The organism is Acidovorax sp. GW821-FHT09B03 (genome assembly GCF_059418305.1).
In genome coordinates this window covers 56,362-164,072 of sequence record NZ_JBWKPP010000009.1, presented here as the reverse complement: position 1 = coordinate 164,072, position 107,711 = coordinate 56,362, and the positions used below count along the sequence as shown (strand labels likewise).

Annotated in this window: 114 protein-coding genes (2 of these 114 only partly in view); 56 read left to right on the top strand and 58 right to left on the bottom strand. The window is 67.0% G+C overall.

Going from position 1 to position 107,711, the window contains the following annotated elements; genetic code table 11:
- The 7 genes from hscA to uvrB all read right to left on the bottom strand — a co-directional run.
- Positions 1-1,184 carry the 5' portion of a Fe-S protein assembly chaperone HscA gene (gene hscA / locus AC07PA_RS17945; protein ID WP_494607577.1) on the bottom strand. 685 nt of this gene lie to the left of the window's left edge, so the window shows 1,184 of its 1,869 coding nt (coding positions 1-1,184); it begins with the start codon at positions 1,182-1,184; the stop codon falls past the left edge of the window.
- Positions 1,185-1,258: 74 nt separating this feature from the next.
- A complete protein-coding gene (gene hscB, locus AC07PA_RS17940) occupies positions 1,259-1,777 on the bottom strand; it encodes a Fe-S protein assembly co-chaperone HscB (RefSeq protein WP_494607575.1) in 519 nt (172 codons plus the stop codon).
- A gap of 255 nt (positions 1,778-2,032) precedes the next feature.
- Positions 2,033-2,356, bottom strand: coding sequence for an iron-sulfur cluster assembly protein IscA (gene iscA, locus AC07PA_RS17935; protein ID WP_007851273.1), 324 nt, complete (start codon positions 2,354-2,356; stop codon positions 2,033-2,035).
- Positions 2,357-2,362: 6 nt separating this feature from the next.
- Positions 2,363-2,761: a Fe-S cluster assembly scaffold IscU gene (gene iscU / locus AC07PA_RS17930; protein ID WP_007851274.1), complete on the bottom strand. Its 399-nt coding sequence runs from the start codon at positions 2,759-2,761 to the stop codon at positions 2,363-2,365.
- A gap of 41 nt (positions 2,762-2,802) precedes the next feature.
- Complete coding sequence (locus AC07PA_RS17925; protein WP_007851283.1) at positions 2,803-4,017, bottom strand: IscS subfamily cysteine desulfurase; 1,215 nt, start codon at positions 4,015-4,017, stop codon at positions 2,803-2,805.
- Positions 4,018-4,154: 137 nt separating this feature from the next.
- Entirely contained in the window at positions 4,155-4,691 is a 537-nt protein-coding gene (gene iscR, locus AC07PA_RS17920; protein ID WP_007851285.1) for a Fe-S cluster assembly transcriptional regulator IscR, read from the bottom strand.
- 300 nt (positions 4,692-4,991) lie between these two features.
- Positions 4,992-7,082: an excinuclease ABC subunit UvrB gene (gene uvrB / locus AC07PA_RS17915; protein ID WP_007851289.1), complete on the bottom strand. Its 2,091-nt coding sequence runs from the start codon at positions 7,080-7,082 to the stop codon at positions 4,992-4,994.
- A 105-nt stretch (positions 7,083-7,187) separates the two neighbouring features.
- Here uvrB and AC07PA_RS17910 point away from each other — a divergent pair, with 105 nt between their 5' ends.
- The gene (locus AC07PA_RS17910; RefSeq protein WP_007851290.1) at positions 7,188-8,384 is read left to right on the top strand and encodes an amino acid aminotransferase; all 1,197 of its coding nucleotides are present in this window, start codon (positions 7,188-7,190) and stop codon (positions 8,382-8,384) included.
- Positions 8,385-8,579: 195 nt separating this feature from the next.
- Positions 8,580-9,179 carry a nucleotidyltransferase family protein gene (locus AC07PA_RS17905; RefSeq protein ID WP_494607571.1) on the top strand — a complete coding sequence of 200 codons (600 nt, stop codon included), beginning with the start codon at positions 8,580-8,582 and terminating at the stop codon, positions 9,177-9,179.
- On the opposite strand, the gene ygiD is transcribed toward AC07PA_RS17905, so the two are convergent.
- Positions 9,124-9,990 carry a 4,5-DOPA-extradiol-dioxygenase gene (gene ygiD / locus AC07PA_RS17900; protein ID WP_494607682.1) on the bottom strand — a complete coding sequence of 289 codons (867 nt, stop codon included), beginning with the start codon at positions 9,988-9,990 and terminating at the stop codon, positions 9,124-9,126. The two genes, AC07PA_RS17905 and ygiD, sit on opposite strands and share 56 nt — an antisense overlap.
- A 175-nt stretch (positions 9,991-10,165) precedes the next feature.
- Between ygiD and AC07PA_RS17895 the strand changes: the two genes are divergently transcribed.
- Both AC07PA_RS17895 and AC07PA_RS17890 read left to right on the top strand, forming a co-directional pair.
- Complete coding sequence (locus tag AC07PA_RS17895) at positions 10,166-11,056, top strand: CoA transferase (protein ID WP_494607569.1); 891 nt, start codon at positions 10,166-10,168, stop codon at positions 11,054-11,056.
- A 14-nt stretch (positions 11,057-11,070) separates the two neighbouring features.
- Positions 11,071-11,730, top strand: coding sequence for a DUF1294 domain-containing protein (locus AC07PA_RS17890; RefSeq protein WP_494607567.1), 660 nt, complete (start codon positions 11,071-11,073; stop codon positions 11,728-11,730).
- Positions 11,731-11,780: 50 nt separating this feature from the next.
- Here the strand turns inward: AC07PA_RS17890 and AC07PA_RS17885 are convergent, their stop codons facing one another.
- Positions 11,781-12,425, bottom strand: coding sequence for a hypothetical protein (locus tag AC07PA_RS17885; RefSeq protein WP_494607566.1), 645 nt, complete (start codon positions 12,423-12,425; stop codon positions 11,781-11,783).
- A gap of 243 nt (positions 12,426-12,668) precedes the next feature.
- Here AC07PA_RS17885 and AC07PA_RS17880 point away from each other — a divergent pair, with 243 nt between their 5' ends.
- Together AC07PA_RS17880 and AC07PA_RS17875 are read left to right on the top strand one after the other, a co-directional pair.
- On the top strand, positions 12,669-13,133 hold the full coding sequence (locus tag AC07PA_RS17880; protein ID WP_494607564.1) for a hypothetical protein: 465 nt from the start codon (positions 12,669-12,671) through the stop codon (positions 13,131-13,133).
- A 296-nt stretch (positions 13,134-13,429) separates the two neighbouring features.
- Positions 13,430-15,850, top strand: a complete 2,421-nt coding sequence (locus AC07PA_RS17875; RefSeq protein WP_494607562.1) for an EAL domain-containing protein — start codon at positions 13,430-13,432, stop codon at positions 15,848-15,850.
- Here AC07PA_RS17875 and AC07PA_RS17870 read toward each other — a convergent pair.
- The 3 genes from AC07PA_RS17870 to AC07PA_RS17860 all read right to left on the bottom strand — a co-directional run bounded on the left by AC07PA_RS17870 (position 15,799) and on the right by AC07PA_RS17860 (position 20,004).
- Positions 15,799-16,758 (bottom strand): DMT family transporter, encoded by a 960-nt coding sequence (locus AC07PA_RS17870; protein WP_494607560.1) that lies wholly within the window; start codon positions 16,756-16,758, stop codon positions 15,799-15,801. The two genes, AC07PA_RS17875 and AC07PA_RS17870, sit on opposite strands and share 52 nt — an antisense overlap.
- 63 nt (positions 16,759-16,821) lie before the next feature.
- Positions 16,822-17,592, bottom strand: coding sequence for a helix-turn-helix transcriptional regulator (locus AC07PA_RS17865; RefSeq protein ID WP_494607558.1), 771 nt, complete (start codon positions 17,590-17,592; stop codon positions 16,822-16,824).
- A 24-nt stretch (positions 17,593-17,616) separates the two neighbouring features.
- The gene (locus AC07PA_RS17860; protein WP_145696544.1) at positions 17,617-20,004 is read right to left on the bottom strand and encodes a YgiQ family radical SAM protein; all 2,388 of its coding nucleotides are present in this window, start codon (positions 20,002-20,004) and stop codon (positions 17,617-17,619) included.
- Positions 20,005-20,176: 172 nt separating this feature from the next.
- On the opposite strand from AC07PA_RS17860, the gene AC07PA_RS17855 reads away from it, so the two are divergent.
- Together AC07PA_RS17855 and AC07PA_RS17850 are read left to right on the top strand one after the other, a co-directional pair.
- On the top strand, positions 20,177-21,121 hold the full coding sequence (locus AC07PA_RS17855) for a bifunctional helix-turn-helix transcriptional regulator/GNAT family N-acetyltransferase (protein ID WP_494607556.1): 945 nt from the start codon (positions 20,177-20,179) through the stop codon (positions 21,119-21,121).
- Positions 21,118-21,642, top strand: a complete 525-nt coding sequence (locus AC07PA_RS17850; RefSeq protein ID WP_494607554.1) for a GNAT family N-acetyltransferase — start codon at positions 21,118-21,120, stop codon at positions 21,640-21,642. The genes AC07PA_RS17855 and AC07PA_RS17850 overlap by 4 nt, the downstream gene beginning before the upstream one ends.
- Positions 21,643-21,678: 36 nt before the next feature.
- Here AC07PA_RS17850 and AC07PA_RS17845 read toward each other — a convergent pair whose 3' ends face one another.
- Complete coding sequence (locus AC07PA_RS17845) at positions 21,679-21,885, bottom strand: hypothetical protein (protein ID WP_494607552.1); 207 nt, start codon at positions 21,883-21,885, stop codon at positions 21,679-21,681.
- A gap of 243 nt (positions 21,886-22,128) precedes the next feature.
- Between AC07PA_RS17845 and AC07PA_RS17840 the strand changes: the two genes are divergently transcribed.
- The 3 genes from AC07PA_RS17840 (at position 22,129) to AC07PA_RS17830 (ending at position 24,523) form a co-directional block, all read left to right on the top strand.
- On the top strand, positions 22,129-22,719 hold the full coding sequence (locus AC07PA_RS17840; protein WP_494607550.1) for an IMPACT family protein: 591 nt from the start codon (positions 22,129-22,131) through the stop codon (positions 22,717-22,719).
- A 91-nt stretch (positions 22,720-22,810) separates the two neighbouring features.
- The gene (locus AC07PA_RS17835; protein ID WP_494607548.1) at positions 22,811-24,226 is read left to right on the top strand and encodes a dihydrolipoyl dehydrogenase; all 1,416 of its coding nucleotides are present in this window, start codon (positions 22,811-22,813) and stop codon (positions 24,224-24,226) included.
- A gap of 93 nt (positions 24,227-24,319) precedes the next feature.
- Positions 24,320-24,523, top strand: coding sequence for a YjfB family protein (locus AC07PA_RS17830; protein WP_007858707.1), 204 nt, complete (start codon positions 24,320-24,322; stop codon positions 24,521-24,523).
- Between the two features lie 99 nt (positions 24,524-24,622).
- On the opposite strand, the gene AC07PA_RS17825 is transcribed toward AC07PA_RS17830, so the two are convergent.
- Positions 24,623-25,633, bottom strand: a complete 1,011-nt coding sequence (locus AC07PA_RS17825; protein WP_494607546.1) for a GlxA family transcriptional regulator — start codon at positions 25,631-25,633, stop codon at positions 24,623-24,625.
- Positions 25,634-25,738: 105 nt separating this feature from the next.
- On the opposite strand from AC07PA_RS17825, the gene AC07PA_RS17820 reads away from it, so the two are divergent.
- The 3 genes from AC07PA_RS17820 to AC07PA_RS17810 all read left to right on the top strand — a co-directional run bounded on the left by AC07PA_RS17820 (position 25,739) and on the right by AC07PA_RS17810 (position 28,554).
- Positions 25,739-26,407: a DJ-1/PfpI family protein gene (locus AC07PA_RS17820; protein ID WP_494607544.1), complete on the top strand. Its 669-nt coding sequence runs from the start codon at positions 25,739-25,741 to the stop codon at positions 26,405-26,407.
- A 39-nt stretch (positions 26,408-26,446) separates the two neighbouring features.
- On the top strand, positions 26,447-27,430 hold the full coding sequence (locus tag AC07PA_RS17815; protein WP_007858710.1) for a tripartite tricarboxylate transporter substrate-binding protein: 984 nt from the start codon (positions 26,447-26,449) through the stop codon (positions 27,428-27,430).
- A gap of 83 nt (positions 27,431-27,513) precedes the next feature.
- Positions 27,514-28,554 (top strand): phytanoyl-CoA dioxygenase family protein, encoded by a 1,041-nt coding sequence (locus AC07PA_RS17810; RefSeq protein WP_494607541.1) that lies wholly within the window; start codon positions 27,514-27,516, stop codon positions 28,552-28,554.
- Positions 28,555-28,599: 45 nt separating this feature from the next.
- Here the strand turns inward: AC07PA_RS17810 and AC07PA_RS17805 are convergent, their stop codons facing one another.
- Positions 28,600-29,970, bottom strand: a complete 1,371-nt coding sequence (locus AC07PA_RS17805) for a PQQ-dependent sugar dehydrogenase (protein ID WP_494607539.1) — start codon at positions 29,968-29,970, stop codon at positions 28,600-28,602.
- A 160-nt stretch (positions 29,971-30,130) separates the two neighbouring features.
- Between AC07PA_RS17805 and AC07PA_RS17800 the strand changes: the two genes are divergently transcribed.
- Both AC07PA_RS17800 and AC07PA_RS17795 read left to right on the top strand, forming a co-directional pair.
- Positions 30,131-30,748 carry a hypothetical protein gene (locus AC07PA_RS17800; protein WP_494607537.1) on the top strand — a complete coding sequence of 206 codons (618 nt, stop codon included), beginning with the start codon at positions 30,131-30,133 and terminating at the stop codon, positions 30,746-30,748.
- A gap of 170 nt (positions 30,749-30,918) precedes the next feature.
- A complete protein-coding gene (locus AC07PA_RS17795) occupies positions 30,919-31,203 on the top strand; it encodes a 7(1) septoil knot domain-containing protein (RefSeq protein ID WP_145696533.1) in 285 nt (94 codons plus the stop codon).
- Between the two features lie 127 nt (positions 31,204-31,330).
- Here the strand turns inward: AC07PA_RS17795 and AC07PA_RS17790 are convergent, their stop codons facing one another.
- The 4 genes from AC07PA_RS17790 to AC07PA_RS17775 all read right to left on the bottom strand — a co-directional run bounded on the left by AC07PA_RS17790 (position 31,331) and on the right by AC07PA_RS17775 (position 35,647).
- On the bottom strand, positions 31,331-32,269 hold the full coding sequence (locus tag AC07PA_RS17790) for a M48 family metalloprotease (protein WP_494607535.1): 939 nt from the start codon (positions 32,267-32,269) through the stop codon (positions 31,331-31,333).
- Positions 32,266-32,784, bottom strand: coding sequence for an SH3 domain-containing protein (locus tag AC07PA_RS17785; protein WP_494607533.1), 519 nt, complete (start codon positions 32,782-32,784; stop codon positions 32,266-32,268). Before AC07PA_RS17785 ends, AC07PA_RS17790 begins: the two co-directional genes overlap by 4 nt.
- Positions 32,785-32,822: 38 nt before the next feature.
- The gene (locus AC07PA_RS17780) at positions 32,823-34,718 is read right to left on the bottom strand and encodes a CHASE2 domain-containing protein (protein WP_494607531.1); all 1,896 of its coding nucleotides are present in this window, start codon (positions 34,716-34,718) and stop codon (positions 32,823-32,825) included.
- Between the two features lie 83 nt (positions 34,719-34,801).
- Positions 34,802-35,647: a fumarylacetoacetate hydrolase family protein gene (locus AC07PA_RS17775; RefSeq protein WP_494607529.1), complete on the bottom strand. Its 846-nt coding sequence runs from the start codon at positions 35,645-35,647 to the stop codon at positions 34,802-34,804.
- A 137-nt stretch (positions 35,648-35,784) separates the two neighbouring features.
- On the opposite strand from AC07PA_RS17775, the gene AC07PA_RS17770 reads away from it, so the two are divergent.
- The gene (locus tag AC07PA_RS17770) at positions 35,785-36,387 is read left to right on the top strand and encodes a chromate transporter (RefSeq protein ID WP_494607527.1); all 603 of its coding nucleotides are present in this window, start codon (positions 35,785-35,787) and stop codon (positions 36,385-36,387) included.
- Positions 36,384-36,986, top strand: a complete 603-nt coding sequence (locus AC07PA_RS17765; protein ID WP_494607525.1) for a chromate transporter — start codon at positions 36,384-36,386, stop codon at positions 36,984-36,986. Before AC07PA_RS17770 ends, AC07PA_RS17765 begins: the two co-directional genes overlap by 4 nt.
- Here AC07PA_RS17765 and AC07PA_RS17760 read toward each other — a convergent pair.
- Complete coding sequence (locus AC07PA_RS17760) at positions 36,974-37,990, bottom strand: hypothetical protein (RefSeq protein ID WP_494655381.1); 1,017 nt, start codon at positions 37,988-37,990, stop codon at positions 36,974-36,976. The genes AC07PA_RS17765 and AC07PA_RS17760 overlap by 13 nt on opposite strands.
- Positions 37,991-38,305: 315 nt before the next feature.
- Here AC07PA_RS17760 and AC07PA_RS17755 point away from each other — a divergent pair, with 315 nt between their 5' ends.
- A complete protein-coding gene (locus tag AC07PA_RS17755; protein ID WP_494607521.1) occupies positions 38,306-39,259 on the top strand; it encodes an aldo/keto reductase in 954 nt (317 codons plus the stop codon).
- Positions 39,260-39,385: 126 nt separating this feature from the next.
- On the opposite strand, the gene AC07PA_RS17750 is transcribed toward AC07PA_RS17755, so the two are convergent.
- Together AC07PA_RS17750 and icd are read right to left on the bottom strand one after the other, a co-directional pair.
- Positions 39,386-39,937: a hypothetical protein gene (locus tag AC07PA_RS17750; protein WP_007858727.1), complete on the bottom strand. Its 552-nt coding sequence runs from the start codon at positions 39,935-39,937 to the stop codon at positions 39,386-39,388.
- A 256-nt stretch (positions 39,938-40,193) separates the two neighbouring features.
- A complete protein-coding gene (gene icd, locus AC07PA_RS17745) occupies positions 40,194-41,453 on the bottom strand; it encodes an NADP-dependent isocitrate dehydrogenase (RefSeq protein WP_145696526.1) in 1,260 nt (419 codons plus the stop codon).
- 196 nt (positions 41,454-41,649) lie between these two features.
- Between icd and AC07PA_RS17740 the strand changes: the two genes are divergently transcribed.
- Together AC07PA_RS17740 and AC07PA_RS17735 are read left to right on the top strand one after the other, a co-directional pair.
- Positions 41,650-41,862, top strand: coding sequence for a hypothetical protein (locus tag AC07PA_RS17740; RefSeq protein ID WP_007858730.1), 213 nt, complete (start codon positions 41,650-41,652; stop codon positions 41,860-41,862).
- Between the two features lie 128 nt (positions 41,863-41,990).
- A complete protein-coding gene (locus AC07PA_RS17735) occupies positions 41,991-42,488 on the top strand; it encodes a DUF192 domain-containing protein (protein ID WP_494607518.1) in 498 nt (165 codons plus the stop codon).
- Positions 42,489-42,572: 84 nt separating this feature from the next.
- On the opposite strand, the gene AC07PA_RS17730 is transcribed toward AC07PA_RS17735, so the two are convergent.
- Positions 42,573-43,154 (bottom strand): superoxide dismutase, encoded by a 582-nt coding sequence (locus AC07PA_RS17730; protein WP_494607516.1) that lies wholly within the window; start codon positions 43,152-43,154, stop codon positions 42,573-42,575.
- 172 nt (positions 43,155-43,326) lie between these two features.
- Complete coding sequence (gene xseA / locus AC07PA_RS17725; RefSeq protein ID WP_035205675.1) at positions 43,327-44,640, bottom strand: exodeoxyribonuclease VII large subunit; 1,314 nt, start codon at positions 44,638-44,640, stop codon at positions 43,327-43,329.
- Positions 44,641-44,993: 353 nt separating this feature from the next.
- Between xseA and AC07PA_RS17720 the strand changes: the two genes are divergently transcribed.
- The 6 genes from AC07PA_RS17720 (at position 44,994) to adk (ending at position 49,155) form a co-directional block, all read left to right on the top strand.
- The gene (locus AC07PA_RS17720) at positions 44,994-45,635 is read left to right on the top strand and encodes a MotA/TolQ/ExbB proton channel family protein (RefSeq protein WP_007858736.1); all 642 of its coding nucleotides are present in this window, start codon (positions 44,994-44,996) and stop codon (positions 45,633-45,635) included.
- 10 nt (positions 45,636-45,645) lie between these two features.
- A complete protein-coding gene (locus tag AC07PA_RS17715) occupies positions 45,646-46,089 on the top strand; it encodes an ExbD/TolR family protein (protein ID WP_007858737.1) in 444 nt (147 codons plus the stop codon).
- Between the two features lie 5 nt (positions 46,090-46,094).
- Positions 46,095-47,165, top strand: a complete 1,071-nt coding sequence (gene lpxK / locus AC07PA_RS17710; RefSeq protein ID WP_494607513.1) for a tetraacyldisaccharide 4'-kinase — start codon at positions 46,095-46,097, stop codon at positions 47,163-47,165.
- 39 nt (positions 47,166-47,204) lie between these two features.
- Positions 47,205-47,387 carry a Trm112 family protein gene (locus AC07PA_RS17705; RefSeq protein WP_007858740.1) on the top strand — a complete coding sequence of 61 codons (183 nt, stop codon included), beginning with the start codon at positions 47,205-47,207 and terminating at the stop codon, positions 47,385-47,387.
- On the top strand, positions 47,384-48,178 hold the full coding sequence (gene kdsB / locus AC07PA_RS17700) for a 3-deoxy-manno-octulosonate cytidylyltransferase (RefSeq protein ID WP_494607511.1): 795 nt from the start codon (positions 47,384-47,386) through the stop codon (positions 48,176-48,178). The genes AC07PA_RS17705 and kdsB overlap by 4 nt, the downstream gene beginning before the upstream one ends.
- A 320-nt stretch (positions 48,179-48,498) precedes the next feature.
- Positions 48,499-49,155: an adenylate kinase gene (adk, locus tag AC07PA_RS17695; protein ID WP_007858743.1), complete on the top strand. Its 657-nt coding sequence runs from the start codon at positions 48,499-48,501 to the stop codon at positions 49,153-49,155.
- A 90-nt stretch (positions 49,156-49,245) separates the two neighbouring features.
- Here the strand turns inward: adk and AC07PA_RS17690 are convergent, their stop codons facing one another.
- From AC07PA_RS17690 to AC07PA_RS17675, 4 genes are all read right to left on the bottom strand, one after another.
- Positions 49,246-49,740 carry a DUF3617 domain-containing protein gene (locus AC07PA_RS17690; protein ID WP_007858745.1) on the bottom strand — a complete coding sequence of 165 codons (495 nt, stop codon included), beginning with the start codon at positions 49,738-49,740 and terminating at the stop codon, positions 49,246-49,248.
- A gap of 120 nt (positions 49,741-49,860) precedes the next feature.
- Complete coding sequence (locus AC07PA_RS17685; RefSeq protein ID WP_494607508.1) at positions 49,861-50,331, bottom strand: DUF6152 family protein; 471 nt, start codon at positions 50,329-50,331, stop codon at positions 49,861-49,863.
- A 20-nt stretch (positions 50,332-50,351) separates the two neighbouring features.
- Entirely contained in the window at positions 50,352-50,771 is a 420-nt protein-coding gene (locus AC07PA_RS17680; protein WP_494607506.1) for a hypothetical protein, read from the bottom strand.
- Positions 50,772-50,809: 38 nt separating this feature from the next.
- Positions 50,810-51,763 carry an asparaginase gene (locus AC07PA_RS17675; RefSeq protein ID WP_494607504.1) on the bottom strand — a complete coding sequence of 318 codons (954 nt, stop codon included), beginning with the start codon at positions 51,761-51,763 and terminating at the stop codon, positions 50,810-50,812.
- An 83-nt stretch (positions 51,764-51,846) separates the two neighbouring features.
- Here AC07PA_RS17675 and lexA point away from each other — a divergent pair, with 83 nt between their 5' ends.
- From lexA to AC07PA_RS17660, 3 genes are all read left to right on the top strand, one after another.
- A complete protein-coding gene (gene lexA / locus AC07PA_RS17670) occupies positions 51,847-52,521 on the top strand; it encodes a transcriptional repressor LexA (protein ID WP_007858753.1) in 675 nt (224 codons plus the stop codon).
- 138 nt (positions 52,522-52,659) lie between these two features.
- Positions 52,660-53,061 (top strand): hypothetical protein, encoded by a 402-nt coding sequence (locus tag AC07PA_RS17665; RefSeq protein WP_494607502.1) that lies wholly within the window; start codon positions 52,660-52,662, stop codon positions 53,059-53,061.
- Positions 53,062-53,277: 216 nt separating this feature from the next.
- Positions 53,278-54,285, top strand: coding sequence for a D-2-hydroxyacid dehydrogenase family protein (locus AC07PA_RS17660; RefSeq protein ID WP_007858757.1), 1,008 nt, complete (start codon positions 53,278-53,280; stop codon positions 54,283-54,285).
- A 126-nt stretch (positions 54,286-54,411) separates the two neighbouring features.
- Here AC07PA_RS17660 and AC07PA_RS17655 read toward each other — a convergent pair whose 3' ends face one another.
- The 4 genes from AC07PA_RS17655 to AC07PA_RS17640 form a co-directional block, all read right to left on the bottom strand.
- Positions 54,412-55,542 carry a branched-chain amino acid ABC transporter substrate-binding protein gene (locus AC07PA_RS17655; RefSeq protein ID WP_145696516.1) on the bottom strand — a complete coding sequence of 377 codons (1,131 nt, stop codon included), beginning with the start codon at positions 55,540-55,542 and terminating at the stop codon, positions 54,412-54,414.
- Positions 55,543-55,673: 131 nt separating this feature from the next.
- Positions 55,674-56,408 (bottom strand): hypothetical protein, encoded by a 735-nt coding sequence (locus tag AC07PA_RS17650; protein ID WP_494607500.1) that lies wholly within the window; start codon positions 56,406-56,408, stop codon positions 55,674-55,676.
- Entirely contained in the window at positions 56,408-56,842 is a 435-nt protein-coding gene (locus AC07PA_RS17645; RefSeq protein ID WP_494607498.1) for a DNA polymerase III subunit chi, read from the bottom strand. Before AC07PA_RS17645 ends, AC07PA_RS17650 begins: the two co-directional genes overlap by 1 nt.
- Positions 56,843-56,848: 6 nt before the next feature.
- Positions 56,849-58,342: a leucyl aminopeptidase gene (locus tag AC07PA_RS17640; RefSeq protein ID WP_494607496.1), complete on the bottom strand. Its 1,494-nt coding sequence runs from the start codon at positions 58,340-58,342 to the stop codon at positions 56,849-56,851.
- 23 nt (positions 58,343-58,365) lie between these two features.
- Here AC07PA_RS17640 and lptF point away from each other — a divergent pair, with 23 nt between their 5' ends.
- From lptF to AC07PA_RS17610, 6 genes are all read left to right on the top strand, one after another.
- The gene (gene lptF, locus AC07PA_RS17635; protein WP_007858763.1) at positions 58,366-59,460 is read left to right on the top strand and encodes an LPS export ABC transporter permease LptF; all 1,095 of its coding nucleotides are present in this window, start codon (positions 58,366-58,368) and stop codon (positions 59,458-59,460) included.
- A complete protein-coding gene (gene lptG, locus AC07PA_RS17630) occupies positions 59,457-60,563 on the top strand; it encodes an LPS export ABC transporter permease LptG (RefSeq protein ID WP_494607493.1) in 1,107 nt (368 codons plus the stop codon). Before lptF ends, lptG begins: the two co-directional genes overlap by 4 nt.
- 8 nt (positions 60,564-60,571) lie before the next feature.
- A complete protein-coding gene (locus AC07PA_RS17625) occupies positions 60,572-60,946 on the top strand; it encodes a sirohydrochlorin chelatase (protein ID WP_494607491.1) in 375 nt (124 codons plus the stop codon).
- Between the two features lie 73 nt (positions 60,947-61,019).
- Positions 61,020-61,961 (top strand): CysB family HTH-type transcriptional regulator, encoded by a 942-nt coding sequence (locus tag AC07PA_RS17620; RefSeq protein WP_007858766.1) that lies wholly within the window; start codon positions 61,020-61,022, stop codon positions 61,959-61,961.
- 12 nt (positions 61,962-61,973) lie between these two features.
- Positions 61,974-62,861, top strand: a complete 888-nt coding sequence (locus AC07PA_RS17615) for a class I SAM-dependent methyltransferase (protein WP_494607489.1) — start codon at positions 61,974-61,976, stop codon at positions 62,859-62,861.
- Between the two features lie 56 nt (positions 62,862-62,917).
- On the top strand, positions 62,918-64,090 hold the full coding sequence (locus tag AC07PA_RS17610) for a pyridoxal phosphate-dependent aminotransferase (protein WP_007858768.1): 1,173 nt from the start codon (positions 62,918-62,920) through the stop codon (positions 64,088-64,090).
- A gap of 22 nt (positions 64,091-64,112) precedes the next feature.
- Here the strand turns inward: AC07PA_RS17610 and AC07PA_RS17605 are convergent, their stop codons facing one another.
- The 10 genes from AC07PA_RS17605 to AC07PA_RS17560 form a co-directional block, all read right to left on the bottom strand.
- Positions 64,113-65,033, bottom strand: coding sequence for an SDR family oxidoreductase (locus tag AC07PA_RS17605; protein ID WP_494607486.1), 921 nt, complete (start codon positions 65,031-65,033; stop codon positions 64,113-64,115).
- 53 nt (positions 65,034-65,086) lie between these two features.
- Positions 65,087-65,962 carry an AraC family transcriptional regulator gene (locus AC07PA_RS17600; protein WP_494607484.1) on the bottom strand — a complete coding sequence of 292 codons (876 nt, stop codon included), beginning with the start codon at positions 65,960-65,962 and terminating at the stop codon, positions 65,087-65,089.
- Between the two features lie 81 nt (positions 65,963-66,043).
- Positions 66,044-66,529, bottom strand: a complete 486-nt coding sequence (locus AC07PA_RS17595; protein ID WP_494607482.1) for a RidA family protein — start codon at positions 66,527-66,529, stop codon at positions 66,044-66,046.
- Positions 66,530-66,695: 166 nt separating this feature from the next.
- Positions 66,696-68,183: a ribonuclease G gene (rng, locus tag AC07PA_RS17590; protein WP_494607480.1), complete on the bottom strand. Its 1,488-nt coding sequence runs from the start codon at positions 68,181-68,183 to the stop codon at positions 66,696-66,698.
- Between the two features lie 28 nt (positions 68,184-68,211).
- Positions 68,212-68,826, bottom strand: coding sequence for a Maf family protein (locus AC07PA_RS17585; RefSeq protein ID WP_007858781.1), 615 nt, complete (start codon positions 68,824-68,826; stop codon positions 68,212-68,214).
- Positions 68,827-68,917: 91 nt separating this feature from the next.
- Positions 68,918-69,385: a 23S rRNA (pseudouridine(1915)-N(3))-methyltransferase RlmH gene (rlmH, locus tag AC07PA_RS17580; protein WP_322592278.1), complete on the bottom strand. Its 468-nt coding sequence runs from the start codon at positions 69,383-69,385 to the stop codon at positions 68,918-68,920.
- Between the two features lie 56 nt (positions 69,386-69,441).
- Positions 69,442-70,266, bottom strand: a complete 825-nt coding sequence (gene rsfS / locus AC07PA_RS17575) for a ribosome silencing factor (protein WP_494607478.1) — start codon at positions 70,264-70,266, stop codon at positions 69,442-69,444.
- A gap of 182 nt (positions 70,267-70,448) precedes the next feature.
- On the bottom strand, positions 70,449-71,408 hold the full coding sequence (gene hemF, locus AC07PA_RS17570; RefSeq protein WP_494607476.1) for an oxygen-dependent coproporphyrinogen oxidase: 960 nt from the start codon (positions 71,406-71,408) through the stop codon (positions 70,449-70,451).
- Positions 71,409-71,607: 199 nt separating this feature from the next.
- Complete coding sequence (purD, locus tag AC07PA_RS17565; protein ID WP_035205688.1) at positions 71,608-72,888, bottom strand: phosphoribosylamine--glycine ligase; 1,281 nt, start codon at positions 72,886-72,888, stop codon at positions 71,608-71,610.
- An 81-nt stretch (positions 72,889-72,969) separates the two neighbouring features.
- Positions 72,970-73,689 (bottom strand): YebC/PmpR family DNA-binding transcriptional regulator, encoded by a 720-nt coding sequence (locus AC07PA_RS17560; RefSeq protein WP_007858792.1) that lies wholly within the window; start codon positions 73,687-73,689, stop codon positions 72,970-72,972.
- Between the two features lie 80 nt (positions 73,690-73,769).
- On the opposite strand from AC07PA_RS17560, the gene AC07PA_RS17555 reads away from it, so the two are divergent.
- The 4 genes from AC07PA_RS17555 to AC07PA_RS17540 all read left to right on the top strand — a co-directional run bounded on the left by AC07PA_RS17555 (position 73,770) and on the right by AC07PA_RS17540 (position 78,753).
- Positions 73,770-75,290: a helicase HerA-like C-terminal domain-containing protein gene (locus tag AC07PA_RS17555; protein ID WP_494607473.1), complete on the top strand. Its 1,521-nt coding sequence runs from the start codon at positions 73,770-73,772 to the stop codon at positions 75,288-75,290.
- Between the two features lie 224 nt (positions 75,291-75,514).
- Positions 75,515-76,345, top strand: coding sequence for a UCP032817 domain-containing protein (locus AC07PA_RS17550; protein ID WP_145696501.1), 831 nt, complete (start codon positions 75,515-75,517; stop codon positions 76,343-76,345).
- Between the two features lie 128 nt (positions 76,346-76,473).
- Positions 76,474-77,796 (top strand): hemolysin family protein, encoded by a 1,323-nt coding sequence (locus tag AC07PA_RS17545; RefSeq protein ID WP_007858800.1) that lies wholly within the window; start codon positions 76,474-76,476, stop codon positions 77,794-77,796.
- A gap of 105 nt (positions 77,797-77,901) precedes the next feature.
- Positions 77,902-78,753: an enoyl-CoA hydratase-related protein gene (locus tag AC07PA_RS17540; RefSeq protein WP_007858802.1), complete on the top strand. Its 852-nt coding sequence runs from the start codon at positions 77,902-77,904 to the stop codon at positions 78,751-78,753.
- Here the strand turns inward: AC07PA_RS17540 and AC07PA_RS17535 are convergent.
- Together AC07PA_RS17535 and AC07PA_RS17530 are read right to left on the bottom strand one after the other, a co-directional pair.
- On the bottom strand, positions 78,750-79,520 hold the full coding sequence (locus tag AC07PA_RS17535) for an amino acid ABC transporter permease (protein ID WP_145696499.1): 771 nt from the start codon (positions 79,518-79,520) through the stop codon (positions 78,750-78,752). The genes AC07PA_RS17540 and AC07PA_RS17535 overlap by 4 nt on opposite strands.
- A 102-nt stretch (positions 79,521-79,622) precedes the next feature.
- A complete protein-coding gene (locus AC07PA_RS17530) occupies positions 79,623-80,390 on the bottom strand; it encodes a basic amino acid ABC transporter substrate-binding protein (protein WP_494607469.1) in 768 nt (255 codons plus the stop codon).
- A 182-nt stretch (positions 80,391-80,572) separates the two neighbouring features.
- Between AC07PA_RS17530 and AC07PA_RS17525 the strand changes: the two genes are divergently transcribed.
- The 5 genes from AC07PA_RS17525 to AC07PA_RS17505 all read left to right on the top strand — a co-directional run bounded on the left by AC07PA_RS17525 (position 80,573) and on the right by AC07PA_RS17505 (position 86,258).
- Positions 80,573-81,547, top strand: coding sequence for a threo-3-hydroxy-L-aspartate ammonia-lyase (locus AC07PA_RS17525; RefSeq protein ID WP_145696498.1), 975 nt, complete (start codon positions 80,573-80,575; stop codon positions 81,545-81,547).
- Positions 81,548-81,727: 180 nt separating this feature from the next.
- Positions 81,728-82,369 (top strand): uracil phosphoribosyltransferase, encoded by a 642-nt coding sequence (gene upp / locus AC07PA_RS17520; RefSeq protein WP_494607467.1) that lies wholly within the window; start codon positions 81,728-81,730, stop codon positions 82,367-82,369.
- A 256-nt stretch (positions 82,370-82,625) separates the two neighbouring features.
- Positions 82,626-83,636, top strand: coding sequence for a BMP family protein (locus tag AC07PA_RS17515; protein WP_494607465.1), 1,011 nt, complete (start codon positions 82,626-82,628; stop codon positions 83,634-83,636).
- A 94-nt stretch (positions 83,637-83,730) separates the two neighbouring features.
- Positions 83,731-84,681: a 5'-methylthioadenosine/S-adenosylhomocysteine nucleosidase gene (locus tag AC07PA_RS17510; protein WP_494607463.1), complete on the top strand. Its 951-nt coding sequence runs from the start codon at positions 83,731-83,733 to the stop codon at positions 84,679-84,681.
- Positions 84,682-84,689: 8 nt separating this feature from the next.
- A complete protein-coding gene (locus AC07PA_RS17505; protein WP_494607461.1) occupies positions 84,690-86,258 on the top strand; it encodes an ABC transporter ATP-binding protein in 1,569 nt (522 codons plus the stop codon).
- A gap of 34 nt (positions 86,259-86,292) precedes the next feature.
- Here the strand turns inward: AC07PA_RS17505 and AC07PA_RS17500 are convergent, their stop codons facing one another.
- Entirely contained in the window at positions 86,293-86,832 is a 540-nt protein-coding gene (locus AC07PA_RS17500; protein WP_494607459.1) for a hypothetical protein, read from the bottom strand.
- Between the two features lie 137 nt (positions 86,833-86,969).
- Between AC07PA_RS17500 and AC07PA_RS17495 the strand changes: the two genes are divergently transcribed.
- From AC07PA_RS17495 to AC07PA_RS17480, 4 genes are all read left to right on the top strand, one after another.
- Positions 86,970-88,031, top strand: coding sequence for an ABC transporter permease (locus tag AC07PA_RS17495; protein ID WP_494607457.1), 1,062 nt, complete (start codon positions 86,970-86,972; stop codon positions 88,029-88,031).
- Positions 88,028-88,951 (top strand): ABC transporter permease, encoded by a 924-nt coding sequence (locus AC07PA_RS17490; protein ID WP_494607455.1) that lies wholly within the window; start codon positions 88,028-88,030, stop codon positions 88,949-88,951. Before AC07PA_RS17495 ends, AC07PA_RS17490 begins: the two co-directional genes overlap by 4 nt.
- Positions 88,948-89,316, top strand: a complete 369-nt coding sequence (locus AC07PA_RS17485) for a hypothetical protein (protein ID WP_494607453.1) — start codon at positions 88,948-88,950, stop codon at positions 89,314-89,316. The genes AC07PA_RS17490 and AC07PA_RS17485 overlap by 4 nt, the downstream gene beginning before the upstream one ends.
- A 167-nt stretch (positions 89,317-89,483) precedes the next feature.
- A complete protein-coding gene (locus tag AC07PA_RS17480; protein WP_494607451.1) occupies positions 89,484-90,758 on the top strand; it encodes an amidohydrolase family protein in 1,275 nt (424 codons plus the stop codon).
- A 30-nt stretch (positions 90,759-90,788) separates the two neighbouring features.
- On the opposite strand, the gene AC07PA_RS17475 is transcribed toward AC07PA_RS17480, so the two are convergent.
- Positions 90,789-91,952, bottom strand: coding sequence for a GGDEF domain-containing protein (locus AC07PA_RS17475; RefSeq protein WP_494607449.1), 1,164 nt, complete (start codon positions 91,950-91,952; stop codon positions 90,789-90,791).
- 235 nt (positions 91,953-92,187) lie between these two features.
- On the opposite strand from AC07PA_RS17475, the gene AC07PA_RS17470 reads away from it, so the two are divergent.
- Positions 92,188-92,937, top strand: a complete 750-nt coding sequence (locus AC07PA_RS17470; protein ID WP_494607447.1) for an AAA family ATPase — start codon at positions 92,188-92,190, stop codon at positions 92,935-92,937.
- A gap of 47 nt (positions 92,938-92,984) precedes the next feature.
- Here the strand turns inward: AC07PA_RS17470 and AC07PA_RS17465 are convergent, their stop codons facing one another.
- From AC07PA_RS17465 to AC07PA_RS17435, 7 genes are all read right to left on the bottom strand, one after another.
- Positions 92,985-93,470 (bottom strand): DUF2199 domain-containing protein, encoded by a 486-nt coding sequence (locus AC07PA_RS17465; protein ID WP_494607446.1) that lies wholly within the window; start codon positions 93,468-93,470, stop codon positions 92,985-92,987.
- Between the two features lie 45 nt (positions 93,471-93,515).
- Complete coding sequence (locus AC07PA_RS17460) at positions 93,516-94,790, bottom strand: hypothetical protein (protein ID WP_494607444.1); 1,275 nt, start codon at positions 94,788-94,790, stop codon at positions 93,516-93,518.
- Between the two features lie 8 nt (positions 94,791-94,798).
- Positions 94,799-95,557, bottom strand: coding sequence for a hypothetical protein (locus AC07PA_RS17455; protein ID WP_494607442.1), 759 nt, complete (start codon positions 95,555-95,557; stop codon positions 94,799-94,801).
- A gap of 2 nt (positions 95,558-95,559) precedes the next feature.
- Positions 95,560-96,135, bottom strand: coding sequence for a hypothetical protein (locus AC07PA_RS17450; protein ID WP_494607440.1), 576 nt, complete (start codon positions 96,133-96,135; stop codon positions 95,560-95,562).
- Positions 96,132-96,416 (bottom strand): DnaJ domain-containing protein, encoded by a 285-nt coding sequence (locus AC07PA_RS17445; RefSeq protein WP_007858846.1) that lies wholly within the window; start codon positions 96,414-96,416, stop codon positions 96,132-96,134. The genes AC07PA_RS17450 and AC07PA_RS17445 overlap by 4 nt, the downstream gene beginning before the upstream one ends.
- Positions 96,417-96,480: 64 nt before the next feature.
- Positions 96,481-97,194 (bottom strand): YebC/PmpR family DNA-binding transcriptional regulator, encoded by a 714-nt coding sequence (locus AC07PA_RS17440; RefSeq protein WP_007858853.1) that lies wholly within the window; start codon positions 97,192-97,194, stop codon positions 96,481-96,483.
- A gap of 161 nt (positions 97,195-97,355) precedes the next feature.
- Positions 97,356-97,748, bottom strand: coding sequence for an SMI1/KNR4 family protein (locus AC07PA_RS17435; RefSeq protein WP_494607437.1), 393 nt, complete (start codon positions 97,746-97,748; stop codon positions 97,356-97,358).
- Positions 97,749-97,866: 118 nt separating this feature from the next.
- Between AC07PA_RS17435 and AC07PA_RS17430 the strand changes: the two genes are divergently transcribed.
- Positions 97,867-99,096 (top strand): nucleoside recognition domain-containing protein, encoded by a 1,230-nt coding sequence (locus tag AC07PA_RS17430; protein ID WP_494607435.1) that lies wholly within the window; start codon positions 97,867-97,869, stop codon positions 99,094-99,096.
- On the opposite strand, the gene AC07PA_RS17425 is transcribed toward AC07PA_RS17430, so the two are convergent.
- Positions 99,093-100,064 (bottom strand): AraC family transcriptional regulator, encoded by a 972-nt coding sequence (locus AC07PA_RS17425; protein ID WP_494607433.1) that lies wholly within the window; start codon positions 100,062-100,064, stop codon positions 99,093-99,095. The two genes, AC07PA_RS17430 and AC07PA_RS17425, sit on opposite strands and share 4 nt — an antisense overlap.
- Before the next feature lie 121 nt (positions 100,065-100,185).
- Between AC07PA_RS17425 and AC07PA_RS17420 the strand changes: the two genes are divergently transcribed.
- Entirely contained in the window at positions 100,186-101,082 is an 897-nt protein-coding gene (locus AC07PA_RS17420) for an NmrA family NAD(P)-binding protein (protein WP_494607431.1), read from the top strand.
- A 199-nt stretch (positions 101,083-101,281) separates the two neighbouring features.
- On the opposite strand, the gene AC07PA_RS17415 is transcribed toward AC07PA_RS17420, so the two are convergent.
- Genes AC07PA_RS17415 through AC07PA_RS17405 form a run of 3 tightly spaced genes read right to left on the bottom strand, consistent with a single transcriptional unit; the run spans position 101,282 to position 103,453 of the window.
- Positions 101,282-102,214 (bottom strand): ZIP family metal transporter, encoded by a 933-nt coding sequence (locus AC07PA_RS17415; protein ID WP_494607429.1) that lies wholly within the window; start codon positions 102,212-102,214, stop codon positions 101,282-101,284.
- 57 nt (positions 102,215-102,271) lie between these two features.
- Entirely contained in the window at positions 102,272-102,895 is a 624-nt protein-coding gene (locus AC07PA_RS17410) for a superoxide dismutase (RefSeq protein ID WP_494607427.1), read from the bottom strand.
- 57 nt (positions 102,896-102,952) lie between these two features.
- Positions 102,953-103,453, bottom strand: a complete 501-nt coding sequence (locus AC07PA_RS17405; protein ID WP_007858861.1) for a DUF2753 family protein — start codon at positions 103,451-103,453, stop codon at positions 102,953-102,955.
- 189 nt (positions 103,454-103,642) lie between these two features.
- On the opposite strand from AC07PA_RS17405, the gene AC07PA_RS17400 reads away from it, so the two are divergent.
- Together AC07PA_RS17400 and AC07PA_RS17395 are read left to right on the top strand one after the other, a co-directional pair.
- Entirely contained in the window at positions 103,643-104,350 is a 708-nt protein-coding gene (locus AC07PA_RS17400) for an HAD family hydrolase (protein WP_494607425.1), read from the top strand.
- A 442-nt stretch (positions 104,351-104,792) separates the two neighbouring features.
- A complete protein-coding gene (locus AC07PA_RS17395) occupies positions 104,793-106,364 on the top strand; it encodes an EAL domain-containing protein (RefSeq protein WP_494607424.1) in 1,572 nt (523 codons plus the stop codon).
- Positions 106,365-106,370: 6 nt separating this feature from the next.
- Here the strand turns inward: AC07PA_RS17395 and AC07PA_RS17390 are convergent, their stop codons facing one another.
- Entirely contained in the window at positions 106,371-107,024 is a 654-nt protein-coding gene (locus AC07PA_RS17390) for a TetR/AcrR family transcriptional regulator (RefSeq protein WP_494607423.1), read from the bottom strand.
- Between the two features lie 79 nt (positions 107,025-107,103).
- On the opposite strand from AC07PA_RS17390, the gene AC07PA_RS17385 reads away from it, so the two are divergent.
- Positions 107,104-107,547 carry a VOC family protein gene (locus AC07PA_RS17385; protein ID WP_494607422.1) on the top strand — a complete coding sequence of 148 codons (444 nt, stop codon included), beginning with the start codon at positions 107,104-107,106 and terminating at the stop codon, positions 107,545-107,547.
- Between the two features lie 2 nt (positions 107,548-107,549).
- Positions 107,550-107,711: the 5' portion of an MATE family efflux transporter gene (locus AC07PA_RS17380; RefSeq protein ID WP_494607420.1), read on the top strand. Its footprint extends 1,221 nt past the window's final position; 162 of the gene's 1,383 nt are visible here — the first part of the coding sequence; its start codon is at positions 107,550-107,552; its stop codon lies beyond the right edge, outside the window.

Sequence of the window (107,711 nt, the reverse complement as noted above, 5' to 3'; positions counted from 1 at the left end):
AGCAGCAGCAGATCGCCTGCGGTGTTGTTGCCGGCCAGCTGGTTGGCCTGGATGGAGGCACCCAGGGCCACCACCTCGTCGGGGTTCAGGTTGGTCAGCGGCGTGGTGCCGAAGAAATCGGCCACGGCCTTCTGCACCTGCGGCATGCGGGTGGAGCCGCCGACCATGACCACGCCCTGCACTTCCTCACGCGTGAGGTGCGCATCGCGCAGCGCACGGCGCACGGCGGCCATGGAGCGCGTGGTGAGGTGGGCCGTGGCTGCCTCGAAGTCCGCACGCGCCACGGCATGCTGCACGGCCTCGCCAGCCAGCTGGGCCGAGAAGGTGGCATGCTCGGCAGCCGTCAGCGCCTCCTTGCAGGCGCGGGCCGCCATGCGGGCCGCGACCTTGTCCGATGGGGTCTCGACCGTGCGGCCCAGTTGCTGCAGCACCTGGTCGGCCAGGGCGGCATCGTAGTCGTCCCCCCCCAGGGCCGAATCGCCGCCCGTGGCGATGACCTCGAACACACCCTGCGTGAGCCGCAGGATGGAGATGTCGAAAGTGCCACCGCCCAGGTCGTACACGGCGTAGACGCCCTCGCTGGCATTGTCCAGGCCGTAGGCGATGGCAGCGGCCGTGGGCTCGTTGATCAGGCGCAGCAGGTGGATGCCGGCCAGTTGGGCCGCGTCCTTGGTGGCCTGGCGCTGGGCGTCGTCGAAGTATGCGGGCACGGTGATCACCGCACCGTACAGCTCGTCGTTGAAGGTGTCCTCGGCGCGGTAGCGCAGCGTGGCCAGGATCTCGGCGCTCACCTCCACGGGCGATTTCACCCCGCCCACGGTGGCCAGGCTCACCATGCCCAGGGCGCTGTCGGCCGGGGGCACGAAGTCGTAGGGCAGCTTGCCGGCATCGGCCACGTCGGCCAGACCCCGGCCCATGAAGCGCTTGACCGAGGCAATGGTGTTGCGCGGGTCCTGTGCCTGCGCGGCCACGGCATCGTGCCCGATCTGGCGGCCACCCGCCTCCAGGTAGCGCACCACCGAGGGCAGCAGCACCCTGCCCTGGTCATCGGGCAGGCATTCGGCCACGCCATTGCGCACGGCCGCCACCAGGGAGTGCGTGGTGCCCAGGTCGATGCCCACGGCAATGCGCCGCTGGTGCGGGTCGGGGGACTGGCCGGGTTCGGAGATCTGCAAAAGCGCCATGGAATAGTTCTTGTCGTCGTGTTCTACGTTGTCTGCGGGTACGCCGTGCGGCTCGCAGGAAAGGGGGGCAGTCCCTATTGTCCCAGTTGATCCCGGCGGCGCTCGATATCGTCGGCAAATCGCGCAATGAACATGAGGGCTCTGACCTCGCGCGCCGCACCGGCGGCATCGCCCGCCTCGTCCAGCAACTGCCCACAGCGCGCAAGGGCCGCGCGCCGCGCCTGCTGCACCTCGTCGTCCAGGGCATGCAGGGCGGCCTCGCCCTGGGCGTCCTCGAGCGACTCGCGCCATTCCATCTGCTGCATCAGAAAGGCCGCCGGCATGGCCGTGTTGTCCTCGGCGCGAATCGGCGCACCGCGCAGCTCGCACAGGTAGGCCGCGCGCCGCAGCGGATCCTTCAGGCGCTGGTAGGCCTCGTTGATGCGCACCGACCACTGCATGGCCACGCGCTGGGCCGCGGCGCCCTGCGCGGCGAATTTGTCGGGGTGGGCTTCGCGCTGCAGCTCCTTCCAGCGCGCGTCGATGGCGCTGCGCTCCTGCGCAAAGCGCTGCGCGAGGCCGAACAGCTCGAAATCGTCGGATTGCAGGTTCATGGAGGGGAAAGGGTCAAGAAAAAACCGCCAGCACGGGGTGCGATGGCGGTTTGGCTGGGCGCTCAGTACAGCAGGCACCGTGGCCTGCAAGCGATCAGAGGCAGAGAGTTTTTCGGCCGTGCCCGGAAGGTACGCCAAAACACCCTCAATCTAGGCGCAAAGCGCAGCCATAGCTGGGCTATGGCGAGCATTTGCAACGACGAGTGAGGGCGTTTTAGCGTGCAGGACGGGCATGGAGGAAAGACTCTCTGCCTCTTAAACGCGGAAGCTCTCGCCGCAACCGCAGCGGTCGCGCTCGTTGGGGTTGTTGAACCTGAAGCCTTCGTTCAGGCCCTCGCGCACGAAGTCGAGCTCGGTGCCGTCGATGTAAGCCAGGCTCTTGGGGTCGATCAGCACCTTCACGCCGTGGTTCTCGAACACCACGTCCTCAGGCTCGGTATCGTCCACGTACTCGAGCTTGTAGGCCAGGCCCGAGCAGCCGGTGGTCTTGACGCCCAGGCGCACGCCCAGCCCCTTGCCCCGGCGGGACAGGTAGCGGGTCACGTGCCGCGCAGCGGCTTCGGTCAGCGTGATGGCCATGGTCGATCAGGCGGTCACAGCCGCAGCGTGCTTGGTCTTGTAATCGAGCACGGCGGCCTTGATGGCGTCTTCCGCGAGGATGGAGCAGTGGATCTTGACGGGCGGCAGGGCCAGCTCTTCGGCGATCACGCTGTTCTTGAGGGCGGCCGCTTCGTCCAGCGTCTTGCCCTTGACCCATTCGGTCACCAGCGAGGACGAGGCGATGGCCGAGCCGCAGCCATAGGTCTTGAAGCGTGCGTCTTCGATCACACCGGTTTCGGGGTTCACCTTGATCTGCAGCTTCATCACGTCGCCGCAGGCCGGCGCGCCCACCATGCCGGTGCCCACCGATTCGTCACCCTTGTCGAACGAGCCCACGTTGCGGGGGTTCTCGTAATGGTCAACCACTTTGTCTGAATAAGCCATGATGTCTACCTCTTCAATTCGTCAAAATGCCATGAATCCGGTCAGTGCGCAGCCCACTGGATGGTGCTGATGTCCACGCCATCCTGGTACATCTCCCACAGCGGGCTCAGCTCGCGCAGTCGGGCGACGTTTTCGCGGATGGTGGCGATCGCGTAGTCGATCTCTTCCTCGGTCGTGAAGCGGCCGATGGTCATGCGCAGGCTGCTGTGGGCCAGCTCGTCGCTGCGGCCCAGGGCGCGCAACACATAGCTGGGCTCCAGGCTGGCCGAGGTGCAGGCGGAGCCCGACGACACGGCCAAGCCCTTGATGCCCATGATCAGCGACTCGCCTTCGACGTAGTTGAAGCTCATGTTCAGGTTCTGCGGCACGCGGCGTTCCATGCTGCCGTTGATGAACACCTGTTCGATGTCCTTCAGGCCATTGAGCAAGCGCTGCTGCAGCGCATGGGCCTTGGCGTTGGATTCGGCCATTTCTTCCTTGGCGATGCGGAAGGCCTCGCCCATGCCCACGATCTGGTGCGTGGGCAAGGTGCCCGAACGCATGCCGCGCTCATGGCCGCCACCGTGCATCTGCGCTTCCAGGCGCACGCGCGGCTTGCGGCGCACGTACAGGGCACCCACGCCCTTGGGGCCATAGGTCTTGTGCGCGGTCATGCTCATCAGGTCGATGGGCAGGGTGTTCATGTCGATCTCGACGCGGCCGGTGGCCTGCGCGGCATCCACGTGCAGCAGCACGCCCTTTTCACGGCACAGTGCGCCGATCGCCGGGATGTCCTGGATCACGCCGATCTCGTTGTTCACGAACAGGATGCTCACCAGCACCGTATCGGGGCGGATGGCGGCCTTGAGCGCGTCCAGGTCCACCAGGCCGTCTTCCTTGACGTCGAGGTAGGTGGCTTCGAAGCCCTGGCGCTCCAGCTCGCGCATGGTGTCCAGCACGGCCTTGTGCTCGGTCTTGAGCGTGATCAGGTGCTTGCCCTTGCCCTTGTAGAACTGGGCAGCACCCTTCAGGGCCAGGTTGATCGATTCCGTGGCACCACTGGTCCAGACGATCTCGCGCGGATCGGCGTGGATCAGGTCGGCCACCTGCACACGCGCCTTTTCCACCGCCTCTTCCGCTTCCCAGCCCCAGGCGTGGCTGCGCGATGCCGGGTTGCCGAAATGCTCGCGCAACCAGGGAATCATGGCGTCCACTACGCGCGGGTCCACAGGGGTGGTAGCGCCGTAGTCGAGGTAGATGGGGAAATGTGGAGTCATGGCGTGGCTGGCTCAGGAGGTTGCTGGCTTGGGCTTGCTTGCAAACAACGAACGAAGAACAGTTGGACAGTTGGTTACAGAAACAGGAGACGTTCAGGGCGGTGCCGACCCCAGGGCCGGCGCGGCGCATCTGGCGGTCAGGACTTGGCGAAAACGTTGCCGAGCGCGAACACCGAATTCGGGGCGTTCACACGGATCGGCTTGACCACCGGGGTCGTCGAGATGGCGCGGCGCACGACCGGCTTGTCCTCGATCTGCACGCCCTTGGCCAGTTGCTCTTCGACCAGCTTTTGCAGCGTGACGGAGTCGAGGAACTCGACCATGCGCTGGTTCAGCGATGCCCACAGCTCGTGCGTCATGCAACGGCCGGCTTCGCCCAGGCAGTTTTCCTTGCCGCCGCACTGGGTGGCGTCAATGGGTTCGTCCACGGATACGATGATGTCGGCCACCGTGATGTCGCCCGCCTTGCGGGCCAGGGTGTAGCCGCCGCCGGGGCCACGGGTGGATTCCACCAGTTCGTGGCGGCGCAGCTTGCCGAACAGCTGTTCCAGGTAGGACAGCGAAATCTGCTGGCGCTGGCTGATGGCAGCCAGGGTGACGGGTCCGTTGTTCTGGCGCAGGGCCAGGTCAATCATGGCGGTGACCGCAAAACGGCCTTTGGTAGTGAGACGCATCGCAAGCTCCTTGTGCTAAGGCTTGTTCGTTGTAGAAACTGCCGACTGCAGGCTGTTGGCCCGCAACGACACCGTCTCCGCCCCTTACTCCACACGGGTTTTCCCGGTGCAGAGCCCTTCATCTTGTGGGCTTTTGTTCTTGAGTAGTTTGTAGGAGTATAGCACAAATCCCTATTGAATCAGTCGGGATAAGAAACTGGCGGGTCACTATTTCCCCATACGCGTTTTTACGGACAGCCCATTGCCCACCAATCGCCCATTACTACGCCCTGCCCTGCAGGTCGGGGCGCACCCCGCTCTCTACAAGGCCACGGAATCATTGCCATGCGCGCCGAAGGCCTGGTCCTTCAACCGCGTGAGCTGGTCGCGTACACGCGCCGCCTGCTCGAATTCGAGGTTGCGCGCATGCTCCAGCATGAGCTTCTCGAGCCGCTTGATTTCGCGCGCCACGTCCTTCTCGGACATGTCCTCCACCTTGGCGCGCTGCATCGTTTCCTGCTCCAGCCGCTCGGCATCCTTGCCCGCTTTCTCGCTGTACACGCCGTCAATCAGGTCTCTTACCCTCTTGACAATGCTGCGCGGCGTGATTCCGTGTGCCTCGTTGTGTGCGATCTGCTTTGCGCGGCGGCGTTCCGTCTCGCCCATGGCTTTTTTCATGGAATCGGTGATGCGGTCCGCATAGAGGATGGCGTGGCCATTCATGTTGCGTGCCGCCCGGCCTATGGTCTGGATCAGGCTGCGCTCGGCGCGCAGGAAGCCCTCCTTGTCGGCATCGAGGATCGCCACCAGCGAGACCTCGGGAATGTCCAGGCCCTCGCGCAGCAGGTTGATGCCCACCAGCACGTCGAAAGCGCCCAGGCGCAGGTCGCGGATGATCTCCACCCGCTCCACCGTGTCCACGTCGCTGTGCAGGTAGCGCACCTTGACGCCGTTGTCCGTGAGGTAGTCGGTCAGCTGCTCGGCCATGCGCTTGGTCAGCGTGGTGATGAGCACGCGCTCGTTCTTTTCGGCGCGGATGCGGATCTCCTGCAGCACATCATCCACCTGGTGGGTGGCGGGGCGCACCTCCACCACCGGGTCCACCAGGCCCGTGGGGCGCACCACCTGGTCCACCACCTGGCCGGCGTGCTGCTTTTCGTAGTCGGCCGGCGTGGCCGAGACGAAGACCACCTGGCGCATGCGCTGCTCGAACTCCTCGAACTTGAGCGGCCGGTTGTCCAGTGCCGAGGGCAGCCGAAAACCATACTCCACCAGCGTGGTCTTGCGCGAACGGTCGCCGCTGTACATGGCGTTGAGCTGGCCGATCATCTGGTGGCTCTCGTCCAGGAACATCAGCGCGTTCTTGGGCATGTAGTCGGTCAGCGTGCTCGGCGGGTCGCCCGGCGCGGCGCCCGAGAGGTGGCGCGTGTAGTTCTCGATGCCCTTGCAGTGCCCTACTTCGCTGAGCATCTCCAGGTCGAAGCGCGTGCGCTGCTCCAGGCGCTGGGCCTCCACCAGCTTGCCATCGTCCAGCAGCTGCTTGAGGCGCTCGGCCAGCTCGATCTTGATGGTCTCCACGGCCGCCAGCACCTTGTCGCGCGGCGTCACGTAGTGGCTGCTGGGGTAGACCGTGAAGCGCGGGATCTTCTGCTTGACGCGACCCGTGAGCGGATCGAACAGCTGCAGGCTCTCGATCTCGTCGTCGAACAGCTCGATGCGGATGGCCAGTTCCGAGTGCTCTGCCGGGAACACGTCGATGGTGTCGCCGCGCACGCGGAACTTGCCGCGCGAGAAATCAGCCTCGTTGCGCTGGTACTGCATGCGGATCAGCTGGGCGATCACGTCGCGCTGGCCCAGCTTGTCGCCGGTGCGCAGGGTCATCACCATGCGGTGGTAGCTCTCGGGCTCGCCGATGCCGTAGATGGCCGAGACGGTGGCCACGATCACCACGTCGGTGCGCTCCATCAGGCTCTTGGTGCACGACAGGCGCATCTGCTCGATGTGCTCGTTGATCGCGCTGTCCTTCTCGATGAACAGGTCGCGCTGGGGCACGTAGGCCTCGGGCTGGTAGTAGTCGTAGTAGCTCACGAAGTACTCCACGGCGTTCTTCGGGAAGAACTCGCGGAATTCGCTGTACAGCTGCGCGGCCAGGGTCTTGTTGGGCGCGAACACGATGGCCGGGCGGCCCATGCGGGCGATCACGTTGGCCATGGTGAAGGTCTTGCCCGAGCCCGTGACCCCGAGCAGGGTCTGGAAGGCCTCGCCGTCGTTCAGCCCCTCGACCAGCTTGTCGATGGCCTCGGGCTGGTCGCCCGCGGGGGGGTACGGCTGGAACAGCTCGAACGGCGAATCGGGAAAGCGCACGAATTCGCCGTCTTGCTGATCCGGTATGACTTCTGATATTTCCAGCATGGGGTAGGTCAACGGTTGGTGGGGGCTAGCCGTTAAAATCGGCGGAACCTGGCACGTTACACCACGCCTGGATTCTTCGCTACTGACAACCTTTCAAGGATTTTCATGTCTCTGTTCACCGCCGTCGAAATGGCACCCCGCGACCCCATCCTGGGCCTCAACGAGCAATTTGCTGCCGACACCAACCCCAACAAGGTCAACCTGGGTGTGGGCGTGTATTTCGACGACAACGGCAAGCTGCCCCTGCTGCAGTGCGTGCAAGCCGCCGAAAAGACCATGATGTCGGCCCCCACGGCGCGCGGTTACCTGCCCATCGACGGCATCGTGGCCTATGACAATGCGGTCAAGGGCCTGGTCTTCGGCGCGGACAGCGAGCCCGTGACCTCCGGCCGCGTGGCCACCGTGCAGGCCATCGGCGGCACCGGCGGCCTGAAGATCGGCGCCGACTTCCTTAAGAAGGTCAGCCCCAATGCCAAGGTGCTGATCTCCGACCCGAGCTGGGAAAACCACCGCGCGCTGTTCACCAACGCCGGCTTCGAGGTCGACAGCTACGCCTACTACGACGCCGAAAAGCGCGGCGTGAACTTCGAAGGCTTCCTGGCCAGCCTGAACGCAGCTGCCGCCGGCACCATCGTCGTGCTGCACGCCTGCTGCCACAACCCCACCGGCTACGACATCACTGCCGCGCAGTGGGACCAGGTGATCGCCGCCGTCAAGGCCAAGGGCCTGACGCCCTTCCTGGACATGGCCTACCAGGGCTTCGGCCACGGCATCGCCGAAGACGGCGCCGTGATCGGCAAGTTCGTGGCTGCCGGCCTGAACTTCTTCGTCTCCACCTCGTTCAGCAAGAGCTTCAGCCTGTACGGCGAGCGCGTGGGCGGCCTGTCGGTGCTGTGCGCCAACAAGGAAGAAGCCAGCCGCGTGCTGAGCCAGCTGAAGATCGTGATCCGCACGAACTACTCCAACCCACCCATCCACGGCGGCGCCGTGGTGGCCGCCGTGCTGGGCAACCCCGAGCTGCGTGCCCTGTGGGAGAAGGAACTGGCCGAAATGCGCGTGCGCATCAAGGCCATGCGCCAGAAGCTGGTCGACGGCCTGAAGGCCGCCGGCGTGAAGCAGGACATGTCCTTCATCACCACCCAGATCGGCATGTTCAGCTACTCGGGCCTCTCCAAGGACCAGATGGTGCGCCTGCGCAACGAGTTCGGCGTGTACGGCACCGACACCGGCCGCATGTGCGTCGCTGCGCTGAACAGCAAGAACATCGACTACGTCTGCCAATCCATCGCAAAAGTGGTTTAACCCCCTGAGTCGCTGACGCGCCTTCCCCCTTTCTCTCGCCCCGCTACGCGAGGCGGGAAGGGGGACGCAGCCAGCGCGGCGGGGCGGCCCTTGCGCGGCTACCTCGCATGGGCAGCGCTTGTTCAAAGGACAGTGGCGACACGCATTGCAGTGAATGCGCTTTTTAACCCCAGTTCTGATCTTCAGAGCCGCTTTGTGAGCGAAGCGCTCCAGAACCCGCACAACGCGGCCATTCTGGAGCGTTTGCCGCTTCTGGGCCTGCCCGATGCCTGGCTGGTCGCGGGCTGCCTGTTCCAGACGGTGTGGAACCTGCACTCCGACCATGCGCCCGATGCGCGCATCAAGGACTACGACCTGTTCTACTTCGATGCCGGCGACCTGTCGGCCGCCGCCGAAGCAACCGTGCAGGCGCGCGCTGCGGCCCTGTTCGCTGACCTGCCGATCACCGTGGAAGCCAAGAACCAGGCGCGCGTGCACCTGTGGTACGAGGACTGGTTCGGCCACCCATACACCGCCCTCACCTCGGCGCGCGACGGGATTGGTCGCTTTCTGGTGCCCTGCACCTGCGTGGGTCTGCAGCCCGCCCCGTCAGGCCCGGTGCTGCACGCGCCGTATGGGCTCGATGAGCTGTATGCCGGCATCCTGCGGCCCAACCCTGCCTGCCCGCACCTGCCGCTGTTCGATGCCAAGGCCGCGAGCTACCAGCAGCGCTGGCCCTGGCTGCGCATCGAGCGCGAGTTCACCCCCATAGCACCGAGCGCATGGAAATCGACGCCGACTGGAAACCCGTATTGAAGAAGCGCGGCATTTCAGTCGACTGCACCGCCCCCGCCGCATACAGCAGCGGCAGGTAGTGCTCATGCGTGGGATGGGCCTGCTTGGCCACGGCGCCGAGCTTCAGGAAGTCGGGCAACGCAGCGAGCTGGCCCTGCTTGATCTGGTCCTGCACCACCCCATCGAACTCGCTGGCCCAGTCGTAGGCTTCGTTGGCGGCAGTGCCCCGGCGCGTGACGCGCAGGTTGTGCACCACATTGCCGCTGCCCACGATGAGCACGCCACGCTCGCGCAGGGCCGCCAGCTGCTTGCCCAGGGCGTAGTGCTCGGCCGGGGCGCGGCTGTAGTCCATGCTCAGCTGCAGCACGGGGATCTGGGCCTTGGGGAACATGGGCTTGAGCACCGACCAGGTGCCGTGGTCCAGGCCCCATTCGCCCTCGTCCACCCCCAGCGCCGTGCCCGTGGCCGGTGATTTCAGCTCCTTGGCCAGGCCGCGCGCCACGGCGGGGGCGCCGGGCGCAGGGTACTGTTGGTCGAACAGTGCCTGCGGAAAGCCGCCAAAATCGTGGATGGTCTTGGGATTGGCCATGCCCGTGAGCTGCCAGCCGTCCCGTGTGAGCCAGTGGGCCGAGACGCACAGGATGAGCTGGGGCTGCACAGCGCGGGCCATCAGCTCCGTGCCCAGCGCCTGCCAGGCGCGGCGCCAGGTGTTGTCCTCGATGGCGTTCATGGGGCTGCCATGGCCGACAAACAGCACCGGCATGCGCGGCGAGGGCTTGAGGGCTTGCAACACGGGCAAGGTGGCGGCACTGCTGAGCGGGGTCACGGTCATCACTCCCGGAAAGGTGGCCAGCCCGGCAAGGGCGGCCATAGAGGTTCTGCGTTGCATGGACGGGAGGATAAGGTAACAAATTTTGTATAACGCAGGGAGTGAGCACCCGGGCTGGCCAAAGTTCCGGCCATCGGATGCCCTGCGCACCGCCTTCCTTCCATTCCTACAAAGAGACATGAGCACCACCCTGCCCCAACCCCTGCGCAACACCCGCGTCCTGAGCCTTGCCCTGAACCTGCCCGGCCCCGCCGCCCTGATGCGCTGCGCGCGCATGGGCGCCGAATGCACCAAGCTCGAGCCGCCACCGGCAGCCGGCTACCCCAGCGCCGACCCCATGGGCATCTACAGCCCGGCGGCCTACGCCACGCTGCACCGAGGGGTGCGCGTGCTGCACGCCCACCTCAAGACCGCCGAGGGCCAGGCCACCCTGCACGAGGAACTGGCGCGCACCGATGTGCTGATCACTTCGTTTCGCCCCTCGGCCCTGGCCAAGCTCGGCCTGGGTTGGGAAGCCCTGCAGGTCAAATACCCACGCCTGTCGCTGGTGCGCATCGTGGGCGCCGCCGCAGAGCGCGCCGAGGAGCCGGGCCACGACCTCACCTACCTGGCCGATGCCGGCCTGGTCACCGGCACCGAGATGCCGCCCACGCTGTATGCCGACATGGGCGGGTCGCTGATGGCCAGCGAGGCCGTGCTGCAGGCCCTGCTGGAGCGCGCCCACACCGGCAACGGGGTGTGCATCGAGGTCGCGCTGGCGGATGCCGCCGCCTGGCTGGCCCAGCCACGCGACTGGGGCCTGACCACGCCCGATGGCGACGTGGGCGGCAACCACGCCGGCTACCGCATCTACCCCTGCGCCGACGGCCGCGTGGCCGTGGCCGCGCTCGAGCCCCACTTTGCCGCCAGCCTGTGCGCAGCGGCCGGCCTGCCCGCCACGGGCGACGCCCAGGTGCTGCGCGCCCCCGCCACGCACGAGGGCGTGGCCGGTTTCCTGCGCACGCAGACCCGTGCGCAGCTCGATGCGCTGGCGCAGGCGCAGGACATCCCCCTGCACACACTCGCCTGAAGGCAAAAGCAAACATGCAAAAGCAGGGAAAAGTGGTGCGCTGGAACGCCGAGCGCGCCTTTGGCTTCATCCGCAGCGCGGACACCGATGCAGACGTCTTCTTCCATGTGCGCGACTTTCGGGGCAGCGGCGCGCCGCGCGAGGGCCAGGCCGTGGTCTACGAAGAGATCCATGTGGGCGGCAAGGGGCCGCGGGCCATGGCGGTGCAGCCAGCGGGCGCCCAAGCGGCAGCACACTCATCCACTCGCTCGGCGCCAGGGCCGTCTGCATCCAAGCCCCGGCAGGTTCGGCCATCGCGTGCCGATCAGCCGCGTGGCACGCCTGCATTTCAGGGCCTGGCCTTTCTGCTGATGGGTGTTTGGGCGGGACTGCTGGCTTTTGGTGCCTGGAACGGCCGATTGCCCCTTTGGCTGTTGGGCGGCGCAATAGCACTCAACCTGCTGACCTTTGCCGTCTACTTCATCGACAAGCAGGCTGCAAAAAGCGGCCAATGGCGCACCAGCGAAAGCACTCTGCATGGACTGGCGCTTTTGGGAGGCTGGCCTGGTGCCTGGCTCGCCCAGCAAATGCTGCGCCACAAATCGAGCAAGGCCGCATTCCGGGCAGCGTACTGGGCCACCGTGATTGCGAACTGCGCGATCCTGGCCGCCTGGGTAATTGGTTGGGTACGATAGCTGCAGGATAAGTGCTTTTATTTGCGAAAAAATTCCTGTGACCAAAGACACTAGTTGCAAGCGCTCGAGGAATAGTCGATATATTTTTCCTTGACTGCAGCATTGATCACCTCTCCAAGAGATTCAATTGGAAGGAATTTTCCATCACTCCAATTCTCTCCCGATGGCTGAAGAAAATAAGGAGCGGGAAAATCAATCGAATGCCTTCCATACTGGGCACGACGAGTCGTGAAAAGCACAACATCCTTACCCATAAGAGATTTATAATGAACACTCATCGCATCAACCCCATGAAGAACTATATTACTCACTAGATAGATATATTCATGCCTGCAGTTTCCACGAACCTCAAACTCCGGTAGACCCGCTGAGGCAGCCATGAGTCTTACTGAAGAAACCACCATGAAGGGCTGACCGATCTTTTCACCCTTCAATTCAGCAGCAATGACCAGTTCATTTGGATTTATCCAACCACGCCTACTGGTCAATTTTTCATTCAAAGATTCGCTTATGTAAAGAATTCCTTCAAAGCGCCCTTTGAAAACAATAGTATTTGAATTTCTTAGAAAAACATCCAACGGCATTGGCGGCGACATCGGAAGTGACGCGTGACACATCACAGATACCATCAACATCCATGCAGTGGTACACAGCGATTTCCAGAAGCGAATTTTCGAAGAAGAAATTTGATACATAGATTTTCAAAATTTAAATATCCCTTACCCACCCCAGGGCCACACTGCCATTTCAATGCTCCCTCCGGACAGTCTGGCCTTCGCCATGATGTCATGGCTGTAGCAGCGGCATCGGGCTGCGCAGTCGATCTCGCAGCGAAAAATCATCCGCAGACGACATGCAAACACCGCTTAGGACTACATGCGCCACAGCGGCCAGCGACTTCAATGGAAGGCGTATCCACCCCTCCAAAGGAGACGGCCATGAAGCCAATGATTCTTGACTCCACCATGACCAATATGGGCGGCGTGTTCTACCCCACCGGGCATGTGTTCGCCCTGTTCCCCGACGAGGACTGCGTGCGCCAGGCCGCCACCGCGCTGGAGGCCGCCGGCCACAAGGGCGAGCTGGCCTATGCCAGCCCCGAAGCCATCATGGCCGACATCGTGCGCACGCTGGGCACGGCCGATGCGCCCCTGCCCTCCGTGGGCGCCGAAGGCGACATGGTGCGCCGCATCGCCGATCTGGCCAGCACCGGCCACCATGGCCTGCTGGTCCAGATGGACAGCAAGGACGAGCCCGACACGGTGGTGGACGCCATCACACCGCAGGGTGCGGCCACGGCCTTCTACTACCGTACCTTCATCATCGAAGACCTGGTGACACCGCCCGTGCCAGACGAAAAGACCCAGTCCGTGGTGGTTGGCACGCACGCCGCGACGAACTGAGCACGCCCCCCCCCAGCCGCCCCGCGGCATCGGGTGCCCCCCACGAAACCCGCGTTCCGCAAGGCACGCGGGTTTTTCATGCCGGCCGCCACGGCCAAGGATTTGCTGCGAAGCCGCCTGGTTACCGATATAGTGGTTCTGCAAGGCAGGCCAGCACGCTCGCCCACCGGCCTGTCGGCCAGGGGAGCCCACGCGGCCCACCGCACGGGAGGAATCGGAATGGGGTTGTTCGGCCACAGAAACCCGCTCAAGGCGCGCCAGGCCGCACGGCCTTGACGCAGCGGCGGCAGCGGTACATGAGCGACGCGCGCGAGCCACCAGGCCAGGGACCGCTGCGCTCCACGCTGCGGATCACCTGGCCCTTCCTGCTTATGGTGCTTTTGCTGGCGGCATGTGCCTCGGGCAGCCTGTACGTGCTGTCGGCCGTGCGGGCCTTCGTCGCTGGCGAGAGCCTCTGGACCAAGGGCCAGAAGGACGCCATCTACTTCCTGGACCGCTATGCCGCCACGGGCTCCCCCGATGCCTACGTGCAATTCAGGAAGGCCATCGACGTGCCCTTGGGCGACAAGGCGGCCCGGCTGGCCTTGCTCGAATCCGACCCCATCGACCTGAACGCCGCGCACGAGGGATTCGCTCGCGGAGAGAACCATCCCGAGGACATCGACAGCCTGGTCTGGCTGCTGCGCTGGTTCAACCGCTACGAGATCGTGCAGCAGCCGCTGGTGCACTGGCGGGTCGGAGACCGCCATATCGACAACCTGCTGCAGCTGTCGCAGGAGATCCAGCACGGCCATACCAGCGGCATGGTGGACGCCGCTACGCGCCGGGACTGGCAGGCCAGCATCCGCGCCATCAACGCGGGTGCGACGCCGGCGGCCCGCGCCTTCAGCGCCTCGCTCGGGCACAGCTCCCGGCGCATCGTGCAATGGCTGCTCTGGGCCAACGCGGGCATGGCCGCCGTGCTCATCCTGCTGACCACCTGGCACACCCGCAGCCTGCTGGCGCAGCGCCAGCGCGCGGAACTGGCGCTCGACGCCGAGCGCGAACAGGCGCGCATCACGCTGGCCGCCATCGGCGACGCCGTCGTGACCACCGACCTGCAGGGCCAGGTGCTGTACCTGAATCCCGCGGCCGAAGCCCTGGTGGGCCTGCCGGCCCAGGAAGCTACCGGCCACCCTTTGGCCCAGGTGCTGCAACTCAATGACGGCACCGGCCCCCTGGGCGCCGACCAGTTGGTGGAGCGGGTGCTGCGCGGCGGCCCCACGCACCGCGATGGCTTCACGCCGACCGTGGTGCGCCCGGACCAGAGCATGGTCCCCATCAAGCTCATGGGCTCGCCGATCGAGCACCTGGGCCGCCCCAAGGGGGTGGTGCTGGTGCTGCACGACGTGACGCGCGAACAGCACTATGTGGAACAGCTGTCCTGGCAGGCCAGCCACGATGCGCTCACCGGCCTGGTGAACCGGCGCGAGTTCGAGCACCGGCTGGAAGTGCTGCTCGGCCAGCCGCGCGCGGTGGGGCGCGAGGGCGCCCTGCTCTTCGTGGACCTGGACCAGTTCAAGCTCATCAACGACACCTGCGGCCACCAGGCGGGCGACGAGATGCTGCGCGAGGTCTGCCGCATGCTGCAAAGCCACCTGCGCGAGGGCGATACGCTGGCACGGCTGGGCGGCGACGAATTCGGCATCCTGCTCAGGGACTGCCCGCCCGGCCCCTCGGCACGCATTGCCGAGCAGTTGCGCCAGGCGGGGCACGAGCTGCGCGTGCTCTGGGAAGGTCGGCAGCTGGGCACCGGCCTGAGCATCGGCATGGTGCAGCTGATACCGGCGCTCAGCACCATCCAGGAAGCCATGCGCGTGGCCGACATGGCCTGCTACCGCGCCAAGGAGGCCGGCCGCAACCAGGTCTTCATCTACCAGACGGAAGACATCGAGATGAGCCGCCGCGAGGGCGACATGGACTGGGTGCGGCGCCTGCGCCTGGCGCTGGAGCACGACCGCTTCCGGCTGCACGCGCAGACCATCAGCGCGCTGCAGGGGACGGGAGCGGGGCTGCACCTGGAAGTGCTGCTGCGCCTGGCCGAAAACACCGAGGAGCTCATCGCCCCGGGATGCTTCATCCCCGCCGCCGAGCACTACGGCATGATGCCCGCCATCGACCGCTGGGTGGTGCGGCACACACTGCGCGGCCTGGCACAGCACCAGGCCGCGGGCGGCGGCCCGGCCGTGCACACCTGCGCCATCAACCTCTCGGGCACCAGCCTGGGCGACGAAAGCCTGCTCAGGTACATCCACACCGAAATCGAGCAGTCGGGCGTGGATCCGCACCTGCTGTGCTTCGAGATCACCGAGACCAGCGCCATCTCGCACCTGCCCAGCGCGGTGCGGCTCATGAAGGACCTGCAGCAGCTGGGCTGCCGCTTCGCGCTCGACGACTTCGGCGTGGGCATGTCCTCCTTCACCTACCTCAAGCACCTGCCGGTGGACTACCTCAAGATCGACGGCAGCTTCGTGCGCGACCTGCTGGACGACCCGACCAACCGGGCCATGGTGGAGATGATCAACCACATCGGTCATGTCATGGGCAAGGAGACCATCGCGGAGTTTGCCGAGTCGATGGACATCGTCGACGCGCTGCGCGCCATCGGCGTCGACCATGCACAGGGCTATGCGCTCTCGCGCCCCATCCCGCTGGTCGATTGCCTGCGCAAGGGTTGAACCAGGGCCCCGCTGCCCAGCGCCAGGCCGGGCACCACCAGCAGCACCGCGGCCAGCAAGGCGCCCGAGACGGGCTCGCCCAACAGCCAGGCCCCACCCGCGGCCGTGAGCAGCGGCACCAGCGCCGCAGACAGCGCCGCACGTGCCGCGCCCAGCCGCGCAATCGCTACGCTGTAGACCACCAGGCCCAGCAACCCGGCCGCCACGCCCTGCCCCAGCGCCTGCCAGGCCACATCGGTCCATGGTGCCGAGAGCAGGCGCGGAGCGCCCATCACCAGCAGCACGGGCAGCAACAGCACGGCCGAGCCCAGGTTCACCACGGCAGCGCCCTGCCAGGGCGTGAGGCCGCTGCCGCGAAACGCCACGGTGTACACCGCCCACAGCAGCGCCGCCAACAGGAACAGCAGGTCGCCGCGCCAGGCCTCTTCCACCGTGCGCCAGCCGGCAGCGCCAAAGACCGCCATGCCCGCCACGATCAGCGCCAGACCCAGCAGCCGCGGGGTTGGAGGCCGCTCCCCGGCCACCAGCCAGCCACCCAGCGCGGTGAACACCGGCAGGCTGCCCGCCACGAAGATGCCCATGTGCGCGGCCGGCGCCCAGCGCACCCCGGCCAGCACCACCAGGCCAAACGGCAGGCCACCGCAAAACACCAGCAGCGCGCAGCGCTGGGGAGACAGGCCGGCTGGCCACCCGCTGCGCCGCAGCCACAGCGGCGCCAGCACCAGGGCCGGTACGGCATAGCGCAGCACGGCCAGCTCGACCGGCCCCAGCGTGGTGGTGACACCATGGCGCGAGGCGATCTGCCAGCCGCTGCCGATGAGCGCGGCAGCCAACGCGGCCAGCCAGCCGACCCAGGGCGATGGAATGGAGGAACACAGGCGGCGAAAGGGGGGGGCGAAAGCAGGCATGCCCGCAGTCTCGGCGCAGCACCCCCGGCCCGGCTATCAGAATCCTGCCCAGGTCAGTTGCAGTCAGGTGCGCAGTGCCTGCCGGGCCTGTGCCGGCGTCACGCCGATGGCGCGGCGGAACGCGGCCCCCAGGTGGCTCTGGCTGCTGTAGCCCAGGTCGTGCGCCAGCGCAGCCAGGTCGGCCTCGCCCTCCTCCAGGCGCTGCAGTGCCGCGGCCAGCCGCAGTTGCTCGCGGTAGGCGTGCAGGCCCAGGCCGGTATGGGTACGGAACAGGCGCGCGAGGTGGAAGTAGGAGCTGCACGCCGCATCGGCCACGTCGTGCAGCGACCAGTGAAGGCCATCGGCAGACGCGGTGCGCGTGGCCATGAAGCGCCTTGCACGCGCCACTGCCACATGGGCCATAGCACTGTCGCACAACACCCCCTGCCCGAGCACAGGCTCGGCGACCTGCTCTCGCCCCTGCGCCAGTGCGCGCCAGTGCAGGCGCAGCTGCCAGAGGGCCCGGGGTGGCAGCATCCAGGCGAGTGCATGGCCGGGGCTGCCGGCCGATGGGGCGCCCGGCTGCATGCTGACCACCATGTGGCTGCGCGGCGTGGGCTGCCACTCATGGATACGGTAGGGCAGCCCGGTGGGCAGGGCCATGACGGTCAGCCCGTCGAGCAGCACCTGCCGCCCCTCCAGATGGAACTCGGACACGCCGCACACCGGGAAGACCCAGCGCGGCGTAGCCACCTGGTAGACGGCGCCGCCGGCATGGGCCACGCCCGCGGGCTTGACCACCCGCTCCACCCGCCACGCAGCGGTGTCGGCGTAGAGGATGCGGTCCTGCGGCATTGCGGGCCGGGCTGGGCGCCCGTGTCAGCGGCCCTTGCGGCCGGCCGAGGGCTTGGCCGAGCCAGTCACGCGCGGTGGCAGGCCGGTGTGCTGGGTGAGCATGCGGCCCTTTTGCGGCTGCGTGGACTTGAGCGCCACGCCCTGTGAGGACTTGGATGCCGCCGCCGGAGTGGCCGCCTTGGCACCGCCGGGCGTGGAGTTCTTGCGCCGCGCGCTCTGGTAGCCGCCATCCGTGAGCGGCTGGAAGGTCGGGATCAGGTGGTGCTTGCCATTGCCGATCAGGTCGGCGCGGCCCATGGCCTTGAGCGCGTCGCGCAGCAGCGGCCAGTTGTTCGGGTCGTGGTAGCGCAGGAAGGCCTTGTGCAGGCGGCGGCGCTTTTCGCCGCGCACGATGTCCACGCCCTCGCTGTCGCGCGTGATCTTGCGCAGCGGGTTCTTGTTGCTGTGGTACATGGCCGTGGCCGTGGCCATGGGGCTCGGGTAGAAGGTCTGCACCTGGTCGGCGCGGAAACCGTTCTTCTTGAGCCAGATGGCGAGGTTCATCATGTCCTCGTCGCTGGTGCCCGGGTGCGCGGCAATGAAGTACGGGATCAGGAACTGCTTCTTGCCCGCCTCTTCACTGAACTTCTCGAACATCTGCTTGAACTTGTCATAGCTGCCGATGCCCGGCTTCATCATCTTCGTGAGCGGGCCCTGCTCGGTGTGTTCGGGCGCGATCTTGAGGTAGCCACCCACATGGTGCTGCACCAGTTCCTTGACGTACTCGGGGCTCTTGACGGCCAGGTCGTAGCGCAGGCCCGAGCCGATCAGGATCTTCTTGATGCCCTTGAGCGCGCGGCCGCGGCGGTAGATCTTGATCAGCGGGTCGTGGTTGGTGCCCAGGTTGGAGCAGATGCCCGGGTACACGCAGCTCGGCTTGCGGCAGGCGGCTTCGATCTCCGGGCTCTTGCAGCCCAGGCGGTACATGTTGGCCGTGGGGCCGCCCAGGTCCGAGATGGTGCCGGTGAAGCCGCTCACCTTGTCGCGGATGTCCTCGATCTCCTGGATGATGGAATCCTCGGAGCGGCTCTGGATGATGCGCCCCTCGTGCTCGGTGATGGAGCAGAAGGTGCAGCCGCCGAAGCAGCCGCGCATGATGTTGACCGAAAAGCGGATCATCTCCCACGCCGGGATCTTGGTCGCGCCTTCGTGGCTGCCGTTCTCGTCGGCATAGCTCGGGTGCGGGCCGCGGGCGTAGGTCAGGTCAAACACATAGTCCATCTCGGCCGTGGTCAGCGGGATGGGCGGCGGGTTGATCCACACGTCGCGGGCGGTCACGCCCTCGCCATGCGCCTGCACCAGGGCACGCGCATTGCCGGGGTTGGTCTCCAGGTGCAGCACGCGGTTGGCGTGGGCATACAGCACCGGGTCGCTCTTGACCTGCTCGTAGCTCGGCAAACGGATCACGCTGCGATCGCGCGGCGGCACCTTGAGCTTGGCCTTGAGCGCCGGGTTGGCCACGAACAGCATGGGCCGGATGGCGGGGTTGGGCTCGGCCGCAGCGGCTGCGCCGGCCTCGGCATCCAGGGTCCCATCTTCCTTGCTACAGGTACTGCCCTGGGCGGCGGCCTGCTCGCTGGTGGTCATGTAGGGGTTGATGTGCGCCTCGACCCGGCCCGGCTCGTCCACGCTGGTGGAGTCGATCTCGAACCAGCCCTTGCCGGTTTCGTCGTCGGAGCGGCGCACGAAGGCCGTGCCGCGCACGTCAGTGATCTGCTCCACGGGCTCGCGCGCGGCCAGGCGGTGCGCCACCTCGACCAGGGCGCGCTCGGCATTGCCGTACAGCAGCAGGTCGCACTTGGCATCGACCACGACCGAGCGGCGCACCTTGTCGCTCCAGTAGTCGTAGTGGGCGATGCGGCGCAGGCTGCCTTCGATGCCGCCCAGGATGATGGGCACGTCCTTGTACGCCTCGCGGCAGCGCTGGCTGTAGACGATGGCCGCACGGTCGGGGCGCTTGCCGCCGATGTCGCCCGGGGTGTAGGCGTCATCGCTGCGGATCTTGCGGTCCGCCGTGTAGCGGTTGATCATGGAATCCATGTTGCCCGCGGTCACGCCCCAGAACAGGTTGGGCTTGCCCAGCGCCTTGAAGGGGTCGGCGCTCTGCCAGTCGGGCTGGGCGATGATGCCCACGCGAAAGCCCTGGGCCTCCAGCGTGCGGCCGATCACGGCCATGCCGAAGCTCGGGTGGTCCACATAGGCATCGCCCGTGACCAGGATGATGTCGCAGCTGTCCCAGCCCAGTTGCTCCATCTCGGCGCGGCTCATCGGCAGGAACTTGGCCGTGCCGAAGCGCTTCGCCCAGTAGGGGCGATAGCTGGTCAGCGGCTTGGCTGCGCGCGCGAAAAAAGAGACGTCGACGGGGGCGTTCATGTGGGGGGTGCGAGACCTCGAATGAGCGAGGCCGTTATGGATAACCCGCGATTTTACGTTGGCAAGCCCGTTTTGTCGCCCCGCATCGGTTTGTCCTACCCATTGTCCGGCCATGCCCTGGCAGATATATACTTGCCAAAGTCAATCAATTGCATGACAAAGGCAATCAATCATGAAAACCCCGACCGCCGAAGCCCCGGCAGGTGCCGTCAAGGCCGTGCGCCGTTTCAACCGCTTCTTCACGCGCCGCATCGGCGTGCTCGACCCCTACCTGGGCAGCGAGCTGTCGTTGACCGACGTGCGCGTGCTCTATGAACTGGCCCACCGCGACGCCCTGGTGGCCAGCGAACTGGCGCGCGAGCTGGGGCTGGATGGCGGCTACCTGAGCCGCATCCTGCGGCGCTTCGAAGGCACGGGCTGGATCAGCCGGGCACCGAGCGCCAGGGATGCGCGCCAGAGCGAGCTCACGTTGACGCCTGCCGGGCACGCCGCCTTTGCACCGCTGCAGCAGCGCTCGCGCGACGAAGCGGCCGCGCTGCTCGCCCCCCTGCCCGCCCCGCGCCAGGCAGAGCTGGTGCAGGCCATGGAGCGCATCGAAGCGCTGCTGGAGCCCGCTGCCGCCACCAGCGGGCCTGCCAGGGTGGCCGTGCTACGCGACCCGGTGCCTGGCGACATGGGCTGGGTGGTGCAGCAGCATGGCGAAATCTATGCGCGGGAATACGGCTGGGACCTGCGCTTCGAGGCCCTGGTGGCCGATATCGCCGCGCAGTTCGTGCGCAAGTTCCAGCCTGAATGGGAAAAATGCTGGATCGCCGAGCTCGACGGTGAGCGCGTGGGCGCCATCTTCGTGGTGCGCAAATCCGCCAGCACCGCCCAACTGCGCATGCTGATCCTCTCACCCAAGGCCCGTGGCATGGGCCTGGGAGCGCGGTTGACGGACGAATGCATCGCCTTTGCGCGTGCCAAGAGTTACAAAAAAATGGTGCTGTGGACCAACAGTTGTCTCACCACCGCACGTTCCATCTATGCCAAACGGGGTTTTGTGCTCGACAAGTCGGAGCCGTACGAGGACTTCGGGCAACAATTGGTGGGAGAAACCTGGTCGCTCAAGCTATGACCCACTCCACACCCACCCCACCCACCATCCGCCCGCTTGCGGCGCACGACGACCTGGCGCGCCTCACCGCCCTGATCCACGCCGCTTACGCCCCGCATGCTGCCAAGGGCCTGCGCTACTGGGCCACCCACCAGACCGAGCAAGACACGGCAAAACGCCTGGCATCGGGCCAGGCGCTGGTGGTGGAGATCGATGGAGACTATGCCGCGACAGCGACCTTGCGCGCCCCGCAACCCGAGTCCAAGGTGGCGCTGTACCGCGACAGCACGGTGTGGTCGATCACGCAGTTCTGCGTGGCGCCCCGGTTCAAGGGCCTGGGCCTGGGGAAACTGCTGCACGGGGAACTGCTGGCCAGGGCGCGCAGTGCCGGGGCCGCCACCCTGGCACTGGACACGGCCGAACCGGCCCATGCATTGATTGCGATGTACGAATCCTGGGGCTACCGGGTGGTCGGCGAGTGCGACTGGAGGCCGCTCACCAACTACACCAGCGTGCTCATGGCACGCCCCGTGGACGCCTGAGGCACGGCTACGCCGAGCGCCAGGCGCCGATAGTTTTTACCACTCGCCCACTTCGCGCACGCGCTGGGCCAGGTCGAACTCTTCTTCCTCTTCGAAATCCGTCGCCGCGGCGCTGGAGGCCACGCTGGGCGATGGCATGGCCATGCGGGGCATGGACGATGCTGCCGACGAGGCGGCGAAGCGGCCGAACACGTGGCTGGCCAGCGTGCTGGGGAGGGAGGCGGTCAATGGCAGTGCGAACATGGCGGGTCCTTGGGTGCGAGTCGTTTACTTGTTGTCTGCCGAGAATAGTTATCGGCTATGGGGTCAAGTGTAGGAACGCACCGCGTCTGCGCTTGTGACAGAACGCACACTTACAGGCCCAAGCCCGATCAGCGGGCGCGCGGCTGTGACAGGCGTCACATAACTGCCACCCGCGTGGGGCCACGGGTGGTGCATTTGCGCCACAACTTGGCGAGCGGGCGACGCTGATAAGCTCGGCGCCCCATGCCACAGACCCTTGCAGCCCCCGCCCACAGCGAGCTCGTCATCAAGAAAAGCCGCTTCATCGGCTGTGTGCAGCCCATGGCCGATCGCGCCGGTGCGCAAGCGGTGGTGGACGCGCTGCGCAAGCAGCACCCGGGCGCTGCGCATGTCTGCTGGGCATTGCTGGCGGGCGGCCAATCGGCCGCGGTGGACGATGGCGAGCCAGGCGGTACCGCCGGCCGGCCCATGCTTGACGTGCTGCGCCACCAGGACCTGGAGGGGGTGCAGGCCACCGTGGTGCGCTACTTCGGCGGGGTGAAGCTGGGCGCGGGCGGGCTGGTGCGCGCCTACACCGACACCATCGCCCAGGCCTTGCTCACGGCCCCCAAGATCGTCCTGCAGCGCATGGCCACACGGCAATGCATGGTGCCGTACGCGCTGGAAGGCCTGCTGCGCCGGGAGATCGAGGCCGCAGGCGCCGAACTGATCGATGTGCAGCACGGCACCCTGGTCACCCTGCAACTGCGGCTGCCCCAGGCCCAGGCCGAAGCCTTCGTTCAGCGCATCAACGACCAGGGCCAGGGGCGCGTGGGCTGGGTGGATACCGACTGAGAACCTGTGTACCTTGGGCAACCCGCCTACACGCGAGCGGCCCCATGCCCTGCACACTGGCGGCTCCAAGCAACCACGGGAGACGCGATCCATGGGCCAGCCCCTCGACACCATCATCATCGGCGCGGGCACGGCCGGCCTGGCCGCCCTGCGCGAGGTGCGCAAGCGCACGGAGCGCTACCTGATCGTCAACGAGGGCCCCTGGGGCACGACCTGCGCCCGCGTGGGTTGCATGCCCTCCAAGACCTTGATCGAGGCGGCCAACGCCTTCCACCGGCGCCATGCGTTCGAGGAGTTCGGCATCCGGGGCGGCGCCGACCTGCGGGCCGACATCCCTGCCGTGTTGCAGCGCGTGCGGGCGCTGCGCGACGACTTCGTGGCCGGCGCCATGCGGGCCACGGACGACCTGGGTGGCGCCAGCCTCTCGGGCCGCGCCGTGCTGCTCGATGCGAACACCGTGGACGTGGGCGGCACCCACTACCATGCCGACAGCATCATCCTCGCCACCGGCTCCAGGCCAGTGGTGCCCGAGGAGTGGCTGGCCTTTGGCGACCGCATCCTGACCACCGACACCCTGTTCGAGCAGCCCACCCTGGGGCCGCGCGTGGCCGTGATCGGCATGGGCGCCATCGGCGTGGAACTCTCGCAGGCCCTGGCGCGCCTGGGACTGGAGGTGGCGGCCTTCACCACCGGCCATGCCCTGGGGGGCCTGAGCGACCCGACCCTGAACGCTGAACTGGCGGCCCTGCTGAAAAAGGAAATGGTGCTGCACACCCATGCCAAGGCCGAGTTGCGCGAAGTACCCGGCGGCATCGAGGTCAGCAGCGGCGCCAACCGCGTGGTGGTGGACCAGGTGATCGCCGCCATGGGCCGAACGCCCAACATCGAGCACCTGGGGCTGGAGACCCTGGGCGAACCGCTGGATGAACGCGGCAGGCCCCGGGTGGACCGGCAGACCCAGCAGATCGGCCAGCTGCGCGTGTTCCTGGCGGGCGATGCCAACGACGATGCGGCGCTGCTGCACGAGGGCGCGGACGAAGGCCACATCGCCGGCATGAACGCGCTGGCAGCCGAGCCCACGCGCTTCGTGCGCCGCACCCCGCTGTCCATCGTGTTCTCGGACCCCAACATCGCAGTCGTGGGCACGCCGTTCGACAAGCTCGACCCAGCCCACACCGTGGTGGGCGCCGTAGACTTCGACCACCACGGCCGGGCCCGCGCCGCCCTGCGCAACCAGGGGCGCCTGTGCGTGTATGCCGACAAGGGCAATGCCCGGCTGCTGGGGGCCGAGATGTGTGCCCCCGATGGCGAGCACCTGGCACACCTGCTGGCCCTGGCCATTCAGCAAAAGCTCACGGTGCACCAATTGCTGGGCATGCCCATCTACCACCCGGTGCTGGAGGAAGGCCTGCGCACCGCCCTGCGCAATGCGGCCCGGCATCTGCCCGAGATCAGCGAATCGGACCTGGCCGCCTGCAAACCCCTGGGCGTACCCGCGCTGGAATGACAGGAGCTGCCGCCCCAGGATGTAACAGTTCGCAAACGCGCTGCATTTCGGGAGCAGAATGTCGATAAATCCGGCAAGCAACGGAGAACCCCCATGGATGTCGCACTCAGCAACAGCATCGTCAGCACCGCCACGGCCCTGGCCAGCCGCGAAAATTCAGATGCCCTGAATATTCGGGTGCTCAAGAAGGCGCTGGACATCCAGGCCAACTCCGCCGCCACGCTGCTGCAGGCCCTGCCCCAACCGCCACTGGCCACCTCGGGCACGCTGGGCACCCAGCTCAATACCTTCGCCTGATCCCTCCGCCGAACTGGAATCTTCCCCTTTTCTCCAAGGTAAGCCCCTCAAAAGCCGCCCCTAGAGGCGGCATTTTTTTGGCCTGCGTCACCTGGGCCGTCACGCTGCCGCAAACCTTTCGCGGTAGCCCTTGGGCGAGACATTCAGGTGGCGCATGAACATGCGCCGCATCACTTCCTCCGAATTGAAGCCGCACTGCACGGCAATGGCCTTGTTGCTGTGCCGGTGGGCTTCAATCAGGCGGCAGGCCTTCTCCAGGCGGATGCGCTCCACCGCATGGGCCGGCGTGGTGCCGGTCTGGGCGGTGTAAAAACGCGCAAAGGTGCGCAGGGTCATGCCCATCTGGTCGGCCATGCGTGCCACGTTGAGGTCGGAGCGCAGGTGCTCGGCAATCCAGGCATGCAGCCGTGAGATGCGCTCGTCGCCTGCGGTCTGCTCCAGCAGCGCGCTGCTGAACTGCGACTGCCCGCCCGGGCGCTTGTAGAACACCACCAGTTTCTTGGCCACGGCCATCACGATGTCGCGGCCCACGTCGGCCTCGACCATGCCCAGCGCCATGTCGATGCCGGCTGTGACCCCGGCCGAGGTCCACACCCGCCCCTGGCGGAAATAAATGGCATCGGGCTGCACCGCAACGGCTGGAAATCGGGACGACAGGTGCTCGCAGGCGGCCCAGTGGGTCACCGCACCGGCGCCATCGAGCACGCCGGTGTGCGCCAGCACGAAGGCGCCCGTGCACACCGACGCCAGCCGCTCGATGCGCGGTGACGCCAGCCGGATCCACCGCGCCAGGGCGGCTGCCGCAGGCATGTCGGCGGCTTCGCACGACGGTGCCGCCGGCCGGAACACCCCGGGCCCCCCGGGCACCACCAGGGTCTGCACGGCTCGGGACAGCCGCTTCGGCAAGGGCCGCGCAAGCACCTCGACCCCGCTGGAGCTGCGGGTCGCGCCACCTTCGAGCCCATAGACGCCCGTCTCGTACAGCGCCGGCCGGCCCGCCATCCGAAGCTCGTCGTTGGCCGTGGCGAACACCTGCAGCGGCCCGCTCACATCGAGCAGCTGGAACTGGTCGAACACGAGGAACCAGACCTGGTGCAGGGGTTTGTCCATGGAAGTCGCGATCCGGGTTGGCAGAAATCGTGGTGCTTGTGTCCTGACGGACAAACCACCCGATCCTACAGTGGAGCCATCCCGACACCAACGAAAGCCAACACCATGAACATCGGCATGCTTGTATTCCCGGACATCACCGCCATCGACTACGTCGCGCCCGCCGACCTGCTGGTGCGAATACCCGGCGCGCAATTGCACCTGGTGTGGAAGCACACCAACCCGATCCGCACCGAGCTGGGCTGGGAATTCCGCCCCACGGCATCCTTTGACAGCTGCGGCCCACTCGACATGCTGGTGGTACCCGGCGGGCCGGGCATCGAGGCCCTGCTCAGCGACGAGGAAACCCTGGCCTTCCTGGCGCAGCAGGCTGCGGGCGCGCAGTGGATCGTGGGCATCTGCACCGGCCCGCTGGTGCTGGGTGCCGCCGGCCTGCTGCAGGGCTACCGCGCCACCTGCCACTGGGGATCGCACGCCCTGCTCTCCCTGGTGGGCGCCACGCCGGTGGACGAGCGCGTGGTGGTAGACCGCAACCGCATCACCGGTGCCGGCATGACCTCGGGCATCGACTGCGCGCTGCAGGCCATTGCACTGGCCAGCAGCGCCGACGTGGCCCAGGGCATCCAGCTGTTTGCCGAGTACGACCCCAAGCCGCCTTTCGACACCGGATCGCCGCACAAGGCGCCCGCACCCCTGGTGCAAGCCGCCCGGGCCCGCTTGCACCCCATCGTGGAACGGCGCCGCGCCTTGCTCACCGAGCGCCAGGCCGCCTGATCCGACACAACACCCCTTGCCAGAGAGAGAAACAACGCCATGCTCCACCCTGATGCCCCCCTCGCCCTGTCCCGCCGCCGCTGCCTGCAGGTGGCGCTGCTGGCACTGCCCCTGTCGGCCGCCGCGCAAACCTACAGCGGCCCCATCCGCATGCTGGTGGGCTACCCACCCGGTGGCCCGGCCGATACGGCGGCACGCATCGTGGCCGAAAAGCTGGCCGTGCAGCTGGGCCAGCCCGTGCTGGTGGACAACAAGCCCGGCGCGGGTGGTCAGATTGCGGCCCAGGCGCTCAAGGCGGCGCCTGCGGACGGGTCGGTGGTCTTCCTGAGCAACACGCACACGGTGGCCATGGTGCCGCTGACCATGAAGGCGCCGGGATTTGCGCCCGCCACCGACTTCCGGCCCCTGGGCGCAGTGGCCAACTTCGAACTGGCGCTGGCCGTGCACCCCAAGACCGGGGCGAGCAATCTGGCGGAACTGGGCACCTGGTTCGCCAGCCGCCGCAGCGACGCCAGCATCGGCGTGCCGGCGCCGGCGTCCGCGCCGGAGTTCATCGCTGGCGAAGTGGCGCGCCACCTCAAAGCCGACATCGTGCCCGTGGCCTATCGCGGCGCCACGCCCATGGTGACCGACCTGCTGGCAGGGCAGATTTCGGCAGGTGTGTCAGGCATCTCGGACTTCCTGCAGCACCAGAAGGCGGGCAAGCTGCGCATTCTGGCGGTCAGCCGCGCCACCCCCTTGCTGCCCGGCGTGCCCTCCTTCGCGCAGGCGGGCCTTGCGAGCCTGGATGCAACCAGCGACTTCCTGGGCCTGTACGCCCCCGCGGGGCTCCAGGATGCGACCGTGGCGCGCTACAACACGGCTTTGAACCAGGTGCTGGCCCTGCCCGAGGTGGTGGCCAAGCTGCAGGCCAGCGCCATGACGCCGGCCGCAGGCACACCCGCCGAGCAGGCCCAGCGCCTGGCGCAGGTGTCCAAAGCCCTGGGGGCGCTGGTCGCGCAAAGCGGGTTCGTGCCCCAGTAAGCGGTCTGGGTGCATTGCTTGGCCGGACATGCGCAGGCTGCTACAAAGGAGTGCCCGCACCACCACCCGCCTTTGAGCCTTGCATGTCCCCAGCACCCCATTCCGCCGATCCCCTTTGCTCCCCCCATGACCGTGGCATCCTGCAGGTGCCCTACCTCAAGCGCTGCTGGTCCAGCCTCATGGCGGCGCGCCAGGGCAAGGCGGGAACAGGCATGCAGGAGGCGCACCGCACCCAGGTCGTTCTGGCCGCCATGGGCCTGGGGCTGGAGCAGGCCATGCAGCACGTGCTGCGCGAAGCACCGGATTTCGCCGGTTTCGAAGACTGGATCGTGCACACCGCGGGAGCCCCCGATGCCGCCACCGTGGCGCGCATCCAGGCATTGGTCGATGGGGGCCCGCAACCCGACGCCATCCTGGAGCTGCATGGCCGTATCGATTCCATGCCGCCCGTGCTCGACGCGGCCGACCTGGCCCATTGGGAAGAACATGGCTACGTGGTCCTGCGGCAGGCCGTGCCGGCCGATGACAGCGCGGCTGCCGCGCAGGTGGTGTGGGATGCCGTGGGCGCCACCCCGGGCGATGTGGACTCCTGGTACCCGAACGCCCCGCGCAATGTCATGGTGCAGCTGTTCCAGCACCCGGCCTTCGAGAAGAACCGCCGTTCGCCGCGCATCCACAAGGCCTTTGCCCAGCTGTGGGGCACGGCCGACCTGTGGCGCAGCACGGACCGCTGCGGCTTCAATCCGCCCGAGCGCCCAGGCCATACCTACAGCGCCCAGGGCATGCATTGGGACGTGAGCCTGGCGCAGCCGATACCGTTCTGCACGCAGGGCATCCTCTACCTCACGGACACATTGCCGGAACAGGGCGGCCTGACCGTGGTGCCCGGCTTCCACCGCCGGGTGGGTCCGTGGCTGGCCAGCCTGCCGCCGGGTGCCGACCCGCGCCGCCAGGACTTCAACGCCCTTGGCGCCCGCCCCATCGGTGCGGGAGCGGGCGATCTGGTGATCTGGCACCAGGCCCTGCCCCACGGGCCCAGCCCGAATCGGGCCACCCAACCCCGCTTGGTGCAGTACATCAACATGTTCCCGGCAGAGGTACCGGCCAGCGACGACTGGGTGTGACCATCCGGCAAGGGCCGCCCCTCCCGGCCAGGGTTGCCGGTTGCCTTACTTCGACGGCACAGCACCCACGCGCCAGACGGCATTGCCCACGTCATCGGCCACCAGCAGGCCGCCGCGCGCATCCATGGCCACGCCCACCGGGCGGCCATAGGCATCGCCGTCCGGGCTGACAAAGCCCGCAAGCACGTCGATGGGCAGGCCCGCAGGCTGGCCGTCAGCAAAGGGCACGAACACCACCTTGTAGCCACTGCGCGGCTTGCGGTTCCAAGAGCCATGCTCGCCCACGAAGGCGCCACTGGCCAGTTGGGGCGCCAGGGCCGGCCCTTGCGCGAACGCCAGGCCCAGCGGCGCGACGTGCGAGCCCAGGGCATAGTCGGGTGCCACCGCCTTGGCCACCAGGTCGGGCCGCGGCGGCTTCACGCGTTCGTCCACATGCTGGCCGTAGTAGCTGTAGGGCCAGCCGTAGAAGGCGCCGTCCTTCACCGAGGTGAGGTAGTCGGGCACCAGGTCGCTGCCGATCTCGTCGCGTTCGTTGACCACCGTCCATAGCGCGCCGCTGCCCGGCGCCCAGCCCAGGCCATTGGGGTTGCGCAGGCCGCTGGCAAAGATGCGGTGGGAGCCGCTGGCCCGGTCCACCTCCCAGATGGCGGCACGGCCCTCTTCGGCCTGCATGCCGTTCTCGCCGACGTTGCTGTTGGAACCCACGGTGACGTAGAGCTTGCTGCCGTCGGCGCTGGCGATGAGGTTCTTGGTCCAGTGGTGGTTGATGGGGCCGCCGGGCAGGTCCACCAGCTTGGTGCCCGCCGCCGTGATGCGGGTCTGGCCGGGTTCGTAGGGAAAGCGCACGACCGCATCGGCATTCGCCACATAGAGTTCATTGCCCACCAAGACCATGCCGAACGGCGAGTTCAGGTCTTGCAGGAATACGTTCCTGGTTTCGGCTTTGCCGTCGCCATCGGCGTCGCGCAGCAGCGTGATGCGGTTGGCCGAGGGGCGTTTTCCCGAGCCGGCCTTGCCCATCACGGTCTTCATGACCCAGCCCCGGACGGCGCCGAACACCCCGCCCGAAGGGGCGCCCTCGCCCTTGGGCGGCGCCTGGCTTTCGGCCACCAGCACGTCGCCATTGGGCAGCACCAGCACCCAGCGCGGGTGGTCCAGCCCGGTGGCCATCGGTGTGACCGACAGGCCCGGCAGGCTGGCGCTGGGCATGGTGCCCTCGGGCCAGCCTTTGGCCGGGGCGATGTGCAGCGTGGGGATCAGCGATTGGTGGGGCGCCGGCAAGGTGGGTGACTTGCCCATGCCCTGCTCAGGCGAGAGGATGGCGGTGTCACCGCAAGCGGCCAGACTGGCTGCCAGCACCGTGCCCGTGAGCAGCACCGGCCAAGAGCGCGATGTCGGGGAAGAGAGAGGTGGCATGGCGGCGGGCTTTCTGGTGGCGGGGGATGGGGGCAGTGTGCAGGGGCAGGCAGGCACGCCCTGTCAGCCGATCGCGCAAAATGCGCAGCCCCGCGTTACATTTATTTCCGCCACCCCCAGCGCCCAGCCCCCTTGCTTTGCGCTGCCGCATGAAGCTTCCATGAGACTCAAGACCGTTGTCCTGCTGGCGATCATCCTGTTCATCGGCTTTTTCGCCGTCGAGAAGCTGCGCGTGGGCCGGGTGGACAGGAAGCTGCAGGGCCAGTCGGCCACGCAGCAGGTGTTTGCCGAGGTGCCGCAGCAGACCGCCACCAGCGCCGCCCCCTTTGCGCTGCAGGGATACCAGGTCAGGCCGCTCGCCCAATTCGCCATCCGGGCGCGGGTGCTGGGGCGCGAGGAGTACTCCTTTGGCCGCGAAGCCGATCTCTCCCCCGTGGACCTGGCCCTGGGCTGGCGGCGCATGGCCGAGCCCCCCGTCTACGAGCCCCTGAACATCACGCAGGGCGGGCGCTGGTACCGCTACTCCTGGTCCAACGAGCCACCGATTCCGCTGCAGGAGATCATCGAATCCTCGGCCAACATGCACCTGATCCCTGCCAACGCGGCCGTGGAGCGGGCGCTCAAGAAAGCGCGCAAGGGCAGTTTCGTCCGCATCACCGGCCAGCTGGTGGAAGTCACGCACCCGGGCGGCTGGCGCTGGACCAGTTCGCTCACCCGCGGCGATTCCGGCGCCAACTCGTGCGAGCTGATCTATGTGGAGACGGCGCAGGTCGAATAGGTGCGGGGCGGCGCAAAAAAGACAAAAAAACGGCCACAAAGTATCCAGATGTGACGCATGGCGGGTCCGTGGAATATTTCACGGTTTTTTGGATAATCCTTGGTGGACGGAGCGCTCTCGCTTCCGCGACTTTTAAGCTGCCACACCACAGCCTGCACAGAGGAACCTCCATGGCGAAGATTCTGGTCACCAAGTACGAAAACCAGGCCGATGCAACCGTCTGCGAAGTGGCCTATGAGAGCCAGGCCGATCTGTGCTGGTACGAAACGCCGTACGAACAACAGGCCCAGGGCGACGCCAAATGGCTCTTCGTCGACTACGACAGCCAGGCCAGCTTCAAGATCTTCAAGGTGAAGTACGAGGGCCAGGCCGACATCAAGGCCTTCCAGGTCAAGTACCCAGAGCAGGCGGGCTGGCGCAATGCGGCGCACAAGTTTGTGGGCAAGATGGGCTGAACACGCTGTACGGCAAGAAACAAGAAACCCCTGCCTTGCAATGCACGGCAGGGGCCTCTTCCAAGAGCAGCAAACCAGTCCCTAGCACTACTGGATTGACACCTCAATGAATGGAAGCGCCAAGTTATTACCGTCTCGCAGGAAGTTGGCGCTTGAAAGACTCGTAGCGCGCTTCGTTACTAACGCTAGCCACGGTGGAAAATTTGGAAGTCATAAAAGGCTGCAACTTTTCCAAACGATCTTTGGGCGCCGGGTGAGTCGAAAACAGTATTTCATAGGCCGTGTTGGAACTAGATCCTGTAGCGGCATACATGTTCAACACCGTCGGCAAACCAATAGGTGCGTAGCCAGCACGGGCTGCATACAAAACGCCCTGACGGTCAGCATCAAACTCATCCGACTGGTCCAGACCTTTGCTGTAGAGGTCCTTGGCCAAACCGACGACTGCAGAACTCACCATGGAATTGCCTGATCTGGCCTGAATCACGCCACCGGCAGCCTGCGCAAAACCGCCCTTCTTCAACGCCGACAGGTAGTGACCCCGGGTCACGTGGGCAATCTCGTGCCCCAGCACGCCGGCCAACTCTGCTTCGGACTTGAGCTGGCGCATCAGGCCTACAGTGATAAAAACAAAGCCGCCAGGCGTAGCATAGGCATTTACAGCCTCGGACTCGGTGACCCCAAAACGCCAGGCAAACTGAATTTCTTTGCCGTCCTTGTCCTTGGGCTTTTCAGCCTGCACCGCGACCCACCAGCCAACTTGGCTGACATAGCGCTGCACCGGGTCGTTTTTCAGCAGCGGAGCTGCGCCCAACAGAACCGACGCGAAGTCATGGCCCATGGCGCGCTGCTCTTCAGCAGAATAGTCTTTGAAGGCGGTGGAGACACCTTGAATCACATCCAGCGCACCTCCAAGACGGGAACCACCGCCGGAACCACCGCCCAATGCGGAAGAAAGCACATTTAAGCCTCCAGAACCTCCAGCCTGGGGCATAGTTTCACAACCGGTCAGCAGCGCAACCGTGGCCAGCGCCAGCGCGGCGGCCTTCAAGCGTTGGATTTTCATTTTTCTGCTCCGGTGTATGCATCAATCTTCTGCGCCACGACCTTGCCACTGCGCGCAAAGGTTTCCGCTTGATTCATGTTGATAGCGTACTTCTCAAGTTGCACCATTTCAGCTGGGGCAGGTTGCGCCTTGGCAAGATCTTCCTTCGTGAAACCTCGGGTGCCCGTGGTCGATGTGGAGCTGCGTGTGGGGGCAGAGAACATGCCTGCCAGGTTGGTGCCCGAACTGGCCGGCGCAGCAGCGGGAGCTGCAGCCTCCAGGCTCTTCACGTGCGTGAGACGCACCCAGCCTTCGTAGCGGGCAAACTTCGCCTTGACCCAGCCTTCTTGGGCAGCGGTCTGCTCGAGCTTGTTGCCCTTGGCCAGCCTGACCAGGATCTTGCCGTCCAGTGCCGGCGTCGCGCGCAGCTCGGTGGCTACGGTGACTTCCAGCTGTTGGGCGTGCGCGCCGAGGCCCAGCCCCAGCAGCAGCGCAATGAGCAGGCCCTTCAACAGGCCCACGAATGATGTGTTCACTTTCCTTCTCCTCTCTATGACGATACCTATGCGCCAGATCATTCCGGCGCCCCTCCACTGGACCTGCGCTGCGGCTCGAAAAGCCGCACCGCCTGGTCGCGGCCTTTCACCTCGAAATCGCCGCGGTCAATGAAAACAAATGTTTCCCCACATTGTGCTCTCGTCGACTCGGAAACCAAAACCCGGGCTATCCCTTTTGTGCAACCTTCGATGCGGCTGCACAGGTTGACGGCATCGCCGATTGCGGTGTAGTCCAGCCGGCGCGAAGTGCCCAGGAATCCCACCACGGCAGAGCCCGTGTGCACACCGATGCCGATGTCGAATTTGGCCGTGGGGTCCTCGCGCGCCATGTCGTCGGCAAAGCGCTGCAGCGCGTCGGCCATCCCGAGCGCCGCCTCCACGGCCAGCACGGCATGGTTGGGCTGGGCGATGGGCGCCCCCCAGAAGGCCATGATCGCATCGCCGATGAACTTGTCGAGCGTGCCCTGGTAGCGAAAGATCACCTCCACCTGCATCTCGAAGTAGCGGTTGAGGATGTTCACGATCTCCTCGGGCTTGCGGTGCTCCGACAGGCTGGTGAAGCCCCGGATGTCCGAGAACAGCAGCGTGATCTCGCGGCTGGCGGACACCTCGGCCTGGGCCACGGTTTCAGACAGATCCTGCACGATGCGCGGGTCCACGAAGCGCGAGAACATGGCCTGCACATGGCGCCGCTGGCCCATCTCCAGCCGCGAGGAGAGCAGCCCGAAGGCCAGCAGCGCCACGGCGCCCAGCACCAGGGACGACACGGGCATCCAGTAAACCTGGGCTTCCTGCAAGGCCACGACGCTGCCCCCGATGGCAGCCGCAGCAAGCACCCCATAGCCCATGACCACCCAAGTGGGCGATACACGCACCACGAAGGCCAGAGCCAACCCACAGACGAGCACCAGCACCAGGGCCGGATTGACCCAAGGCGGCGCCTCGCGCAGCCATTCATTGTTCTGCAGATTGGCCAGCCCGGTCGCCAGCACCAGTGGCCCCGGAGTGGTAGCGTCCATTGGCGTGGGTACGAAGTCCAGGATGCCGCTGGCCGTGGCGCCGATCACGATGATCTTGCCGCGCGCGTCGAAGGGCAGCTTGCGATCACCCGATTGGGTGGCCAGGTAGGCATCGGCGTACGAGATGCGCGTGAAATCGGAGCCATACCAGTTCAGCCGAAACCCAGGCTTCCTCGGCTGGGGCAACTGCAAATCATCGGCAACCCGGCCGATGATGTGCGGTAGCCACCAGCCCTGGGATTCCCGGCCCACCTCGGTGCGGCGACCGATCCCGTCGCGGTCCTTGATGAAATTGATGTAGCCCGTTCGCCAGACCTCGGCCGGCAGCGAAAGAGGGCCTTCGATGCCGTAGGCCGCCTCAGGGTCGGCGTTCTCGAGCGGGCGTATGCCCATGGCTGGCGGCGCCATCCTCAGCGTGGCCTTCTGTTCGGTGTTTTCTTCCAGCACCATGGGGATGAAGGCATGCTCGAACGTCAGGGCCTTGGCCAGCTCCACGTCGTTTTCGGGGCGGAAACGGTCCGGCTGGGTCAGGATCAGGTCGAGCACGATGGCGCGCGGCTGCTGGGCCACCAGCGCCGAGATCATTTCCGCATGGATGACCCGCGGCCACACCCACTTGCCGGCCACGTCGAGCATTTGCGGATTGACCAGGGACGCCTGGTCGATGTCGAGCACGACAATGTCGTCCGGCGGCTTGCGGCTGTCCGCATGCCAGCGCAGCAAGGCGTCCCCCACCCGGTTGTCGAGGGCGTCGAGCTTGTGCCAGGTGGTCACCTCGAACAGCGCCAGCGCGCAGAGCATGAGGCACAGCCCGGCATACAGCGCGCTGCGGCCGAAGCGCTGGCGCAGCCGGGTGAGCACCGACGAGGAATGGGGGGATGGGGCAGAGGACACAGCCGTGAGTATCCACGCCCCGCTTTGCGGGCCGCAAGCGCATCGACCCTGCGCGTTGTGCCCGCCCTACTCCCCCAAGGCCATCAACCGCCCGTGCAGACCTGCCGCTGCTCGCCCAGCCCCGTGGCACCCAGGCGCACCACGTCACCGGGCTTGAGGAACCAGGGCGCGGGCTTCTGGCCCAGGCCCACGCCGGCGGGCGTGCCGGTGAGCACGATGTCGCCGGGCTCCAGCGTCATGAACTGGCTGATGTAGGAGATCACCGTGGGCAGGCCGAAGATGAAGTTGCGCGTGTTGCCGTTTTGCACGCGCTGGCCGTTGACTTCGAGCCACAGGTCCAGCGCGTGCGGGTCGGCCACCTCGTCGGGCGTCACCAGCCAGGGGCCGATGGGGGCGAACGTGTCGTAGCTCTTGCCCTTGACCCACTGGCCACCGCGCTCGATCTGGTAGGCGCGCTCGGACACGTCGTTGGCCAGCACATAGCCCGCGACGTGCTGCAGCGCAACACCCTCGCTGACGTGGCTGGCGCGCGAGCCGATGACCAGGCCCAGCTCCACCTCCCAGTCGGTCTTCTGCGACCCGGGCGGAATGCGCACCGCGTCGTTCGGGCCGCTCAGCGAGGTGACGGCCTTCATGAACAGCACCGGCTCGGCCGGCGCCTGCATGCCGGCCTCGGCCGCATGGTCGGCGTAGTTCAGGCCCACGCAGACGATCTTGCCCACCCCGCCCACGGGGGAGCCCAGGCGCGGCGTGCCTTCCACGGCCGGCAGGCGGGTGGCGTCGATGGCGGCCAGGGCCGCCAGCGTGCGCGGGTTGAGCTGGGCCGGGCCCAGGTCGGGCAGCAGCATGGAGAGGTCGCGCAGCACGCCCTGGGCGTCCAGCAGGCCGGGGCGCTCTGCGCCGAGCGGGCCGTAGCGGAGGAGTTTCATGTCGGAATGGGTCGCGAAAATGCAAGGGGCGCCAGCATACCCCGCAGGGCAATCCCCCGTCCGGGCGTTTAACATCGCAGCCTGGCGCCGCGATGGCGCCCGGTCTCCTGCCTCCTGCCCTGTCTGTCCCGCGTCCCATGGCCCCAGCCACACCGCCCTCCCCCATCCCACCCCTCCTGGCAGAGCCGCGCCCGGCTCCCCGCAACTGCACCGACCTCTTCTGGTCCTTCACCTGGCTGGCGCTGCAGGGCTTTGGCGGCGTGCTGGCCGTGGTCCAGCGCGAGCTGGTGGAGCGCAAGCGCTGGATGACCAACGAGGAGTTCGTCGAGGAATGGGCCGTGGCCCAGATCATGCCGGGCCCCAATGTGGTCAACCTCTCCATCACCATCGGCGACCGCTACTTCGGCTGGCGCGGCGCGCTGGCGGCACTGGCCGGCATGCTGCTGTTTCCGCTCATGCTGGTGCTCACGCTGGCCGTGGTCTATGCCCAGTTCGCCAGCCACCCGGCCGTGGCCGGGGCATTGCGCGGCATGGGGGCAGTGGCCGCCGGGCTGATCGCGGGCACCGGGCTCAAGCTCTCGGCCACGCTGCGCACCCACCCCCTCGGCCCGGCCTTGTGCTCGGTGATCACGGTGCTCACCGTGGTGGCCATGGCCGTGCTGCGCTGGCCGCTGGCGTGGACCCTGCCGCTGCTGGGTGGCACGGCCTGCCTGCTCACCTGGCGAAAGCTCGCACCATGACCGGCGCCGCCACCATCCACATGGGCTGGGCCGACTGGCTGCAGCTGTTCCTGTACTACATGTCGCTGTCGCTGCTGGCCGTGGGCGGCGCCATCGCCACCGCGCCCGACATGCACCGCTTCCTGGTGGACAAGCAGGCCTGGCTGGCCGACCCGCAGTTCAACGCCTCCATAGCGATTGCCCAAGCCGCGCCCGGGCCCAACGTGCTCTTCATCGCGCTGCTGGGCTGGAACGTGGGGCTGAACGCGGGCGGCGCCGGCCCGCTGGGCTGGGCCCTGGGCGCCCTGGGCATGGGGCTGTGCATGCTGGGCGTGATGCTGCCCAGCAGCCTGCTGACCTGGCTGGCCACGCGCTGGGGCCACCGCAACCGCGAGCGCCGTGGCGTGCGCGCCTTCAAGCAGGGCATGGTGCCGGTGGTGATCGGCCTGCTGCTGGCCACCACCTGGGTGCTGGCCCAGGCCCACGGTGGCCTGGCCAGCGCCTGGCCGCTGTGGCTGGCGACCTTGGTGACCATGCTGCTGGTGTGGAAGACGCGCCTGCACCTGCTGTGGATGCTGGGCGCCGGCGCCCTGCTGGGCGCGCTCGGCTATATGGGGTGACCGTTGATGTGCGAGCTGGACTTGATGTACAGCGTGATGGGGTTGCCTGCGCCATCGTCGCCGGTGATCACCAGGGGCAGGCCGGTGCCCTTGGCCGTCCACCCTGCCGACACACGCGCGCCGTTGGTCCATTCGAACTTGCAGGCCATGTAGGTGCCGGCGGGCACGGTCACGCTTTCCTGGCCGCGGTAGGTGATGGTCTGGGCTTCGCGCAGGGTGCTGGTCTGGGTCGGCAGCCCGGGGAGTTCCATGGTGGTGTGCCGTACCTCGTTGATCGTGTAGCTCTCGTTGAGCGCCAGCGCAAAGTCGCGCACGCGGTTGACCGGGTCGAGCACCATGGTGGTCCTCATCCCGGCAATCGGCGCTTCCACGCGGGCGGTGCTGCCGTAGCGCAACAGCACCGGCCCCTGCGGTGTGGTTTCCAGCTTGTCGTACTCCCATACGCGGGCATTGAACGAGGTGACTCCGGCCTTGCTCACCAGGACTGTGCGCTCGGTCTCGATCAGCCCCGACTGCCCGGCAAAGCTGCCGGGGCCGTTGATGCGGCCCTCGGTGCTGAACTGCACGGCGCCGTCGCTGGACTGCCAGTCCCAGCGGTAGGTCGTGCCCTGTTGCAGCAGCACCGGGTTGAAGCAGTCCGACGCGGCGCCGGTGCCCGTGCCGGGAGGAGTCACGGACGTGGTCTCGCACAGCGAGGCGTTGAGCTGGCACATGGCCGCCGTCAGGTCCACGATCTGCCCTGCGGTCTGGGTCTGGCTGGCCACGAGAAACCGGCCTTCGCTGAAGGCAAAGGCATTGCCTACTGAAGGGTAGAACCGGTAGGCATAGGGCCCGGCCATTCCGTCCTGCCCGGCGCCGGATGGAAAAAGGGAGGGGAACGAACTTTCAAGCCATTGCCGCGCCGCGTCGCGGCTGGAAGGACGTACCGACAGTTGCGCCTGGGCGGTGGCGGCAACCCATACGCCGAGTGCCAGCGCTGCAAAGCGCCTGATAGATGATCGCATCATGGTTTCTCCAGTGAAGGCGTAGACCAGGAGCTCTGCAGATCCGGGCTTGCCAGATATCCCCGTGGGTACCAGCCAAGGCCTGCAGGGCACGGGTTCCCTGCGGCTGGGCGAAGTGTCCTCTTCGCAGGACCCTGCAGTCCATAGACCGCCAGGACGGCAGATGCCCCTGCCGTGAACAACATCACGCACAGGCCGGCCGCATGCCACCCGCCTCTCGAGGCCAACGGCGCTGTCCGCCTGCAGCACTCGCCAAAAGCGGCAACAATGCCGCTGGCCAAGTGCTCAACCTTCCCATCCAAGGAATCCCGCTCCATGAATCTCCGTTCCCTGGGCCGCTCGGGCCTGCAAGTCTCCCCCTTGTGCTTTGGCGGCAATGTCTTCGGCTGGACAGCCGACGAGGCCACTTCGTTCCGGCTGCTCGACGCCTGGGTGGACGCGGGCTTCAACTTCATCGACACAGCCGATGTGTATTCGCGCTGGGTGCCGGGCCACACGGGCGGCGAGTCCGAGGCCGTGATCGGCCGCTGGCTAAGGCAGAACGGCAAGCGCAACCGCATCGTGCTGGCCACCAAGGTCGGCAAGGACATGGGCGACGGCAAGGTGGGCCTGCGCCCCGAATACATCCGCCAGGCGGTGGACGCCTCGCTCAAGCGCCTGCAGACCGACCACATCGACCTCTACCAGTCGCACGAAGACGATGCCACGGTGCCGCTGGCCGACACGCTGGGCGCCTACAGCGACCTCATTAAGGCCGGCAAGGTGCGCGCCATCGGCGCCTCCAACTTCACGGCGGTGCGCCTGGCAGAGGCTCTCAAGACCAGCGACAACCTGGGCCTGGCCCGCTACGAGAGCCTGCAGCCGCTGTTCAACCTGTACGACCGCGCCGTGTTCGAGAAGGATCTGCAGCCGCTGTGCGTGGAGCACAACGTGGGCGTGATCAACTTCTATGCGCTGGCGGCGGGCTTTCTGACCGGCAAGTACCGCACCGAGGCCGACGCCGCCAAGAGCGCCCGCGGCAAGAACACCACGGCCAAGTACCTCAACGAGCGCGGCCTGCGCATCCTGGCCGCGCTGGACACCGTGGCCGCGCGCCTGAACGCCACGCCGGGCCAGGTGGCGGTGGCCTGGCAGATCGTGCAGCCGGGTATCACCGCACCGATCGCCAGCGCCACCTCGCTGGCGCAGCTGCAGGACCTGGTGAAGGCCAGCCAGCTCACGCTGGACGCCGAGGCCCTGGCCACGCTGGGCGCTGCCAGCGCGCAGTGAGCTGCAACGGCTGGCTCCTCACCGCACGGGACGGTACGCAGCCCCGTTTGGCACCCAGAGCCACCGGTTCACCCAACACGTGAACCGCCGCCTCGGTGGCGACTTCGGCGTTGCCCGCGAAAACGCTCAGGCCGGCAGCGTGTCCAGAATGCGCCGGTTGGCCTTGATGTGCGCTTCGATCTTGTCGATCTGCTCATCCAGGTTTTTTGTCTCCCGCGCCAGGTCGAACTTCGGCAGCTTGTATTTCTTGTAGACCAGCACCAAGGTGCCGATCAGCACCCCAAAGAAGCACGCAATCTGCCAGGCAGTGTCCAACATCGGCCCCAAGAGGACCGCCCAGAGAATGGAGACGCACACCACGGCAATGAGGGCAATGGTGCGCCGATCGGTCTCGGCCTGCTCCAACTGGCGCTGGAGCCGCTGGACCACCTTCTCTCGCCGCGCCAGCACTTCGTCCAGCTCGCGCGTCAGTCTGGGCATAGCCAACTCCGCAGCCGTGCGGTCAGTCCCCCGCTGCACAGCGCTGATCGCCACCTCGAGCTTGCGGGTGGAAACCACGCCGCCTGAACGCTCCACGATCTGCGCAATGCCGCAGTAAGCGCAAGTAAAGCGCTCCAGATCAGCCCCCACCTCCAGCGGAGCGGAGCAATTGGCACAGGCAAGGTTCAGCAACGGCACGACAAGATCTCCTCAGGTGATCGCCTGAATCTATCACCGGTGACCGGGTGTCAAAAAGCACCCAAATGGCGCAGACCACCGGCCCAACACCCGGCAACCGCCTGCACGCCGCCGGCGTGCTCGGGCCCGGCCCGATATGCAGCGCCCATTCGCCCCTGCGGATGCAACTGTCAGGAATTCAACGGGCAGAAAAAAGGCCCGACTCCATGGGAGCGGGCCTGTTTTGCGGGTGCCGAGGGAATCCGGGCAAACGCAATCACATGTTGTCGATCATCACTTGGCCAAAGCCCGAGCAGCTCACCTGCGTGGCGCCATCCATCAGGCGCGCGAAGTCATACGTCACCTTCTTCGACGCAATCGACTTTTCCAGCGAGCTGATGATCAGGTTGGCGGCCTCGACCCAGCCCATGTGGCGCAGCATCATCTCGGCCGAGAGGATTTCGGAGCCGGGGTTCACATAGTCCTTGCCCGCGTACTTGGGCGCCGTGCCGTGGGTGGCCTCGAAGCAGGCCACCGAGTCGGACATGTTGGCGCCCGGCGCGATGCCGATGCCGCCGACCTGGGCAGCCAGCGCGTCGGAGATGTAGTCGCCGTTGAGGTTGAGCGTGGCCACCACCGAGTACTCGGCGGGGCGCAGCAAGATCTGTTGCAGGAAGGCATCGGCGATGCTGTCCTTGATGGTGATTTCCTTGCCCGACTTGGGGTTCTTGAACTTGCACCAGGGGCCGCCGTCGATCAACTGGGCGCCAAATTCCTTTTGCGCCAGGGCGTAGGCCCAGTCGCGGAAGCCGCCTTCGGTGTACTTCATGATGTTGCCCTTGTGCACGATGGTCACGCTGGGCTTGTCGTTGTCGATGGCGTACTGGATGGCCTTGCGCACCAGGCGCTCGGTGCCCTCGCGCGAGACGGGCTTGACGCCCAGGCCCGAGGTGTTGGGAAAGCGGATCTTCTTGACGCCCATCTCGTCCTGCAGGAACTTGATGAGCTTCTTGGCCTTGTCGGACTCGGCCTCGAACTCGATGCCGGCGTAGATGTCTTCCGAGTTCTCGCGGAAGATGACCATGTTGGTCTTTTCGGGCTCTTTCAGGGGCGAGGGCACGCCCTTGAAGTACTGCACGGGGCGCAGGCAGACGTACAGGTCGAGCTCCTGGCGCAGGGCCACGTTGAGCGAGCGGATGCCACCGCCCACGGGCGTGGTCAGCGGGCCCTTGATGGACACCACGTACTCGCGCAGTACGGCCAGCGTCTCCTCGGGCAGCCACACGTCGGGGCCGTAGACCTTGGTGGATTTTTCGCCGGCGTAGACCTCCATCCACTGGATCTTCTTCTTGCCGCCATAGGCCTTGGCCACCGCGGCATCGACCACCTTGATCATGACCGGCGTGATGTCGAGGCCGGTGCCATCGCCTTCGATGAAGGGAATGATGGGCTCGTCCGGCACGTTCAGCGACATGTCGGCGTTGACCGTGATTTTCTGGCCTTGGGCGGGCACCTTGATGTGCTGGTAGCTGGTCATGGGCGGGAGTCTCCGTTGGATATCTGAAACACAATGCAGCGTGCCGGGCGGGGCGCACCTGATCACAAAGATTCTATAGACAAAAAAATGCCGGAAACCCCTGTCAACCGCGTACGGGCTGCTATCGTTGCAGGTGGAGCTTCGTGAATATTTTGCGGAGCCCTCAACCCGATAGTTCGTCTAGGAAATGGCACATATGAAAAAACTCCTCGCTGTCCTGATGGCTGGTCTGTTCTCCGCCGGTGCGTCCTTCGCACAGGCTCCAGCCGCCCCTGCTGCCGCCCCAGCCCCTGCCGCTGCTCCGGCAGCAGCCCCGGCCCCTGCGGCCAAGGCCGCACCCGCCCACAAGCAGTCCAAGAAAGTGGCGCAAAAGAAGACCAAGAAGCACCCCAAGAAGGCTGCCGCCTGATGGTGTTGGGGGTCTGTGCGGAACTCTGACCCCCACCCTTTCCGGTTTGCTTCAAAATCGCCCGCATCCGCGGGCGATTTTGTTTCTGGCGCCCCCTTCTTGTCTTTCCCACCGAAAGAACCCTGTCCATGCCCAGCCCGAGCCTTGCCACACCCCTCTCCTCTTTGCACCGCCGCCTCCACCTGACCGCCTTGCTCGCCGTGTCGCTCGCGGCCCTGGCGCCTGCCGCCCAGGCCCAGGAAGGCCCCCAACTGAACCTGCAGCGCGTGGAACTGACCGCCGGCATGCACCGCATCGATGCCCAGGTGGCCGCGGCCCCACTGGAGCGCCAGATCGGCCTGATGAACCGGCCCGAGATGCCCCAGCACGAGGGCATGCTGTTCATCTTCGAGCAGCCCAGCCAGCAGTGCTTCTGGATGAAGAACACGCTGCTGCCGCTGACGGCAGCCTTCGTCGCGGACGACGGCACCATCGTCAACCTGGAGGACATGAAGCCACAGACCCTGGACTCGCACTGCTCCAAGAAGCCCGTGCGCTTCGTGCTGGAGATGAACCAGGGCTGGTTTGCCAAGAAGGGCATCAAGGCCGGCTCCAGGCTCGGCGGCGCCCCCTTCGCGAAGAAGTGAGTTGCCTGCGCCCATGAAAAAACGGCCCGAGGGCCGTTTTTCTTTGCTGCCCGCTGAACGCGCGCAAGGATTGCACCCAGACAATCAGGCGAAGTTGGCTTCGGCGAACTTCCAGTTGACCAGCTTGTCCAGGAAGGTCTCGACGAACTTGGGGCGCTGGTTGCGGTAGTCGATGTAGTAGGCGTGCTCCCACACGTCCACCGTCAGCAGGGCCTTGTCGGCCGTGGTCAGGGGCGTGCCGGCGGCGCCGGTGTTCACGATGTCGACGCTGCCGTCGGCCTTCTTCACCAGCCAGGTCCAGCCCGAACCGAAGTTGCCCACGGCGCTCTTGACGAAGGCTTCCTTGAAGGCGGCGTAGCTGCCCCACTTTGCGTTGATGGCCGCAGCCAGCGCGCCCGATGGCTCGCCGCCGCCGGCGGGTGCCATGCAGTTCCAGAAGAAGGTGTGGTTCCAGATCTGGGCGGCGTTGTTGTAGATGCCACCGCTGGACTTCTTGATGATTTCTTCCAGGGACAGCGACTCGAACTCGGTGCCCTTTTGCAGGTTGTTGAGGTTCACCACGTAGGCATTGTGGTGCTTGCCGTGGTGGTACTCCAGCGTTTCCTGGCTGTAATGGGGCGCCAGCGCGTCGATGGCATAGGGCAGCGGGGGAAGGGTATGTTCCATGGTGTTTCCTCGTGGTGGTTTGAATTGTGGCGGACTCGCCGGCCGTGAAGCGGGCAGGCGAACCTGCAGGCGAACGGGCATTGTAGGAAGATCGTGTGACCTCTGCAGCGAAGTTGGCAAGCAATCGTGCAACGCCATGCCGAGATGCGCGCTGATCCTACAGCGCCATGGGCTACAACAGGCGGGGCTGGGCCGCCACGGTGACGTCCACCGCCCCATCGGCCAGCGTCGCGCGCAGGGCGTCGCCCGGACGGGCCTGGCGCACGCTGGTGACGGCGCGGCCCTCCGCATCGGCCAGCAGGGCGTAGCCGCGCTGCAGCACCAGGCGCGGGTCCAGCAGTTCCAGGCGCAGCGCGGCGCGGTCCACCCGCTCGCGCAGGCCATCGATGCGGCGCTGCACCTGCACCGGCAAGGCGGCTGCGGCCGCCTGCTGGGCCTGCTCCATGCGCTGCAGGCGCAGCAGCACGGCATGGCGCATGCGCTGGGCCGTGCGGGCCATCTGCAGTTGTTCGCGCGCCACCAGCCCCGAGGGGCGGCCCAGGCGCGCGGCGGCCTGGTCCAGCCGCTGGTGGCGGGCGTCCAGCAGGCGCTGGATGCCATCGGCGATGCGGCCTTCGATCAGATCCAGGGCCCCCAGCCAGACTTCGCGCGGCTGCGCCACGAGCTCGGCGGCCGCGGTGGGCGTGGGAGCGCGCAGGTCAGCGCAGAAGTCGGCAATCGTGAAATCGGTCTCGTGCCCCACGCCGCTGACCAGCGGCACCGGGCTTTGCACGATGGTGCGGGCGAGCTGCTCGTCGTTGAAGGCCCAGAGGTCCTCGATGGAGCCGCCACCGCGCACCAGCAGGATGGTGTCGATGTGCGGCTGGCCGGCCGCAGGCCCCTGCTCCGCCAGCCGGTACAGCCGCGCCAGCGCCGAGACAATGGACTGCGGCGCCGCCGCGCCCTGGACCTGCGCCGGGGCCAGCACCACGGGGATGTGCGGCGCCCGGCGGCGCAAGGCCGTCACCACGTCGTGCAGCGCAGCCGCCCCGAGCGAGGTCACGAGGCCAATGCCACGCGGCTGCACGGGCAGTGGCCGCTTGCGCGCCGTGTCGAACAGACCTTCGGCCTCGAGCTGGGCCTTCAGGCGCAGGAACTGCTCGAACAGCGCGCCCTGCCCCGCGCGCTGCATGCTTTCCACAATGAACTGCAGGTCGCCCCGGGCCTCGTACACCCCGAGCTTGCCGCGCACCTCCACCAATTCACCATCGCGCGGCGAAAAGTCAAGCAGGCTGGCCGCGCGGCGGAACATGGCGCAACGCAGCTGGCCCTGGGGGTCCTTGATCGAGAAATAGCAATGCCCGCTGGATGCGCGCGAGAAGCCCGTGATCTCGCCGCGCACCGCGACAGGATTGAAGCGCGCCTCCAGCGCATCAGCAATGGCGCGGCACAGCGCGCCAACTTCCCATACGCGCGGCGCCACCATGGGGTTTGCGCGTTCAAACATGAGCAACGGCGGCCATTGGCGCCCCATTGACAGGCCGAGTCTTCCACAGAAACGGCGATGCAGCGCTCCGCATTGCCTGAGAAGCATTCTCGCCTCGAATGCCACATGTGCACGTGCAAGTCATTGATTTATAAGGATTTTTCACTGCGCAATTTTTCATCAATCTGTTGCAAGCACGGCGCCAAGCCACTTTGCGGGCCTGGACAGCCCGGTTGCCCACAAAGTTATCCACAGTTTTTGTGGGTGACGCGCCGGCCTAAAAGAGCGTCCGCCAAGGTAACGGTTTGTGACCGAAAGCTGTCAAGAAGCTGGGCCATAATCACCGATTGCCCCTCATCTGCGCGGAGAGAGATTTGCTGTCCATCATACAAGCCGCAGGCTGGCCGATCTGGCCGCTGATCCTGTGTTCCATCCTCGGAATGGCCCTGGTCATCGAACGTTTCGTGGCCCTCAAGACGGCCCGTGTAGCCCCCCCCAAGCTGCTCGATGAAGCCATCACCGTTTCGTCCAAAAGCCTGCCCACGCCCGACGTGGTGAATCAGCTGGCCCAGAACTCGGCCCTGGGCGAGGTGCTGGCCAGTGGCCTGCGCACGCTCAACAGCAACCCGCAGTGCAGCGAGGCCGACCTGCGCGCCGCCATGGAAGGCACGGGCCGCTCCGTGGCCCACCGGCTCGAAAAGTACCTTGCCGCCCTGGCCACCATCGCTTCGGCGGCGCCCCTGCTGGGCCTCTTGGGCACCGTCATCGGCATGATCGAGATCTTCGGCTCCCAGGCCGGCGGCGGTGGCGTGGGTCAGGCCATGGGCGGGGGCAACCCGGCCCGGCTGGCACACGGCATCTCGATCGCGCTGTACAACACGGCCTTCGGCCTGATCGTGGCCATCCCGGCGCTGATCTTCTGGCGCTATTTCCGCGGCCGCGTCGATGCCTACCTGCTGACCCTGGAACTCGCATCCGAGCAGTTCGTGCGCCACATCCTGCGCCACAAGAAGTGACGGGGCGGCCATGAACTTCCGCCCCCGCACCAAGGAAGAACCCGAGATCAACCTGATCCCGTTCATCGACGTGCTGCTGGTGATCCTCATCTTCCTGATGCTGACCACCACCTACAGCAAGTTCACCGAGCTGCAGCTGACCCTGCCCGTGGCCGACACCGAGCAGCAGCGCGACCACCCCAAGGAAGTCGTGGTCGCGGTGGCGGCGGATGGCCGCTATGCGGTGAACAAGGCCGGCGTGGACGGCAAGAGCGTCGATGCCGTGGCCCGCGCCCTGCGCGAAGCCGCCACCGCCATCGGCAAGGACAGCGTGGTCATCATCAGCGCCGATGCGATGTCGCCCCACCAGGCCGTGGTGACGGTGATGGAGGCTGCGCGCCGCGTGGGCCTGACGCAGATCACCTTTGCCACCCAGTCATCGGCTGGCGCGCGCGCAGGCAACGGCGCCCGCTAGCGGACATGGCTGCCCCAGGGCCGCAGCCGCCCTCTTCTGCCGGTCTGGCAAGGGCCTGGCAATCCCGGGGCCTTGCTGCCTGGGCCCTGTGGCCCGTCTCCCTGCCCTACGGTGCCCTGGTGCGGCTGCGCCGGGCCCTGTACCGCAATGGCACGCTGCGCTCCGAACACCCCGGGCGCCCGACCATCGTGGTGGGCAATGTGATTGCCGGCGGCGCCGGCAAGACCCCCGTGGTGATGGCCCTGGTGGAGCACCTCAAGGCCCGGGGACTCAGGCCCGGGGTCGTCTCGCGCGGCTATGGCCGCAGCACCACCGACTGCCGCGAGGTGCTGGCCGACAGCCCGGCCAACGAGGTCGGCGACGAACCCGCCCTGATCGCGCGCAACTGCGGCGTGCCGGTCTTCGTGGACCGCCAGCGCACCAGCGCGGCACGGGCGCTGCTGGCCCGCCATCCAGGCATCGACGTGATCATCTGCGACGACGGCCTGCAGCACCTGGCACTGCAGCGCGACCTGGAGGTCTGCGTCTTCAACGACCAGGGGGTGGGCAACGGCTTTCTGCTGCCCGCAGGGCCGCTGCGCGAGCCCTGGCCGCGCAAGGTGGACTGGGTGCTGCATCCCGACACCGCGACGCCCCCGGCCGGCACAGCACCCACGTTTGCATTGCAGCGCGGCCTGGCCAACCATGCCGTGCGCGCCGATGGCAGCAGCGTGCCGCTGCCATCGCTGCGCGGCCAACCCGTGCATGCCCTGGCGGCGATTGCCCGGCCCGAAGACTTCTTCGGCATGCTGCGGGCCCAGGGGCTGACCCTGGCGCGCACCAGCGCCCTGCCCGACCACCACGACTTCACCGGCTTCACCGACCCGAGCGATGGGGCAGCACCGGGCACGCAACTGCCACTGCTGTGCACGGCCAAGGATGCCGTGAAGCTCTGGAGCCTGCGCCCCGATGCGCTGGCCGTACCGCTGGAAGTGCGTGTGGACCCGGGCTTTTTCGCAGCCCTCGACGCCCGGCTGGCTATTTTGCTGGGCGCCGCCTCGCTATCATCGCCCCCTGCCCGCCCATCGGGTGATTGATTGACTGACTGAACCAACGTTTGCCGGAAAGCTGCCGCCATGGACCCCAAACTGCTTGAACTGCTGGTCTGCCCCGTCACCAAGGGCCCGCTGACCTTTGACCGCGAGCACCAGGAACTGGTCTCGCGCAGCGCGCGCCTGGCCTACCCGGTGCGCGACGGCATCCCCGTGCTGCTCGAAAACGAGGCGCGCACGCTGACCGACGAAGAAGTCGAGGCATGAGCGCGGTGGTGCCCGCATCCGCACCCTTCACGGTCGTGATCCCGGCGCGCATGGCATCGAGCCGGCTGCCGGACAAACCCCTGGCCGACATCGCCGGCCTGCCCATGGTGGTGCGCGTGGCCCAGCGCGCGGCGCTGAGCGGCGCGGCACGCGTGGTGGTGGCAGCCGATGACCCGCGCGTGCTGCAGGCCTGCCAGGCGCATGGCGTGCCCGCCATCCTGACGCGCACCGACCACGCCAGCGGCAGCGACCGGCTGGCCGAGGCCTGCGAGCAACTGGGCCTGGCGGGCGACGACATCGTGGTCAATGTGCAGGGCGACGAACCGCTGATGGACGCGAGCCTCATCGACGCCGTGGCGGCCCTGTTGCCAGCGCGGCCGGAGGCCAGCATGGGCACGGCTGCGCACACCATCCACACCCTGGCCGACTACGAAAACCCGAACGTGGTGAAGGTGGTGCTCGATGCCCGCGGCCTGGCGCACTACTTCAGCCGCGCCCCCATTCCGTGGGCACGCGACCATGCGGGCACGGCTTGGTGGGAAAGCGCAACGGGCGCGGTGCCGGCAGGCTTCGCGCCGCTGCGCCACATCGGCATCTACAGCTACCGTGCAGGCTTTCTGCGCGCCTTTCCCACGCTGCCCCAGGCGCCCACCGAGGTCATGGAAGCACTGGAGCAGTTGCGTGCGCTGTGGCACGGCCACCGCATTGCCGTGCATGTCACGGACACGGCACCCGGCCCCGGCGTGGACACCCCGCAGGACCTGGAGCGCGTGCGCGCCCTGCTGGCCTGACGCCAAAGGGGCTGCAAGGCGGTTGAGCGCACTGATCTGGTGCAGCCGTGCCCCATCCTACGCATTTATACGCACGTCATATCGCGCGTGTAAGCCAGTGCAAGGCGGTCACATGCTATCCTCGAAGCAACGAGAGCATTGCATCCCGGGCCCCACAAGCGCCTGCGCGAGCACTGACGTAGCAGCACACCACCCCGCAGCCCCTGCCCATCCGTGGAGCACTGCGGTCTTTTTTTGCTGCCACGGCGGTGACCTCTGCGCCGGCGCGCGATCCGCCCCCGCCAGCAGTGCCAGCCGATTTCTAACCTTCGAGGACCTTCATGAGACTGATTCTGTTGGGCGCGCCCGGCGCCGGAAAGGGCACGCAAGCCACGTTCATCTGCCAGAAGTACGGCATTCCGCAGATCTCCACCGGAGACATGCTGCGCGCTGCCGTGAAGGCCGGCACGCCGCTGGGCTTGCAGGCCGATGCGATCATGAAGTCGGGCGCCCTGGTCAGCGACGACCTGATCATCAACCTCGTCAAGGAACGCATTGCCCAGCCCGACTGCGCCAAGGGCTTCCTGTTCGATGGCTTCCCACGCACCATTCCCCAGGCCGACGCGATGAAGGCCGCAGGCGTGAAGCTTGACTACGTGCTGGAGATCGATGTGCCCTTCGAGGCCATCATCGAACGCATGAGCGGCCGCCGCTCGCACCCCGCCAGCGGCCGCACCTACCACGTCAAGTTCAACCCACCCAAGGTGGAAGGCAAGGACGACGTGACCGGTGAAGACCTGATCCAGCGCGACGACGACAAGGAAGAAACCGTCAAGAAGCGCCTGCAGGTCTACAGCGACCAGACCCGCCCCCTGGTGGATTACTACAGCCAGTGGGCCAAGGCAGAACCGGCAGCCGCCCCCCAGTACCGCGCCATCAGCGGCATGGGCAGCGTGGACGACATCACCCAGCGCGCCTTCGCGGCCCTGGCCAGCTGATTTTTCGGCTGCGGCCACACCAACAACAAAGCCGGGCATGCCCGGCTTTGTTGTTTCTGCACGCCTTGGAGGCGCTGCCTGCCGCGCAGCTTACTTGGTCTTCGGGGCAGGAGGAATGGGCATGTTGGGCATGGTCATGGAGCCGGGCTTCTGGCCGGCGGCACAGGGGCCGAGGTAACGGGCCTCCATCACGGTGTTGTCGCTGGCCTTGCCCATGAGCGGCGGGTTGAACGTGCTTTTGACCTCGACCTTGTAGGCGCTGGAATAGTCGCCCGAGCTCACCGACTGCGAGGTCACCGTGGTCGAACCGATCTTGCAGACCGCATCTGCAGTGATGGTGTTGCCACTGCGCTTGATGTCGTTCTTGCTGCACATGGTCTTGGACTGCTCCAGGGCCGTCTTCTGCATCTGGGCCTCGAAGGCCTCATCCGTGCACTGCTGCATCACGGTGGGCGGCGTGCCTGGGCTGGATGTGGCCTTGATCTCCCACAGCCCCGCCTTGCGCTTGGGCATGTCCTGGGATTGCGCAGGCAGGGCTGCCAATGCCACGGCTGCGGCCACGAGAGAGAGGGAAACGAAACGCATGGGACAACTCCTGCAAAGTGATGCGCCGGATGATAGTTGCGCTCCCGCGCAGAACCAATGGCGCGGCTAAAAGCTGTGCAACCAAACGTGCACTAATCGACGCGCGCGCCGCTTCTGGCCTCAGGCAGGACTGGAGCGCAGGCCGTAGGCCTTGCCATCGACGAACAGGTACTCAGCGCGCAGCACCGGGTCGCCCTTTTCCTCGCGCAGCGTGAAGCCCAGCAGCGACACCGCCGCGCCCGGCTTGATCTCGGCCACCTGCCAGGCCTGCATGCGGGTCAGCGGCGCCAGCTCGATCTCCCACATCCGGTCCTTGCGCGTAGGCAGAACGGCACGGGCCAGCAGGGCCTTGCCATCGACCGGGGCCGTCTGGGCTGGCACGGCCCGCTGCGCCAGGTTGGGCGGCAACACCAGGTTGGCGGGCAGCTCCAGCTCCAGCTCGGCATGCGGGTTCTGCCAGCGCACCTTGCGCACCGTGCCTTCGAGGTAGATGGGTCGGTCGGCATCGAAGCTGCTCCAGCCGTGGTGGGCATGGGCTGCCAGGGGAAGAACACTGGCCGCAGCGAGAATCTGGCGACGTTGCAAAGGCATGGAAATTCTCCTTTCGAAGGTCAGAGGTACGCTATCCAGCGACCGCAAGCCACGATGGCCAGCCAGATCAGCGTGGACAGCAGCATCTGCGCCCGCGCCAGGCCATCGAGCCGCGTGAGCGAACCGCGCCCATGAAACCACGCCGCGTTGCAGCCGGCAAGCATCAACAACAGCATCTTCAGGGTGAAGGCCCGGTTGGCGAGCAATTCCTGGGGCTGCGTGGCAAACATCACCAGGCCCGACAGGGCCGCCATGCCAAAGCCGCACAGTGCCAGCGACAGGCTCAGTCGCGCCAGGTCCCGGGGCGGCAGCGCGGCACCCCAGCCAAACACCCGCAGCTCCAGCAGCACCAGGTTGCCCAGCAGCAGTGCAATGCCCACGATGTGCACCACCTCCAGTGCCGGATAGGCCCAAACATGGGATCGGAGGGCGGTGAACATGCGGTGCTTCCTGGCGTTGTGGGTTGGCTCAGGCCCTCTTAGCCCAGCAGATCGAGCACCAGGCTGATGCGGGCCTTCACGGGGGACAGGCCGGGCGCGGCCACGAGGGCATTGCCTGGCGTTGGCAGCAACTGCCCCTCGGGGCAGCGCGTGGCGCGCACCACGCGCACACCCACGGCCTGGGCCCGCAGCAACGCGGCCTCCAGCGCGTGGTGCAGGGTGCCGTTGCCGGTGCAGGCAACGACCAGACCCTGGACGCCATCGCGCACCAGCGCGTCCACCGCACGACCGCTGGCGCCTGCATGGCTGACCACCAGTTCCACCCAGGGCCAGGGTGCGTCGGCGGTCTGGTTCTGCATGGCCGCAAGACCCTTGCCTTGCGAGACGGCGGGCCAGCCGTGCACCAGGCGCACGGCGCCCTCTTCCACCCAGCCCAGCGGCCCGGCATCACCGGAGCTGAACGGGTCGACCCGGTAGGGGTGCACCTTCTGCACGCGCTGCGCGCCATGGATGGCGCCGGCAGCCACCACCACCACGCCCTGCGCACCGGCGCTGGCCGCCACCGCCACGGCGTCGAGCAGGTTCTGCGGGCCATCGGGCACCAGCGCGGTCGAGGGGCGCATGGCGCAGGTCAGCACCACGGGCTTGGTCGCATCCAGCACGGAGTGCAGGAACCAGGCTGTCTCTTCGATCGTGTCGGTGCCATGGGTGATGACGACGCCGCGCACGGCGGGGTCGGCCAGGCACTCGGCGCAGCGCAGCGCCAGGGCCCGCCACACGCCATGCTCCATGTCCTTGCTATCGATCTGGGCCACCTGCTCGACCACCAGCGGACCACCGGCCAGCGCCTGGAGCCCTGGAACGGCCGCCAGCAGCTCGCCCACCCCCACCTGCGCGGCCGTGTAGCCGATGTTGTCCCCCGCCTGCGAAGCGGTGCCGGCAATGGTGCCGCCCGTACCCAGAACCACAATTTTTTGCGCACTCACTTGCATACTCCGAAAAACTGGTGAAAAATACAGCTACTGGATTAAAAAACAGTTATTTGCCACTGTACCGGCACACACTGGAAACCACCATGCTCGACAACCCCAAGCTCACGGCCCGCCAGCAACAGATTCTGGACCTGATCCAGACCGCCATTGCGCGCACCGGCGCCCCCCCTACCCGCGCCGAGATCGCGACCGAGCTGGGCTTCAAGTCCGCCAATGCGGCAGAAGAGCACCTGCAGGCCCTGGCTCGCAAGGGCGTGATCGAGCTGGTCAGCGGCACCTCGCGGGGCATCCGCCTGCGCGGCGAGACAGTGCGCTCCATCAACGCAGCGCGCGGCACCCAGTTCAGCCTGCCCATTCCCGGCCTGTCGCAGCTGATGCTGCCGCTGATCGGCCGGGTCGCAGCAGGCTCGCCCATTCTCGCGCAGGAGCATGTCGATCAGACCTACAGCGTGGAAAACAGCCTGTTCCAGCACAAGCCTGATTACCTGCTCAAGGTGCGCGGCATGTCCATGCGCGACGCCGGCATCATGGACGGCGACCTGCTGGCCGTGCAGTCCACGCGCGAGGCGCGCAATGGCCAGATCATCGTGGCCCGGCTGGGCGACGACGTCACCGTCAAGCGCCTGCGCCGCACGGCCACCGGCATCGAGCTGCTGCCCGAGAACCCGGACTACCCCGTGATCACCGTGCAGCCCGGCGAGGCCTTCGAGATCGAAGGCCTGGCAGTCGGCCTGATCCGCAACACCATGCTCATGTAGTTGCCGTCGCGCTGCCCAGGTGGCGGGCGTTTGACGGGCGGGGTGCCGGGTATCGGGCACCGCCGCTGGTCAGCCCTGGGCGGCGCCATGTTCCTTGCAATCCTGCCTGTGTTCACCACCGACCTTCGGAGTCTTCACATGGGAATTGCTTCTTTGACCTTCTCGGCCTTCTCCCACCCGCTGCATGCGCTGACACGCTGGCTGCAGCCCATCGCCCTGCAGGGCGGGCACGACAGCGCTGCGGCACGGCTGCGCACCTGCAAGGCGCCAGTGCCCGCCCATGCGGCACCCGCATGGCCTACCACGGCCCGCATGCCACGCGACGAGATCGCACTGCCGGCCACGGGCACGCGCAGCCTGCACCCTGCCCCCGGCGCCGACCCCCTGTGCAACCATGTCCAGGCACGCCGCGTGGTGCGCGTGCTGCGCACGGCCGCCTCGGGCGCCGATGCCGGGCGCCTCGTGATCTCGGGCCGCATGGCCGATGTCTGCGCGGAGCTGGACCGCATGGCCGCGCGCGAGGCGCTGCTGCAACACTGAGCACGCGGCCTGCGGGCTGGCGCGGGGACACGGCCACCATGGCCTGCAACGCCCGGCCGTCGACTGCGCAGAGCCCGCCGCAACGGCCGCGGGCACCCGCATTGCGCATGCACCCAGGCCGTCGAGGCATGTGGCATTCACGCAGCGTTGCAAATGCTGTACGCCCGACGGGGCTTGGGGCACAAAGACTGCGGCCCGCCAAGGCACAATGTCGGGATGAACATCGTGATCCTCGACGACTACCAGGACGCAGTGCGCAAGCTCCATTGCGCCACCCGGCTCGACGCTTACACCGCCAAGGTCTACACCAACACCGTCAAGGGCCTGGGCCAGCTGTCGATACGGCTCAAGGACGCCGACATCATCGTGCTGGTGCGCGAGCGCACCCAGATCACCCGCCAGTTGGTCGAAAAGCTGCCGCGCCTCAAGCTCATTGCCCAGACCGGCAAGATCGGCAACCACATCGACGTGGCAGCCTGCACCGAGCGCGGCATTGCCGTGGCCGAGGGCGTCGGTTCACCCGTGGCACCGGCCGAACTCACCTGGGCACTGGTGATGGCCGCCACGCGCCGACTGCCGCAGTACATCTCCAACCTCAAGCATGGAGCTTGGCAGCAGTCGGGCCTCAAGACCGCGTCCATGCCGCCCAATTTCGGGCTGGGCACGGTGCTGCGCGGCAAGACGCTGGGTATCTGGGGCTATGGCCGCATCGGCCAGCTCGTGGCCGGCTATGGCCGCGCCTTCGGCATGAACGTGCGCGTCTGGGGCCGCGAGGCATCGCGCGCCCAGGCCCTGACCGATGGCTACCAGGCCGCCACCACGCGCGAGGAGTTCTTCTCGCAATGCGACGTGATCTCGGTGCACCTGCGCCTGAACGACGAGACGCGCGGCATCATCTCGCTCGAAGACCTGTCGTGCATGAAGCCCACCTCGCTGTTCGTGAACACCTCGCGCGCCGAACTGGTCGAGTCCGATGCCCTGATCGCCGCCTTGAACCGGGGCCGCCCCGGCATGGCAGCCGTGGACGTATTCGAGAGCGAGCCCATCCTGCAGGGCCATGCCCTGCTGCGCCTGGAGAACTGCATCTGCACGCCGCACATCGGCTATGTGGAGCAGGACAGCTACGAGCTCTACTTTGGTGCGGCCTTCGACAACGTGGTGAACTTCATCAAGGGCACGCCGACCAACATCGTGAATCCAGGTTCTCTGCAGGTGCGCCGCTAACGCACCTTGCTCCAGCCAACGCAGGCTGCCATCGGAGGCACCAGCGAAAAAGGCTTCCCGAGGGAAGCCTTTTTTGATCCTGGGACACCACCCGAAAGCGATGTCCCCGGAAAGCAGACCCAGAACTTAGTTCAGAGGGGTCTTCTTGCCTTCCTTGTAGTTGTACAAGGTGATGGCAGGGTTCTTCATTTCGCCGTTGGGTTCGAAGGCGATCGTCGAGGTCACGCCCTTGAAGCTGGACTTGAGCAGCTCGGGGGTGTAGACCTTGGGGTCGACCGAGTTGGCGCGCTTCATGGCGTCCACGATCAGGAACGTGGCGTCGTAGGTGTAGGGGCTGTACACCTGGAACTGGTTGGGGTACTTGGCGTCGTACTTGGCCTTCCAGGCCGTGCCGCCAGGCATCTTGGCCAGCGATGCGCCGCCTTCGGCGCAGATCACGTTGGCCAGGGTCTTGGCGCCGGCAGCCAGCTTGGCGATTTCGGCCGTGCAGATGCCGTCACCACCGAAGTACTTCACGTTGCCCATGCCCAGCTGTTCCATCTGGCGCAGCATCGGGCCACCTTGGGGGTCCATGCCGCCGTAGAAGATGGCGTCGGGGTTCTTGGCCTTGATGGCGGTCAGGATGGCCATGAAGTCCGTGGCCTTGTCGGTCGTGAACTGCTCATCCACCACCTTCATGCCCTTGGCGGAGGCGGTCTTCTTGAACACGTCGGCAACGCCCTGGCCGTAAGCGGTACGGTCGTCGATGATGGCGACCGACTTGAGCTTCAGCGTGTCCACGGCGTAGGCAGCCAGGCCAGCGCCCAGGGCGTTGTCGTTGGCGATGATGCGGAACGTGGTCTTGTAGCCTGGCTTGGTCAGGTTGGGGTTCGTGGCCGCGCCGGTCACGTGGGGGATGCCGCAGTCGTTGTAGACCTTGGAAGCGGGGATGGTGGTACCGGAGTTGAGGTGACCGACCACGCCAGCAACCTTGGCGTCGCACAGCTTCTGTGCAGCAGCCGTGCCCTGCTTCGGATCCGCAGCGTCGTCTTCAGCCTGCAGCTCGAACTTGATCTTCTTGCCGCCGATCGTCACGCCTTGTGCGTTCAGCTCTTCAATGGCCATGCGGGCGCCATTTTCGTTGTCCTTGCCGTAGTGGGCTTGGGCGCCGGAAACCGGAGCCACGTGGCCGATCTTGACCACCTGCTCTTGTGCAGAGGCCACACCAGCAGCAGCCGCGATAGCAGCAACCACGGTCAGTTTCAACTTCAATTGCATATCAATCTCCAGTAAAGATAAACGCTGAGAAATGTTCTTGTGTCTCAACGCAGGCGAACATATCGCAATTTACGGGCCAGATCATTAGGGAACACGATTAAATGTGGGAGAAACCACAGGGGAATACCCTGTCATCCCTTGGTGGGCGTGGGCTGGCCGCCGGCAAGCTCATCGGCCACGGCCTCGTACACCGCGTGGCGAACCACGGATTCGATTTCTTCACGCAGGCGCGGAAGCACTGAACGCGTCTGCTCCTGCACCACAGTGGCGATGGCATCGCGCAGGCGCTGGTCCAGTGCCACGTCCACCCGCTGCATGACCCGGTGCACCATGTACTCCTCCATGCCCTCTGGCAGTGCACGCGCGGCCGCCGGCTGCCCCACATTCGGCACGGCAGGTGCAGCTGCCGCGGCGGGCACGCCAAGCGGTGCCGCAACAGGCCCAGGCGCAGCGACCAAAGGCCTGGCAGGCACGGAAGCGGCAGGTACTGCAGGCGCGGGAGCCGGCGTGGCGACAGGAGCGACCACGGGTGCAGCAACCACGGGTGCCGGGGGGGCAACTGCTGCCGCTGCAATCTGCGCGCGCCGCAATGCCAGGGCCTCCAGTGCACGGCCGGCCGCCTGCGCCACCGGCGAAGACGCTGCGGGAGTGGCGGCGGCAGGCGGGCGCGCCGGAGCGCTCTGCGGCGCGGCGCCGCGGCTGGCAACGGGGCCATCCGGGGCCGCTGCAGTAAGCGGGCGCGCAGGCGCCGCCGAAGGCACTGGCGGCTTGGCCACCAGCGGCACGGGCATGGCACCCGGCGCCTGCACCACTTCAGTGAGCGTGGGTACGAAACGGGGCGGCGTACGGGGCGGCGTGGTCGCCATCAAGCGCCTTTCAGCACCAGATCGTGGCGCACGATGGCGTAGCCGCGCGAAGCGTAGTGGCGCCAGCGGTTGCGCGCCTGCCCCCGGTCTTCCTCGTCATGGGCGCTGACCACTTCGATCAGCTTTTCGAAGCGCCCGAAACCTTCAGGCACCTCGGCGCCCAGGTTCAACAGCACCTCGTGGTGCGGAGCACCCTGCACATCGGACGTGAGCAGCACCGGCGAAGCCAGGCGCAGCTCCTCGTCGGCCGCTTCGGTGCAGTGGGCGACGAAATCCTGCGGCGCCATGCTCCACATCTGCCGGTCCAGGGCAGTCAGCACATGGGCCGGACCGGCGATCACCAGGCGGGCATCGCTGCGCAGCACCTTGCGCGCAAACCGGCAGGCGTAGGCCACCTTGTCCGGCGCGTTGAAATGGAAGGCGACCTCGGTCATCGGGGCTCAGGCGGCCTTGGCGCGCGCACGCTTGGCGGCGGGCTTGGGAGCCTCGGTCGCTTGCGCCTCGCGGTCCAGCAGGTACTGCACCAGCAGGCCGACCGGGCGGCCGGTGGAGCCCTTGGCAGCCCCGCCCTTCCAGGCGGTACCGGCGATGTCCAGATGCGCCCAGGGCATGTCGCCCACGAACTTCTGCAGGAACTTGGCGGCCGAGATGGCACCGCCCGCGCGGCCTGCCACGTTGCCCATGTCGGCAAAGTTGCTCTTGAGGCCGTCGGCATAGTCGTCGTCCAGCGGCATGCGCCAGCACGGGTCCTGCGCCGCCTCACCCGCCGCCTGCAGCGCCTGGGCCAGGCCTTCGTTGTTGCTGAACAGGCCGCTGCGCACACCACCCAGTGCGATCACGCAGGCACCCGTGAGCGTGGCGATGTCCACCACCGCCGCCGGCTTGAAGCGCGCGGCATAGGTCAGCGCATCGCACAGCACCAGCCGGCCTTCGGCGTCGGTGTTGAGCACTTCGATGGTCTGGCCGCTCATGCTGGTCACCACATCGCCGGGCTTCACGGCACGGCCGTCGGGCATGTTCTCGCAGGCGGGGATCAGGCCCACCACGTTGATGGCCGGCTGCAGCTCGCCCAGGGCACGGAACACGCCCAGCACGCTGGCGGCGCCGCACATGTCGAATTTCATCTCGTCCATCTCGGCCGCAGGTTTGATGGAGATGCCGCCGGTATCGAAGGTGATGCCCTTGCCGACCAGCACCACGGGAGCCTGGTCCTTGGCACCGCCGCTGTAGCGCAGCTCGATGAAGCGCAGCGGCTCTTCCGACCCCTTGGCCACGGCCATGAAGGAACCCATGCCCAGGCGTTCGACCTCGGCCGGGCCATGCACCTTGCACTGGATGCGCGGCTGCTTGGCCAGCGTCTTGGCGGCATTGGCCAGCAGGGTGGGCGTGGCATGGTTGGCGGGGCGGTTGCCCCACTCGCGGGCAAACTCCACCCCTTCGACGAGGGCCACGCCCTGGTAGAAGGCCACGCGCACCTCGGAGGGGTCGGGCACGCCCACCACCAGGCGGGAGAGGCTGCGCGCCTCGGCCTTGGGCTTGGTCGTGGTGTAGACATAGCTGGCATCGGCCACGGCCTGCACCGCGGCGCACACCGCGTCGGCCTGGGCGCTGCCGGCAAAGCACAGCACCACGCGCTTGGTCTGGGGTGCCTTCAACGCGCCCGCAGCAGCGCCCAGGGCCTGGCGCACGGAACGGGCCGCGCCATCGCCCACGCCCAGCAGCAGCACGCGGCGCGCTGCCACGGCAGGCACCTGGTACAGCGGCAGGCTCTTGCCGGGCTTGGCGGAAAAATCGCCTTGCTTGAGCGCCAGGGCCGCCAGCGTGGACAGGGCATCGCGCCCGGGCTTGAAGCCCTCCGGAACCAACACGACCAGCAGGTCGCATTTTTCCAAAGCAGCTGCCGGCAACTCAAGGGTCTTCAGATCAAAGTTCATAATCGGTGTTTTCCTCAGAGCCAATGTTATTCGATTCATCCATCCGCAAGGAGCTGGCGCGCAGCTTCGGGGCCACACTGGTGGTGCTGGTCACCGTGGTGATGACCATGATGCTCATCCGCACGCTGGGCCAGGCCTCGCGCGGCAGCGTGAGCCCGTCCGACGTGATGCTGGTCATGGGCTTCACCGTGCTGGGCCAGCTGTCCACCATTTTGACGCTGAGCCTGTTCGTCGCCGTGGTCAGCACGCTTTCGCGCATGTACCGCGACAGCGAGATGGTGATCTGGTTCGCCAGCGGTCGCGGCCTGACCAGCCTGCTGCGCCCGCTGCTGCGTTTTGCCTGGCCGTCCATGCTGGTGATCTCCGTGCTCTCGCTGCTGGTATGGCCCTGGGCCAACACCCAGATCCAGGAGCTCAAGACCCGTTACGAGCAGCGCAGCGACATCGACCGCATCGCCCCCGGTGAGTTCCAGGAGTCGGCCAACGGCAGCCGGGTGTTCTTCATCGACAAGGACAGCCCCGACAATCTGGCCGGCAACAACATCTTCATCGCCACCAACGTGGCCAAGAAGGAAACGGTCACCTCCGCGCGCAGCGCCCGGCTGGAAACCAAGGACGGCGAGCGCATCGCCACGCTGGTCCAGGGCCAGCGGCTGGAAACCGAGCACGACAAGCCCGGCCTCAAGATCAGCGAGTTCGAGGAATACACCACCCGCATCGGCTCGGCCCCCGCCGGCTCCGCCGAGGAGCTGTCGGTCAAGACCCGTGCCACCCATGAGCTGCTGATGCAGCCCCTGCCCGCCTACCGGGCCGAGCTGGGCTGGCGCATCGGCCTGGCCCTGGCGGCGCTGAACTTCGTGGTCCTGGGCCTGGCCGTGGCCACGGTCAACCCGCGTGCCGGGCGCAGCACCAGCCTGGTGTTCGCGCTCTTCGCCTTCATCGTCTACTACAACCTCATGACCCTGGGCACCAGCTGGGTCGGCGCCGGGCGCCTGGGCCTTGGCAGCTTCATGCTCATGCTGCACGGCGGCACCCTGGCCTTCTCGCTGCTGGTGCTGACCGCACGCCACAACAACTGGAGCCTGCGCCGCCTGTGGCAGCGCCGGAGCCCCACATGAAAACCATCCGCCGCCTGATCCACCGCGAGGCCTTCTTCGCGGTGGCTTACGTCACCATCGGCTTCCTGGCCCTGTTCTTCTTCTTCGACCTGGTCGATGAACTGCGCTGGGTGGGCCGCACCGGACCCCAGGGCTACCAGCTCTCGCACGCCATGCTGTTCGTGGTGCTCAGCATCCCGAGCCACCTGTACGAATTGCTGCCCATCACGGTGCTGATCGGCACCATTTTCGTGATGGCGCGCCTGGCGCAGAGCTCCGAATTCACCATCATGCGCACCAGCGGCATGGGGCCCTGGCGCGCCATGCGCACCCTGCTCACACTGGGCGGGTTCTTCGTGGTGCTGACCTTTGCCGTGGGCGACTACATCGCACCCCTGAGCGACAAGGCCGCGCAACTCATCAAGGTGCGCCACCTGGGGCGCCTCACCTCGGGTGCCACCGGCGCGTGGCTCAAGGAACGCCAGAACGACCACTCCTACGCAGTCAATGTGCGCGCCCTCACGCCCGATGGCGGCATGCTTGACATCCGCATCTTCGAATTCAACGCCAAGGGCCTGCTCGCCTCGCAGATCCGCGCCGCATCGGGGCGCTTCGGCGACGGCGGTGCCTGGGAGCTCACCGGCGTGCAGCGCAGCAGCTTTTTGCAGCGCGGCGAAGACCAGGCGCGAGTGGACCGGCTGGACGTGCCCGCACTGCAATGGCCCACCCGCATCAGCGCCGACATGGTGGCGGCCTCGCTGCTCAAGCCCGACCGCATGGCCACGGTGGACCTGTTCCAGTACATCCGCCACCTGGACAGCAACGGCCAGTCGGCCCAGCGCTACGAGATCGAGTTCTGGCGCAAGGTGTTCTACCCCCTGTCCTGCCTGGTGATGGTGGTGCTGGCCCTGCCCTTTGCCTACCTGCATTTCCGCTCGGGCGGCATCGCCGGCTATGTGTTCGGCGGCGTCATGGCCGGCATCAGCTTCTTCCTGCTCAACAACGTGTTCGGCTACGCCGGCAACCTGCAGAACTGGTCGCCCTGGCTCACGGCGGCGGCGCCGGGGTTGATCTACTCACTGTTATCCCTGGGCGCCTTCAGTTGGCTGGTACTCAGACGCTAGCCTCGGACATGACCGACCACGCCATCGTCCTGTTCGCCCACGGCTCGCGTGACCCCCTGTGGCGTGCGCCCATGGAGGCCGTGGCTGCGCGCATCGCAGCGCAGCACCCTGGGCGGCCCGTGGCCTGCGCCTACCTGGAGCTGTGCGCCCCCGCCCTGCCCGAGGCCGTGGCGCAACTGGTAGCCCAGGGTGCCCGGCAGGTCACCGTGGTGCCCATGTTCCTGGGCACCGGCAAGCATGCGCGCGAGGACTTGCCCGTGCTGGTGCAGCAATTGCGCACCGCCCACACGGGCGTGCAGTTCAACGTGCAGACGGCCATTGGCGAGGATCCGCGCATGACCGCACTCATGGCGGAAATCGCCTGCGAGCCGCCTCCGAGCTGAGTTTTTGCAACCTCGCCGCATATCTCTTAGATGCTTGCAGCATAATGATGCAATTCTTTAGGCGATATCAGATATGAATCTGCACCAATTCCGCTTTGTCCAGGAGGCCGCGCGGCGCGGCCTGAACCTGACCGAAGCCGCCAAGGCACTGCACACCTCGCAGCCGGGCGTCTCCAAGGCCATCATCGAGCTGGAAGAAGAGCTGGGCGTTGACATCTTCGCGCGCCACGGCAAGCGCCTCAAGCGCATCACCGAGCCCGGCCAGCATGTGCTCAAGAGCATCGAGGTCATCATGCGCGAGGTGGGCAACCTCAAGCGCATCGGCGAACAGTTCAGCGCCCAGGACAACGGCACGCTGAGCATCGCCACCACCCACACCCAGGCCCGCTATGTGCTGCCCGTGCCCGTGGCACGCCTGCGCGAGGCCTACCCCAAGGTCAACATCAGCCTGCACCAGGCCACACCCGACCAGGTGGCGCGCATGGTAATCGACGAGGTGGCCGAGATCGGCATGGCCACCGAGTCCCTGGCCGACTACCCCGAGCTCGTCACCCTGCCCTGCTACGAGTGGGAGCACGTGCTGGTGCTGCCGCCCGGCCACCCGCTGGCGCAAAAGGAACGCATTGGCCTCGATGACATCGCGCACGAGGCGCTCATCACCTACCACCCCTCGTTCACCGGCCGCGGCAAGATCGACCACGCCTTTGCCGCGCGCCGTCTGCAGCCGCGCATCGCGCTCGAGGCCATCGACTCGGACGTGATCAAGACCTATGTGCGCCTGGGCCTGGGCATCGGCATCGTGGCCGAGATGGCCATGCGCGACGACCCCGTGGGCGACCTGGTGGTGCGCCCCGTGGGCCACCTGTTCGGCCAGAGCGTGGCGCGCGTGGCCTTCAAGCGCGGAGCCTACCTGCGCAATTTCGTGTACAAATTCGCAGAACTGCTGAGCGACCGCCTGAGCCGCGAGTTGATTGCCCGCGCGATGAGTGGCCATGTGAACGACTACGAACTCTGATGGTGAGGCACCATGGATGCTATTTCTTCGGCAGCACCGCCTTGTGTCTGCTGTGGCCAGGCTCTGCGCGCCGGACTCGAGAAATGGCACCAGGTGTGCGCCCTGTGCGGCTACGAGTCCGCGCAGCTCGCGCCAGCGATCAACCAGGCCGCATCGCACCAGAAGGTCGATGAAGCCCGGCGCGACACCGGCCTCAAGAGCCTGCGCGAGCTCAACTTCCGCCAACTGCTGGACCGCATCGGCCAGCACGTCGCCCCTGCGGGTAGCCGCTTGCTGGACGTGGGTGCGGCCCATGGCTGGTTCGTGAAGGCCGCAGCAGGCCGGGGATTCAGCGCCCTGGGCCTGGAGCCGGACCGTGCCGTCTGCGAGCAGGCGCAGCGTACCGGTGCGCTGGTGCGCGAGGGCTTCTTTCCCGATGTGCTCGCCGAGGGCGAGCAGTTCGAGGTGATCGTCTTCAACGACGTGTTCGAGCACATTCCGCATTCCGACACCCTGCTGGCCCAGTGCATGGCACGGCTGGCCCCAGGGGGCCTGCTGGTGCTGAACCTGCCTTCCAGCCGCGGCATCTTCTACCGCACCAGCAAACTGCTGCACCGCTTCGGCGCGGGTGCCTTCTTCGACCGGCTCTGGCAAAAAGACATGCCCTCGCCGCACCTGCACTACTTCCATGCCCGCAACCTCACCCAGTTGAGTGCACGGCACGGCCTCACCCTGGTCGACTCGGCCCACCTGGCAAGCATCCACCTGGGCGGCCTGTACGCACGCATTGCCTATGTGAAGTCGGGCCTGCGCTGGCTGGCACCGTTGATCTGGCTGTCCATCGTGGCGGCCTACCCGCTGGTACGCTGGGGCGCGCCGAGCGACATCGACGTGGTGATCTTCCGCAAAGGGGCCACGTAGGTCCTGTTTCCTTACCCCCTCCATTCCCTGTTTTTCTTCTCTTTTCATTCCTTCCAATGACCCTCGCGACCGACACCGCACGCACCCCTGCCCTTGCCAGCAAGCTGCCCCAGGTGGGCACCACCATCTTCACCGTGATGTCGGCGCTGGCCGCCGAGCACAACGCAGTGAACCTGGGCCAGGGTTTTCCGGACTTCGCCTGCGACCCGGCGCTGGTCGATGCCGTCACCGCCGCCATGCAGGCCGGCCACAACCAGTACCCGCCCATGACCGGCGTGCCCGCACTGCGCGAGGCCGTGTCGGCCAAGATCGAGGCCCTGCATGGCCGCCGCTACGACCCGGCGAGCGAGATCACCATCACCGCGGGCGCCACGCAGGCCATCATCACCGCCATCCTGGCCATCGTGCACCCGGGCGATGAAGTCATCGTGCTCGACCCCTGCTACGACAGCTACGTGCCCAACATCGAGCTGGCCGGCGGCCGCGCGGTGCGCGTGCCGCTCACGCCCGGCACGTTCCGGCCCGACTTCGGCAAGATCAGCGCCGCCATCACGCCACGCACGCGTGCCATCCTTATCAACACCCCGCACAACCCCAGCGCCACCGTCTGGAGCGCCGAGGACATGCAGGCCTTGCAGGACCTGCTCGCCCCCACCGACATCCTGCTGATCAGCGACGAGGTCTACGAGCACATGGTGTTCGACGGCGGCCAGCACCAGAGTGCTGCGCGCTTTGCGGGCCTTGCGGCGCGCGCCTTCATCGTCTCGAGCTTCGGCAAGACCTTCCACGTCACGGGCTGGAAGGTGGGCACGGTGGCCGCGCCCGCCGCGCTGACGGCCGAGTTCCGCAAGGTGCACCAGTTCAACGTGTTCACGGTGAACACCCCCGTGCAGTACGGCCTGGCCACCTACCTCAAGGACCCCGCCCCCTACCTGCAGCTGCCCGCCTTCTACCAGGCCAAGCGCGACCTGTTCCGCGAAGGCCTGGCCGGCTCGCGCCTGAAGCTCTTGCCCAGCACGGGCAGCTACTTCCAGTGCGTGGACATCTCGGCCGTGAGCGATCTCAATGAATCGGACTTCTGCCAGTGGCTCACGCGCGAGATCGGCGTGGCCGCGATTCCGCTGTCGGCCTTCTACGGCGACGGCTTCGACCAGCGCGTGGTGCGTTTCTGCTTCGCCAAGAAGGACGACACCCTGCGCGCTGCATTGGAGCGGCTGCGCAAGCTGTGACCTGTGGGCGGCCTGCGAGCCGTCATCGGTAGCCCGCCACATCCACCGGCTTGCCCGCCCGCTCCTCGGCCAGCATGTGGCCCCAGGCATCGGGCTGGCTGCCATCGAGGTCCGTGAAGCCATAGACCCGCGCCAGCTGCCCGCTGGACAAGGACTGCCCATTCCAGCGCGCCACCGCGGGGTCCTGCGCCAGGGCCACCACGGCGCGGCCCACATAAGCAGGGCTTTCGGCCACCGCAAAGCCCGGCACCCGGGTGATCGCATCGCGCCAGGTGGCCTCGGTGACGCCAAAGGCCTCCAGCATGGCCTCCGAGCGCAGCCAGCCAGGCGACAGCGACACGGCGGTGGCGCCGTGCGGCGCGAGCTCGTGCCCAAGCGCAAAGCCCATGCGCAGCACCGCGGCCTTGGCGATGTCGTAGAAAAAGGAGTTGCGGTAGCGCGTGCCGTTGTATTCGGCCGTGCCGTCATTGACCTCCACCACCAGCCCGCCGGGTGACTTCAGCAGCAGCGGAAGCGCGAAATGGCTGGTGATGGCATGCGTGTCCACCGCCAGGCGCAGGGTGCGCAGGCCATAGTCCAGGTCGGACTCCCACACGGTCTTGCTCCATTCGACGTGCGTGGCGCCGAAGATGTCGTTTACCAGCAGGTGCAATGCGCCCTGCTCGCGTTCGATGCGTGCCACCAGGGCGCGCACCTCATCCTGCACCAGGTGGTCCACCCGCACCGCAATGCCCTGGCCACCGGCCTGGTCCACGAGCGCCGCGGTCTCCTCGATGGTCTCGGGCCGGTCCATCTCGGAGCGCTGCGCGCCCGATGAGCGGCCGGTCACGTAGACCGTGGCCCCTGCCGCGCCGAGTTGCACTGCAATGCCACGACCGGCACCCCGGGTGGCTCCCGCCACGAGGGCGACTTTTCCCCTCAGGGAGTTGTGTGTCGGGTTCATGCGGTGCGTTCTCCTTTTCTTTCGATGGATGCCACGGTACCGACGGCAGCGGTCTATGTCTTGGAAGAAAGCGAAACGCCGCGCTGCAGGAACTCGGTGGGCGAGAGCCCGCAGAGCACGCGGAACTCGTTGGCCAGGTGCGCCTGGTCGTAGAAACCGCCATCGGCTGCCAGAGCGGCCCACGGCGGCGCAGAGGGACCGCCGCGCAGCGCGCGCAGGCAGGCATGCAGGCGCGCAAGCCGACCCCAGGCCTTGGGCGACATGCCCACCTCGGCACGGAAGATCTGCTGCAGGCGCCGCTCGCCCACCCCCACGGCACGGGCCACCTCCCAGGGGTGCATCCGGCCTGCCGATGCCGTCAGCAAGGCGGCGGCCTGCGCAGCGCAGGGGTTTGCAGGCATGGTGCCGCGCGCAAGGCGTTGCGCCAGCGCGGCCTGCAGCACGGCCACCCGTGCCTCATCGTCCGGCTGCTCGGCCATGCGCTCGCGCAATTCGGCAAAGTCCCTGCCCCACAGCGCCTCCAGCGGCACCGCCATGCCCTGCAGTTCCCCGGCCGGCAACCCGAGCAAGGCCGATGCGGCGCCGGGGTGCAGCGCGATCGAGATGCTGTGCATGCGGCTGCCACCGCGCCAACGCAGCAGCACGGGTGCCGTGGCGGCACCGATGGCCACGCTGCCCTGGGACTCACCCGCCGGGCCTGCTGGCGTGCCATCCTCCAGATGGACCACTAGGCGCACGGCCCCATCGGGCAGCACGCGCTCGGCCACCCCGGCACCCTCGGCAAAGGTTTCGCGGTACCGCAGGATCTGGCAGACATGGGGCGCCAGGCGCGCGCCCACCGAAAAGGCGCGCAGCGTATCGGCAGGCACGGTGCTTTCCGGCCCGTGCACGGTGTCGCCATCGAGGCGAAGAAAGAGGCGCTCGGTCATAGGGGATGCGGCAGATAGCGCATCCTAATTCACTGCACGTCGGCCAGACCACCCGCACAGGCCGCGCCGAGAGGGCCGGCCTCAGCCGTAGAGCGCCACTTCCCCTTCGATCTCCACCGGGATGTTGAACGGCAGCGCCGCCATGCCCACCGCACTGCGCGTGTGCATGCCGCGATCGTCGCCATACAGCTCCAGGATGAGGTGCGAAAAACCGTTGATGACCGCGGGCTGGGCCGCAAAGTCGGGCGTGCAGTTCACCATGCCGAAGACGCGAGTCCAGGCCGAGATCCGGTCCAGGTCGCCGAGCGCCCTCTTCAGGCTTCCCAGGACCGACAGCGCCACCCTGCGCGCCTGCTCATAACCCTGCTCGACGGTCAAATCCTGACCCAGCTTGCCCAGCGGCTCGGCAATCGAACCATCGTCGTTCAACGGCCCATGGCCGGAGAACAGCACCCGCGTCCCCTGAATCTGCACGAAGGCGAACGGCAAGCTGACGCCCGGCGGAGGCTGGATCTGCGCCGGCAGGCAAAGCCCGAGTTGCGCGAGGCGTTGTTCGATCAGTGCCATGGGCGGTACTCCGGGTGAATGCAGACAGACATCGCCATCTCCTTGAAGGCAGGGGAAGGCCACTACCGGCGGCAGACCTGCCAGCATGCCTGCACAAGCAGGCAAGCCGGCCCGAGGTCAAGAGGCGAGAACGAATGCCGCCCTGCACTGGCGCCAGCGTGCATCCTCACAGCAGCACGATGTCGTACTGCTCCTGCCCCATCGCGCTTTCGGACTGCAGCGAGATCGGCTTGCGGATGAAGTCCGACAGGCCCGCCAGGTGCTGGCTTTCCTCGTCGAGGAACAGCTCCACCACGCGTGCCGAGGCGACCACACGGAACTCGCGCGGGTTGAACTGGCGTGCCTCGCGCAGGATCTCGCGCAGGATGTCGTAGCAGACGCTGCGCGCGGTCTTCACGCTGCCCTTGCCCTGGCAGGCCTCGCAGGGCTCGCACAGCATGTGGGCCAGGGATTCGCGCGTGCGCTTGCGCGTCATCTCCACCAGGCCCAGCTGCGAGAAGCCGCCGGCCATGGTCTTCACGCGGTCGCGCGCCAGCTGCTTCTTGAATTCGGAGAGCACGGCCTCCTGGTGGCCGCCCTGCACCATGTCGATGAAGTCCACGATGATGATGCCGCCCAGGTTGCGCAGGCGCAGCTGGCGGGCGATGGCCTGGGCGGCCTCCAGGTTGGTCTTGAAGATGGTGTCGTCGAAATTGCGCGCCCCCACGTAGCCGCCGGTGTTCACATCGATGGTGGTGAGCGCCTCGGTCTGGTCCACGATCAGGTAGCCGCCCGATTTCAGGTCCACGCGCCGGCCCAGGGCCTTGGCGACTTCCTCGTCGATGGAGTAGAGGTCGAAGATGGGGCGCTCGCCCTTGTAGTGCTGCAGCTTGGGCGCCGCGGCCGGCATGAATTCCTGCCCGAAGGCGCGCAGGCGCTGGAACTGCTCCAGCGAATCGAGGCGGATGGTCTGCGTGTGGTCGCCCACCAGGTCGCGCAGCACGCGCTGCAGCAGGTCCAGGTCCTGGTGCAGCAGCGACATGGGCGGCAGCTTGAGCGATGCCTCCTTGATGCGTGCCCAGGTCTTGCGCAGGTAGGCGATGTCCTCGGCCAGCTCGGCGTCGGTTGAATCCTCGCCATTGGTGCGCAGGATGAAGCCGCCGCCACCGCCCGTGGACTTGTCGCCCACCAGGGCCTGCAGGCGCGCGCGCAGCGCATCGCGCTCGGCCGAGGGGATCTTCTGCGACACGCCGACATGGTCGTCCTGCGGCAGAAACACCAGCAGGCGTCCGGCGATGCTGATCTGCGTGGACAGGCGCGCACCCTTGGTGCCGATGGGGTCCTTGATGACCTGCACCATGAGCGACTGGCCTTCGAACACCTGCTTTTCGATGGGCACCTGCGGCTCGCCCTTGCGCGCGAAGGCGGGCGGCTCGCCGTCGGGCTGGCGCTGCCAGACGTCGGCCACGTGCAGGAAGGCCGCACGCTCCAGACCGATGTCGATGAAAGCCGACTGCATGCCCGGCAGCACGCGTGAGACCTTTCCCAGGTAGACGTTGCCCACCAGGCCGCGCTCCAGCGTGCGCTCGATGTGCAGTTCCTGCACGGCGCCGTGCTCGACGATGGCGACGCGTGTCTCCTGCGGCGACCAGTTGATGAGGATGTCTTGTTGCATGGTCGTCAGCGGTTTTTGTGTTGGTTCTTCAGACGGGGAAGCCGGCAGCGCGCAGCAGCTGCGCCGTTTCGTACATGGGCAGCCCCATGATGCCCGAATAGCTGCCGCTCAGTTGGGGAATGAAGGCCGCCGCGCGGCCCTGCACGCCATAGGCACCGGCCTTGCCCAGCGGCTCGCCGGTGGCCACGTAGTCATCGACCTGTTGCGGCGTGAGCGCCGCGAAGGTCACGCGCGACACCGACAGCGCCGCCACGCGGCGCGTGCCCATCTGCAGCGCCACGGCCGTGAGCACGCGGTGCGTGCGGCCCGCCAGCTCGGCCAGCATGCGCGCGGCGTGCGCGGCATCATCGGGCTTGCCGTAGATGGCGCGGCCCAGGGCCACCGTGGTGTCGGAGCACAGGATGGGCGCCTCGGGCAGGCCCCGGCGTGCGCGGCGCGCCATGGCGGCGTCGAGCTTGAGGCCGGTCACGCGCTGCACATAGGCCGTCGGCACCTCGCCGGGGCGCACTTCCTCGATGGCCTCGGCGTCCTCGCCCATGTCGCCGTCCACATTGGGTACCAGCAGTTCATGGCGCACGCCGAGCTGGTCGAGCAATTGGCGGCGGCGGGGGCTTTGGGAGGCGAGGTAGATGAAGTCCGGCATGGTGGGATCAAGGATAACCAAGAAAGAGTGATCGATCCGGCCCCGCCTACCTCCTTTGCAGCGCAGGCGCGCAGCAAATCACGCCGGGCCGCTACTCGCGGTGGTACGGATGGCCGGCGTTCACCGACCAGGCGCGGTACAGCTGCTCGATGAGCAGCACCCGCACCATGGCGTGCGGCAGGGTCAGGTCGGACAGGCGGATGCGCTCGTGCGCCGCCTGGCGAAAGGCCGGGTCGAGCCCGTCGGGCCCGCCGATGACCAGGGCCACGTCGTCCCCGCCCAATTGCCAGCCCTTGAGCCGCTCGGCCAGTGCCTTGGTGGTGAGGTTGGTGCCGCGCTCGTCGAGGGCCACCACGCGGGTGCCGCGGGGGATGGCGGCCTCGATGCGCTCACGCTCGGCGGCGTACAGCGTCTCCAGCGTCTTGGAGCCGCGCGGCTCGGTCTTCACCGCCTTGAGCTCGACCTTGATCTCAAACGGGAAGCGCTTGGCATAGTCGTCGTAGGCGGTCTGCGCCCAGTCGGGCACACGCTGGCCCACGGCCACGATCAGCAGTTTCATGGCAATTCAGGCGCCAGGAGATTGCGGGAGACGGGCCGGAACCCGCCTGCATCGACTCACTTGCGGCCCGGTGCCCTTTTGGCGGGGGCCTTGGCGGCTGGCCGCGCACCACCGCGCGAAGCGGGTTTGGCGGCCTCGGCATTGGCCTTGCTGCGCGGCACGGATGGCTTGACCACGATGGTCTTGACCGGGGCCTTGGTGGCGGCGGGCTTCTTGGCTGCAGGGCTGGTCTTCACGGCGGACTTGGCCGGTGCGGCCTTGGAGGCCGTGCCGGTCTTCGCCGGGGCGCGGCTCGGTGCCTTTGCGGGGGCCTTGGCTGCCGGCTTGGCCGCAGACTTGGCGGCGGGGCGGGCAGACGACTTGGCAGGTGCTGCCGCCTTCTTGGCCGCGGGGCGGGCCGAGGTACCACTCTTGGCGGCCGATTTGGCATCGGACTTCGCAGCCTTCTGCGCCGACTTCTTCTCGGCCAGCTCGGTGGCTGCCGAGGATGCCGGCTTGGCCGCACCCAGCTTCATGCGCACGGGCACCTCGCCCCAGAGTTCTTCCAGGCGGTAGTACTGGCGGATGGCGGGCTGCATGATGTGGGCCACGGCCGCACCGCAGTCCACGATGATCCACTCACCGTTGTCTTCGCCTTCGATGCGGGGCTTGGAAAACCCGGCTTCCTTCACCGCGTCGCGCACGCTGGCGGCCAGCGCCTTGGTCTGGCGGTTGGAAGTACCCGATGCCACGATGACCCGTTCAAACAGCGGCGAGAGATGCTCGGTGTTGAAGACCTGGATGTCTTGCGCCTTGACGTCTTCCAGGCCATCGACGATGGCGCGCTGGAGTTTGGTGACGTCTTTCTTGGCGGCGGTTTCCGATTTGGTGGATGTGGTCATCAGGCGGTGATTTATGAGGAATGGAATCAATATAGCGCGCAACCGGGCGTGCAGCCAGTGGGCTGGGCCTCGGGTGTTGCGCGGTGGCGCTCAGGCGGTAAAGGGTGTTGGAACCCTTCGCTGCTGGCGCCAAAAGCGCGGGCAGCTATTGAAATTATAGCTTTTTGCGAACAGCGGCCGTTTCAGACGGTATCCGCAAGCCAGTCGCGCCGCACCAGGAAGCGCTCGGCCAGCGCTGCTTCAGGCGAACCGGCGCCCTCCTGGCGCTGGTAGGACCAGGACACCAGCGGCGGCATGGACAGCAGGATGGACTCGGTGCGCCCTCCCGATTGCAGGCCGAAATGCGTGCCCCGGTCCCACACCAGGTTGAACTCGACATAGCGGCCGCGGCGGTAGAGCTGAAAGTCGCGCTCGCGCTCGCCATGGGGCATGCCCTGGCGCTTCTCGACGATGGGCAGGTAGGCGGACAGGAAGGCATCGCCCACCGACTGCGTCATGGCCAGGCTCTGCTCGAAGCCCAACTCGGAGAAGTCGTCGAAGAACACGCCACCCACGCCGCGCTGCTCATTGCGGTGCTTGAGAAAGAAGTATTCATCGCACCACTGCTTGAAGCGCGGGTATTTGTCATCGCCAAAGGGCGCGAGCGCATCGCGGCAGCTGCGGTGAAAATGCACCGCATCCTCCTCGAAGCCGTAGTACGGCGTGAGGTCCATGCCCCCGCCGAACCAGCAGGTCGGGTGCTGCCCGGGGTGGCCTGCGGCGATCATGCGCACGTTCATGTGTACCGTGGGCACATAGGGATTGCGCGGGTGGAACACCAGCGACACGCCCATGGCCTCGAACGGCGCACCCGCCAGCTCGGGCCGGTGCTGGGTGGCCGATGGCGGCAGCAGCGGCCCGCGCACATGCGAGAAACCGCAGCCTGCGCGCTCGAACACGCGGCCGCCCTCGAGGATGCGCGTCACGCCATCGCCCTGCAGGGTCTCGCCGGGCTCCTTGCGCCAGGCATCGGCCAGGAAGCGGGCCCCGCCCTCGCCTTCCACCGCCTCCAGCGCATCGGTGATGCGCAACTGCAGTCCCTGCAGGTAGCTGCGCACCCGCGCCACCGTGTCGGCGGCATTCAGAGGGAGATCCGTGGGCATCAACCCAGATCCGGCAGTCATATGCATGGGTGTGCGCTCAGAAGGTGTGAAGGGACCCGGCGTGTCCGAGCAGGCCGCCAAAACGCGTGCGATCTAGGCGCAAAGCACAGCCATAGCTCGGGCTATGGCGAGCATTTGCAACGACGAGCGCGCGTGTTTTGGCGGCATGAGCGGGCATGGCGGGTTCGTTCACACCTTCTTAGGCCTTGACGGCGCGAAAGCCGATGTCGCGGCGGTACTGGGCGCCGTCGAACTGGATGCCCCGCGCCACATCGTAGGCGCGCTGCTGCGCCTGCTTGACGCTGTCGGCCAGCACCGTCACGCACAGCACGCGGCCACCCGTCACGCTGACCACACCATCCTTGAGGGCCGTGCCCGCATGGAAGGCCACGGCATCGTCCGCATCGGCCGGCAGGCCGGTGATCACGTCGCCCTTGCGCGGGTTCTCGGGGTAGCCGTGGGCAGCCATCACCACGCCCAGCGCGGTGCGGCGGTCCCACTGCAGCTCGATCTGGTCGAGCTTGCCGTCCACGCCGGCGCCCAGCACGTCGGCCAGGTCGCTTTTCAGGCGCATCAGGATGGGCTGGGTCTCGGGGTCGCCCATGCGGCAGTTGAACTCGAGCGTCTTGGGCTGGCCCTTGGCGTCGATCATCAGGCCCGCGTACAGGAAGCCGGTGTAGGGAATGCCGTCCTTTTCCATGCCGCGGATGGTCGGCAGGATGATCTCGCGCATGGCGCGGGCATGCACGTCGGCCGTGACCACGGGCGCGGGCGAATAGGCGCCCATGCCACCGGTGTTGGGGCCTTCGTCGCCGTCCTTGAGGCGCTTGTGGTCCTGGCTGGTGGCCAGGGCCAGCACGTTCTTGCCATCGCACAGCACGATGAAGGAGGCTTCCTCGCCTTCGAGGAAGGCCTCGATCACCACCCGGGCACCGCCTTCGTTGTGGGTCACGCCGTACTTGTTGTCCACCAGCATGAAATCGACGGCATCGTGCGCCTCTTTCAGCGTCATGGCCACGACCACGCCCTTGCCGGCTGCCAGGCCGTCGGCCTTGATCACGATGGGCGCGCCCAGGCGGTCCACGAAGGCGTGGGCTGCCACCGGGTCGGTGAAGGTGTCGTAGTCCGCCGTGGGGATGCCGTGGCGGCGCATAAAGGCCTTGGAGAAGGCCTTGGAGCTTTCGAGCTGCGCGGCCGCCTGCGTGGGGCCGAACACGCGCAGGCCGTGCGCGCGGAATTCATCGACCACGCCAGCGGCCAGCGGGGCCTCGGGGCCCACGACGGCCAGGGCGATCTTCTCGGCCTGCGCCCAGATGCGCAGTTCGCGCACGTCGGTGATGGCCACGTTCTCCAGCTTGGAGTTCAAGGCCGTGCCCCCGTTGCCGGGCGCCACATACACCTTCGTGACCTTGGGAGACTGGCTCAGTTTCCAGGCCATTGCGTGTTCACGGCCGCCGCCACCAATTACAAGAACCTTCATACTGGCCTATTAGAACCTGTCTCCAGGGGGTGCAAAGCACCGTTACAGAGACAATGTTGTGAATTCAATCGTGGCAGCGTCTCAGAGCGCAGCGTTGTGGTAGATCTCCTGGGCATCGTCCAGGTCTTCCAGGATATCGAGCAATTTTTGCATCCGCACAGCGTCGTCACCCTCCAGCTCGATGGTGTTTTCGGCGCGCATGGTGACTTCGGACACCTCCGGCGCCAGGCCGGCGGCCTCCAGGGCGTTCTTCACGGCCTCGAAGTCGGCCGGTGCGGTCAGCACCTCGATGGCACCGTCCTCATCGGTCAGCACATCCTCGGCGCCAGCCTCCAGCGCCACTTCCATGACCTTGTCCTCGTCGGTACCCGGCGCAAAGATCAACTGGCCGCAGTGCTTGAACTGGAACACAACCGACCCCTCGGTGCCCATGCTGCCGCCGTGCTTGCTGAAGGCATGGCGCACTTCGGCGACCGTGCGCACCCGGTTGTCGGTCATGGTGTCGATCATGATGGCCACGCCACCGATGCCGTAGCCTTCGTAGCGAATTTCCTCGTAGGTCAGGCCCTCGGCATTGCCCGTGGCCTTGTCGATGTTGTACTTGATGCGGTCGGCCGGCATGTTGGCCGCCTTGGCCTTGTCCACCGCCAGGCGCAGGCGGGGGTTGGCAGACAGGTCCCCGCCGCCCGCACGGGCCGCCACGGTGATTTCGCGAATGATGCGGGTCCAGATCTTGCCGCGTTTTTCATCCTGCCGCCCCTTGCGGTGCTGGATATTCGCCCATTTACTGTGTCCTGCCACGGTAAGTCCTTTGGTCTTGATTTAATCTACTGCACGCGATTTTACTTTTGCCGAACCCAGCATCCCCGAGGAAACCCGAAATGGCCGAACCACTTCTGATAGCCAAGCACGACACCACCGAATGCCACCTGCTCCCGGGGCTGGCCAACCGCCACGGGCTGATCACCGGGGCCACCGGCACCGGCAAGACGGTGACGCTGCAGACCCTGGCCGAAAACTTCTCGCGCATCGGCGTGCCGGTGTTCATGGCCGACGTCAAGGGCGACCTCACGGGCGCCAGCCAGCCCGGCAAGATCGGTGACAAGCTGGCCGCCACGCTCAAGGAGCGCGGCCTGGAGCTGCCCGCCCCGCTGGCCTGCCCGACGACGCTGTGGGACGTGTTCGGCGAGCAGGGCCACCCGGTGCGCGCCACGGTGTCGGACATGGGGCCGCTGCTGCTGGGGCGCATGCTCAACCTCAACGAGACGCAATTGGGTGTGCTCAACCTGGTATTCAAGATCGCCGACGACAACGGCATGCTGCTGCTGGACCTCAAGGACCTGCGCGCCATGCTGCAGTATGTGGGTGACAACAGCAAGGAATTCACGACCGAGTACGGCAATGTCAGCGCCGCCAGCGTGGGCGCCATCCAGCGCGGGCTGCTGCAGATCGAGCAGCAGGGCGGCACGCAGTTCTTCGGCGAGCCCATGCTCGACATCCAGGACTTCATGCAGACGGTGGACGGCCACGGCGTAATCAACATCCTGGCGGCCGACAAGCTCATGAATTCGCCGCGCCTGTACGCGACTTTCCTCTTGTGGATGCTGTCCGAGCTGTTCGAGCAGTTGCCCGAGATCGGCGACCCCGAGCAGCCCAAGCTGGTGTTCTTCTTCGACGAGGCCCACCTGTTGTTCAACGAGGCGCCCAAGGTGCTGGTCGAGCGCATCGAGCTGGTGGTGCGCCTGGTGCGCTCCAAGGGCGTGGGCGTGTATTTCGTGACGCAGAACCCGCTGGACATCCCCGACAGCGTGCTCGCCCAGCTGGGCAACCGCGTGCAGCATGCGCTGCGCGCCTTCACCCCGCGTGACCAGAAGGCCGTGAAGGCCACGGCCACGACCATGCGGCAAAAGCCGGGCCTGGATATCGAGACCGCCATCACCGAGCTGGCCGTGGGCGAGGCGCTGATCAGTTTTCTCGACGCCAAGGGCCGACCCAGCGTGACGGAGCGTGTGTTCGTGCTGCCGCCGGGCAGCCAGCTCGGCCCCATCACGCCGCAGCAGCGCCAGGCGCTGATGGCCGGCTCGCTGGTGGCGGGCGTGTACGAAAAGGTGGTGGACCGCGAATCGGCCTACGAAAAGCTCAAGGGCCGCACGGCCGATGCAGGCACCGCCCAGGCCCCTGCCGGCAAGGGCGGCGCCGTGGCGGCACCTGCCGAGGAAGGCGGCGGCCTGCTCGGTGGCCTCAACGACGTGCTCTTTGGCTCCACCGGCCCGCGCGGCGGCAAGCGCGATGGGCTGGCGCAGACCATGGCCAAGTCCGCCGTGCGCACCATGGGCACCACGCTGGGCAAGGAAATCCTGCGCGGCGTGCTGGGCAGCGTCTTCGGTGGAAGGAAAAGGTAACCCCCTGAGTCGCTTCGCGCCTTCCCCCTTGAAGGGGGACGCCCCCAGCGCAAGCGCTGGATACGCCGCCTGCGCGGCGGGGCGACCCTTGCGCGGGGGCACTGGCCTGGGCCACGCCAGATTCAAGCGGGTGAAACCTGGCAACGGATCGATAAAAGCCATCCCATAGCCTCGAAAAAGAGGTACAACCCCGGAAAACAGACATACAACAAAGGGGGAAACCGATGGGCAAGATCGACAGGCTGCTGGTGCGCTACGGCGGCAACGTGGTGCAACTGGCGATTGCAGTGTGGGTGCTGGCCGGCGTGGCGGCCTTTGCGGGGCTGCTGCGGCCCAACTGGCGCTGGGCCGCCTACCTGGTGTGCACGGTGGTGGTCACCGCCATCGTGGTGCAATGGACACGCACAGTGCGCGAGCGCTATATCCGCGAGGCGCGCCTGCCCGCCTACCTCAAGCGCAAGCTGCGCGAAACCTACCCGCACCTGTCCCAGAAGGACTGCGAGCTCGTGGAGCGCGGGCTGCGCCAGTTCTTCATGGCCTGCATGCGCAGCCGCAAGCAGTTCGTGGCCATGCCGTCGAAGGCGGTGGATGCGCTGTGGCACGAATTCATCCTGCACACCCAGGCCTACAAGACCTGGTGCCACAACGCGCTGGGCTTCTTCCTGCACCACACACCTGCCGAAGCCCTGGGCGCCAAGGCCAGGAACAACGACGGCCTGCGCCGCGCCTGGTTCTGGGCCTGCAAGGACGAGGCCATCAACCCCAAGGCCCCGAGCCGGCTGCCCCTGCTGTTTGCACTGGACGCCAAGATGGCGATTGCCGGCGGCTTCACCTACGTGCCGGACTGCAGCAGCATCCTGGCCAAGAACGCTGCGGGCGGCGATGGCAGCGGCACCTACTGCGGCACCAGCTTTGCCGACGGCAGCCACAGCGGCAGCTCGAGTGACTTCGGCGGGGCCGACCACTCCAGCAGCAGCAGTGACAGTTCCAGCGATGGCGGGAGCGATGGGGGCAGTTGCGGGGGCGGGGGTTGCGGTGGTGGCGGGGGCGACTGAAGGCCCGCTGGTTCTGACCGGCAACTGACGAGAAGTGCGGCCCCAATAGCCGTTTGGGACCACGGCAATAACCACACCCCTACAATGGACAGCTTCTGAACTTCAAGGGGACCATGTGTCCCCTGTCTATGGAAATCGCAATACTGTTCGCCCTCATCCTTTTGAACGGGCTGTTCGCCATGTCAGAGATCGCTCTGGTCACTGCACGCAGGGCACGGCTGCAAAAGCTGATTGATGAGGGCGATAGCGGCGCCGCCGCCGCCGTGAAGCTGGGCGAAGACCCCACCCGCTTTCTCTCCACCATCCAGATCGGCATCACGTCGATCGGCGTGCTCAACGGTATCGTCGGCGAAGCCGCCCTGGCGGCTCCCCTGGCCGCGTGGCTGGCCGCGCTGGGCGTGCCCGCCCCCTATGGTGGTTACGCCGCCACGGGCCTGGTGGTGGTGCTGATCACCTACTTCTCCATCGTCGTGGGCGAACTCGTGCCCAAGCGCATCGGCCAGTCGCACCCCGAAACCTTTGCACGCCTGGTCTCGCGCCCCATCAACTTCCTGGCGGTGGCGACCAAGCCCTTCGTCATCCTGCTGTCCACCTCCACGCGCACGCTGCTGCGCCTGTTGGGCGTGAAGGAGACCAGCGGCAGCCCGGTGACCGAGGAAGAGATCCACGCCATGCTGGTCGAAGGCACGACCGCCGGCGTGATCGAATCGCACGAGCACACCATGGTGCGCAACGTGTTCCGCCTGGACGACCGGCAGATCGGCTCGCTGATGGTGCCGCGCGGCGACGTGGTCTGCCTGGACCTGGACCTCACGTTCGAGGAGAACCTCAAGCGCATCGAGGAATCGGACCACGCCCGCTTCCCGGTGGTGCGCGGCGGCATGGACAACATCCGCGGTGTGCTCAACGCGCGCCAGTGGCTCTCGCGCACCATCCGCGACAAGGCGCACAGCCTCTCCGACCAGCCGCTGCAGACGGCGCTGTACGTGCCCGAGACCATCACCGGCATGGAGCTGCTCGACAACTTCCGCCTGTCGGACGTGCACATGGCCTTCGTGATCGACGAGTACGGCGAGGTGCAGGGCATCGTCACGCTGCAGGACCTGATCGAGGCGATCACCGGCGAATTCCAGCCGCGCGACCCCGAGACCTCGTGGGCGCTGCAGCGCGAGGACGGCAGTTGGCTGCTGGACGGCCACATCCCCGTGCCCGAACTCAAGGACCGGCTGAACCTGGATGCCGTGCCCGAGGAAGAGCGCGGCCGCTACCACACCCTGAGCGGCATGATCATGCTGCTGACCGGTCGCCTGCCCAAGGTGACCGACACCGTGGAATGGGAAGGCTGGAAGCTCGAGGTGGTGGACATGGACGGCAAGACCATCGACAAGATCCTGGCCAGCCGCCTGCCCGTGCCCGAGATTGCCGACGCCACGGAAACCACCGACGGCTGAGCCACCGCCCTGCCCCACCTGCCACGGGGCGGGCTCGGGCAAAACCCGCGCATAGTCACCCACGCGACGATGGCGGCGCGGGCGTGCGGCCTACAGTGTTCGCCCATGAACACTGCTCCCACCCTCACCTGCTTTTCCCTGACCACCACCGGCCATGTGGCCCACCTGGTGATGAACCGGCCCGAGGCCATGAACACCATGCACCCGACGTTCTGGCGCGAGCTGGACGCGGTGCTGGTGCACCTGCACCAGGCGGGCGCGGCGCGGGCCCTGGTCATCAGCAGCACCGGCAAGCACTTCAGCGCAGGCATGGCGCTGGAGACCTTCGGCGGTGCCATCACCATGGACGACCAGAGCCCCGAGGGGCGCGCCGCCATCTTCGACCTGCTGACCGACATGCAGCACACCTTCACCCGGCTGGAGGAGCTGCGCATCCCGGTGATCATGGCCATCCACGGCGGCTGCATCGGCGGTGCAGTGGACATGGTGACGGCGGCCTGCATCCGCTACGCCACGGCCGACGCGTTCTTCTGCATCCAGGAAATCAACATCGGCATGGTGGCCGACGTGGGCACCCTGCAGCGCCTGCCCAAGCTGGTGCCGCTGGGCGTGGTCAAAGAACTGGCCTACACCGGCCGGCGCATGCCCGCCCAGAAAGCGCTGGGTTACGGCCTGGTCAACGAGGTCTTCGACACGCAGGAGGCCATGCTGACCGCCGCGCTGGAATGCGCCCGCGAGATCGCCAGCAAGCCCCCCGTGGCCATCTGGGGCACCAAGCAGGCCGTGAACTATGCGCGTGACCACTCGGTGGAAGACAGCCTGCGCCAGATGGGCTGGCTGCAGGGCGCGATCTGGAGCAACCGCCACGTGCAGGAGTCGGTCACGGCGATGAAGCAAAAGCGCGCGGGGGACTTCCCTGCCCTCACCCCGCTGCAGCGTTTCTCGGAGTTGGGCTAACCCCGGTCGCTGCGCGCCATGTGGTGCTCCAGCCGGCGCAGCAGGGTGGTCAGGGCCAGCGTCATGCACCAGTAGGCCAGCGAGATGGCCAGGTACGGCTCCCAGTAGCGCGCATAGGCGCCCGCCACGGTGCGCGCGGCGTAGGCCATCTCGGCCAGGCCGATGGCCGAGACCAGCGAGGTGTCCTTGAGCAGCGCGATCATGTTGTTGCCCAGCGGTGGCAGCATGCGCCTGAAGGCCTGGGGCAGCACCACGTAGCGCAGCACCTGCAGGGGGGTGAGTCCCAGCGAGCGCCCGGCGTCGGACTGGCCGCGCGAAATCGACTGGATGCCCGCGCGGAACACCTCCGAGATGTACGCGGCAGAGTTCAGCGTGAGCGCAGCGATGCCCGAGATCAGCGCGCCATGCTCCTGCTTGAGCGTTCGCGCCAGGTCGCCGTCCACCAGCAGGCCCGATACCGGGTGGATGAACAGCGGCATCACCGCGAAGTGCATGAGCAAAATCTGCACGAACAGCGGCGTGCCGCGGAAAAAGCTCACGTACACCGTGGACGGCCAGCGCAGCAGAAAGCGGCACACCCAGTTCCACGGCGCATGGCGCGCCTGCGCCAGCCGCGCCAGGGCCAGCACCAGGCCCCAGGTGCCGCCCATCAGCACGCAGACCACCGTCATGCACAGGGTCATCCACGCGCCCTTGAAGAACAGCTCGCGGTATTCCACCAGGATGTCTGGCCGGAACCAGCCAAACCACAATTCGGGTTGTTCCATGCGTCGTCTCCCCTCTTTCACGGCCGCACACGCGGCCACCCTTCAGAAAACAAAAAAGCGGCCGCTGGCGGCCGCTGCAAGTGACTCAAGCCAGAACCGGCCTCAGCGGGCCTTGTACTCTTTTGCGAACCACTTCTTGTAGATCTCGCCATAGCTGCCATCGGCACGCACCGCAGCCAGGCCGGCGTTCAGCTTGTCCTGCAGGGCCTTGTCGCCCTTCTTGACGACGATGCCGAAACCTTCTTCGGGGAAGGAAGGGTCTTCCACCGTCTTGAGCGCTGCATTCTGGCTCACGCGGTAGGCGATCACGCCGTTGTCGCCGATGGCGGCATCCACGCCGCCGCCGGCCAGCTCGGAGATGATGAGCGGCGTGCTCTCGAAGCGGCGGATGTTGGCACTGGTCTTGCCGAATTCGCGCGAGGCCACGTCGTCGGCCGTGGAGGCGTTCACCACGGCGATCTTCTTGCCCGCCAGGTCCTTGAGGGAGGTCACGGTGCTGTTCTTGGGCACGGCGATGAGCTGGTGGGCCGCAAAGTACGGGGCCGAGAAGTCGTAGCTCTGGCGGCGCTTGTCGTTGATGGTCACGCCCGAGATCACCAGGTCCACGTCGCCATTGTTCAGTGCCGCGAAGATACCGCTCCAGGGCGTGTTCACGACCTTGATCTTGAGGTTCTGGTGCTTGGCGATGGCGTTGATGATGTCGATGTCGAAGCCGACGATCTGCTTGTCCTTGTTCTCGAACGCGAACGGTGCATAGGTCGCGCTGGAGGCCACGGTGAGCTCGCGGGCCTGCGCGTGGGCAGCCAGGGAGACACCGAACGAGGCGGCCAGGCCGAGGCCCAGGGTGGCAATGCGGCGGGAAATGGACATGGTGGGCTCTTGGGGAAAGTCGGGAAAAAGGGCAGTATATCCATGCCCCAGGGGCACAGGCATCAATATTCATAGCGGTGCACGCCCTGTTTTTGGGCCTTGCGCGCCCCCTGTGGCCAATAGTCAGGCAGTTTTATGATGGGTGGAATAGTTGAGCCCATTCATCCCTGAAAGATTCCACTATGAGCAACGCCAGCCTTGCCCCGCCCACCTACGCGGATGTTGTTTCTGCCGCACAGCGGCTCGCTGGCGTGGCCCACCGCACGCACGTGCTGCGCTCGAACATGGCCGACGCGCTGCTGGGCACCCAGGTGTTCTTCAAGTGCGAAAACCAGCAGCGCACGGGTTCGTTCAAGTTCCGAGGGGCCTACAACACCCTCTCGCAGTTCAGCGACGAACAGCGCGAACGCGGCGTACTGGCCTTCTCGGCCGGCAACCACGCGCAGGCGATCGCGCTGTCGGCCCGGCTGCTGGACATGCCGGCCCTGATCGTGATGCCCGAGGACGCGCCCACGACCAAGATGGCCGCCACGCGCGAGTACGGCGCCCAGGTCGTCACCTACGACCGCTACACCGAGGACCGCGAGGCCATCAGCCAAAGGCTGGCCCAGGAGCGCGGCATGACACTGGTGCCGCCCTTCGACCACCCCCACGTGATCGCCGGCGAGGGCACGGCCGCCAAGGAATTCCTGGAGGAGGTACCCGACCTGGACTACCTCTTCGTCTGCGTGGGCGGCGGCGGCCTGCTCGCCGGCAGCCTGCTGGCCGCCGAGGCCCTGGCGCCGAGCTGCCGCGTGGTCGGCGTGGAGCCCGAGGCCGGCAACGACGGCCAGCAATCGCTGCGCAGCGGACAGCTGGTGCAGATCCCCACGCCGCACACGATTGCCGACGGCGCACAGGCCCGATCGCTCGGGCAGATCCCCTTCCCCATCATCCAGCGCCTGGCGGAAGACATCGTCACCGCCACCGACGAGCAACTGGTCGAGGCCATGCGCTTCTTTGCCGAGCGCATGAAGCTGGTGGTGGAACCCACGGGCGCCCTGGCCTTTGCCGGTGCACGCCACGGCAGCGTGGACGTGCACGGCGCAAAGGTCGGCATCCTCATCAGCGGGGGCAACGTGGACATGGCAAGGTACGCGCGCTTTCTGGCGGATTGACTCCCCCCGAAGCGACTGCGTCGCCTCCCCCTCAGGGGGCGCCTCCAGTGGCCCGGCAAAGCCGGCTCCACGGGGTCTCTGGCATGTGGCCTTGCCAGTTTCCACGCCCGCAGGCTCAAAGGGACGTCAAAATACCGTCACCGCCATTCACATTCACCGCCACATAACAAAGGCCGCGCCATGAGCCCCGCTACCACCAACGTCACCGTTATCAAGCACCCCCTCGTCCAGCACAAGCTCACGCTGATGCGCAGGAAGGACGCCAGCACCAACAGCTTTCGCCGCCTGCTGGGCGAGCTGAGCACGCTCATGGCCTACGAGGTCACGCGCGACATGCCGCTGCAGGACATCGAGATCGAGACCCCGCTGGAGACCATGACCAGCCAGGTGATCGACGGCAAGAAGCTGGTGCTGGTCTCCATCCTGCGCGCGGGCAACGGTTTTCTCGACGGCATGCTCAATGTGGTGCCTGGCGCGCGCGTGGGCCACATCGGCCTGTACCGCGACCCGGCCACGCTGCAGCCGGTGGAGTACTACTTCAAGATGCCGTCCGAGATGGACGAGCGCGACATCATCGTGGTCGACCCTATGCTGGCCACCGGCAACTCGGCCGCCGCCTGCGTGGACCGGCTCAAGAAGCTCAACCCGCGTTCCATCAAGTTCGTCTGCCTGCTGGCCGCGCCCGAGGGTGTGGCCACGCTGCAGAAGGCGCACCCGGACGTGCCGATCTTCACCGCCGCCATCGACCGCGAGCTCAACGACCATGGCTACATCCTGCCGGGCCTGGGTGATGCCGGCGACCGGATCTTCGGCACCAAATAAGCCGCGCCCCACAAGCACGGGGCAGATGGCCGCTGCGGGGATGCGATCCCCTGCAGCGGCATTTTTTTGCCCCATGCCGGTGCGAATTCTTACCATCTGGTGACTTTCTTCTGGCAGACTCCCTGGCGACGCCTGCGGCTGCATCACCGCAGGGCATCCGCTGGCACGCGACACCAGCCGTCCATTGGCGTGCTAATTGCTTGAGACAACGCCTAGATTCGATCGCCCATCCTCCATCCGAAGAAGGACCCACTCCATGACCTCACGCCGCATCTTCACCGGCCATCTGTTCTCCACCTCCCTGGCACTGTCGGCCATGATCGGCCTGGCGCCCGGCGCCGCGATGGCGCAGGCCAAGACCAAGGTGGCGGCGATCTACACGGTGCCCTACGAGCAGCAGTGGGTCAGCCGCATCCACAAGGCCCTCAAGGCAGCCGAGGCGCGCGGCGAGATCGAGTACAAGTCCAGCGAGAACGTGACCAACGCCGACTACGAGCGCGTGATGCGCGAGTACGCCACCGGCGGCAACCAGCTCATCGTGGGCGAAGCCTTCGCGGTGGAAGCCGCCGCCCGCAAGGTGGCCAAGGACTTCCCCAAGACCTCGTTCCTGCTCGGCTCCTCGGGCAAGCCGCAGGCGCCCAACTTCAGCGTGTTCGACAACTACATCCAGGAGCCGGCCTACCTGTCGGGCATGGTGGCCGGCGGCATGACCAAGAGCAACAAGATCGGCATGGTGGGCGGCTTCCCCATCCCCGAGGTGAACCGCCTGATGCACGCCTTCATGGCCGGTGCCAAGGAAGTGAACCCCAAGGTGGAGTTCACCGTGAGCTTCATCAACAGCTGGTTCGACCCACCGAAGGCCAAGGAAGCCACCTTCGCCATGATCGACAAGGGCGCCGACGTGCTGTACGCCGAGCGCTTCGGCGTGAGCGATGCCGCCAAGGAAAAGGGCAAGCTGGCCATCGGCAACGTGATCAACACCCAGGACAAGTACCCCGACACGGTGGTCGCATCGGCCCTGTGGAACATGGAGCCCAGCATCGACCGCGCGCTCAAGCTCGTAAAGGAAGGCAAGTTCACGCCCGAGGACTACGGCCCGTATTCGATGATGAAGCACAAGGGCTCGGAGCTCGCGCCCCTGGGCACCTTCGAGAAGAAGGTACCGGCCGACATCGTGGCCAAGGTCAAGGCCAGGGAGGCCGACATCCTGGCCGGCAAGTTCACCGTGAAGGTGGACGACAGCCAGCCCAAGTCCACGGCCAAGTAAGCTGCAGACGGCGCTTGCGTGCGCCATTCGGGGCCACCTACTTCACTGCGGTGGCCCTTTTCATTGGTACTGTCCATCGCTTACCCTGTTGCCCATGACCTTCACCGCATTGCTCCCCCGTCGCATCGCCCAACTGCTCGGCACGCTGGCCCTGGCCGGTGCCCTGGCTGGCTGCGCATCCAGCCCCGCAGTCCAGGGCACGCGCCTTGACAGCACGCCGCGCATCGCCGTGATCTCGGCCTTTGCGCCCGAGCTCACCGTGCTGCTGCCCCAGGTGCAGCAGCCGGTCAAGCACAGCATCAACGGCGTGGAATTCACCACCGGCACGCTGCAGGGCAAGCCCGTGGTGGTGTTCCTCTCGGGCATCAGCATGACGAATGCGGCCATGAACACGCAACTGGTGCTGGACCGCTTCCACGTGAGCCACATCGTCTTCTCCGGCATTGCCGGCGGCGTGAACCCGGGCCTCCACATCGGCGACGTGACCGTGCCCGCGCGCTGGGGCCAGTACATGGAGTGGCTCATGGCGCGCGAAGACCAGCCCGGCAAGTACACCGCCCCCGGCTGGATGCAGGCCGAACTCACCCTGCCCGCCTTCGGCATGATGCACCCGCGCCCGGTGGAAGTGCGCTCTGCCGCCATCCCGGCGCTCACCAAGAAGTTCTGGTTCGAGGCCGACCCGCGCATGCTGGCCGTGGCCAACAGCATGGCCACCGTGCCCCTGGCACACTGCCACGCCAGCCACTGCCTGAAGGAACGCCCGCGCATGGTCGTGGGCGGCAACGGCGTCTCGGGCCAGGCCTTCGTGGACAACAGAGCCTTCCGCGAATACGCGTTCAAGACCTTCGAGGCCAATGTGCTCGACATGGAGACCGCCGCCACGGCCATGGTGGCGCACAGCAACGGCGTGCCCTACATCGCCTTCCGCTCGCTGAGCGACCTGGCAGGCGGCGGCGACGGCGCCAACGAAATGGACACCTTCATGCACCTGGCGGCTGCCAACTCGGCCAAGGTGTTGCAGGCCTTTCTGGCCGCGTGGAAGTAGCACGGTCCATGGACTCGTCCGAAACCGTTCTTCGCCTCACTGGCATCACCAAGCGCTTCGGCAAGCTGGTGGCCAATGACGGCATCGGCCTCACGCTGGCGCGCGGCGAGGTGCTGGCCCTGCTGGGCGAGAACGGCGCGGGCAAGTCCACGCTGATGTCCATCCTGTTCGGCCACTATGTGGCCGACGAGGGCCGCATCGAGGTCTTTGGCCAGCCCCTGCCCCCGGGCCAGCCGCGCGCGGCACTGGCCGCCGGCATCGGCATGGTGCACCAGCACTTCACGCTGGCCGACAACCTCACCGTGCTGGACAACGTGCTGCTGGGCAGCGAGCCGCTGTGGCAGCCGCTTTCGCGCCGCAGCGCCGCGCGCGAGAAGCTGCTCGCCGTGTCCGCCCGCTTCGGCCTGCCGGTGCAGCCCGATGCGCGGGTGGGCAGCCTCTCGGTGGGCGAACGCCAGCGGGTCGAGATCCTCAAGGCCCTGTACCGCGGCGCACGCATCCTGATCCTGGACGAGCCCACCGCCGTGCTCACCCCGCAGGAGAGCGAGGCGCTGTTCCACACCCTGTCGCAGATGGTGGCCGAGGGTCTGTCCATCATCTTCATCAGCCACAAGCTGGCCGAGGTGCTGCGCGTGTCGCACCGCGTGGCCGTGCTGCGCCAGGGCAAGCTCGTGGCCGAGGCGCCCGCGCAGGGCACCACGCAGGGCCAGCTCGCGCAGTGGATGGTGGGCCACGCCATCGAGGCCAGCGAACGCCGGCCCGCCAAAAGCGTGGGCGCGCCGGTGTGCACGCTGGCCGACGTGTCCACCGCCGCCACCGGGCGCGACCGACTGCAGGGCGTGTCGCTCACCCTGAATGCGGGCGAGATCGTCGCCATTGCCGGTGTCTCGGGCAATGGCCAGGTGGCGCTGGCCGATGTGCTGTGCGGCGTGCGCGCTGCCACGGCCGGCCAGGTGACGCTGCTCGGCGCACCGCTGCAGGCCCGGCCCGCCTGGGTGGTGCACCAGGGCGTGGCCCGCATCCCCGAGGACCGCCATGCCGTGGGCGTGGTGGGCGACCTGCCGGTGTGGGAGAACGCGGTGTCCGAGCGCCTGCGCAGCCATTGGTTCGCCCACCCCTGGTTCAAGGCCTTCTGGGTCAAGCGCGGCGCGGCGCGCCAGCATGCCCAGCGCGTGGCCGAAACCTTCGACGTGCGCGGCGGCGGGCCCGACACCCCGGCCCGCTCGCTCTCGGGCGGCAACATGCAGAAACTCATCCTGGGCCGCGCCCTGCTGCCGCCCTACGACGCCCACCAGAGCGCGCCCGCCCCGCGCCTCATCGTGGCGCACCAGCCCACCTGGGGCCTCGATATCGGCGCCGTCACCTTCGTGCAGCAGCAGCTCATCAACGCCCGCGACGGCGGCGCGGCCGTGCTGCTGATCTCGGACGACCTCGACGAAGTGCTGGCCCTGGGCGACCGCGTGGCCGTGATGCACGAGGGGCACCTCACCCCCACCCAGCCGGCCGAAGCCTGGAGCCGCGAGGCCATCGGGCTGGCCATGGCAGGGGCGGTCAAAGCTGGGGAGGAGGCTCCGTGACACCGCAGGCACCGATGCAGCAGCGCCCAGCCCCTTACCCGGCGCCCATGGCAGCCAAGGTCCTGAAGACAAACCAGGTGAACACCAGGGCCGGCAGGTACAGCACCGATGCCACGCCCAGCTCCCACCAGGGCAGCGCCCTCCTCCACCACACGACCGGAAAGGCCGGTGCAAACACCGCGGCCGCATACAGCGACCAGGGGAAGAACCAGGCGCTGGCAAGCAGCAGGCAGGGCGTCCACAGCGCCAGGCGGCTCCATCGCACCGCCCGGGGCTGGCGGCTGCGCAGCGCCCACCAGGCCAATGCGACAAGGCCGGCCACCAGGCACGACAGCGTCACCGCGGAAATCCACCGTGCCCGCTCCCTGCGCCGCTCCCGGTCTTCGTGGGCCGCCTGGAGCTCGGCATTGAGCTGGGCCGTGTATTCCGCTTCGTTCTTGAGTGGCAGGTCCAACGCGGCGGCCGAAGCAGCCGTTGCCGGCGCCGCGCCGGGCTGTGCGCCCGCCCCGGCACAAGGCAGCATCAGAGCGCCACACAGCAGCATGGCTGCGCCACGCGCGAATGCCACAGCCATGCATCCAGACCCTCTCCGGACCGGGTTGTTCATGCGTCCCCTCTCTTTTTTTGGCGGCCCCGCGCGCTGCAGGCCCGGCCTCCGCTCTGCACATGGTAATCCGATGCATTCCACCCCCCTCCACACGCTGATGACCCATGCGGCTTGAGAAACGCAACCACATCTCCCCCGCCGCCTACGTGGCGGCACCCGTGGGCGCCGTGGTCTTCACCCTGCTCATCAGCGGCCTGCTGGTGCTGTGGGCCGGCGCACCCGTGGGCCGCACCTACGGGCTGCTGCTGCAGGGCGCCTTCGGCTCGGTCTTCGCGCTGACCGAAACGCTCACGCGCGCCACGCCGCTGATCCTGACCGGACTGGCCGCGGCCGTGGCCTTCCGCGCGCGGCTGTTCAACATCGGGGCCGAGGGGCAGCTGTACGCCGGCGCGCTGGCCGCCGTGGCCGTGGGCGGCCTGCATGGGGGCACAGGGCTGGAATGGTCGCCCTGGCTGCTGTTCCCGCTGATGATGCTGGCGGCGGCCCTGGCCGGGGCCCTGCTGCTGCTGGGCCCGGCGCTGATGAAATCGCGCCTGGGGGTGGACGAGGTGGTGACCACGCTGCTGCTCAACTTCATCACCCTGCTGCTGGTCTCCGCCCTGCTCGACGGGCCCATGAAGGACCCGCTCTCCATGGGCTGGCCGCAGAGCGTGGCACTGCAGGGCGACCTCGAACTTTCCAAGCTGGTGCCGCAGACGCGCCTGCACACGGGACTGCTCTGGGCCATCGGGCTCGCCCTCATCCTCTGGGCGATCCTGCGGCGCACGTTGCCAGGCTTCGACATCCGCGCGGCCGGTGCCAATGCGCGCGCTGCCGCCTTTGCCGGCGTGCCCATCACCCGCACCGTGGTGCTGGTGGCCCTGCTCTCGGGCGGGCTGGCAGGGCTGGCCGGTGCCATCGAGGTGGCGGGCCGCACCGGCTACGTCACGCTGGACATGTCGCCGGGCTATGGCTACAGCGGCATCGTGATCGCCATGCTGGCCGGGCTGCATCCGCTGGGCGTGATAGCAGCCGGCACCTTCGTGGCCGGCGTGCTGGTGGGGGCCGACAGCATGAGCCGCGCCGTGGGCGTACCCACCTACATCGCCGACGTGATCGTGGCCACCTCGCTGATCGCCGTACTGGTTGCAACGCTCCTCACACAGTACCGGGTGAAGTGGAAATGACCGAGCTGCTCGACATCCTGGCCAACCCGGCCTTCTGGATCGCCACCTTGCGCGTGGCCACGCCGCTCATCCTGGGCACGCTCGGGGTGCTGCTGTGCGAGCGCGCCGGCGTGCTCAACCTGGGCATCGAAGGCATCATGGTCGCGGGCGCTTTCACGGGCTGGCTCGCGGTGTATGCCGGCTTCGGCCTGTGGACCGGGGTGCTGGTGGCGGCGTTCACGGGCGCGGTGTTCGGGCTGCTGCATGCCTGGCTCACGGTGGGGCTGGCGCTGTCGCAGCATGTCTCGGGCCTGGGCATCACGCTCCTGGCCACGGCGCTGAGCTACTACGGCTACCGCGTGGGCTTTCCCAAGGTGAACACACCGCCCACCATCGAGCCGTTTGCGCCCATGGAATGGCTGGGCATTCCCATCCTCTCGGCCCAGACGCCGCTCACCTTGCTGGCACTGGCCCTGGTGCCGCTGCTGGCCTGGGTGCTCATGCGCACCCCGCTGGGCCTGGCCGTGCGCATGGTGGGCGAGAACCCGCAGGCCGCCGAAGGCCAGGGCCTGTCGGTCGCGGCCACGCGCACCGGGGCCATCGTGGCCGGGTCGGCGCTGATGGGGGTGGCAGGGTCCTTCCTCACGCTGTCGGCTTTCAACGCCTTTTTCTTCAACATGGTCAACGGGCGCGGCTGGATCTGCGTGGCGCTGGTGGTGTTCGCCTCGTGGCGGCCCGGCAAGGCGCTGCTGGGCGCCCTGCTCTTCGCGTTCTTCGATGCGCTGCAGCTGCGCTTGCAGCAGGCCGGCGATGCCTGGCTGCCCTACCAGGTCTACCTGATGCTGCCCTACCTGCTGTCCATCCTGGCTTTGGTGCTGGTGGCGCGCAAGGCCGCGTATCCGCAGGCGCTGATGAAGCCCTACCGCAAGGGCGAGCGGTGAAAGCAGCGATCGCACTGGCTGCACTGGCGCTGGCGTGCGCCCCCTCGGCCAACGCCCTGGGCATGGATGTGCCCTACGAACGCTTTGCCACTGCCGACGCGGTGGATTGGGTGCAGGTCTGCGGCCAATGGCCTGTGCGCAAGAACGAAGGCGTCTACCGCATCGTGCATGGCACGCAGTACGCGCAGTCCTTCCTGTACCTGCAGTGGATGCAGCGCGATGACCATGGCACTCTGCAGGCAGTCCATACCCAGGGCATCGGCGAACTCAACAACGACCCATGCGGAGATCGCGCTGACCCGCATCGCCTGCCACGCCACGCGCACCGGCATCCGCATCACGGCGCAGGCCAGCTCGGGGCATGAAGAAAAGCTGCGCAGCATTGCCATCGACGCCGGCCATCGGCCTGGGGTGTACCGCTACACCGCGCACCCGGAGCGATGAGCCACCAGGAACGGGATCCAGGCACGAATCCGCGACAAAATACCCCCACCCGCGCCGAACACGAACAACGCCCTGCACCTGCACCACCATGCTCGACCTGCTGATCCACAACGCCACCCTGCCCGACGGCCGCACCCACATGTCCGTGGCCGTGCAGGATGGCCGCATCAACGAGGTGACCGAGGGCCTCGCAGCCCCCGCGCACGAAACGGTGGATGCCGGCGGCCTGCTGCTGAGCCCGCCGTTCGTGGACGCCCATTTCCACATGGATTCCACGCTCAGCTATGGCCAGCCGCGCGTGAACCAGAGCGGCACCCTGCTCGAAGGCATTGCGCTGTGGGGCGAGCTCAAGCCCCAGCTCACGCACGAGGCCATCGTGCAGCGCGCGCTGCAGTACTGCGACTGGGCCGTGGCCCAGGGCCTGCTGGCCATCCGCTCGCATGTGGACACCAGCGACCCGAGCCTGCTGCCCGTGCGCGCCCTGCTCGACGTGAAGCAGCGCGTGGCGCCCTACCTGGACCTGCAGCTGGTGGCCTTTCCGCAGGACGGCGTGCTGCGCTCGCCGGGCGGGCTCGACAACCTGACACGCGCGCTCGAGCTGGGCGTGGACGTGGTGGGCGGCATCCCCCACTTCGAGCGCACCATGGCACAGGGGGCAGAAAGCGTGAAGATCCTGTGCGAGCTGGCCGCCCAGCTGGGCAAGCGCGTGGACATGCACTGCGACGAGTCGGACGACCCGCTCTCGCGCCATGTGGAGACCCTGGCGCACGAAACCCACCGCCTGGGCCTGCACGGCCGCGTGGCGGGCTCGCACCTCACGTCGATGCACAGCATGGACAACTACTATGTGAGCAAGCTCATCCCGCTGATGGCCGAGGCGCAGCTGGGCGTGGTCGCCAACCCGCTGATCAACATCACCCTGCAAGGCCGCCACGACACCTACCCCAAGCGCCGCGGCATGACGCGCGTGCCCGAGCTGATGGCGGCGGGCCTCACCGTGGCCTTTGGCCACGACTGCGTGATGGACCCCTGGTACGGTGGCGGCAGCGCCGACATGCTGGAGGCGGCCCACATGGGCCTGCATGTGGCGCAGATGACCAGCCAGGCCGCCATGCGCCAGTGCTTCGAGGCGGTCACCACCAACCCGGCCCAACTGCTGGGGCTGGAAGGCTATGGCCTGGCGGCCGGCTGCCACGCCGACTTCGTGCTGCTGCACGCGCGCAACCCGGTCGAGGCCATTCGCCTGCGGTCCACGCGGCTGGCGGTGTACCGGCGCGGAAAGAAGATCTCCAGCAGCCCCGCCCCCGTCGCCCGCCTGGCGCTGCCCGGCCGGCCGGACAGCGCGGCGTTCCTGGCGCAATAAAGATCGGCTGCTGCGACAGCAGCGGCTGGGTCAGTGGGCAGGCACCGCAACCGTGGCCGATACTGCCCGCTCGGGCGCCCTGAGCACCTCCACCCGATTGCGACCGCGCTTCTTGGCCAGGTACATGGCCTCATCGGCGCGCTGCAGCACGGACTCAGGGGTTTCACCCGGCATGCTCAGCGTGACCCCGATGCTCACGGTGATCGGGATGGCGCTGCGCTCGGTGGGCGCCGGCTGCGCCGCCACCAGGGCGCACAGGCGTTCAGCCACGGTGCGGGCACCGTCATGGTCCGCGTTGGGCAGGGCAATGGCGAACTCCTCGCCCCCCAGGCGGCCCAGCACGTCCTCGCGGCGCAGGCAGCGGTTGGCCAGCAGCACGAAGTGGCGCAGCACCTCGTCGCCGCACTGGTGGCCCCAGGTGTCGTTGACCTTCTTGAAATGGTCCAGGTCCATCACCAGCACAGGCAGGCCGGCACCGCTGGTGCGCTGGGCATTGCTCATGGCCTTGTCCAGCAGCGTCAGGAAGGCGCGGCGGTTGAACACATTGGTCAGCGGGTCCACCTCGGCCAGGTGGCGCAGTTCATTGGCGATGAATTCGTTGGCCAGCATCAGCGCGCCGAAGGCGAACAGCACCAGCGCGATCAACGACTCGAGCACAACGAACTGCGACAGCCGGGCCACCAGGCTCGCGTCCATCCCGCCTTCCACCGTGCCGGCACCCAGCCTGAACAGCAAGGGGCGCAGCAGCAGGAACAGGCCGTGGGCAGCCGCCGCCAGCGCAAAGAGGTAGCGCGCAGGCACCAGCCGCGCCTCCCCTTGCGCCAGGGTGCGCGCCGTCAACAGGAAGAACACACCGGCACCCAGCCCGGCGAACACGAAGCGCATGCCCAGGTGGGGCTGTACCACGGTGAAGTAGGCCGATGCCAGCACCAGCGCCCCTATGGCGGCTGCCGCATACGCATGGGAGGCCGGCGGCCGCCCCATGTAGGCACGGCTGCCCAGCAGGCACATGTAGGCCGCCAGCGAGATGCAGCACTGTGAGATGACCACCGACACCAGCTCGGGCAGGTGCTCGCGCGCCAGCAGGCTCACACTGAACACCCCGGCCGACAGGAAGGACAGCACCCACCACCCCAGGCCGGGAATGTTCCGGTTGAAATGCCACATGGTGAACACCACCAGGGTGAGCAGCATTGCGAGAATGGCAGCGAGGATGACGAGTGTCGGACTGTGCACTGAAGCTGGCTGACTGACTGGCAGGTGGTAGGCGCGCTCTTGGGCGCGATGGAAGGCCCGTGCAGGCTGGGATGCAGGCAATGTTACTCTTACCCCATGACCCAGGGCTGACACAGCCCCGAGGAAACCCGCTACCAGCCCTGAAGTGTGGCGCGCGCCGTACAGCCAGCCTCCCCCTTACCTGCCTGCCGACATGATCTCGTCCCAGTTCGTCAGCCGGATCACGCTGCTGCGTGACAAGGTCGAGTCCTTCGACCAGTACCCGTTCTCACTGCCCGTCCTTCGCGACCTGGAGCAGATCGACCTGCACCCGCACGTGAACTTCTTCGTGGGCGAAAATGGCTCGGGCAAATCGACGCTGCTCGAAGCCATCGCCGTGTCGCTGGGCTTCAATGCCGAGGGCGGATCGAAGAACTTCAGCTTCGGCACGCGCGCATCGCATTCCGACCTGCACCGGTACCTGCGCATCGCCAAGGGCCTGCGCCGGCCCAGGGACGGCTACTTCCTGCGCGCCGAGAGCTTCTTCAATGTGGCCACAGAGATCGAGGAAATGGACAAGATACCCTGCCCGGCTCCGCCCATCATCAACTCCTATGGCGGACGCTCCCTGCACGAGCAGTCGCATGGCGAGTCCTTCATGGCGCTGATGACGGAGCGCTTTGGCGGCCAGGGCCTGTACATCCTGGACGAGCCCGAAGCCGCGCTGTCACCCCGGCGCCAACTGGCCACGCTGGCGCGCATGCGCGACCTGGTGGAGGAGAAATCGCAGTTCATCATCGCCACGCACTCGCCGATCCTCATGGCCTACCCGGACGCGACCATCTTTCACTGCGGCCAGGACGGCATAGCGCCCATCGCTTACCAGGACACCGAACACTTTCGGGTGACGCGCGACTTTTTCATGGACCCAGAGGGCATGCTGGAGGGGCTCCTCGGGGGCTGAGTACCGACGCTGCGGCATAGACCGCAACGCCCGGAAGGTGCGGGGTGCTACCCCAGCCCGGCGGCCTCGTGCCAGAACGCCAGGGTAGCGCCCTCCTGTACCCGGGCAGCCAGTGCTGTGCCCGGCTGCACCCAGGTGATGTAGGGCGTGGGATCGCCACAGAGCACCTCGAATTGCACCGAAACACCCAGCGATTCAGCCACCGCAGGCACAGGATTGGCGAGGCGACCTTCTATCCAACGTGCCATAGGGGGCAGTTTCTCCTCGTCACTGCGGTAGCGCTGGTAAGCCTCGTAGTCAGCGCGCGAAACATCTACCCAGCCGATGAAGCCCAGTGGCTTTTCCGATGGGTCCTGGAAAGCCAGCGCCAGCTCGCAGCTGATGAAGTGCCGCTTGTTGCCGATGCGGCACATGTACTCACCGTCCGATACCAGCTTCGGCGCAGACGCGAACCCCAGCTTGGGCAAACGCCACATGAAGTAGCGAGACATCTCGCCATGGACTTTTCCGCAGCTACTGCAGATGGACGCCATCAGAACCTCCCGATTGAGAAGGACAGCAATGTAAACCCTGGAATTTCACCCCATCACGTTGCATTCCCGGCGCAGCAGCGCCAGGGCATCGTGCATCTGGTAGTCCATGTCGCTGAGCAGTGTGGCCTGCGACTCCTGCACGAAGCTGTTCCACAGGTCCCCATAGTCGGCCTGGCGCACGCCGGGCGCATGCGCGCGGATGAAGTCCGTGGCCAGCGCGGGCTGCCAGCCGCTCTTGCGCAGCTTGCGCACCAGGCTGGCGGCGGTCTTTTCGGTCAGCACCGTCTTCTTGGGCGTGCCGGTGGCCAAGCACAGGAACAGGGTCAGCAGGCTGGGCTCGTCCTCGTTGCCCTGCACGGTCTTGATCCAGGTCTTGGTGGCAGGCTGCGGGTCGTCTGCGCCCTCCCCGTCCAGGTCGGCCAGGTTGCGGTGGTAGTCGTCCACCTCGGCCAGCGGGTCGTCGAGCAGAAAGTAGCGCGCACGGAAACCGCTGGTGGGCCGCAGCAGGTTGCGCAGCGGGGTGGCGGCGTCGAGCAGCCTGGGCAGGTCGGCCAGCACCGTGGCGCGCTGGGCTTCCACCACATCCTTCAGGTCAGCAGGCAGGCCAGGCGGCAGCGACAGCCTGACCTGGTCCAACGTGGTCTTCTTCTTGCGGTGGGCCGTGGCGATCTTCTCGAACACCACGGCGTTCGGCCAGTCGCCCACCTTGGGGGCCAGGGCCTGCATCAGCAGGCCGGTGCGGATCACGGCCTCGGCGTCGGCGCCCGACTCTTCGAGCGCATCGTCGTCCAGGTCGTACTGTTCGGCCAGCCACTGGGCAGCGCGGATGGCCGCCTGGATCTGCGTGCGCCGCGCCAGTTCGGCGCGGTAGTCGGCATGGCTGCGCAGCGACCACACGGCCAGCAGCGGCGTTTCGGCATCGGCGTACCCGCCCATGCCGAAGTTGCTGCTCTCGGGCATGGCGATCAGGCGCTTGAGCATGTCCGACCCGCCCTTGGAGCGCGACAGAAAGGAGTTGTCGCGCAGCGATACCGCCGCCTCGTGCAGGTCACCCCCCGTGGTGTCCAGCAGGTACAGGCTGATCAGGTTGACCATGCGGTCGCGGGCCTTCTCCAGCTCGGGCCGCAGGAACTCGCTGCCGAAGTAGCGCGCGATCTGCACCATGCCCTTGGGGGCGTCGGTGTTCATCGCGGCCAGCCTGGCCGCATCGATGATGCCGTGCGCCACGCCGTGGGCCAGCGCCTTCTCGAAGAAGGGGCGCGCGTCGTGCAGTTGCAGCGCGTTGGCCGCCGGCGCAGAAGACATTTCGTGCTCGGACATGAAGAAAGTCAGATGGCCGACTCTTCGTCGGATGCGCGGGCGGCAGGCGTGGCCTTGCCGCGGTCGGTCTCGCTGGTCTCGAACTTGCCGTCGTCCTCTTCGGCGGGCTCATCGCCTTCGTCCAGACCCAAGTCGAAGGCGCGGGCCTTGGCGCGCAGCACCAGCAGGGTTTCGATGAACAGGTCGCGGCATTCGTAGCGCAGCAGCCAGGCCATCTGCATCCAGTCGCGGTCGGCCACTTCGTCCTGGTCGATGCGCGGCTGCACGTAGCCCGAAGCCAGCAGTTCGTCGTCGGTCAGCGTGGGGCCGTAGTCCTCCACCGCATCGAAGGTGCCGGTGCGGGCAAAGGCCTCGATGCGGCTCCACTTTTCAGCAAAGTAGTTGGCCAGGGCTTCGCTGCCACCCTCCAGGTCGCCAATGGCGGTGAGGAACGCCACCGGGTCGGCATCGTCGCGGAACACCACGGCGTTGACCATGTTGCGCAGGTGCGTGTGGGTGAGGTCCTTGTACTGCTTTTCGAGCACCATGGCGCGCGCGAACTGCTCGGGCGTGACCAGCAGGTTGACCACCGAGGCCTTGGAGTCGTCGTACTCGCGCATCACGGCCAGGATGTCCTTGGGCGCGAGCTGGTCGAGCACCACCATCAGGGCGTTGTCGCCATCGGTGTCGGCCAGTTCGGCCAACGCCGATTCGGCGCCCACGATGTCACCGGCCGCAATCAGGGCCGTGGTCTTGGTGATGAGGGCCAGGTGGGTATTGCTGCTCATGGTCAGTCCTTGCGGTCAAAGCCTACGTCGGACAGCCAGTTGTCGCTGGCCTCCTCACGCGAGCGGGCGTTGTGCGGGTCGGCGGCATCGTCGGCGCTCAGGTTGTCGTAGCCGTCGTCGTGCTCGGCGGCGTCTTCGTCGTTCTCTTCATCTTCGGCGTCGGCTTGCTGGGCCGCAGGCGCCAGGCGCGAATGCACCTGCAGGTACTCGAGGCCCGCTGCCACGGCCATGAAGCGCTCGCCGCCAGGCTCGGCCAGCACCGTCCTGGCCAGGCTGGCAGCCCAGGGCTCGAGCAGCACGGCGCCATCGGCCAGGGTGCTCCAGGCCGGCAGGTCGTCCACGCCGCGGCCGATCAGGTGCTCCAGCGCCGCGGGGCGCGCAAAGCGAAAGCCCTGGTGGAAGACCACGGCCACCATCTCGGGGGCCAGCTCCATCATCTGCACGAGAAAGGCCATTTCGTTGCGCTTTTGCGCCAGCCGCTTGCGCAGCACGTCCTTGCCTTCGGAATCCTGGGTCAGGTCATCGAGCTCGGCCTGGTAGGCCGAACGCAGGTCATAGAAATAGGGAGAGAGTTTCACGAAGGAAGAATGCCTTGGGTGTAGGTGTGCCAGATTTCCTGGGCGGTCTGCAGCGGGTCGTCGAGCAGGTTGCGGCGGCGGTTGTCGTCGTAGGCCTGGCGTGCCGTATCGTCGGACAGCACGTCATACGCCTTCTGCACCGCCTGGAAGCGCTGCGCGGCGTCGGGCGCCGGGTTGCGGTCCGGGTGGTAGAAGGCCGCCTTCTGGCGGTAAGCCTTCTTGATGTCGGCGAGCGAGGCGTTGGCCGCCAGCCCGAGGGCGGCGTAGTGGTCTGCAGTCATGGAATCCAGGTGGTGCGGTGGCCGGCGCGCACAGCGGGCGCCGGCACCAGGGCGGCGGGCTTCTTCAGCCGCCCAGGCTCACGTACACGTTCTGCACGTCGTCGTTGGAGTCGATGGCCGCCAGAAAGTTTTCCACCTCTTCGAGCTGTTCGGCCGTGAGGTTGGCGGGGTTCACCGGGTTCTTGGGCTTGTAGCCCAGCTTGGCCGACAGCACCGTGAAGCCCTGGGCCGGCAGAGCGCGGCTCACCAGGTCCAGGTCGGTCGGGTCGGTCCAGAAGGTGGTGTTGCCTTCTTCGTCGCCGGCCTCGAAGTCCTGCGCACCGGCCTCGATGGCGGCCATTTCAGGGTCGGCATCGCCGTTGGCGGGCTCGGCTTCGATCATACCCACGTGGTTGAAGTCCCAGGCCACCGAGCCGGAGGTGCCCAGCTGGCCCTTGCGGAACAGCACGCGCATCTCGGGCGCGGTGCGGTTGACGTTGTCGGTCAGGCACTCGACCATCACCGCCACCTGGTGGGGCGCAAAGCCTTCATAGATCACGCGTTCGTAGTTGACCGCATCGGCGCCGGTACCGGAGCCCTTCTTGATGGCGCGCTCCAGCGTGTCCTTGGGCATGGAGACCTTGCGGGCCTGCTCGACCACCAGGCGCAGTCGTGCATTGCCGGCCGGGTCGGCACCGCCGCGCGCAGCGACCATGATTTCCTTGACCAGCTTGCCAAACAGCTTGCCCTTGGCATCTGCGACCTGTGCCTTGCCTTTTGCTTTCCACTGCGCGCCCATGTTGGACCTCTTCCTCGGTGAGTTTTGGTTGGTCGGGCGCCCTGCCCTTCAAGCAGGCGCCCTGTCAGGCCAGGAATCCGGGCTTGAAAGCGTTGCAAAAACGCCGCAGCCCCGTCTCTGGCCGAACCCTATAGAGTACCACTGTCGCCAAGGTGCAAGCACTATGGGGGCATGGGTACATCGATCTGCACCGGAGCCTCGTCCACGCCGTGCAGCCAGATGAAGGGCCTGTCGTGCAGCCGGGAGGGCGCCTGCTCGTCGGGCAGCAGGATCAGGTAGTCGCCGCCGCCATTGCTGGCAATGGCGATCCCCTGGGGCGGAAACCCCATCCATTCGCGGGCCGCAGCCGTTTCGCCAAGGATGTGGGTGGCGGAGCGGGTGATGTGCTTGCGGTCCCTCGTGTCGGGCACGGAAAACAGCTCCCAGTACTCGCCCTCGGCCTCCAGGGTGCCGCCATTGGCCTGCATCAGCCGCACACGCAGCCAGGGCGGCAGCGCAAGGCCCAATTGGGCCTCTGCAGCCGCGACAAAGGTTTCGATGGTAGGAAGCGCCATGGCAAGCACGCTACCAGATCGCGCCAGGCCAGGGAACCCGGGCAAATCGCCAAGGCCCGTGCCGCTGGCTCGCACCGACCCAAGGTAACCTTGGGAGCTGCAATTTCCTGGAGACCGGATGCTCAACACCCTCTGGCTGGGTTTTTTCATCATCGCCGCCGTGGCGGCCTTCGCCCAGTGGCTGGTGGGTGGCAATGCGCAGATCTTCGGCAGCATGGTCGAGGCGCTGTTCGCCATGGCCAAGCTCTCGGTCGAGGTCATGGTGCTGCTGTTCGGCACGCTCACGCTGTGGCTGGGCTTTTTGCGCATCGCGGAGAAGGCCGGCATCGTCGACGCCCTCGCTCGCTGGCTGGCGCCGCTGTTCGCCAAGCTCATGCCCGAGGTGCCGCGCGGCCATCCTTCCCTGGGGCTGATCACGCTGAACTTTGCCGCCAACGCGCTGGGGCTGGACAACGCGGCCACGCCCATGGGCCTCAAGGCCATGCGTTCGCTGCAGGAGCTCAACCCCCGGCCCGACACCGCCACCAACGCGCAGATTCTGTTCCTGGTGCTCAATGCATCGTCGCTCACGCTGCTGCCGGTGACCATCTTCATGTACCGCATGCAGCAGGGCGCGCCGGACCCGACCCTGGTCTTCCTGCCCATCCTGCTGGCCACGTCCGTCTCCACCCTGGTCGGGCTCGTGGCCGTGGCCGTGGTGCAGCGGCTACCGCTGTGGCACCCCGTGGTGCTGGCCTACCTGCTGCCCGTGGCCCTGGTGCTGGGCGGCTTCATGGCGCTGTTGACCACGCTGAGCGCCGCGGCCCTGGCCAGCCTGTCCTCGCTGCTGGGCAACCTCACGCTGTTCTCGCTGGTGGTGCTCTTCGTGGTGCTGGGCGCCTGGCGCAAGGTGGCCGTGTACGAGGCCTTCATCGAAGGCGCGCGCGAGGGCTTCGACGTGGCCAAGGGCCTGCTGCCCTACCTGGTGGCCATGCTCTGCGCAGTGGGCGTGTTCCGCGCCTCGGGCGCGCTGGGCTATGTGCTCGACGCCATCCGCTGGTGCGTGGAGGTGGTCGGTGCCGACACCCGCTTCGTCGACGCCCTGCCCACCGCCCTGGTCAAGCCCTTCTCGGGCAGCGCCGCGCGCGCCATGCTGATCGAGACCATGCAGACCCAGGGCGTGGACAGCTTCGCCGCCCGCGCGGCGGCCATCATCCAGGGCAGCACCGAGACCACCTTCTATGTGCTGGCGGTGTACTTTGGTGCCGTGGGCATCCAGCGTGCGCGGCATTCGGTGGCGTGTGCGCTGCTGGCGGAGTTGGCGGGGGTGATTGCCGCCATCGCCGTCTGCTACTGGTTCTTTGGCTAAACCAAGGCGGTGGCGGCTTCCACCCGCCGCTCACTCCCAGGCGAACGCCCCGACCAGCGCTTGTAGGCCCGGCTGAACGCCGCCTCCGACTGGTAGCCCAGGCTGTCGGCCAGCTCGGCCAGGCGCACCTGCCCTTCCTGCAGGCGCGACTGGGCCAGGGCCATGCGCCAAAGGGTCAGGTACTGCATCACCGGCATGCCCACCGATGCCGCAAAGCGCGCGGCAAAGGCCGAGCGCGACATGGCCACGGCGCTGGCCAGCGAGGCCAGGGTCCAGGGCGTGCCGGGCTGCTCGTGCATGAGCACCAGGGCCGGGCCGAGCTGGGCGTCCTGCAGGGCGCCCAGCCAGCCGGTGCGCGCGCCCGGGTCGTTCTGCAGCCAGGTGCGGATGGCCTGCAGCACCAGCACGTCGGCCAGGCGCGTGGCCACGGCCTCGCCGCCGGGCCGCAGGTGCTGGACCTCCTCCTGCAGCAGCGCCAGGATGGGCGCGAGCCAGTTCGATGGGCCCAGCGACTGCCCGCCCAGCACGATCTGGCGCGGCAGCGCATGCACCAGGCGGCGGGCCAGCACGTCGTCAAAACGCACGGCACCACACACCAGGGCGACCGGCGCGTTGCCTTCGCCGTGGCGCATGATCTCGAAGCGCCCGCCGAGCTGCACGCGCGGCAGGTCGAAGAAATCGTCGGCCTGCGAGGTGGCGGTGGACAGCAGGTCGTGCCCCTCGCCGCGCGGCACCAGCGCGAAATCACCGGCCCGCAGCAGCACGGATTCGGCGCCCGGCACGCGCAGCCAGCATTCGCCGGCCGTGATGGCGTGGAACATCAGACAGCCCGGGATCGGCGGCAGCGCAATGCCCAGGGGCGGGTGCAGATAGGAGTAGCAGTAGATCACGCCCGTCATGCGCAACAGGTGCAGGGCCCGGCCCAGCGGGTCGGTGGCGGCAGAGGCGGCTTCAACCTGGATGTCCATGCCGCCATCCTAATCCGGTCTGGACGAATAATCAAAAAACACCGTTGATTCATCATTGGCATACCTGGGGCTGGCCGAGACACTGAACGCCTGTTTGTTCCACAACCCTTTGGAGTTCCACATGTCAGACATCGCAGTGATGGGTGCCACCGGCCACACGGGCAGCGTGATCGCCCGCAACCTCCTCGCGCTGGGCCACCGCGTGCGCGCCCTAGGTCGCTCGGCCGAGCGGCTCGACGCCTTGCGGCAGCAAGGTGCGCAGGTGCACGTGGGTGATGCCGCCGACCCGGCCTACCTCAGCCGCGCCTTCGAAGGCGCCGATGCCGTCTACGCCATGATGCCCTTCGACCCCACGGCCCCCGGTTTCATGGAGCTGCAGCGCACCCAGGGCCAGGCCATCGTGGCGGCCCTGCAGGCGGCGCGCGTGCCGCATGTGGTGGCGCTCAGCAGCCTGGGCGCCGAGCAGCCTGCCGGCACGGGTGTGCTGGTCAGCCTGTACGAACAGGAGCAGCGCCTGGCCACGCTGCAGCACAGCCACGTGCTCAGGCTGCGCCCGGCCATGTTCTACGAGGGCCTGTTCAACCTGCTGCCCGGCGTGAAATACGGCGGCAGCCTGGCCGACGCCTTCGCGCCCGGCCTGCCCATCCCCATGATCGCCACGCGCGACATCGCCGATGCAGCCACCGCCGCGCTGGACCAGCGCGGCTGGACCGGCCACAGCGTGCGCGAGCTGCTGGGCCCCGGGGACCTGAGCCACGAGCAGCTCGCCACCTTCGTGGGCGGGGTGATCGGCCAGCCCGCACTGGCCTACCAGCAGCTTCCGTATGACGCCGCCGCTCAGGGCATGGCCCAGGCCGGCATTGCGCCCGACCTGGCCCACCTGCTGGCCGAGATGGCGCGCGCCCTCAACGAGGGGCGCGTGCGCTCGGTGGAGGGGCGCAATGCGCGCAATACCACCGCCACCCCGCTGCAATCCCTGGCCCCGGCGCTCAAGGCGGCCTACGACGCCCTGCCCTAAAAAGAGAAGGCTGTCGCCCATTTACGCCCTTCCCCAATGCGGCAATGCACTGGCGCCGCGTATGCAACTGGCGCTACCCGAGCCAGTGCCCCCGTGCAAGGGCCGCCCCGCCGCACTGGGGGCGTCCCCCTCCCCGCATTGCGCAGCAATGCGAGAGAGAGGGGGAAGGCGCGAAGCGACTCAGGGGGTGCTCATTTCATCAGCCAAGTGCCGTATCCAGCACCATCATGATCACGAAGCCCAGCATCAACCCACCGGTCGCCCAGGCCTCGTGGCCCTTGCGGTGCGACTCGGGGATGATCTCGTGGCTGATCACGAACAGCATGGCGCCAGCGGCAAAGCCCAGGCCCCAGGGCAAGAGGCTCACCGAGTAGCTGACCACGGCAGCACCGATCACTGCGCCGATGGGCTCCACCAGCCCCGAGGCCATGCCCAAGCCCACGGCCAGCCAGCGCCTGTAGCCGGCGGCCAGCAGCGCCACGGCCACCACCAGGCCCTCGGGCACATCCTGGATGGCGATGCCCGTGGCCAGGGCGCCGGCCCGCATGGTGTCGCCGCTGGCATAGCCCACACCGATGGCCAGGCCCTCGGGCAGGTTGTGCAGCGCGATGGCGAACACGAACAGCCAGGTGCGCCGCAACGTGCGCGAGGTCTGGCCCTCCACGCCCTTGATGAAATGCTCGTGCGGCAGCAGGCGCTCCATCAGCAGCAGCACCAGCGCACCGACCAAGATGGCCGCACCCATGGTGCCGCCCGCCTCCCAGGCCCCGGCCCCGGCCGCGCGCGAGGCATTGATGCCCGGGATGATGAGCGAGAACGAGCAGGCCGCCAGCATAACGCCGGCCCCAAAACCGAACAGCGTGTCCTGCGTGCGCTCGGAGATGCGCTGCGAGAGCATCACCGGCAGCGTGCCCAGGGCCGTGGCCAGGGCGGCCACCATGCCTCCCTTCCAGGCATCGAGCACCACGGGCTGGCCAGCGATCCACTGCCAGATCTGCCAGGTGCCGACCACGCCCCCGGTGACCACGATGGCCAACCCGATCCACTGGCGCCAGTGCAAAGGCTGGCGGGGCGAATCGGTCAGGCGGCTGGGCAAGGCGGCGTTGTCGGGTGACGGCGAGGGAACGGGCATGGTGTCGGCTCCGGAAGGCATCTGTTCAGGGTGCGAGGCGCAGCAGTGCGGATCGATTCAGCCGCGCGCCAGGGCGTAGCGGCGGGCCACCTCGGCCCAGTCCACCACGTTATAGAACGCCGCGATGTATTCGGGGCGGCGATTTTGGTACTGCAGGTAGTAGGCGTGTTCCCACACGTCCAGACCCAGGATGGGGGTGTTGCCTGACAGCAGGCCGGCCATCAGCGGGCTGTCCTGGTTGCCCGAGCTCTCCACCACCAGCTTGCCGGCGCTGTTCACCGACAGCCAGGCCCAGCCGCTGCCAAAGCGCGTGAGCGCGGCCTTGGTGAAGGCGTCCTTGAACGCATCGAAGCCACCCAGCTCGGTCTTGATCGCCTCGGCCAATTCGCCCTGCGGCTCGCCGCCACCCCTGGGCGACATCACGGTCCAGAACAGCGTGTGGTTGGCATGGCCGCCGCCGTTGTTGCGCACGGGGCCCTGCAGGTTCTCGGGCAATTGCGCAATGCCGGCCACCAGCTCGTCCACCGGCAGGCCGGCGTGGGGCGTGCCGTCCAGCGCGGCGTTCAGGTTGTTGATATAGGTCTGGTGGTGCTTGGAGTGGTGGATCTCCATCGTGCGGGCATCGATGTGGGGTTCCAGCGCGTCATAGGCATAGGGCAAGGCAGGCAGCGAATAGGGCATGGGTTCCTTTCAGGTGGGGTGAATCGTCAATGGCCAGGTGGAAAAAATCGGGAAAGCTCAATGCGCCGTGCCCTGCAGCACGCCCGAGGCGGCGGCCAGCACGGCGGTGGTGTCGGGGTGCGGGCCATGGGCCTGCACGTGGCGCAGCAGCGCGGCATGGGATTCGCGGCTGTGGCGCCAGGCCGCCCGCTGCAGGGCGGTGCCCTGGCTGCCATCGGCCATCAGGCCCAGCAGCGTGGCATGCACGCTGCACAGCAACTGCGCAGACGCGTCCAGCGCGCCGGCTTCGGCCTGCAGGTCGGCCAGGTTCAGGTGCGAGACCACCAGGGCGGCAATGCAGTCGTCCTCCCGGCCGGCGGGGGGTGCCTGCACGATGCGCAGCGCCAGTACCAAGGCCTGCTGCTGGTAGGCCAGCGCCATCACGGGCTGTTCCATGTGCAGCGCCGCATTGGCACGCTGCAGCGTGCGCTCCCAATGCGCCAGCGTGGCGGGCTCGGGCGCCAGGGCGTCCCGGGCGGTGGTGGCAATCGAAGGGCTGGATGCGTGACGCAGGTCCATGGCAATGCTCCTGGTGGGAGCCTTTTGCGGTGGACGGGTGTAGCGTACTCAGGCAATTAAAATGATATGCATTCTCATTCGCATTGTCCAGCGAGGGGTTTTGTGGCGGGCACATCAGGGAAAGCGCACAGCCCGGTGCGGCCCGTCTTTGCGAGCCACCTGTGGCACGGATCAGGCACCATTGCCTCCATGGTTCCCCCTCTCCATCGCTACAAGGCCCTGCTGTTCGACATGAACGAAACGTTCATGTTTGGCGGCGACCGCCTGGGGCCCGGCGAAGACTTCGATGCCACCTACCGCGCTGTGGGCGGCGCTGCGCTGTCTGCAGAAGCCGTTGCGCATTGCGTTGGCGCAGCCGTGGCGGGCTTTCTTGCCGACTACACCAACCCTGCCCTTGTCGACGACTTCCCGTCCCTGCGAGAGACGCTTGCCAAACACAGCATACCGTCCAGGCACGAGGCCCGGCTTCTGGAGCTTGTCATTGCAAGGCACGAGGTGGGCGTGGTCCCGGAATGGGCAGCACAGGTGCTCCTCACGCTGGCCCGGTCCCACCGGATGGGGTTGGTGAGCAACCTCTGGGCGCCCTCCCACCACTGGCAGCCCGAGCTGCGCCGGTCGAAGGTCGCGCCCGTGCTGGAATGCCAAGTCTTCTCTTCGGACACGAGGTCCATCAAGCCCTCCCCCCGACTACTCCTGCAAGCGCTGGGTATGCTGGACTTGCCGCCCCAGGATGTGCTGTTCGTCGGCGACAGCCTTGAGCGGGATATTGCTCCAGCCAAGGCGCTGGGGATGGCAACCTGCTGGGTCACGGCCTGCGGCGGCGGCGCGGATGTGGCGGATTTCTGCATAACCTCGATCGCTGCGCTGACCGCGGTGCCCACCCCGGCGCGCGTGTAAGTCCCGGACGACAGGCCTTCACAGCCGGGTGAGGTCGGGGTAAGGTCGGATGGTGCTGCGATCCGACGTTGCGAAACTGGCCGGCCTGACCTCCAACATGTGCTCGCAACGCTGGATGGGGTCCATAGGCGCGCAAGGGCCCAGTGAAAGCCCGCAGGCCAGGTCGGTGCCAAATCAGCGAACATGGGTTCTCACGAAAGACCATGCGGCAGCGAAGAAGGTCACCTGCACCACCCCAAGTTCTTGAGGCTGATGGTGTGAAAGTCAAACCTGGCATGGAGCAGGCCTATCCATTAACAAGTAGTAACATTCGAGCCCAGGTGAGAGGCCGATCCGGGACACTGAGACCCATCCGATGGCAGGGTACGGCCGATTGCCCACCACCCCAAAACACGCCAGCATCGACCCTCATTGCAAGGCACCTCCCCTCACCGCCGCACCCATGAAACGCTTCTACGTCGTTGCCTCGGTCCCCCTGCTGCTGGCGGCGTTGATTCCCATCGCGGCCTCGCTCTACCTGGCGCAGCGCAAGGCCCGGGATGACCAGGTGGCCTACCTGACGTCGCTGGCGGACGAGGTGCTGCGCCGGGGCATCGCCTCGCGCCAGCAGCTGGTGGCGGCCTTGAACGAGCTCGACAAGGACCCCAGCCCACCCTGCGGCCAGGCCAGCCTGGCACGCATGCAGCAGATGGTGGGCACCTCGTTCTACCTGCAGGGCATGGGTTCGGTGGTGGATGGGACGCTGGTCTGCAGCACGCTCACCCTGGGCAGCGGTCCGGTGGCACTGGCCGGCAAGCCCATGGTCACCTCCTCGGGCATCTCCAGCTGGATCGGGGCGCGGCTGCCCTTCGCGCCCGAGCAGCCCTTCCACATCTATGCGCGCAACGGCCATGCGGTGATCATCCACCCCGGCATCGTGATCGACATGCCGGTGCTGCATGCCGATGTGTCGCTGGGCCTGGCGATCACCACGCCCAAGGCACTGATCCGCTCCCGCGGGCCGCTGCAGGAGGCCTGGCTGGACCTCTACCAGGCCCCCGCCCCCAGCCTGGTGGAAAGCGACACGCACCACATCGTGTTTCGCAGCTCGCAGGAGAACAACATCGCGGCCCTGGCCGCCGCGCCCAAGGCCCTGGCCTACGAGGGCCTGGCGGCCCAGGCGCTGGTGCTGGCGCCGCTGGGGCTGGTGGCTAGCGCCACCCTGGCGCTGGGGGTGGCGGCGCTCACGCGCTGGACGCTGTCCTCCCGGTCCCGGCTGCGTGCGGGCCTCAGGCGGCGCGAGTTCTTCGTGCTGTACCAGCCCATCGTGGACCTGCAGACCCGCCGCTGGGTGGGCGCAGAGGCCCTGCTGCGCTGGCGCCGTGGCAACGGCAAGGCCAACGCCACCCTGGTGCCGCCCGACGAATTCATCGCCGAGGCAGAGCGCACCGGCGTAGTGGCGCACATCACCCGCTACGTGATGGACCGCGTGCTCGAAGACCTGCCCGATGTGCTCAAGGCCAGCCCGGGCTTTCACGTCAGCCTGAACCTCTCGCCCCAGGACCTGGTGGCCGACGGGCCCGTGCAATACCTGCAGCAGCGCTTCGACGCCCAGGACCTGCCACCGGGGGCCTTGATGCTGGAGGTGACCGAGCGCGGCCTGGTGGACGTCGAGGCCGCCAGGCCCGCATTGCAGGCGGGCCGGCAGATCGGCGCGTCCATCGCCATGGACGACTTCGGCACCGGCTATTCGAGCCTGTCCATGCTCGAATCCATCGACATCGACACGCTCAAGATCGACCGCATCTTCATCGCCAGCATCGGCGCGCAGGCCGCCATCAGCCCGGTCACCACGCACATCATCGAGATGGCGCAGAAGCTGGGGCTGGACCTGATCGCCGAGGGCGTGGAAACCCAGTTCCAGGCCGACTTCCTGCGCGAGCGCGGCGTGCGGCATGCGCAGGGCTGGCTGTTTGCCAAGGCCATGCCACTGGCCGAACTGCTGGCGGGGCTGAAAGCCCAGGCCAAAGGATAGACGCGCTCAGGCGCCCCTCCCCGCGTTTCCTTCGGACGGCAGCACGCTCACGCACACCCGCTGCAGCGCAGCGATGGCAGCATCGCGCGCGCCGGGGTGCTCGTCGGCAGGGTGGCGCGCGAGCCAGCGCGCCAGCTCGTTGATGGCACCGTTCAAGGCCGAGGCGCAGGCATCGACCTCCAGCGGTGCCAGGCCCGCGGGCGCCAGGATCTCGGCGACCACGGCATGCAGCTGCTGGTAGCCATGGCGCCCGTCGAGTTCCGCCCAGGCCTGGGCGCCCAACACCGAGGGGCCGTCGATCAGCAGCACCTGGCGCGGGCCGGGCCGCGACACCGCATCGATCCAGGCCAATGCACCCGCCACCAACTGGTCCGGCGGGGTCGCCTGTGCATCGGCCGCCCCGTCGATGGCGGCACTGAGCTCGGCATGCACGGCCTCGCAGACGGCCACGAACAGGTCTTTCTTGTCGCGAAAGTGGTGGTACAGCGCGCCGCGCGTGAGGCCTGTGGCCACCAGCAGCGCCTCGGTGGAGGTGGCGGCATAGCCGTCCCTCTCGAACAGCGCGCGCGCCGCCGCAATGAGTTTGGTGCGCGACTGGGCGCCCTGCTCCAGGCGCCGATTGCCCGCGGCGGGGCTGGGAATGGATTTTCCTGTTGACATACAGACTGTACGTATCTATATTTCATTGAACATACAGACAGTATGTACTCAGCGTTCATCCGATGCAACAGGAGCCACCATGCCAACCCCGTCCCCCCTTTCGCAACTGACATCCGCCTATCCCCTGGTCACCACGGCCACCGTCCAGGCCTCGCGCGACTTCTTCGTGCAGCACCTGGGTTTCGAGGTGGTCTTCGAAGCCTCGTGGTTCGTGCTGCTGTCGCGCACCAGCAGCGAGGGCGGTGCGGCGTCCATCGCCTTCATGGCGCCCGACCATCCCTCGCGCCCGCCAGGCCCCGAGGTCTTCAGCGGCCAGGGTCTGCTGCTGACCCTGCAGGTGGACGATGCCCGCCGCGAAGAAGCCCGCCTGCGCGCGGCCGGCGTGGAAATCGTCTACGCCGTGCAGCACGAGCCCTGGGGCCAGGTGCGCTTCCAGGTGCGCGACCCGTCGGGCCTGGTGCTCGACATCGTGGAGCAGGCCGAGCCCGCCGAGGGCTTCTGGGACCCGTACATGGCTGGCTGACCATGGCTGAAGCAAGCAGCACCACCCGGGGCCCCGTGCGTGCCCTGCTGGCCATCTCCTGGCCACTGATCGCCACCTACTCGCTGCAGGCCGTGGTCGGCGTGACGGATACCTGGTTCGCCGGCCGCATCTCGGCCGATGCCCTGGCCGGGCTGGGGGCGCAG

What these genes read in the sequence shown, in the direction of transcription:
- hscB (WP_494607575.1), bottom strand. Translation starts at nt 1,777, where the DNA reads ATGAACCTGCAATCCGACGATTTCGAGCTGTTCGGCCTCGCGCAGCGC.
- iscA (WP_007851273.1), bottom strand. Translation starts at nt 2,356, where the DNA reads ATGGCCATCACGCTGACCGAAGCCGCTGCGCGGCACGTGACCCGCTAC.
- iscU (WP_007851274.1), bottom strand. Translation starts at nt 2,761, where the DNA reads ATGGCTTATTCAGACAAAGTGGTTGACCATTACGAGAACCCCCGCAAC.
- AC07PA_RS17925 (WP_007851283.1), bottom strand. Translation starts at nt 4,017, where the DNA reads ATGACTCCACATTTCCCCATCTACCTCGACTACGGCGCTACCACCCCT.
- iscR (WP_007851285.1), bottom strand. Translation starts at nt 4,691, where the DNA reads ATGCGTCTCACTACCAAAGGCCGTTTTGCGGTCACCGCCATGATTGAC.
- uvrB (WP_007851289.1), bottom strand. Translation starts at nt 7,082, where the DNA reads ATGCTGGAAATATCAGAAGTCATACCGGATCAGCAAGACGGCGAATTC.
- AC07PA_RS17910 (WP_007851290.1), top strand. Translation starts at nt 7,188, where the DNA reads ATGTCTCTGTTCACCGCCGTCGAAATGGCACCCCGCGACCCCATCCTG.
- ygiD (WP_494607682.1), bottom strand. Translation starts at nt 9,990, where the DNA reads ATGACCGTGACCCCGCTCAGCAGTGCCGCCACCTTGCCCGTGTTGCAA.
- AC07PA_RS17895 (WP_494607569.1), top strand. Translation starts at nt 10,166, where the DNA reads ATGAGCACCACCCTGCCCCAACCCCTGCGCAACACCCGCGTCCTGAGC.
- AC07PA_RS17890 (WP_494607567.1), top strand. Translation starts at nt 11,071, where the DNA reads ATGCAAAAGCAGGGAAAAGTGGTGCGCTGGAACGCCGAGCGCGCCTTT.
- AC07PA_RS17885 (WP_494607566.1), bottom strand. Translation starts at nt 12,425, where the DNA reads ATGTATCAAATTTCTTCTTCGAAAATTCGCTTCTGGAAATCGCTGTGT.
- AC07PA_RS17880 (WP_494607564.1), top strand. Translation starts at nt 12,669, where the DNA reads ATGAAGCCAATGATTCTTGACTCCACCATGACCAATATGGGCGGCGTG.
- AC07PA_RS17875 (WP_494607562.1), top strand. Translation starts at nt 13,430, where the DNA reads ATGAGCGACGCGCGCGAGCCACCAGGCCAGGGACCGCTGCGCTCCACG.
- AC07PA_RS17870 (WP_494607560.1), bottom strand. Translation starts at nt 16,758, where the DNA reads ATGCCTGCTTTCGCCCCCCCCTTTCGCCGCCTGTGTTCCTCCATTCCA.
- AC07PA_RS17865 (WP_494607558.1), bottom strand. Translation starts at nt 17,592, where the DNA reads ATGCCGCAGGACCGCATCCTCTACGCCGACACCGCTGCGTGGCGGGTG.
- AC07PA_RS17860 (WP_145696544.1), bottom strand. Translation starts at nt 20,004, where the DNA reads ATGAACGCCCCCGTCGACGTCTCTTTTTTCGCGCGCGCAGCCAAGCCG.
- AC07PA_RS17855 (WP_494607556.1), top strand. Translation starts at nt 20,177, where the DNA reads ATGAAAACCCCGACCGCCGAAGCCCCGGCAGGTGCCGTCAAGGCCGTG.
- AC07PA_RS17850 (WP_494607554.1), top strand. Translation starts at nt 21,118, where the DNA reads ATGACCCACTCCACACCCACCCCACCCACCATCCGCCCGCTTGCGGCG.
- AC07PA_RS17845 (WP_494607552.1), bottom strand. Translation starts at nt 21,885, where the DNA reads ATGTTCGCACTGCCATTGACCGCCTCCCTCCCCAGCACGCTGGCCAGC.
- AC07PA_RS17840 (WP_494607550.1), top strand. Translation starts at nt 22,129, where the DNA reads ATGCCACAGACCCTTGCAGCCCCCGCCCACAGCGAGCTCGTCATCAAG.
- AC07PA_RS17835 (WP_494607548.1), top strand. Translation starts at nt 22,811, where the DNA reads ATGGGCCAGCCCCTCGACACCATCATCATCGGCGCGGGCACGGCCGGC.
- AC07PA_RS17830 (WP_007858707.1), top strand. Translation starts at nt 24,320, where the DNA reads ATGGATGTCGCACTCAGCAACAGCATCGTCAGCACCGCCACGGCCCTG.
- AC07PA_RS17825 (WP_494607546.1), bottom strand. Translation starts at nt 25,633, where the DNA reads ATGGACAAACCCCTGCACCAGGTCTGGTTCCTCGTGTTCGACCAGTTC.
- AC07PA_RS17820 (WP_494607544.1), top strand. Translation starts at nt 25,739, where the DNA reads ATGAACATCGGCATGCTTGTATTCCCGGACATCACCGCCATCGACTAC.
- AC07PA_RS17815 (WP_007858710.1), top strand. Translation starts at nt 26,447, where the DNA reads ATGCTCCACCCTGATGCCCCCCTCGCCCTGTCCCGCCGCCGCTGCCTG.
- AC07PA_RS17810 (WP_494607541.1), top strand. Translation starts at nt 27,514, where the DNA reads ATGTCCCCAGCACCCCATTCCGCCGATCCCCTTTGCTCCCCCCATGAC.
- AC07PA_RS17805 (WP_494607539.1), bottom strand. Translation starts at nt 29,970, where the DNA reads ATGCCACCTCTCTCTTCCCCGACATCGCGCTCTTGGCCGGTGCTGCTC.
- AC07PA_RS17800 (WP_494607537.1), top strand. Translation starts at nt 30,131, where the DNA reads ATGAGACTCAAGACCGTTGTCCTGCTGGCGATCATCCTGTTCATCGGC.
- AC07PA_RS17795 (WP_145696533.1), top strand. Translation starts at nt 30,919, where the DNA reads ATGGCGAAGATTCTGGTCACCAAGTACGAAAACCAGGCCGATGCAACC.
- AC07PA_RS17790 (WP_494607535.1), bottom strand. Translation starts at nt 32,269, where the DNA reads ATGAAAATCCAACGCTTGAAGGCCGCCGCGCTGGCGCTGGCCACGGTT.
- AC07PA_RS17775 (WP_494607529.1), bottom strand. Translation starts at nt 35,647, where the DNA reads ATGAAACTCCTCCGCTACGGCCCGCTCGGCGCAGAGCGCCCCGGCCTG.
- AC07PA_RS17770 (WP_494607527.1), top strand. Translation starts at nt 35,785, where the DNA reads ATGGCCCCAGCCACACCGCCCTCCCCCATCCCACCCCTCCTGGCAGAG.
- AC07PA_RS17765 (WP_494607525.1), top strand. Translation starts at nt 36,384, where the DNA reads ATGACCGGCGCCGCCACCATCCACATGGGCTGGGCCGACTGGCTGCAG.
- AC07PA_RS17760 (WP_494655381.1), bottom strand. Translation starts at nt 37,990, where the DNA reads ATGCGATCATCTATCAGGCGCTTTGCAGCGCTGGCACTCGGCGTATGG.
- AC07PA_RS17755 (WP_494607521.1), top strand. Translation starts at nt 38,306, where the DNA reads ATGAATCTCCGTTCCCTGGGCCGCTCGGGCCTGCAAGTCTCCCCCTTG.
- icd (WP_145696526.1), bottom strand. Translation starts at nt 41,453, where the DNA reads ATGACCAGCTACCAGCACATCAAGGTGCCCGCCCAAGGCCAGAAAATC.
- AC07PA_RS17740 (WP_007858730.1), top strand. Translation starts at nt 41,650, where the DNA reads ATGAAAAAACTCCTCGCTGTCCTGATGGCTGGTCTGTTCTCCGCCGGT.
- AC07PA_RS17735 (WP_494607518.1), top strand. Translation starts at nt 41,991, where the DNA reads ATGCCCAGCCCGAGCCTTGCCACACCCCTCTCCTCTTTGCACCGCCGC.
- AC07PA_RS17730 (WP_494607516.1), bottom strand. Translation starts at nt 43,154, where the DNA reads ATGGAACATACCCTTCCCCCGCTGCCCTATGCCATCGACGCGCTGGCG.
- xseA (WP_035205675.1), bottom strand. Translation starts at nt 44,640, where the DNA reads ATGTTTGAACGCGCAAACCCCATGGTGGCGCCGCGCGTATGGGAAGTT.
- AC07PA_RS17715 (WP_007858737.1), top strand. Translation starts at nt 45,646, where the DNA reads ATGAACTTCCGCCCCCGCACCAAGGAAGAACCCGAGATCAACCTGATC.
- lpxK (WP_494607513.1), top strand. Translation starts at nt 46,095, where the DNA reads ATGGCTGCCCCAGGGCCGCAGCCGCCCTCTTCTGCCGGTCTGGCAAGG.
- AC07PA_RS17705 (WP_007858740.1), top strand. Translation starts at nt 47,205, where the DNA reads ATGGACCCCAAACTGCTTGAACTGCTGGTCTGCCCCGTCACCAAGGGC.
- kdsB (WP_494607511.1), top strand. Translation starts at nt 47,384, where the DNA reads ATGAGCGCGGTGGTGCCCGCATCCGCACCCTTCACGGTCGTGATCCCG.
- adk (WP_007858743.1), top strand. Translation starts at nt 48,499, where the DNA reads ATGAGACTGATTCTGTTGGGCGCGCCCGGCGCCGGAAAGGGCACGCAA.
- AC07PA_RS17690 (WP_007858745.1), bottom strand. Translation starts at nt 49,740, where the DNA reads ATGCGTTTCGTTTCCCTCTCTCTCGTGGCCGCAGCCGTGGCATTGGCA.
- AC07PA_RS17685 (WP_494607508.1), bottom strand. Translation starts at nt 50,331, where the DNA reads ATGCCTTTGCAACGTCGCCAGATTCTCGCTGCGGCCAGTGTTCTTCCC.
- AC07PA_RS17680 (WP_494607506.1), bottom strand. Translation starts at nt 50,771, where the DNA reads ATGTTCACCGCCCTCCGATCCCATGTTTGGGCCTATCCGGCACTGGAG.
- AC07PA_RS17675 (WP_494607504.1), bottom strand. Translation starts at nt 51,763, where the DNA reads ATGCAAGTGAGTGCGCAAAAAATTGTGGTTCTGGGTACGGGCGGCACC.
- lexA (WP_007858753.1), top strand. Translation starts at nt 51,847, where the DNA reads ATGCTCGACAACCCCAAGCTCACGGCCCGCCAGCAACAGATTCTGGAC.
- AC07PA_RS17665 (WP_494607502.1), top strand. Translation starts at nt 52,660, where the DNA reads ATGGGAATTGCTTCTTTGACCTTCTCGGCCTTCTCCCACCCGCTGCAT.
- AC07PA_RS17660 (WP_007858757.1), top strand. Translation starts at nt 53,278, where the DNA reads ATGAACATCGTGATCCTCGACGACTACCAGGACGCAGTGCGCAAGCTC.
- AC07PA_RS17655 (WP_145696516.1), bottom strand. Translation starts at nt 55,542, where the DNA reads ATGCAATTGAAGTTGAAACTGACCGTGGTTGCTGCTATCGCGGCTGCT.
- AC07PA_RS17650 (WP_494607500.1), bottom strand. Translation starts at nt 56,408, where the DNA reads ATGGCGACCACGCCGCCCCGTACGCCGCCCCGTTTCGTACCCACGCTC.
- AC07PA_RS17645 (WP_494607498.1), bottom strand. Translation starts at nt 56,842, where the DNA reads ATGACCGAGGTCGCCTTCCATTTCAACGCGCCGGACAAGGTGGCCTAC.
- AC07PA_RS17640 (WP_494607496.1), bottom strand. Translation starts at nt 58,342, where the DNA reads ATGAACTTTGATCTGAAGACCCTTGAGTTGCCGGCAGCTGCTTTGGAA.
- lptF (WP_007858763.1), top strand. Translation starts at nt 58,366, where the DNA reads ATGTTATTCGATTCATCCATCCGCAAGGAGCTGGCGCGCAGCTTCGGG.
- lptG (WP_494607493.1), top strand. Translation starts at nt 59,457, where the DNA reads ATGAAAACCATCCGCCGCCTGATCCACCGCGAGGCCTTCTTCGCGGTG.
- AC07PA_RS17625 (WP_494607491.1), top strand. Translation starts at nt 60,572, where the DNA reads ATGACCGACCACGCCATCGTCCTGTTCGCCCACGGCTCGCGTGACCCC.
- AC07PA_RS17620 (WP_007858766.1), top strand. Translation starts at nt 61,020, where the DNA reads ATGAATCTGCACCAATTCCGCTTTGTCCAGGAGGCCGCGCGGCGCGGC.
- AC07PA_RS17615 (WP_494607489.1), top strand. Translation starts at nt 61,974, where the DNA reads ATGGATGCTATTTCTTCGGCAGCACCGCCTTGTGTCTGCTGTGGCCAG.
- AC07PA_RS17610 (WP_007858768.1), top strand. Translation starts at nt 62,918, where the DNA reads ATGACCCTCGCGACCGACACCGCACGCACCCCTGCCCTTGCCAGCAAG.
- AC07PA_RS17605 (WP_494607486.1), bottom strand. Translation starts at nt 65,033, where the DNA reads ATGAACCCGACACACAACTCCCTGAGGGGAAAAGTCGCCCTCGTGGCG.
- AC07PA_RS17600 (WP_494607484.1), bottom strand. Translation starts at nt 65,962, where the DNA reads ATGACCGAGCGCCTCTTTCTTCGCCTCGATGGCGACACCGTGCACGGG.
- AC07PA_RS17595 (WP_494607482.1), bottom strand. Translation starts at nt 66,529, where the DNA reads ATGGCACTGATCGAACAACGCCTCGCGCAACTCGGGCTTTGCCTGCCG.
- rng (WP_494607480.1), bottom strand. Translation starts at nt 68,183, where the DNA reads ATGCAACAAGACATCCTCATCAACTGGTCGCCGCAGGAGACACGCGTC.
- AC07PA_RS17585 (WP_007858781.1), bottom strand. Translation starts at nt 68,826, where the DNA reads ATGCCGGACTTCATCTACCTCGCCTCCCAAAGCCCCCGCCGCCGCCAA.
- rlmH (WP_322592278.1), bottom strand. Translation starts at nt 69,385, where the DNA reads ATGAAACTGCTGATCGTGGCCGTGGGCCAGCGTGTGCCCGACTGGGCG.
- rsfS (WP_494607478.1), bottom strand. Translation starts at nt 70,266, where the DNA reads ATGACCACATCCACCAAATCGGAAACCGCCGCCAAGAAAGACGTCACC.
- hemF (WP_494607476.1), bottom strand. Translation starts at nt 71,408, where the DNA reads ATGCCCACGGATCTCCCTCTGAATGCCGCCGACACGGTGGCGCGGGTG.
- purD (WP_035205688.1), bottom strand. Translation starts at nt 72,888, where the DNA reads ATGAAGGTTCTTGTAATTGGTGGCGGCGGCCGTGAACACGCAATGGCC.
- AC07PA_RS17555 (WP_494607473.1), top strand. Translation starts at nt 73,770, where the DNA reads ATGGCCGAACCACTTCTGATAGCCAAGCACGACACCACCGAATGCCAC.
- AC07PA_RS17550 (WP_145696501.1), top strand. Translation starts at nt 75,515, where the DNA reads ATGGGCAAGATCGACAGGCTGCTGGTGCGCTACGGCGGCAACGTGGTG.
- AC07PA_RS17545 (WP_007858800.1), top strand. Translation starts at nt 76,474, where the DNA reads ATGGAAATCGCAATACTGTTCGCCCTCATCCTTTTGAACGGGCTGTTC.
- AC07PA_RS17540 (WP_007858802.1), top strand. Translation starts at nt 77,902, where the DNA reads ATGAACACTGCTCCCACCCTCACCTGCTTTTCCCTGACCACCACCGGC.
- AC07PA_RS17535 (WP_145696499.1), bottom strand. Translation starts at nt 79,520, where the DNA reads ATGGAACAACCCGAATTGTGGTTTGGCTGGTTCCGGCCAGACATCCTG.
- AC07PA_RS17530 (WP_494607469.1), bottom strand. Translation starts at nt 80,390, where the DNA reads ATGTCCATTTCCCGCCGCATTGCCACCCTGGGCCTCGGCCTGGCCGCC.
- AC07PA_RS17525 (WP_145696498.1), top strand. Translation starts at nt 80,573, where the DNA reads ATGAGCAACGCCAGCCTTGCCCCGCCCACCTACGCGGATGTTGTTTCT.
- upp (WP_494607467.1), top strand. Translation starts at nt 81,728, where the DNA reads ATGAGCCCCGCTACCACCAACGTCACCGTTATCAAGCACCCCCTCGTC.
- AC07PA_RS17515 (WP_494607465.1), top strand. Translation starts at nt 82,626, where the DNA reads ATGACCTCACGCCGCATCTTCACCGGCCATCTGTTCTCCACCTCCCTG.
- AC07PA_RS17510 (WP_494607463.1), top strand. Translation starts at nt 83,731, where the DNA reads ATGACCTTCACCGCATTGCTCCCCCGTCGCATCGCCCAACTGCTCGGC.
- AC07PA_RS17505 (WP_494607461.1), top strand. Translation starts at nt 84,690, where the DNA reads ATGGACTCGTCCGAAACCGTTCTTCGCCTCACTGGCATCACCAAGCGC.
- AC07PA_RS17500 (WP_494607459.1), bottom strand. Translation starts at nt 86,832, where the DNA reads ATGGCTGTGGCATTCGCGCGTGGCGCAGCCATGCTGCTGTGTGGCGCT.
- AC07PA_RS17495 (WP_494607457.1), top strand. Translation starts at nt 86,970, where the DNA reads ATGCGGCTTGAGAAACGCAACCACATCTCCCCCGCCGCCTACGTGGCG.
- AC07PA_RS17490 (WP_494607455.1), top strand. Translation starts at nt 88,028, where the DNA reads ATGACCGAGCTGCTCGACATCCTGGCCAACCCGGCCTTCTGGATCGCC.
- AC07PA_RS17480 (WP_494607451.1), top strand. Translation starts at nt 89,484, where the DNA reads ATGCTCGACCTGCTGATCCACAACGCCACCCTGCCCGACGGCCGCACC.
- AC07PA_RS17475 (WP_494607449.1), bottom strand. Translation starts at nt 91,952, where the DNA reads ATGCTGCTCACCCTGGTGGTGTTCACCATGTGGCATTTCAACCGGAAC.
- AC07PA_RS17470 (WP_494607447.1), top strand. Translation starts at nt 92,188, where the DNA reads ATGATCTCGTCCCAGTTCGTCAGCCGGATCACGCTGCTGCGTGACAAG.
- AC07PA_RS17465 (WP_494607446.1), bottom strand. Translation starts at nt 93,470, where the DNA reads ATGGCGTCCATCTGCAGTAGCTGCGGAAAAGTCCATGGCGAGATGTCT.
- AC07PA_RS17460 (WP_494607444.1), bottom strand. Translation starts at nt 94,790, where the DNA reads ATGTCCGAGCACGAAATGTCTTCTGCGCCGGCGGCCAACGCGCTGCAA.
- AC07PA_RS17455 (WP_494607442.1), bottom strand. Translation starts at nt 95,557, where the DNA reads ATGAGCAGCAATACCCACCTGGCCCTCATCACCAAGACCACGGCCCTG.
- AC07PA_RS17445 (WP_007858846.1), bottom strand. Translation starts at nt 96,416, where the DNA reads ATGACTGCAGACCACTACGCCGCCCTCGGGCTGGCGGCCAACGCCTCG.
- AC07PA_RS17440 (WP_007858853.1), bottom strand. Translation starts at nt 97,194, where the DNA reads ATGGGCGCGCAGTGGAAAGCAAAAGGCAAGGCACAGGTCGCAGATGCC.
- AC07PA_RS17435 (WP_494607437.1), bottom strand. Translation starts at nt 97,748, where the DNA reads ATGGCGCTTCCTACCATCGAAACCTTTGTCGCGGCTGCAGAGGCCCAA.
- AC07PA_RS17430 (WP_494607435.1), top strand. Translation starts at nt 97,867, where the DNA reads ATGCTCAACACCCTCTGGCTGGGTTTTTTCATCATCGCCGCCGTGGCG.
- AC07PA_RS17425 (WP_494607433.1), bottom strand. Translation starts at nt 100,064, where the DNA reads ATGGACATCCAGGTTGAAGCCGCCTCTGCCGCCACCGACCCGCTGGGC.
- AC07PA_RS17420 (WP_494607431.1), top strand. Translation starts at nt 100,186, where the DNA reads ATGTCAGACATCGCAGTGATGGGTGCCACCGGCCACACGGGCAGCGTG.
- AC07PA_RS17415 (WP_494607429.1), bottom strand. Translation starts at nt 102,214, where the DNA reads ATGCCCGTTCCCTCGCCGTCACCCGACAACGCCGCCTTGCCCAGCCGC.
- AC07PA_RS17410 (WP_494607427.1), bottom strand. Translation starts at nt 102,895, where the DNA reads ATGCCCTATTCGCTGCCTGCCTTGCCCTATGCCTATGACGCGCTGGAA.
- AC07PA_RS17405 (WP_007858861.1), bottom strand. Translation starts at nt 103,453, where the DNA reads ATGGACCTGCGTCACGCATCCAGCCCTTCGATTGCCACCACCGCCCGG.
- AC07PA_RS17400 (WP_494607425.1), top strand. Translation starts at nt 103,643, where the DNA reads ATGGTTCCCCCTCTCCATCGCTACAAGGCCCTGCTGTTCGACATGAAC.
- AC07PA_RS17395 (WP_494607424.1), top strand. Translation starts at nt 104,793, where the DNA reads ATGAAACGCTTCTACGTCGTTGCCTCGGTCCCCCTGCTGCTGGCGGCG.
- AC07PA_RS17390 (WP_494607423.1), bottom strand. Translation starts at nt 107,024, where the DNA reads ATGTCAACAGGAAAATCCATTCCCAGCCCCGCCGCGGGCAATCGGCGC.
- AC07PA_RS17385 (WP_494607422.1), top strand. Translation starts at nt 107,104, where the DNA reads ATGCCAACCCCGTCCCCCCTTTCGCAACTGACATCCGCCTATCCCCTG.